Consider the following 115,343-nt stretch of genomic DNA (forward strand, 5'->3'; position numbering starts at 1 on the left):
GGTCGAACAGCGAGCCGATCGCGGAGTCGGGCAGGCCGAGCTCCTCGGCCGAGTGGCCGGAGGGGGTGCCGCCGCTCTTGACCACGACGACGGGCTTGCGACGGGAGATGCGCCTGGCCAGCCGGGTGAACTTGCGCGGGTTTCCGAGCGACTCCAAGTAGAGCAGGATCACCTCGGTGGAGTCGTCCTCCTCCCAGTACTGCAGCAGGTCGTTGCCCGAGACGTCGGCCCTGTTGCCGGCCGAGACGAACGTCGAGATGCCCATGCCGCGCTGCGCCACCCGCTGCAGGAGCGCGGTGCCGAGCGCGCCCGACTGGCTGAAGAAGCCCACCCTCCCCCGGCCAGGCACGGTGGCGGCGAGGGTGGCGTTGAGCCGGACGGAGGGGTCGGTGTTGGCGATGCCGAGGCAGTTGGGGCCCACGACGCGCAGGCCGTAGGAGCGGGCGATGCGGGCCAGCTCGTCCTGGCGGGCGCGTCCTTCCGCGCCCGTCTCACCGAACCCGGAGGAGACCACGACCAGGCCGTGCACGCCCTTCTCCGCGCACTCCTTGACGACGTCGATCACGCCTTCGGCCGGCACCGCGACGACGGCCAGGTCGACCTCGCCGTCGATGGCTCCCACGCTCGGGTACGCCCGCACGCCCGCCACCGCCCGCACCTCCCGGTGCACGGGGTAGACGGGGCCGGTGAAGTCGGCGGCCAGGAGGTTGCGCAGCACGGTCTGGCCCACGCCGCCCGGCTCGCGCGAGGCGCCGATGACCGCGACCGAGCCGGGGGTGAGCAGCCTGGCGATCGAGCGGGACTCGGCCCTGTGCTCGCGCGCGGCCGTGACCTCGGCGGAGGTGTCGGTGGGGGTCAGGTCGAGCGTCATGCGTACGACGCCGTCCTCGAACTGGCTCTGGGCCGTGTAGCCGGCCTGGCGCAGCAACCCCGTCATGCGCATGTTGGCGGGCAGCACGTCGGCGATGAAGCGTTCGATGCCGTGCTCGCGTGCCGTGGCGGCCAGGTGTTCGAGCAGGACGGAGGCCACTCCCCTGCCCTGGTGGGCGTCCTCGACGAGGAAGGCCACCTCGGCCTCGCCCGGAGCGGTCCTGTCGTAACGGATCACGGCCACCATCTCGGTGCCGATCGTGGCGATCAGCGCGACCCTGTTGACGTAGTCGACGTTCGTGAACCGCTCGACTTCCCTGTCGGACAGCCGGGGCCTGGGGCCGAAGAAGCGAAAATAGATCGACTCGTCCGACAGTCTGGAGTAGAACGAGCGGAGACGGTCGGCGTCGGCGGGCCTGATCGGGCGGACATGTGCGGTGCCGCCGTCGGCCAGAACGACGTCGGCTTCCCAATGGGCCGGATATTGTGCCTCCACATTCACGAGCGTAAACCTGCATCCCACATGCCAAGACCGGGGGCGCGGTTGGGCAACGCTTGTGCATCGAAGGCGACCCCGTGTCCGGCGTACGCCCCACGGGCAGCCCGGAAGCTGTTAGTTTTGCCGTGGCGTTTCAGCCGTTGGCCAGGCTCGTTCTGAAGGCAGCAAGGTGGTGACATCATGACGCGGGTCGTCGTGGTGGGCGATCTCATGACCGACGCGGTCGCTCGCGCCCGTTATGCACTCGCCCGGGCGAGCGACACCCCGGCGATCGTGACGATGCACGGCGGCGGCTCAGGGGCGAACATCTCGTCCTGGCTCGCCGTGGAGGGCGCCGAGGTGGCCTTCATCGGCCGCAGAGGCGCTGACATCACGGGTCGTAACCGCGACATGGAGCTGATGGGCTACGGCGTCGACGCCCGGCTTGTCATGGATCCTGAGCGTCCGACCGGCACCTGCGTGGTGCTCGTCACGCACAAGGGCGAGCGCACCATGCTGTCCGACCCCGGTGCCAACGCCGCTCTGTCGCCCGAGGACCTGCCGCGTGACCTGTTCACGCAGGGCACCCATCTGCATCTGTCGGGCTACACGCTGATCAACGAGGGCTCGCGCGACGCCGGTCTGTCCGCGCTCGACATGGCCAGGCACAACGGCATGTCGATCTCGGTCGACTGCGCCTCGTCCGCGCCGCTGGACCGTACGGGGGCCGAGCCGTTCCTCGAATGGACCAACGGGGCCAAGCTGCTGTTCGCCAACATCGACCAGGCGAAGGTGCTGACCGGCCGCGACGACGCCGAGTCGGCCGCCAAGGTGCTCACCGCGTGGTTCCCGCAGGTCGTGATCAAGATGAGTGCCGAGGGCGCGTTGTGGTACAGCAACGGCCGCCCCGACCCGGTGCGGGTGGCCGCGGAGCCCGTCGACAAGATCGTCGACGGCACGGGCGCGGGTGACGCGTTCTGCGCCGGCTTCCTGCCGCCATGGCTGGAGGGCAAGCCGCCGCACGAGGCGCTGGCCTCCGGCAACCGGCTCGCGGCCAAGGCGATCATGCATCTGGGCGCTCGGCCGCCGTTCTGACGGTCTTCGACCGGCGCTGTCGTGGAAGATCCGCCTAGCGTGTAGGTGAGGAGCGTGATAACCGGCGTGCGCCCGTTACGTTTCGGCGACCCGGCTTCCATCGGGCCCTACCGGCTGACCGGCTTCCTCGGCGAGGGCGGGCAGGGCAGCGTCTACCTGGCTTCCTCGCCCACGACCGGTGAGCGGGTCGCCGTCAAACTGCTGCACGCCAGGTTCACCGAGGACGAGCGCGCGGTCCGCCGTTTCCTGCGTGAGGCCGACTCGGTGCGGCGGGTGGCGGAGTTCTGCACGGCTCGGGTGCTCGACGTGGGCGAGGCCGACGGGCGACCGTACATCGTCGGCGAGTACGTGGACGGGCCCTCCCTGCAGCGCCACGTGAGCGCGGAAGGGCCCATGCGCGGGCAGGCGCTGATCCGGCTGGCCATCGCGACCGCCACCGCGCTGACCGCGATCCACCGGGCCGGGGTGGTGCACCGCGACTTCAAGCCGGGCAACGTACTGCTCGGGCCGGACGGGCCCCGGGTGATCGACTTCGGCATCGCGCGGGCGCTCGACGTGAGCCAGAGCATGACTTCCAGCGTGGTCGGGACGCCGGCGTTCATGGCGCCCGAACAGTTCCTCGGGGACGCGCAGCCGGCCAGCGACGTGTTCGCGTGGGCGGGGACGATGGTGTTCGCGGCGACGGGGCAGGGGGCGTTCGGGTTCGGGGCGCTGCCGGTGGTGATGCACCGGATCCTGAACGGGGAGCCCGACCTGGCGGGGGTTCCCGAGGCGCTGGCGCCGTTGTTGTGGGCGGCGCTGGCCAAGGACCCTCAGCGGCGGCCTACGGCCGATCAGCTCATGCACGAACTCATCCGCTCCGCGGGCGCGTCACCGGCCGTCCCTGGTGGGCCGGTGGGCGACCACGCCCCCGCGCCGCCGGGTGGGGCGGCGGGCGACGGCTTCGCCACCTCCGGCGGGACGCGCCGGCTCGCCGATCCGGCCGCCTTCACGGCTGTCCCCTTACCGGGGCAGGACTTACCCGGCCAGGAGTTACCGCGCCAGGACCTATTGGGCCAAGGCTTACCGGGCCAGGACTTACCGGTCGGCGGCGGCGCGCCGGGGCGGGGGTGGACGGGGCCGACCGGGCCGGGGCGGCGGGGTCGGCGGGGGTTGTTGATCACGGCGGGCGCGGCGGCGACGGCGGTGGTCGTGGGGCTGGTCGCCTGGATGGTCGTCCAGTTCAACGACCGCACCGCCGCCACCACCACGACGACGCCCGGCCCTGTCGCCTACGGGAGCGCGCTGACCTCCGTCGTACGCCCGTCCGGCAAGAAGGGCGACACCGTCCGCCTGGCGTCGGCGGTCGCCCTGGACTCCACGGACCCGGCCGACATGTACATGACGCAGTCGTGGAACATGGTCCGCCTCTACGGCCGCGCGCTGACGATGTTCAAGCCGGCCCCGGGCGCGGCGGGGACGCAGATCGTGCCCGACCTGGCCGAATCGCTCGGCAAGCCGAGTGACGGCGGCAAGACCTGGACCTACACGCTCCGGCAGGGCCTGAAGTTCGAGGACGGGACGCCGATCACCTCGGCCGACGTCGCGTACGCGGTGCTGCGCAGCATGGACTCCGGTTTCGAGCAGGGCACCAGCTACTTCGACCTCATGCTCGACCTGCCCGCCGGCTACCAGGGCCCCTACAAGTCCCCCACCGCCGTCACCACGTCCGCGATCGAGACGCCGGACGATCGCACGATCGTGTTCCACCTGAAGGAGCCGTTCGCCACGTTCGACCACCTCGTCCAGTTGCCCGAGACGATCCCGGTGCCGAAGGCGAAGGACACGCGCGACGGTTACAAGCTCAAGGTGGTCTCGTCGGGTCCGTACCGGTTCGCCCGGGTCGCGGAGAACTCCGTCGTCCTGGAGCGCAACCCCAACTGGTCACCCGAGTCCGACCCCAACCGCACGGCGCTGCCCGACCGCTTCGAGCTCACCTACGGGATGGACGCGGCCCAGGCGGCCGACCGGTTCAAGGCGGGAGAGGCCGAGGTGGGGCCGCTCGTCCCGGACGGCGAGATCGCGGCGGTGCTCGGCGACCCCGCGCGCAAGGCCCAGGCCGACGCCCCGATCACGACCGTGCGCGTACTGGCGATCAACCCCCAGGTGCCGCCGTTCGACCGGCCCGACTGCCGCCGCGCGGTGGTGCGCGCGCTCGACCTGAACGCCGTGCGGGCGGCCGACCTGCCGCTGGCGGACGAGGTGCCCACGTCGCTGGTGCCACCCACGGTGCCCGGGCAGCACGCGGCCGTCCCCGGGCTGACGGCGGACGGCGACCCGGCCGCCGCCCGGCAGGACCTGGCGAGGTGCGGCAGGGCCGGCGGCTTCCCGGCCAAGTACCTCTACCGCGATCTGCCCCAGGAGGCGGCGGTGGCGCAGGCGGTCAAGGCCGCGCTGACCGAGGTGGGCATCGAGGTGTCGCTGGAGGCGGCGCCGGTCGCGGAGTTCCACCAGTCCAAGGGCGGCAGCCCTGACTACCTGAAGAAGAACCAGGTGGGGCTCATCGCCAAGGCGTGGATCTACGACTGGCCTGATCCGTACTCGTTCCTGCCCGAGATGGTGGACAGCAGGCGGATCAGGGAGAAGGAGTTCTCGTTCAACGTCAGCGTCCGGCTGCCGACCGTGGACGCGGTCCTGGACCGGGCGACGAGCCAGCTCGACCCGAGGATCAGGGCCGGGCTGTGGGCGGAGGCCGAGCGGCGGGTGGCCGGTGAGGCGGTGCTGGTGCCGCTGACCTGGCGCCGTTCGCTGCTCCTGCGCGGCGCCCAAGCCACCGACCTCCACGTCAGCCCGATCTACGCCGACTACGACCTGACCACCATCGGCGTGAGCACCGCCTCCTGAGGCCTGCACCAGCTCCTGACCCCAGGCACCGGCTCCTGACGCTCGGCACCGCACGACGGCCCACCGCGCCACGGCGCCCGTTCTCAGCGTGACGGCGCGCCGTGAGACGAGGGTCAGCTGGTGACGGCGAGGGCCAGGGGCAGCACGGCGGGAGCGCCCGCGTGGCGGACCAGGGCCGCCGCCAGCGTCATCGTCCAGCCCGTGTCGACCCGGTCGTCCACCAGCAGGACCGGCCCGCCGCAACCGGCGACGGCCGCACCGAGGTCCTTCGGCATGGCCAGCGTGCCCCTGATCGCCTGCACCCGCTTGGCGCTGTTGAACTGCTGCCCCGGCGACCCGGCCCGATAGCCCAGTTCGCCCAAGTATGTCAGCCGCCCCACCTGCGCCAGCCGCTCGGCGAACCCGCGCACGAGCTTGGGTCGCGTCGCCGAAGGAACGTTGACCACGGCGACAGGCCGCGCACCCCAGTCCCAGGCCGACAGAACCTTGATCACGGCGGCGAACATGTCGTCGGCCACCGGCTGGTCGTCCCCGGCGAACAGCTCCCGCAGCCGGTTGCCCCACCCGATGTCGGTCAGCCGCCCGAGCGCCCTGCCGGGCTCGGCGCCCAGCTCGGGCTTGATCCGCCCGGACAGGTCGGACAGGCCGGTCGGCCACTGCCTGCGGGCCTCGATCTCGACGCCGGGCCTGCTCAGGCGTTCGCGGGCGGTCTCGACGGCCTGGGCGGCGATCTCCGGGGAACGGTGGCGGCCGGTGCAGTTGTCGCAGCGCCCGCACGGGGCGGCGGTGTCGTCGTCGAGGTGCCGGCGCAGGTATTGCTCCCTGCACTCGGTCGTGGTCAGGTAGGCGAGCATGGCCTGCTGCTCGGCCCCGCGCTCGGCCGCGATGCGGGCGTAGCGCTCGCCGTCGTAGGCCCACTCCTGCCCGGTGGCCTCCCAGCCGCCCTTGACCCGGCGGACGGCGCCGTCCACGTCGAGCACCTTGAGCATCATCTCCAGGCGGCTGCGGCTCAGGTCGACGGCGGTCTCAAGGGCGGGGGTGGACATGAGGCCGCGCTCTTCCAGAGTCTGCAACGTGGTGCGGACGACGGGCTCGGGCGGGAAGGCCAGCGAGGCGAAATAGGCCCAGATGTCGCGGTCTTCCGTGCCGGGGAGCAGGATCACCTCGGCCCGTTCGACGCCGCGCCCGGCCCGGCCGACCTGCTGGTAGTAGGCGACGGGCGACTGCGGCGCGCCCACGTGGATCACGAAGCCCAGGTCGGGCTTGTCGAAGCCCATCCCGAGCGCGCTCGTGGCCACCAGCGCCTTGATCCGGTTGCCGAGCAGCGCGTCCTCGGCGGCCAGCCGCTCTGACGGCTCGGTCTGGCCAGAATAGGCGGCCACCTCGATCCCCTGTTCGCGCAGGTAACCGGCTATCTCGTGGGCGGCCGCGACGGTGAGGGTGTAAACGATGCCGGAGCCGGGCAGCTCGCGCAGCGTCTGAGCCAGCCAGGCCAGGCGCTGCTCGGCGGTGGGCAGGCGGACGACACTCAGGTGCAGGCTCTCGCGCTCAAGCGGCCCGCGCAGGACGAGCGTGTCGTCACCGTCGGGCCGCAGCTCGGCGGGCAGGCGCAGCTGCTCGGCCACGTCGCGGGTGACGCGCGCGTTGGCGGTGGCGGTGGTGGCCAGCACCGGGATGCCCGGCGGCAGCTCCGCGAACAGCGTGGACAGCCTGCGGTAGTCGGGGCGGAAGTCGTGACCCCAGTCGGAGATGCAGTGGGCCTCGTCGACCACCACCAGGCCTGCGCTCTCGGCCAGCTCGGGCAGGACGTTGTCGCGGAAGTCGGGGTTGTTCAGTCGCTCGGGGCTGACCAGCAGCACGTCGACCATGCCCTCGGCGACCTGACCGTAGATCTCCTCCCACGCCTCGGGGTTGGCGGAGTTGATCGTGACGGCGCTGATGCCGGCCCGCTCGGCGGCGGCGATCTGGTTGCGCATGAGCGCCAGCAGCGGCGAGACGATGACCGTGGGGCCCTCGCCGAGCTCGCGCAGCAGCGCGGTGGCGACGAAGTAGACGGCCGACTTGCCCCAGCCGGTACGCTGCACGACCAGCACCCTGCGGCGGCCGAGCACGAGGGCCTCGATGGCGGCCCACTGGTCGTCGCGGAGGACGGCGTGCTCGCCGGCCAGCGCCCGCAGGCGCTCCTCGGCCTCTTCCCGCAGCATCGCGGCATCGGGGGCTTCAATCATGCCTCTTTGTTACCAGCTCCCCCCGACCAAATACTCCCCAATGGCTGTCGTTGTCGCGGCTTTCTCTCCGCGATGACTGCCTCTACAACCATCTTCATCCTTTACGGCTGCGCGGAGCCGGCCCCACCCGCCGCACGTGGCCGGGCCCCGTCCAGGGGAACGCTCCTCCGGTTCACGGGGCGGGCCGCCGTGACGTGCGCTCTGTGGGCCTCCCGCGTGGTCAACTGATGACCACGCGGACGTCGGCCATGCGTTACCGCATCCGCTTGGTGGGCTGGTTGCCACGCGGGCGGCCCACAATGCGCACGTGACGGCGGCCCGCCCTGTGCGGGTTCAGAGGGCGTTTTCCTGGAGGCGCTCAGCCATGTGCGGTGGGTGGCGGTGACGTTGGCCACGCCGTAAAAGATGATGGTTTTGTTAGATCTTGTCGGCATGCTCGGGGAAAGCATTGATCGTGACGCGATGCATCCGGCGGCGCTCGGTGTAGTCGGCGACCGCGTAGTGCTGCGTCGGCCGGTTGTCCCAGAAGGCGAGTGTGCCCGGCCGCCACCGCAGCCGGAGCTGGAACTCCGGCGAGCGGATGTGGTCGATCAGGAACGGCAGCAGCGCCTCGTTCTCCCGGTCGCTCAGCCCGATGAGACGGGTCGTCGAGGCGCGGTTGACGAAGAGCGCCTTGCGGCCGGTCTCCGCGTGCACGCGCACCACGGGACGCACGATGGGCGGCCATTTCGCCTGGATCTCGGCCAGGTCGAACGGATGCCCCTTCGAGATCGCCTTCTTCATCGACATCGTGATGTCGTGCTCGGCGGTCAGTTCGTCGCACAGCCGCTGGATGGGAGGCGAGAGCGTCTCGTACGCCAGGTGGGTGTTGGCCCAGCACGTGTCTCCGCCCACGGAGGGCAGCTGGACGCAGCGCAGCAGTGAGCCCATCGGCGGTGTCGGCTCGAAGGTGTTGTCGCTGTGCCATTCGTCCCCGCCCTCACCCTTGGGCGAGGTCTGGTCGAGGACGTGGATGGGGCTGCTGGAGTCCTTCTTGAAGGCCGGGTGGTTGAGCGTGCCGAAGTTGAGGGCGAACTGCACGTGCTGCTCGTCGTCGATGTGCTGGTCGCGGAAGAACAGCACGTGGTGCTTGAGCCACCCCTCCCGCAGGGTGACGACCTCCTCCTGCGACAGCGGCTTGCGCAGATCGACCCCGGTGACCTCGGCGCCGATGTGCTTGGTCACGGGATGAAACTCGATCATGACGCCTCCGTAATCAGGGGGAACCCATGAGCAGAACGGTAAGACCAAGCAATTGCTTGGTCAAGCTCGCCGTCGCGCATCGAACACGTTTGCGATAAACGAGGGAAGGCCGCTAGGATCCGTACGTGACCAGCGGGCCGTATCCTCGAAGACAGACAGATCGTTACGGTTCTCCCCGCCTCGGCCGGTCGAGGCTTGAGCGACACTATGGATACGCCACTGGAGCCCTGGCTCATGCCATCATCTCCAGGGGCGGACACGTCGCGATCCCTGCCGGTCCGTGGCCGCACGCGCTTCTGTCGACGCCCCACACGCCGATCTGACGCTTGTCCAGCGGGCTGACGGCTACGGTTACTGCTCGAGTACAGAAGGAGGATGCGCTTCCCCTCGGCGCGACGGCCGAGGCAGCCGCGCAGCACAAGATGGCCCGACGCACGACTGCACCCCCACCTGAGGATTTCGAGGAGCGGATCGTCGACATCGACGTCTCCTCCGAGATGCGCGCGAGCTACCTCGAGTACGCCTACTCGGTGATCTATCAGCGCGCCCTGCCCGACGCGCGCGACGGCCTCAAGCCGGTGCAGCGGCGCATCCTCTACTCGATGAGTGAGATGGGCCTGCGCCCCGACCGCGGCCACGTCAAGTCCTCGCGCGTCGTCGGCGACGTGATGGGCAAGCTGCATCCCCACGGCGACAGCGCGATCTACGACGCCCTGGTGCGCCTGGCGCAGCCGTTCTCGATGCGCCTGCCGCTGGTCGACGGCCACGGCAACTTCGGCTCGCCCGACGACCTGCCCGCCGCCATGCGTTACACCGAGGCCAGGCTGGCCCCGGCGGCGATGCTCATGGTCGACTCGCTCGACGAGGACACCGTCGACTTCAAGCCCAACTACGATGGCCAGGAGACCGAGCCGGTCGTCATGCCGTCGGCGTTCCCCAACCTGCTGGTCAACGGCACGAGCGGCATCGCGGTCGGCATGGCCACCAACATGGCGCCGCACAACCTGACCGAGGTCGTGGCCGCCGCCCGCCACCTGATCAAGAAGCCGGACGCCACGCTCGACGAGCTGATGAAATACGTCCCCGGCCCCGACCTGCCGACGGGCGGCTCCATCATCGGGCTGCAGGGGGTGCGCGACGCCTACGAGACCGGTCGTGGCACGTTCCGCATGCGCGCCAAGTGCGAGATCGAGCAGATCACGCCGCGGCGCAAGGGCATCATCGTCACCGAGCTCCCCTACAACGTCGGCCCCGAGCGCGTGGTCACCAAGATCAAGGAGCTGGTGACCAGCAAGAAGCTCCAGGGCATCGCCGACCTCAAAGACCTCACCGACCGGCACAAGGGCCTGCGACTGGTCATCGAGATCAAAAACGGCTTCATCCCCGAGGCGGTGCTGGAGGAGCTCTACCGGCTGACGCCGATGGAGGAGACGTTCGGCATCAACAACGTCACCCTCGTCGACGGCGAGCCGCGCACGCTCGGGCTGCGTGAGCTGCTGCAGGTCTATGTGGACCACCGGCTGGAGGTCGTGCGGCGTAGGTCGGAGTACAGGCGGCGCAAGCGTGAAGAGCGCCTGCACCTGGTCGACGGCCTGATCATCGCGCTGCTCAACATCGACGAGGTCATCCAGGTCATCCGTTCCTCGGACGACTCCGCGCAGGCGCGGGCCCGGCTGATGGAGGTGTTCGACCTCACCGACATCCAGGCCGCCTACATCCTCGAAACGCCGCTGCGCCGCCTGACCCGCTACGACAAGCTGGAGCTCGACCGCGAGAAGGAGACGCTGAGCGACGAGATCGCCAAGCTCACCGAGATCCTCTCCTCCGAGACCAAACTGCGCCAGGTCGTCTCGGGCGAGCTGGCCGAGGTGGCCAAGAAATACGGCACGCCGCGCCGCACCGTCCTGCTGGAGGCGCCCGGCGTCGCCCGCACCCCGGTGACGTCGCTGCAGGTGGCCGACGACCCGTGCCTGGCCATGCTCTCCTCGACCGGCCTGCTGGCCCGCACCCCCGACGCCACGCCGCTGCCCGGCGAGGGCGACCGGACCGCCCACGACGTGCTGGTCAGCGTCGTGCGCACGTCCGTACGCGGCGAGGTCGGCGTGGTCACCTCGCTGGGCCGGCTGATCCGCGTCCAGGTCGTCGACCTGCCGACGCTGCCGCCCTCGGCCAACCCGCCGTCGTTGTCGGGCGGGCATCCGGTGTCCGAATACGTGTCCCTGCAGCCCGACGAGAAGGTGATCGGGCTCGGCTCCCTCGACCCCGACGGGCCCGGCCTCGCGCTCGGCACCGCGCAGGGCGTGGTCAAGCGGGTGGTGCCCGACTATCCGGCCAACCGCGACGACTTCGAAGTGATCACCCTCAAGGACGGCGACACCGTGGTGGGGGCCGTCGAGCTGGTGTCCGAGGCCCATGACCTGGTATTCATCTCCTCCGACGCCCAGCTGCTGCGCTTCTCCGCCGCTCTCGTACGCCCCCAGGGCCGGCCTGCGGGTGGCATGGCCGGCATCCGGCTCGACGACGGCGCCCGGGTGATCTGGTTCGGCGTGGTCGACCCCGAGCGTCCCGCCCAGGTGGTCACCGTGGCCGGCTCCTCCACGGCGCTGCCCGGCACCCAGGTGGGCGGCGGCAAGGTGTCCGACTACGCCGAGTTCCCCGCCAAGGGGCGGGCCACGGGTGGCGTGCGGGCCCAGCGTTTCCTCAAGGGCGAGGACGAGCTGCTGCTGGCCTGGGCCGGCCCGGCTCCGGCCAAGGCGGTCTCGGCGGTGGGCAAGCCGGTGCCGCTGCCGGAGGAGATCGGCCGCCGCGACGGCTCCGGAGTCCGGCTCACCCACACGATCGGCGCCATCGGCGGCGCCCTCGCCTCCGGCCCCGAGGCATTGCCAGGCGGGGCCTCGTCTGAGGTGACCAGCGCGGACGAGTCATCCACCGACGAATGACCCTTCCCGCCGACCACCCCATCGGCGGCTGACCACGTGGACCTGCGGGTCCCGCCCGAATGTGCGGGTCCGGCGCGAACCGAACCAGGCGCCCGGGCCCGCAGAGGCTGGATCCGCGAGATCCGGATTCACAGGTGACCGGTCCCGCAGGATTCAGGCCGGCAGGAACTCGAACCCGCAGGCCGCCGGTCCCGCAGGATTCAGGTCAGCGGAAGGTCGAACCCGCGGGCCGCCGGTCCCGCAGGGTTCGGGCTGGCAGGAGGTCGAGCCCCGCCGACCAGCGCGGCAGCCCACCTGACAAAGCTCACCGACCGGCGAGCCCGGCGCACACCCCGCGCAACCCCACCGACCGATGGCCGGCCCCGCCGTGGAAGCGGGACCGGCCACTCCCCCGGGCCGGGAGCAGTCCCCTTCGCCCAGCCCGGTGGCACCAGTCAGACCGGCCCGGCAACCCAGAGCAGACCGGCCCAAAGTTCCGAGTCCGGACCAGCCCAAGAGCCCAGGCCGAATCGGTCCGGCGACCCGGAGCAGACCAACCCGGTGACCCGAAGCAGACCGGCACAAAACCCGAGTCACCCCAGCCGGTGGTCCAGGTCGAACCCGTCCAACGACCCAGCTCAGTCGCGGCAGAGGCAGAACGGGTGGCCGGCCGGGTCGAGGAAGACGCGGAAGTCGTCCTCCTCGCTGGGCTGGTGCGCGTGCTTGGTCGCGCCGATCTTGATCACCTGGGCCTCGGCCTCGTCCAGGTCGTCGACCGTCACGTCGAGGTGGAACTGCTGCGGGCGGTCCGGGTCCGGCCAGGCGGGCGGCTGGTGGTCGGGCGCGAGCTGGAACGCCAGCCTCTTGGGCGGCCCGCCGTCGCTGACCACGACCCAGTCGTCCTCCACCGAGGTGACCGGCCAGCCCAGCAAGGCGGCGTAGAAGTCCGCCAGAGCCCGTGGATCCGGACAGTCCACCACAACGGTTCGGAACTTCGCGATACCGCCCATTACTCTGAACCCCTCTCAGACGAGAATGGATGCCATGGCTGCCAACTCGTTCATGGTCCCGCTCGGCACTCCCGCGCCCGCCTTCGACCTGACCGCCATCAGCGGCGGCAGCGTCTCACTCGAAGACCTCAAGGGTTCTCCCGCCACTCTCGTGGCGTTCCTGTCGAACCACTGCCCGTACGTGCGGCACATCGAGGCCGGCCTCGGCGCGCTGGCCGGGGACTACGGCGCCAGACTGTCGATCGTGGCCATCTGCAGCAATGACAGCGTGAACTACCCCGACGACGACCCGACACACCTGGCGGAGCAGGCGGCGCGGGCGGGGTTCTCGTTCCCGTATCTGCTGGACGACACCCAGGAGGTGGCCAAGGCCTACCGGGCGGCCTGCACGCCGGACTTCTTCCTTTACGACGGAGATTTCCGGCTCGCCTACCGCGGCGAGTTCGACGGCTCCAGGCCGGGCAACGACGTGCCGGTCACCGGCGAGTCGCTGCGGGCCGCCATCGACGCCCTGCTCGACGGCGAGCCGATGCCGGAGCAGCAGCGCCCGTCACTCGGCTGCGGCATCAAGTGGAAGCCGGGTAACGAACCCGGGTGAACCGGTGATCTCCATTCACCTCATCACGTACCGCCGCGTTCCCTATGATCATGGAAACGAAGTCCCGGGCAGGTCGCCGACGACGCGAATGGAGACCGAGATGGCCGCACGATGGACCGCGTTACCCGCCCTGGCCACGGTGAGCCTGCTCGCCGCCGGCTGCGTCAACCCGAACACGGGCACCTCGAACGCGGACGGCGGCCCGTCGTCGAGCGCCTCCGCCGCGACCTCGCCGGGGACGTCGGGCGGGGCCAAGCGGATCGGCTTCTTCGGCTTCGCCAAGGCCAACTCCTTCTCGGCCGCCACGTTCGCCGGCGTCGAGGAGTACGCGAAGGCGAACGGCGCCACCGCGGAGTTCCTCGACTCGAACTTCGACGCCCAGGCCCAGGTGCGCCAACTCCAGGACGCCGTGACGGCCAAGCGGTTCGAGGTGTTCGTCGTCCAGGCCAACGACGGGGCGGCCGTGGTGCCGGCGATCCGCTCCGCCGTGCAGGCCGGGATCACCGTCGTCGTGCAGTTCACCCCCGTCGGCACCCGCTACGACACCGCCGACCCTCAGGTGGACGGCACGATCACGCTGATCGACGTGCCCACGCTGAACGGCGAGGGCCTCGGCGAGCTGGCGATCCAGGCGTGCGCGAGCAAGAAACTGGACCCCTGCGAGGTCGGCTACCTGGAAGGGCTCAAGGCGCTGCCGCTGGACAACGCCCGCACCCAGGCCGCCGTGGCCAAGCTGAAGGCCGCGCCGGGCGTCGAGGTGAAGGCCCAGCTCGAAGGCGGTTACACGCAGGAGAGCGGGCGCAAGGCGATGCAGGACGTGCTGCAGAAGAACCCCGGCATCGACGTGATCATCGGCGCGTCGCAGGCCATCCTCGGGGCCGAGGCGGTGGCGAAGGGCAAGGACATCATGTATGTCGCCAACGGCGCCTCCCGCCAGACCGTCCAGGCGGTGCGCGAGGGACGCTGGTTCGGCGCGTACTACCTGCCCGTCAAGACCCTCGGCGCCAAGGCGGCTGAGCTGGGGCTGCGTAAGGCGCGTGGCGAGCAGGTGCCCGCCACGAACCTCGCGACGGACGTCCAGCCCGGCACGAGCATGGGGACCAAGGACGCGCTGGCCCAGGTGAGCGGCGAATACGACGAATGACGGCCAGGTCGCTGCGGGACCACGGGATCGTCCTGGCGGTCACATTCCTGGTGGTGGCGCTCTCCCTGGCCACCGACACGTTCCTGAGCGCGGGGAACCTGGTCAACCTGCTGGACCAGGCCGTGGTCGTCGGCCTGCTGGCGTGCGGGATGACGGTGTGCGTGATCTGCGGCGTCTTCGACCTGTCCGCCAGTGCGGTGCTCGCCGTGAGCGCCATCGTGGCGGTGCTCGTCACCGAGCACGCCGGGGTGCCCGCGGGGTACGCCGCCGCCGTGGTGACCGGCGGCCTGCTCGGCACCCTGAACGGCGTGGTCGTGGTGCTGTCGCGGGTGCACTCGTTCATCGCCACGCTCGCGCTCAGCATCGTGCACCGCGGCCTCGCGCTCGTCATCACCGGCGGCGCGATCGTCTATCCGGGGGCGGCCCTGCTGGAGTCCTTCCAGTCGCTGAGCTGGCCCACCGTGCTGGGCGGCGTCACCGCCTCCTCCCTGCTGCTGGTGGTGGTGGCCGTGGTCACGTCGCTGCTGCTGGCCCGCACCACGTTCGGCCGCCGCGTGTACGCCGTGGGCGGCAACCCCACGGCGGCCTGGCTGGCCGGGATCGGCGTGCGTTCCGTGCGCGTGGGCGCGTTCGCGATCAGCGGCCTGTGCGCCGGGCTGGCCGGGCTGGTGCTGGCGGCGCGCGGCGGCTCGGCGCAGCCGGACATGGGCACGCTGCTGGAGCTGACCGCCATCGCGGCGACCGTGATCGGCGGCACGAGCATCCTCGGCGGGCAGGGGGCGATCTGGCGCGGCATGGTGGGCGTGCTGATCCTCACGTTGATCGGCAACGGCTTCAACCTGCTCGGCTGGAACTCCACCTACCGCCCGGTCGTCGAGGGCCTGCTCATTCTGGCCGCCGTGAGCGTTGATCATGCTTTGAGAGCTCGACGATCTTAACGAAAGATCGAAAACTGGGTCACATGAGCGTTACGATCTGTTCTGAGCAGTTTGCGGTGTGGATCTGAAGGGCCGGCATGACCAACCCCTCGCGCGTTCCCGTGGGCATCAACCCCAGTGTTCCCAACGCGGCGCGCATGTATGACTACTACCTCGGCGGCAAGGACAATTTCGCGGCCGACCGCGAGGCAGCCGAGAAGATCATGGCCTTGGGCCCGAGCAGGGAGATCTGCCTGGCCAACCGGCGTTTTCTGGGCCGCGCCGTCCGCCACGTCGCCGGTCTGGGCATCGACCAGTTCATCGACCTCGGCACCGGCCTGCCCAATCAGAACAACGTGCACGAGGTCGCCCGCACCGTCCACCCGGAAGCGCACGTCCTGTATGTGGACTACGACCCGGTGGTGATCGTCCACGGCCGCGCCCTGCTGGCCGGCACGGACGCGAACATCACCATGCTGGACGCCGACGTCCGCAACCCCGGCTCGATCCTCGACGCCCCCGAGACGAAGCGGCTGATCGACTTCACGAGGCCGGTCGGCGTGGTCTTCCTCGGCGTGCTGCACTGCCTGACCGACCGCGAGGACCCGTGGGACGTGGTGGCGACCTTCCGCGACCGCCTGGCCCCCGGCAGCGCCCTGATCGTCTCCCACCTCACCGACGACGCCCATCCCGAGGTGGGCGAGGCGGCGCGGGAGGTGTACGACGACGTGGACGCGCCCCTGATCCACCGCAGCCGGGAACAGGTCACCCGCATGTTCGACGGCTTCGACCTGGTCGAGCCGGGAGTGACGCACGTGGCGGACTGGCGCCCTGAGGAGGCGTGGGAGACGGAGCTCGCGGGCAGCGAGTGGTGGTACGTGGGCGTCGGCCTCAAGCCGTAGAACCCCGGATGGGCGCCCGTACGGAAGCGCGTACGGGCGCCCGCGCTCAGGGCGCGGCGGTGATGGCGGCGGGCAGGGCGAGCAGCAGTTCGTGCGGTTCGCCACCCTCCCAGAGGCGGATCAGCTTGGTCCCCGCCTCCCCCGGGTCGAACTGCTCGCACCCCAGCGGACCGAAGCACCCGGCCTCGTCCAGCATGAGGATCAGCGGGTCGTCGTCGGGGAGGCTGGCCGCGTAGGCGGCGGTGTCGAGCAGTGCCAGGGCGCACTTGGCGTTGCGGCCGTCGTCCCTGGACTCCACACGGTCGAGGCGGCGCCGGGCCTGGCCCCGGAGATACGCGGCTAGCGATTCTGACCTGCTCACGACTAACCTTCTCTGGTCACGTACATACGGCTACGACATCATCACTCAAAGTGAGTGCGTATCGGGGGACGTTCGCGAAGTTCAGCCAGTCGCCACCCCGGAAGGGGCCGACTCCAAGTCGTACGGGAGTATTTGTGCCATGAGTGCGTTCGACGACCTGTACAGCGCAAACGCGAAGTTCGCCGAGAGTTTCGGAAGCTCTGGTCTCACCGGCCGGGCGGCACGCGGGCTGGCCGTCGTGACCTGCATGGACTCACGCATCGACCCCCTGGGCCTGCTCGGCCTCCAACCCGGGGACGCCAAGATCCTGCGCAACGCCGGTGCGAGGGTGACGGACGACGTGCTGCGTACGCTGGTGCTCGCCGTCTACGTGCTCGGGGTGAACCGGGTGCTCATCATGCCGCACACGGACTGCGGCATGGCCAAGGTGACGGACGCGGAGGTGCACGCGCTGACCCGCGACCACGGGGTGGACACCAGGAGCCTGGAGTTCCACACGGTGCCCGACCAGAACGAGGCGCTGAAGCACGACCTCACCCGCATCCGCACGACCCCGTTCCTGCCCCGGGACATGCCGGTGTCCGGCGGCATCTACGACGTCCACACCGGCCGCCTGACCCCGTCCCCCCACTGACCCACCCTGGAGGCACCGGCTCGCGGACTCGCGGACTCGCGGACTCGCGGACTCGCGGACTCGCGGCGACGGATGCTAGGCGGCCCTGTCATCCAGGCGGGGCCGTTCCCTCGTCGGCCGAGCGGTTCCGTTCACCGTCCCTGGCGATCACCCCGGCCGCCGGGGCGCCCTTGTAGTTGGGACGCGCGCCCCAACAAGGCCAGATGCGCCCCAGAAGGCCCTGAAAGCCCGCAGGGGAGCCCAGGAGGCCCGGGACCGCCCAGAACTCCCTCCAGCCCCGACCGGCCGCCTGAGCCCCAGCAGGAGGCATCCCCCGAGAACACGCCCGAACGACCCGACGCCGAGCCCGAGGACAGGACCGGACGAGGAGACCGGCCCAGGCATCCGGCGTCGCAGCGCCGGACGCTCGGTGAGACGTCAGACCCGAGCACCGGCTCGGACGCCGAGCGCCGGCCCCGGCACAGCGGGTCAGGCGCTGAGCACCGGCCCCGGTGACAAGGCGGCGTCAGGCGTCGATGTGGTCGCGGTCGACCTCGGCCGCGCTGTTGACGATGAACTCCCTGCGCGGTGCGACCTCGCTGCCCATCAGCAGGTTGAAGATGCCCTCGGCCCCTTCGGCGTCCTCGATCCTGACCCGGCGCAGGATGCGGTGGCGCGGGTCCATGGTCGTCTCGGCCAGCTGGTCGGCGTCCATCTCGCCCAGACCCTTGTAGCGCTGCACCGGGTCCTTCCACCGCTTGCCGCGCCGTTCGAGATCCCGCAGCGTCTTGTGCAGCTCGGCGTCGGAGTAGCAGTAGATGTACTTCTCCTTGCCCCGCCCCGGGTTGGTCAGCTCGATGCGGTGCAGCGGCGGCACGGCCGCGAAGACCCGCCCGGCCTCCACCATCGGCCGCATGTAGCGGTGGAAGAGGGTCAGCAGCAGGCAGCGGATGTGAGCGCCGTCGACGTCGGCGTCGGCCATCAGGATGACCTTGCCGTAGCGGGCGGCCTCGATGTCGAACGAACGCCCGGAGCCGGCTCCGACCACCTGGATGATGGCGGCGCACTCGGCGTTTTTGAGCATGTCGCTCACGGACGCCTTCTGGACGTTGAGGATCTTGCCCCGGATCGGCAGCAGGGCCTGGAACTCCGAGTCGCGGGCCAGCTTGGCGGTGCCGAGCGCGGAGTCGCCCTCGACGATGAACAGCTCACTGCGGTCGACGCCGTCGCTGCGACAGTCGACCAGCTTGGCCGGCAGTGCCGAGCTCTCCAGGGCGCTCTTGCGGCGCTGGTTGTCGCGGTGCTCGCGGGCCGCGATGCGGGCCTTCGCGGCGGCCACGATCTTCTCCAGCACGGCGCGCAGCGGCTGCTTGTAGCCGCGCGGCGGGTTGGCGAACAGCTCCTTGAGCTCGCGCGAGACCACATGGGAGACGATGCGGGTGGCCGCGGAGGTGCCGAGCACCTCCTTCGTCTGGCCCTCGAACTGCGGCTCGGGCACCCTGACCGTCACCACGCCGGTCAGGCCCTCGGAGATGTCGTCCTTGGTGACGGGGTCGTCGCCGTTTTTCAGCAGGCGGGTCTCACGCAGCAGCTCGTTGATCGTACGGACGAGGCCGCGCTCGAAACCGGTCAGGTGGGTGCCGCCCTTGGGCGTGGAGATGACGTTGACGAACGAGCGCACGGTGGACTCGTAGCCCTTGCCCCAGCGCACGGCCACGTCGACGCTCAGCTCGCGCTCGACCTCGGTGGGCGTCATGTGGCCCTGGTCGTCGAGGACGGGCACGGTCTCGTGGAAGTGACCGAGCCCCTGCAGCCGCAGCACGTCGCAGACGGGCTCGTCGCGGGCCAGGAACTCGGTGAACTCGGAGATGCCGCCGTCGAAGTGGAACTCGTCCTCGATGCGCTCCTCGTGCCGGCTGTCGACGACCGCCAGGGTCAGGCCGGGTACCAGGAACGCCGTCTGCCGCAGGCGCACGTGGATCTCGTCGAGCGAGACCTCGGCGTCGGGCAGGAAGATCTGCTTGTCGGCCCAGAAGCGCACGCGTGTGCCGGAGGGGTTGGTCGGAGGCTTGGAGCCGATGCGCAGGCCGGACTTCTTCTTGAACTTGGCCGAGGGCCCCTCGCCGTCGAAGATCCCGGGCACGCCGCGGCGGAAGCTGATCTCGTGGACCACGCCGTCGCGGTCGACCTCGACGTCGACCCTGGCCGACAGGGCGTTGACCACGGAGGCGCCCACGCCGTGCAGACCGCCGGAGGCGCCGTAGGAGCCGCCGCCGAACTTGCCGCCCGCGTGGAGCTTCGTGTAGACGAGCTCGACGCCCGCCAGACCGGACTTCGGCTCGATGTCGACGGGAATGCCCCGCCCGTTGTCGCGCACCTCGATGGACCCGTCGGCGTAGAGCTCGACCTCGATCCGGTCGCAGTGCCCCGCGAGCGCCTCGTCGACGCCGTTGTCCACGATCTCCCAGAGGCAGTGCATGAGCCCGCGACTGTCGGTGGACCCGATGTACATGCCGGGTCGCTTGCGAACGGCCTCGAGGCCCTCAAGCACCGACAGGTGACGAGCCGTGTAACCCGCCTCCACTAGCGTCACTCCAGCTCCTCCGGTCTAGGCATCGAACATGTGTGCGTAGCCTATCGCTCTTCCCCTACGCGCGCGTACAAGCTTGCCACGGTGGCGCGTTTGGTGTTACCAACCGGCTGATCGCCATTACTTTCGGGCACATTCTGCTCTGGGCGTAGCGAGGGGGCGGTTGGGAACGTCCACGTCCGGTTAGATGTTGTTCCAAGTGACTGACGCCAGATCCTCGCTTCGGCGGGGGTGACCCGAAAGGCGATACGTGACTGGAGCTCTCGCCCCCGTTAAGCCGCTGACGGCCCTCGACCGCTGCGACCGCTGCGGCGCCCAGGCCTACATCCGCGCAACCCTACCCGTGGGTGGGGAGTTGCTGTTCTGCGCTCACCATGGGCGTCAGCACGTCGCAGCGTTGCGTGAAAAGGGCGCCGACATCCTGGACGAGTCGGCTCGACTCAGCGAAACCCCTTCAATTGCCCCCAGCGACGAGCGCTGACAACGCCCGTCGTGTGAGATAACCACATATCGCGTGACACAACGGCGACCCCGGCACGTCCGGGGTCGCCGTTCTGCGTGGAAACCCCTGGCAGGGCAGGCGGCTGGGCTCGCGGTGGCCCGTCGTCGAAGCCGGTCGGCTTGGCGACGAAGGCGCCGGCGTGCGGCCGGTAGGTGCCATGCCGACAACCAGGTGCCATGCCGGCATCGGCGCGACCTGGCCGATCGGCCGCGACCTCGCGGGACCACGGCTCCGCGGGGCCTTGACCGGATCCGCGAGAGGGCGCGGACCAGGGCCAATAAGCTAGTGAGCTGTGCTGATCCTGCTGCCGCCGTCCGAAGGCAAGGCGTCCGAGGGCTCCGGCCCGCCCGTCGGCGAACTGTCCTTCCCCGCCCTTGACCGGTCCCGCCGCCGGGTGCTGAACGCGCTCGTACGCGCCTCCAAGCGCCGCGACGCCCTCGACGTGCTGGGGCTGACCCCTGGGCTGGCCGGTGAGCTGGCCAAGAACGTCGAGCTGAAGACCGCCCCGACACTGCCCGCGGCCGAGCTCTACACCGGCGTGCTCTACGACAATCTCGGTCTGGCCACCCTCTCCGCGGACGCCAGAAGGCGGGCGGAGGAGTCGCTGGTGATCTTCTCCGGGCTGTGGGGTGTGGTGAAGATCACAGATCACATTCCGCCGTACCGGCTGTCGATGGGCGTCAATCTGCCGCCCCTGGGCGGGCTGGCGGCGTTCTGGCGCGCACAGGTGACCAAGGAACTCGACCGCATCCCCGGGCTGGTGGTGGATCTGCGGTCGAGCACGTACGCGGGAGCCTGGCAGCCGGGCGAACGTTCTGTGACGGTACGGGTGTTCCGCGACGGCAAGGTCGTCAGCCACATGGCCAAGGCGACCCGAGGCGAGATCGCCAGGGCGTTGCTGTCCCAGGACGCGGAGCCCGCCACCCCGGACGACCTGGCCAAGCTCCTCGACAACCTCGGCCACACCGTCACCCTCACCACCCCCACCCGCCCCTCCCGCCCCTCCCGCCCCTCCCGCCCCTGGACCCTCGACGTCCACATCCCCTCCTGACCCCCACGCGAGAACCCAACGGCTTGGGACTCGCAGGGATCAGTCGGGCGGCCAAGTCCAGAGGCGCGCAGGGCCGGGAAGTGCGAGACGCCATCCGCTTCGATGGGACGTCATCGAAGCGCCCGGGGCCCGAAGTCGAAGGACGCGAAGGGCTTGGCGTTGGGAAGCCCAAGGTCCGGAGCCCCGGGAAGCCTCAGGTCGACAGCCGACAGGGGGCGAAGCCCGCGACACGTGAGGCAGGGGTGCGCGTGGACCTCAGCTGACACGCCGCGTCCGCCGGCAGGACATCAACACCACCGCACAACACACCTCGGCTGGCACGCCTCACCGGGCCGTGGGGTTTCCAACCGCTCAGCCGTCTCCACCCAGGTCGGCGATACGCGACAAGGCCCCTGCGCCACCTTTCGACGGGACGTGATCCACGATGCCGACCGTCACCAGGCCGACCCGACCGCCGCTACGTAAGCAAGAGCGCAGCCGCCACGAAACCAGACCCGCGATCACGAAGGCTTGAACAACGACCGTCACGAGACCAGGTCCACCATCACAGCAACGACCGTCACGAGACCAGGCCAACATTCACGAAAGGCATGGGCACGACCGTCACCAGACAAAGCGGACGCCCCGCCGGGAAAAGTCCCGGCGGGGCGTGCCGTTACGTCTGGATCGGCCCGAAGGCCGACCATGACCGCATCTCAGTCCAGGTAGTCGCGCAGAACCTGGGACCGGGACGGGTGGCGCAGCTTGGACATGGTCTTCGACTCGATCTGGCGGATGCGCTCACGGGTCACCCCGTAAACCTTGCCGATCTCGTCGAGCGTCTTCGGCTGCCCGTCGGTGAGTCCGAAGCGCATCGACACGACGCCCGCCTCCCGCTCCGACAACGTGTCGAGAACGGAGTGCAGCTGCTCCTGGAGCAGCGTGAAGCTGACGGCGTCGGCCGGAACGATGGCCTCGGAGTCCTCGATGAGGTCGCCGAACTCGCTGTCGCCCTCCTCACCCAGCGGGGTGTGCAGGGAGATGGGCTCGCGCCCGTACTTCTGGACCTCGACCACCTTCTCGGGGGTCATGTCCAGCTCGCGGGCCAGCTCTTCCGGCGTGGGCTCGCGACCCAGGTCCTGCAGCATCTGCCGCTGGACGCGGGCCAGCTTGTTGATCACTTCGACCATGTGGACCGGGATGCGGATGGTCCGCGCCTGGTCGGCCATGGCCCGGGTGATCGCCTGCCGGATCCACCACGTGGCGTAGGTGGAGAACTTGTAGCCCTTGGTGTAGTCGAACTTCTCCACGGCCCTGATGAGGCCCAGGTTGCCTTCCTGGATCAGGTCGAGGAAGAGCATGCCACGCCCGGTGTAGCGCTTGGCCAGCGAGACCACGAGCCGGAGGTTGGCCTCCAGCAGGTGGTTCTTGGCGCGCCGGCCGTCTTCGGCGATCCATTCGAGCTCGGCCTTGACGTCGACGGGCAGCCCGTCGGTCTCGCCGCCGCCCAGCTGCTCCTCGGCGAACAGGCCCGCCTCGATGCGCTTGGCCAGCTCGACCTCCTGCTCGGCGTTGAGCAGGGGGACCTTGCCGATCTGCTTGAGGTAGTCCTTGACCGGGTCGGCGGTGGCGCCTGCGGCGGCGACCTGCGCGACCGGGGCGTCATCGTCGTCGTCGGAGAGGATGAGGACCTCGTCCTCGGTCTTCTCCACCGTGACGACCTCGGCGGCGGCCTTGGGCTCGTCGGTGTCGGTCTCGGTGTCGTCGTCGGAGTCACCCTCGGAGTCGGCCTCGGCGACGATCTCCTCGTCGTCGACGTCGATGTCTTCGAGGTCCTCCAGCTCCACGTCGCCGTCGAGCTCGAGATCCTCGTCGTCGTCCGACTCGCCCCGCGGGGCCTCGGATGCCTTCTTGGTGTCGGCAGGCCCAGCGTTCTTCTGCTCGGCCTTCTTGGCGGCGGCGGGTGCCGCGGCCTTCTTGGCCGCGGGGGCGGCCTTCTTGGCAGGGGCCGCCTTCTTGGCGGCCGGCTCGGCTTCAGCGGTGCCCACGACCGCGGTCACGGTCTCGGGCTGCTGCTCTTTGGCGGCCGCCGCCGTCTTGGTCTTGACGGGGGCGGCGGTGCGGCGCTTTGCTGGACCACGAGACTTCTTCGGCGCAGCCGAATCCGCGGCGGTCACCACCACGGTCACGCCCTCTTTGCTGAGGTTCCGCAAGAACGCGGCGGCGTGCGACATGGGGATGTCCGCCTCCTCGAAGGCCTGACGAACATCCTCAGACTCGAGGAAACCCTGCGAGCGCCCACGCTCGAGCAGTCGCTGAATGACGGGCTCGTTCAGCTCTTGTGGCTTCGAGCGAGTCGAACTTGCAGGCGACACGAACACCTCTCGAACGAACGCGTGGCGACAATGGACCCAGATGCCCGCTGGGGGGCTGTTGCCTCTCTCGGAGATCGGTGAGGCCGTGCGGACCGCGACGGACCTGCACAGCATTGTGGCACGACCCCGCACTCCATACGGCCACCTCCCGGCGGTTGACCTCCACCCTAGGCCGACCGAGACAGTAGTGCGTACGTAAGCGGGGCACTGATACCCGAAAGCAACCGTTATGACTGTTTCATTCAGTCACTCTTCGTGGCTGGTGGGACGTGGATTGCGAGCGCGGTAACGTCATCATCCTGTTCATATCCAGACAACATCCGGTCAACCAGGAAGTCCAGCAGCATGTGCGGACTACTGACGACCTCAGGCGGCGCTTCGGTCACAACACTGCATATCTCTGCGAGACCGGCATCCAGCCCGCGCTTCCTGTTCTCCACGAGTCCGTCGGAGTAGAGCACGGCGGTATGGCCGGGCGGCACCACGAACCGGAACTGCCTGCGGCTGGTCGGCCAGCCTAGCGGAGTGCCGGGCTCGGCGTCGCACAGGATCGCCGTGCCCTGAGGCGAAACCAGCACGGGTGGCGGATGACCGGCCATGGCCAGCGTGCCCTCACCGGTGACCGGCTCGACGACCATGTAGGCCAGGGTCGTGACCTGCTCTTCCTCTTCCGTGGCCTCGAAGACCCGGTCGAGGCCGGTGAGCACGGCCGCGGGCGGTGGGTTGGTCAGCGCCAGTGCCCGCATGGCGTTGCGGATGCGGCCCATGCCGGCGGCCGCCTTGACGCCCTTGCCCATGACGTCGCCGACGACGGCCGCGACGCGCCCGTCCTGGAGCACGAAGGCGTCGTACCAGTCGCCGCCGACCTGGACGTGGCGGCTGCCCGAGCGGAAGCGCTGGGCCAGCACCAGGCCCTTGACCACCGGCAGGCGGTCGGGCAGCAGGCTGCGCTGCAGCGTCTCGGCGGTGCGGTGCTCACGCTCGAACAGCGTGGCCCGCTCGACCGCCAGCGCGCACTGGCCGGCCAGCGCCTCCAGGAAGACGCCGTCCTCCTGGGAGATCTTCTGCGGGCGCGTGAAGGAGAATCGGAGCGCTCCCAGGGCGCGTCCCGCGGCGAGCAGCGGCAGGCCCACCCAGGCGCGCTCGTCGCCGTGGGCCAGGAACCCGGCCAGGACCTCCTCGTCGCCGCCCGCTTCGAGCAGCTGAGCCTTCAACGACTCGGGGGACTCGGCGAACACGGGCCTGCGGCTGTTGACCGCCATGGTCATCACGTTGGAGTGGGACAGCGGGATCTCGTCACCGGTGGCGCCGGACGCCTCCAGGATGCCCTCGCCGTTGATCAGCTTGAGCGCGGCGCGGTCGGTGTCGAGCAGCGCGACCGCCGAGCGGTCGGCGGCCAGGGCGGTGCGGCCGACGTCGATGATGACCTGCACCACCTGCTCGACCGTGAGCGCCTCGGCCAGCATGGCCGTGGCGCCCTGGAGGCGGGCGGTGCGCAGGGCGGCGGCGCCGAGCTGGTCGGTCAGCCTGCCGCGCATCTCCTCGGCCTCGCGCTGCGGGGTCACGTCGGTGTTGGCGCCGACCCACTCGACCACCCGGCCGTGGCGGATGATCGGCACGGCGCGGACCTCGAAGTGGCGGTAACCGCTGGCCCTGGTGCGCACGCGGTAGTTCCACTCGAACATGGTGCGGCCGCGCAGCGCCTCGCGCCACGCCTCCTCGGTCTGCTGGCGCTCCTCGGGGTGGACGACCTCCAGCCAGCCGCTGGCCAGGTATTCCTCCAGGCCCTGGCCGGTGATGGCGCGCCACTGCGGGGCGTCCTCGACGACCGCTCCGGTGGGCGAGGTGATCCAGACGAGCTGGGACTGCGCCTCCACCAGCGAGCGGTAGCGCTCCTCGCTGCGGCGCAGCGCCTCTTCGGTCTGACGGCTCTCGGTCACGTCGAGTCCCACCAAGGCGATGGCGCGCAGCTCGCCGGCATCGTCGTGAACCGGCGAGAACGACAGCGACCAGTGCCTGGTGTCGCCCTCGGCGGACCGGACGCGCACGCGGCCCTCGGTGACCGGCGCGTCGCTCTCGATGACGGCCTGCACGGCGTGAGTGATGATCTGGCTGAGGTCGGCGGCCAGCACCTCGACGGGCGGCCGGCCGACCATGCGGTCCGCGGGCACGTTGACGACATCGCTGAACACGTCGTTGACCCGCTGGATGCGGCTGTCGGCGTCGAAGAAGGCGAAGGCGAACTCCGCCTCAGACAGCATGCCCTTGAAGAGGGCGGAGTCTGAGATGTCCACATCCGACTCCCGGGGACGGGGAACGGAGGTCTCGGCGCTCATGGTCCGCACCTCCGTCGCGTGCCAGGGTCTCCCACGCGGCACATCTCCATAACTGTGTATCGGCGTAGCGCAGCTCCGGGCGACCGGATCCTGCAGTACATCATCGACGATGGGCATGTACGGACGGAAGCCCCCGCCGCGGCCCGGTCGCCTTTAGGGTCTACGCATCCTGTCAAAGTCGCTCCACATTGCGCAGCAAGATCAGGTTACAGCGCCCAATTGCCGGGCCCGTTTCCCGGGCCGCGGGGGCGGCCGGCGGCACGGCTACTGGGCCTTGGCGGTGCGCTTGGCCTCCTGTTTGGCCTCCCGCACGCGGGCCAGGGAGTCGCCGTCGACCACGTCGGCGACCGATCGGTGTGAGCCCTCCTCGCCATAGGCTCCCGCCGCATCACGCCAGCCTGACGGCTGGACCCCCAACTGCTTGCCCAGCAATGCCAAAAAGATCTGGGCCTTCTGCTCACCGTATCCCGGCAGGGCCCTGAGTCGTTTCAACAACTCTTGACCGTCAGCGGCATCGTTCCATATCCGCTCGGGACGCCCGTCATAGTGTTCGACGAGATGGGCCGCGAGCTGCTGCACCCGCCCCGCCATCGACCTGGGGTAGCGGTGCACGGCCGGCTTCTCGGCCAGCAGGGCGACGAACGCCTCGGGGTCGTAGGAGGCGATCTCCCCGGCCGTGAGGTCGTGGCCGAGCCGCTGGGAGATGGTGTAAGGCCCCGTGAACGCCCATTCCATGGGGATCTGCTGATCGAGCAGCATGCCGACGAGCAGGGCGAGCGGGCTGCGGCCGAGGAGCTCGTCTGCCTCGCTCCGCTGGGCGAGCTGGATGCGCATGGAGACAGCTTCGCACGAAAGGGCGCCCGGTGAAGTGAACACAGGCGTCGTGGAGCCTTGACACATCGCGGCAAAGGGGTGGAATGAGAGCGCAAGTCGCCCTGCATGCATTCCTGGGGGTTTGCCCCCCGGTTTCTAGAGGAATCTCACATCTATGCTCGCTCTGGCCACACGTTTCCTGCGGGAACCGGTCAGTCTCAGGCTGGCCGAAGAGTTCCTTACCGTACCCGTGGACACGATCGACCGCTGTGTGGCCGACGTGTGCGCGTGCGCGCAGCATCTGGGCATCTCAGCGACGCCCGAGATCGTGGAACGCATCGCCCGCGAGCACCTGCTCGCGATCGTGAACTCCGCGCCTCCGCCCCGGGGCATCCGCTAGCGCGCCCGGGAAGGAAAGTCCGACGGCGTACGGTGCGCCCATACCGGCCTGCCCAGGCGGAAAACGCCACTCCCGATAACATCGGGGTCACCGGGCCGAGTTCTACGCACCGTTTGCGCCTGGAATACGAGAGAGTGAGGGTGTGCGCCGACACCGACGAGATCCCCGGGAGAGCACCCCGCCAGACGACGTGTTCAAGGAGATGGTGCAGGCGGCTCGCGAGCTGCTGGCCGTACGCAGCCCTCTCGACGCGGAGCTGATGGTCTCCGACATGATCGGAGCCTGGTGGGGCAGACGGGTCCGTGGTGGCGACGTCGAGCAGGTGCTCGGGGAAGGTCTGGTCGACTACGCGGCCAAGGCCGGCACGCCCGCCTCGCTGACACTGCTGATCTGCCTGGCCTATCTGGGCAACGCCCGCCAGGGCGCCAAGGCCGAGGGCGCGGCGCTGGCGATGATGGAGTCGGGCGTGGCCAGGCCGGGCTGGGCCGACCGGGTGGGCGCGGTGAAACCGGCCGGCTGCTACGTCTCCCGCGACGCCTACGGCGACGAGGACACGGTGATCTGCACCTTCGCCTACCGCTGGAACGACAGCGAGCAGCCGATCGACCGGCACGCGCTGGTGATGGTGGTCGACTACAACATGAACGGCATGGCGCGCGACGCCTGGGTCTCCTCCCACGTCGACAAGCTTCTTGAGCAGGCCAGGGCCGAGGCGGCGGGCAACCCGCTGCTGCTGTTCGAGGAGATCCAGCCCGAGCAGGCCAGGGCGCTGCTGGAGTCGGCGATGAAGGCCACCAGGGAGCCGAAGACGCCGCCGCCGGTGAGCGACAGCTACAGCGCCTACCACGCCTTCGCACGTTCCAGGCTCAAGGCCCTGCCCCCCGGCCGCAAGCGGCCGGCGCCGCTGCACATCGAGGCGCCCTACAGCAGGGAGCGGCGGGCCATGCTGGCGGCGGAGTTCCTCGCCTCCGACGCGGCCGAGCACCTGTCGGACCCGTCGGCGGCCTCGCGCTGCGCCGACCACATCATCGACTACGGCTGCGAGCAGGACTTCAACCGCCCGCTGCGGGTGAGCCCGACCAAGTGCCGCACGTTCCTGCTCGACTGGCTGCCACGCAAGGTGATGCTGAGCGTGGCCGAGCAGGAGGCGATGCCGCACGCGCTGTCGGCGTGGGTCCGCTTCGCCGCGGCCCGCACGCAACTGCCCGAGCAGGGGCTGAAGGCCACGCTGGACGCGGTGTGGGAGGCCATCGGGAAGTTCCCCGAGGCCTACCGGGATCCGACGTCGTTCGGGCTCGACCGGCCGCTGCTGGAGCGGCTGCTGCCGGACGGCGACCTGTCGGCGCTGGCCAGGCGGGCCTTCGCCTTCCCCTACCTCCAGGGCACGCACAACGGGATCGAGCTCGACCGGCTCGATCCGGCCGACCAGGCCGACCGGCGTACGTTACTCGAGATCGACCACGGCGGCGCGATCGACCAGGAGCACCTCGCCTGGCACGAGGAGATCGCCACCCGCCTGTGGGACGGCGACCCGCCGCAGCTCTGGGAGGCCGCGCAGCGCCTGCTCGATCTCGGGCACGACCGTCACGACGTGCTCCACGTGCTGATCGAGATCGCCGAACGGATCGGCGGCGACCCCGAGGAGCTGGCGGCGGCGCTCGACGACATCGCCGACATCCCCGACGAGATCTGACGGCGCGACCCCGAGCACGAGAGAAAACGTTCCATGGCGATGTTCAGCAAGACCGGGCAGGGCTGTTACCTGGCGTCGGAGCACACGCAGGGCCCGTGGGACCCGCGTACGCAGCACATGGGGCCGGTCACCGCGCTGATCGTCCACGAGCTGGAGCGGGCGTTCCCGCGGCCGGAGCTGGAGCTGTCCAGGCTGGTGGTGGACGTGTTCGCTCCGGTGCCCGTGGCGGAGCTGGAGGTCACGACCGGCGTGGTACGCGACGGCAAGCGGGTGCAGTGCCTGTCGGCGAGCGTGTCGTCGGGCGGGCGCGAATACGTCAGGGCGAGCGCGTGGCGCATCCGCACGGCCGGCACCCCGCCCACGCCGGTCCAGGCCCCGCCCGCGCCCGTGCCGCCGCCCTCAGCCGAGCACACCGGCTCCTGGCTCGGCTCGGGCTTCGGCTACGGCCGGGCGATGGACTGGCGTTTCGTGACCGGCGGCCCGATGGCGCCAGGGCCGGCCACCGTGTGGGGCAGGCTCACGATGCCGCTGGTCGAGGGCGAGGAGCCGACTCCGGTCGAGCGGGTGGCGGTGCTCGCCGACAGCGGCAACGGCGTCAGCATGGCCCTCGACTTCGGCACCCACCTGTTCGTGAACGTGGACCTGACGATCTCGCTGTTCCGCGCGCCGGCCGGCGAGTGGGTGTGCATGGACGCCGCCACCGTGATCGGCCCGTCGGGCCGCGGGCTGACCCGTTCCACTCTCTACGACTCCGCCGGCGAGATCGGCGCCGCCACACAGACGCTCTTCGTCGCGCCGAGGTAGCCGATAGCGCCATGATGGTGCCATGGTGATCGACCTCAACGCGGACCTCGGCGAGGGTTTCGGCATCTGGCGGCTCGGCGACGACCTCGCGCTGCTCGACATCGTCACGAGCGCCAACGTGGCCTGCGGCTTCCACGCGGGCGACCCGGTGACGATCAGGCGCACGTGCGCGGCGGCCGTCGACCGCGGCGTGGCCATCGGGGCGCAGGTGTCCTATCGCGACCTGGCCCACTTCGGGCGCAGGGAGATGGACGTCGAGGAGGAGGAGCTGTGCGCCGAGGTGCTCTATCAGCTCGCCGCCGTGGACGGCATCGCCAGGGCGATGGGCGGGCGGGTGTCGTACGTCAAGCCCCACGGCGCGCTCTACAACCGGATCTGCCGCGACGAGGCGCAGGCGGCGGCGGTGATCGACGCGGTGGCCGACTACGACCCTTCGCTGCCGGTGCTGACGCTGCCGGGGTCGGTGGTGCACAAGGTGGCGGCGGCCGAGGGGGTGCCGACGGTGAGCGAGGCGTTCGCCGACCGGGCGTACACGCCCAGGGGCGCTCTGGTGCCGCGCCGCGAGCCTGGAGCGGTCATCCACGACGCCGCCGCGGTGTCCGCCAGGGCGCGCCAGATGGTCGTGGAGGGCTCTGTGACGGCCGCTGACGGCAGTTCCGTCCCGATTTCCGCCCGTTCCATCTGCGTGCACGGAGACACGCCAGACGCGGTCAGGCTGGCGCAGGGCGTGCGGGACGAACTGCTCGCGGCCGGAGTGGTCCTCCAGGCGTTCGCGTGATCCGCACGGCCGGGGAGCACGGGCTGCTCGTGGAGACCGGCTCGCTGGAGTTGTCGCACCGGCTCGACGCGGCGCTGCGGGCGGAGCGGCCCGAGGGCGTGGTGGAGATCGTTCCAGGCCCCGAGACGGTGCTCGTGGTGGCTCCGGGGGTGGATCGGGCCAGGTTGCTGGCGCGGGTGGAGGAGCTCGCGGTGCGGGAACGGGCCAAGGCCGACCGCGGCGCGGACGAGGAGCAGCCGCTGGTCACCATTCCCGTCGTCTATGACGGGGCGGATCTCGATTCCGTGGCGGCGCTGGCGGGCATCTCCGCCGGCGAGGTGGTGGCCCGGCACACCGGGCGGGAGCTGGTGGTGGGCTGGCTCGGGTTCGCGCCGGGGTTCGCCTATCTCACCGGGCTGGATCCGGTGCTGGAGATGCCCAGGCTGGACACGCCGCGCACCTCGGTGCCCGCCGGGTCGGTGGCGGTGGCGGGGCCCTACTCCGCGGTCTATCCGTCGGCCTCCCCCGGCGGGTGGCGGTTGCTCGGGCGCACCTCGACGCGGGTGTGGGACGTCACGGCCGATCCGCCCTCGCTGTTCCGGCCGGGCATGCGCGTGCGGTTCGAGCCGGCATGATCGAGGTCCTCTCGCCCGGCCCGTACGCGACCGTCCAGGATCTCGGCCGGCCCGGGCTCGCCCACCTGGGGGTGCCGTGCTCGGGAGCGGCCGACGCGCCGAGCCTGCGGCTGGCCAACCGGCTGGTCGGCAACCCCGAGGAGCTGGCGGCGATCGAGCTGACGTTCGGCGCGGCGCGGCTGCGGTTCCTGGACGCGGCCTGGGTGGCGCTGGCGGGGGCGCCGCTGGTGTCGGGGGCCGACATGGGCGTGCCGATCTGGGTGCCGGCGGGCGGCGAGCTGCGGCTGGGCACGACCGTGTGGGGGCTGCGCACCTATCTGGCCGTGCGCGGCGGGATCGCGGTGGAGCCGGTGCTGGGCAGCCGGTCCACCGACTCGCTGTCGGGTCTTGGTCCCGAGCCGCTGCGGGCGGGCACGCTGCTGCCGGTCGGGCCGCCTTCCGGGGTCATCTCCGTGGACCTCGCGCCGCAGCCGGAGCCGCGGCCCGCGGTGCTGCGGGTGCTGCCGGGGCCGCGCGACGACTGGTTCGTGCCGGGGGCGCTGGCCGCGCTGTGCGGGAGGACGTACACGGTGAGCCAGGACAGCAACCGCGTCGGCGTGCGCCTGAGCGGGCCCGAGCTGGCGCGGGTCAGGGAGGGCGAGCTGCCCAGCGAGGGCATGGTGACGGGAGCGGTGCAGGTGCCGCCGAGCGGGCAGCCGATCGTCTTCCTCGCCGACCATCCCCCGACCGGCGGCTATCCGGTGATCGCCGTGGTGCGCGGCGCCGACCTGCCCGTCGCCGCCCAGCTCCGGCCGGGCGACGAGGTGCGGTTCACAGCTCGACCTGGCCGATGACGCACGTACGGACGTCGCCGCCGACCCACACCTCCCCCTGCTCATCGGCGGTGATGCGCACCCGGCCCGCGCGGCCGATCACGGTGCCCTGGGCCGCCACGTACGGCGCCGAGGCCCGCCCTGTACGCAGCAGCCACTGCGCCAGCGAGGCGTTCAGGCTGCCCGTCACCGGGTCCTCCACCATGCTGCCCTGAGCGGGGAAGAACGCCCGCACCTCGAACGCGACCTGCGACCCCGCCGGATACGGCCCTGCCACGCCCACGTCGTGCGGCACCGTCTCCGGGCGCAGCGCGAGCACCTGTTCGGCGTCCTTGAGCAGCAGCCCGACCCAGCCGGGCCCGTTGTCGGCCCATTCCGCGGCCACGACGTCGGCGCGCGTGATCCCGAGCGAGGCGACGATCCGGTCCAGGAACTCCTCCTCCACCGGGCCCGAGCGGATCAGCGGCGGCGCCGCGAAGGCGAGCCCCGCGTCCGTGGCCGCGATCCGGACCAGCCCGGCCCCGCACTCCTGCACCACCCGGCCCTCGGTGCGCGGCCGGCCGCCGGACTCCAGCCAGGCGTGACAGGAGCCCAGCGTCGGGTGCCCGGCGAAGGGCAGCTCGGCCTCGACGGTGAAGATCCGTACGCGGTAGTCGGCCTCCTGCGTGGTCGGCGGCAGCAGGAACGTGGTCTCGGACAGGTTCGTCCAGCGGGCGAAGCGCCGCATCTCCTCCGTGCTCAGCCCTTCGCCGTCCACCACGACCGCGAGCGGGTTGCCGGTGTACGGGCCCGAGGCGAACACATCGACTTGCGTGAATCTGCGCAACATACCCAGGAGTCTTCCAGGAAGGTCTTTTCCCACCGACATGCCGCCCCCAGACTGGTCGTTGTGGCGGATTTCGATGTGGTGGTCCTGGGTTCCGGACCTGGTGGGCAGAAGGCGGCCATCGCGGCCGCGAAACTCGGCCGGAGCGTGGCGGTCATCGAGAAACGGAACATGATCGGCGGCGTCTGCATCAACACGGGCACGATCCCGTCGAAGACACTGCGTGAGGCGGTCCTCTATCTCACAGGGCTGAACCAGCGGGAGCTGTACGGCGCCAGCTATCGCGTCAAGGACGAGATCACGGTCACCGACCTGGGCATGCGCACCCAGCACGTGATCGGCAGGGAGATCCAGGTCATCCGCAGCCAGCTCGCCCGCAACCACGTGACGGTGCTGCAAGGCACCGGACGCTTCCTGGACCCGCACACCATCGGGATCGTCCACGACGAGGGCAAGACCGAGGAAACGAAGATCACCGCCGAGAAGATCGTGATCGCCACGGGCACGTCGCCCGCGCGGCCGTCCAGCGTCCAGTTCGACGACAGGACCGTGATCGACTCCGACGCCATCCTGCACCTCGACCGGGTCCCCGAGACGCTGGTCGTGGTGGGGGCCGGGGTCATCGGCATCGAGTACGCCTCCATGTTCGCCGCCCTCGGCACCAAGGTCACGGTGGTGGAGCGGCGTGACCGCATGCTGGAGTTCTGCGACCTGGAGATCGTGGAGGCGCTGAAGTACCACTTGCGCGACCTCGCGGTGACCTTCAGGTTCGGCGAGAACGTGGCGGCCGTCGAGCGCCGCCCGCGCGGGGCGCTGACCCTGCTGGAGAGCGGCAAGAAGATCCCCGCCGACTGCGTCATGTACTCGGCCGGCCGCCAGGGCAAGACCTCCGAGCTGTGCCTGGACGCCGCCGGCCTGGCCGCCGACGACCGGGGCCGGATCAAGGTGGACGAGAACTACGCCACCGAGGTGCCGCACATCTACGCCGTCGGGGACGTGATCGGCTTCCCCGCGCTGGCGGCCACGTCGATGGAGCAGGGGCGGCTGGCCGCCCAGCACGCCTGCGGCGAGCCGGGCGGCGACCTGAACGAGCTGCCGCCCATCGGCATCTACACGATCCCCGAGATCAGCTTCGTCGGCCGTTCCGAGGACGAGCTGACCAGGGACAAGGTGCCGTTCGAAGTGGGCATCTCACGTTACCGGGAGCTGGCCAGGGGGCAGATCATCGGCGACTCGTACGGGATGCTCAAGCTCCTGGTGTGCTCGGAGACGCGGCGGCTGCTCGGCGTGCACGTGTTCGGCACGGGGGCCACGGAGCTGGTGCACATCGGGCAGACCGTCATGGGGTGCGGCGGCACCGTCGACTACCTGGTCAACGCGGTGTTCAACTATCCGACGCTGGCGGAGTCGTACAAGGTGGCTGCGCTGGACGCGATGAACAAGATGCGGACGATCGCCCGGCTCACCGCGGAGATGTGAGCCGGGCGACCTGCCGGGATGCTCAGCTGAGCGTCCACTTCTGGTTGGCGGCGCCCGTGCAGGTCCAGAGCTGCAGGCGGGTGCCGTCGGCGGAAGTGTTGCCGGTGACGTCGGCGCACTTGCCCGCGGCCGGGTTGACCAGGTCGCGGCCGGCCGTGTAGGTCCACTGCTGGTTGGGCGCGCCCGTGCAGGACCACAACTGCAGCTTGCTGCCGTCGGCGGTGCCGTGGTCCACGACGTCGAGGCACTTGCCCAGGGCACGCAGCGTGCCGTCGCCGGGGCGGGCCCACTGCTGGGCGGCGGTCCCGTTGCAGGTGTACAGCTGTACGGCGGCGCCGTCGGCGCTGCTGCCGCCGGCCACGTCCATGCACTTGCCGGCCAGCCCCGTCACCTGGCCGCCGCCACCTCCCGGGTTCTCGCCGGGCGTGCCGTTCCAGGTGAACGTGGCGGTGGTGCGGGCGGGCAGCGAGTACGTGAAGGACTGGCCGCCCCAGTTCACCCTGATGGACTGGGCCGAGCCGCCGCCGTTGTGGGCGATGAGAGCCTTGGAGCCGTCGGGGTTGCGGTAGGCCACGTTCTGGACGGTCGCGTTGGCGGTCGAGGCGATCCGGAACGCCCCGGGCTTGACGAACTTGGTCAGGTGGCCGGTCGTGTAGTACTCGATCGTGTAGTCCACCTGGCCGGCCCGCGAGCCGCCCTCCTGGACGGTGATCAGGCCGGTGCAGGTGCCGCAGCCGCCGTTGTGCGGGCCCATGTTCTGGTTGAGCGCGAGGCTCCACTTGACCAGGCTGCCGCTCCAGTTGCGGGCGTAGGTCACGATGTCGGCCATGTCCTCGTTGTGCTGGTTGCCGACCCAGGTGCCGCCGGAGTGCTCGGTGCTGAACTGGCGTACCGACGGGTACTGGTCGTGCACCTGCGTGCCGACGGCCGGGTCACCGAAGTAGCCGTGCCAGGCGATGCCGCCGAACAGCGGGTCGTTCCGCACCGCGGAGTCGGCCAGGATGGGGCCGCCGATCTGGCCGTAGTCGCCGTAGTTCCAGTCGTGGACGAGCACCTTGGTGGTGATCCCGGCCGCGCGGAAGGCCGGATAGACGAAGTTCTTGGTCAGCTCGACGAGGCCGGAGGCGTTCCACGACATGCCGGGGTAGTTCATCGCGGTCGGGTTGCCGGCCTGGCAGCAGTTGGGCTCGTTCTGCAGCGAGACGTAGTCGACCTTGACGCCGGCGGCCTGGTAGCTCTGCACGTACTTGACCAGGTACTGGGCGTACGTGCCGTAGTGCTCGAACTTCAGCCAGCCCATCTGGTCCATCCGGCCGTTGTCCTTCATCCAGCCGGGCGCGCTCCACGGCACGCCCTTGACCCGCAGCGCCGGGTTGAGCTGCTTGGCCTGGACGGTCAGCAGGCGGACGTTCGTGTCGTAGCCGTTGGCGCCGAAGTCGTTGAGGTCGCAGCAGGTGTCGTCGAGCGAGACCATGCCGGGCCTGGACAGGTCGGAGGCGCCGATCGGGTTCCGGACGAAGGACAGGCCGATGCCGTCCGTGGGCGAGAACAGCCTGCGCATCACCTCGTCCCTGGTGGCCGCGCTGATCGCGCCGCCGCGCAGCAGGTGCGCCGTGGTGTCGGTGATCGACGCCCCACCGCCCTCGAACTGCTGGTACGTGGTGCTCTCGTCGACGGTGACGGTGTGACCGGAGCCGCCCGGCGGCCCGAAGGCGGTCGGTGACTGCTGCTGGAGGCCACGGGTGACGGCCCGGCCGCCCGCGTCGGAGGTGGTGGTGAGCCAGACGTTCACGGGTTCGCCGGCGGCGAGGGCCGGAACGGGCGCCGCCAGGCACAGGGCGGCGGCGCATGCGAGCGCGATGAGGATTCTGGACAAGGCGAGTCCCTTCAGGGCGGGGGGTGAGTGCCCTTGAAACAAATGAAACAAACTCGTAACGAGACTTGCACTGAGCAGAGAAACACAAGTCAGAGTGGGCGGTCAACCGATGTAACAGATGAAACAGATCAGCGCGGGGCCGGCCCGGTCGAGCCCCTGACGACCAGCTCGGCGCCGAGCGAGACGTGCAACGCCTCCAGCGTGTGCCTGCTGAGCAGCCTCATCAGCAGCGTGACCGCCATCCGGCCCATCTCCTGCAGCGGCTGGCGCACCGTGGTCAGGGCCGGCGAGGTCGCCCGGCTGACGTCGATGTCGTCGAAGCCCGCCACCGACAGGTCCGCGGGCACGCGCAGCCCGCGCTCGGCCGCCGCCCGCAGCGCGCCGACCGCCGTCTTGTCGTTGAAGGCCACCAGCGCCGTCGGGCGCTCCGGCAGGTCGAGCAGCTCGCACGCGGCCAGGTAGCCCTGCTCGATGTTCGGCTCCGGTACGTGCCGCAGCAGCTCGGGGGCCTGCAACACCCCCGCGTCGGCCAGGGAGGCGGTGTAGCCGGCCAGCCTGGCCTCGCTGGGCAGCCACTCCACCGGGCCGCCGATGATCCCGACCCGGCGGTGGCCCAGCTCCGTCACGTGGGCCATCAGCTTGCGCCCGCCGGCGAAGTGGGCGGCCGACACGGCGGCGATGTCCTTGGGCGGCGGGGTCCGGGGGTCGATCACGACGAAGGGGAAGCCGCGGTCGCGCAGGCGTACGAGAGCGTCGCCCGGCTCGGGCGGCAGGATCAGGATCGCCCCCGCGACGCCCGGCCGGTCGGGCAGCCCTGGCAGCACCTCGCTCTCCTGCGCCGCCTCCCCCGCGCCCAGGATCATCTCCCTGCCGTGCAGTTCGATGGTCTCGCCCACCGAGGAGACGATCAGCCCGAAATAGTCGGTCAGCACGTACGGGCAGCGTACGTAGACGGCCCCGCCATCGGCCGGGCCGTGCACGTCCGGCGCCACGCGCGGTCTGGGCGCCTGGTCGCCGAGGCGGCCGACAGCGCGCAGCACCAGGTCGCGGGTGTGCGGAGCCACGTTGGCCTGGCCGTTGAGCACGCGCGAGACGGTGGCGATGGACAGGCCGGTCTCGGCGGCGACGTCACGCACCGTCGCGCGCGCCCTGCCTTCCCTGGCCGCCATGCACGCTCCCCGCTCGGCTGTGCGGCCAGGATATTCACCCGGCCGAGCCGATCACCACCCGCTGGCGCGGTCAGTCGGCGGTGGTGCGGCGGCCGCGGGCCGGGGGTTTCTTGCGTCCCGCCACCAGCGTGTCGCCGGGCGCCGGCGCGGGGGCCGGCTCCTCGCCGCGCTTGTTGTCCGCCGGACGCGTACGGGGCCGGGGATGCGGCGCCGTGTCCTCGGACGCCTTGGCCTCGGCCTCCTTACCGGAGGACTCGGTCGCGGGGCTCGCGGACTCCGCCGATTCGCCGGAGTCGCCGGGACCGTCGGGGTCGCGCAGTGAGGCGATGACCCGGTCGGCCTCCGAGTCGGCGGCGAACTCGTCCGCCGCCTCCGATTCCCTCCGCCGGATCACCACCATGTGATCGACCGAGACCCGCCCCGCGCCGACCACGGCCAGCAGCAGGGACGCGGCTCCGAGCAGGATGAGCTCGTTCAGGCTGATGGGGTTGAGCGGCGGGGCCACCACGAAGACCGCAAGCGCCTCGGCGAAGAGGATCAGTCCGGTGACGGAGACGGCGAGCCCGGCGATGAGCAGGGCGCCGCCGATGAGCTCGGCGAGCATGGTGACCGTGGCCCACGCGCCGGGGGCAGGGGCACCTTGCTGCAAGAACTTCGCGCCGGTGGTGATGAGACCGTCTTCGAGCTTGGTCCAGCCGTTGGCGAAGAAGATACCGCCCACACCGATGCGGGCGACTAAAGCGGCAAGATCACGAAGGACCTGTTTCACGGTAGTTGTCTGCCCTAATCGGGACATGGCACACCTCAATCACGGCTGAGCAGCATGGCCACCGCGACGGCGGTCAGGCTGAGCAGGACGACGCTCACGACCACTGTCGTGTGCAGGGCGTTGACGAAGGCCCACCGGGCGGCGTCGAGCAGCGCGCCGCCCGTGTTGCCGCCGATCTGGTCGGCGACGTGGGCGGCGGAGGCCAGTGACTGCCTGGCCTGGTCCATGCCGCCCGCCGAGACGCCGGGAACGGCGGGCAGGCCGGGCGCGTACACGATCGCGGTGATGGTGCCGAGCACGGCGACGCCCAGGCCGGCGCCCAGTTCGTACGCGGTCTCCTCGATGGCCGCCGCCCCGCCCGCCTGGGCCTCGGGAGCCGACGCCATGATCGTGTCGGAGGCGGCGAGCAGCGCCACCTGGACCCCGAAGCCGATCCCGACGAAGCAGACCGCCAGCATCACGGGATGCCCCTCGACCCCCCAGGTCAGGGTGGGCGTCAGGGCGAGCGCGACGAGCGCGAGGCCACCGCTCATGGTGGCCCGCATGCCGACCCTGGGCAGGATGTGCGCGGCGGCGAGGCCGCCGGAGACGGCGGAGATGACCAGGGGCAACATCCTGAGCGCGGCCCGCACGGGGCTGTCGCCGAGGACGAGTTGCAGGTATTGGGCGAGCATGAGCTGCAGCCCCACCAGCGCGAACACGCCGAGCAGCACTCCGAGGACCCCGGTGGTGAACTCGCGCCGCCGGAACAGCCCGATCTCCAGGAACGGGGCCGGCAGCCGGGTCTGCCGCCGGACGAAGGCGATCAGCAGCCCCAGCCCGGCCGCGAAGACCAGCACCGAGGCCCAGAGCGGCAGCAGGCTGCCCGAGCCCGCCTCCTTGAGCCCGAACGCCAGCGCCAGGATGCCGAACACCGACAGCGCGGCGCTGACCGCGTCCCACGGCCGGTCGCGGCGCCCGCGCGACTCGGGCAGCAGGCGCTTGGCCGCGGGCAGCAGCACGAGCAGGATCGGCACGTTGATCAGGAAGACCGCGCCCCACCAGAAGTCGACGAGCACGCCGCCGACGAGCGGCCCGATCGCCGCGCCGGCCGCCGCGACCGCGCTCCAGACGCCGAGGGCGATGGCCCGCTCGCGTCTGTCGGTGAACACCTGACGGATCAGCGAGAGGGTGGCGGGCATGATCATCGCACCGCCGACGCCGAGCAGCGCCCTGGCCAGGATCAGCGTCAGCGGGGTCGGGGCGCACGCGGCGGCGGCCGAGGCCACGCCGAAGAGTACGAAGCCCCACAGGACCAGGCGTTTACGCCCGTATCTGTCGCCGAGCGTGCCGAACATGATCAGCAGCGGCGCGACCACCAGCGAGTAGATGTCGATGATCCAGAGCAGCTGCACCGCGGAGGGCTCCAGCGCGGCCGTGAGCGCGGGCACCGCGATGTGCAGGACCGTGGCGTCGACCGTGATCAGCAGCAGCGCCAGGCAGAGCAGCACGAGAATGGACCAGCGGCGGTCCTGATGCTCTCGATCTGCGGTCCGTACGAGGGGTGCGGCCTGCGTGACGGTCATGGCCCTCCTTGCAGGCCGATCCGTTGTCCAGGGCCCGCACGTGCTGTGGTCGGTGGCGTCGGAAGCCGCGGCTCGGCGCTCGCTCCTCCCGAGCTCTGCCGCCTGACTCCGGCCCTCCGGCTTGCGTGGCAGCTTAGGCCATGTCACGGACTTGTCATAGCGGTATCGGTCGATCCACGGTCACCCCGTACCTCTCTAGAGAGATACAGCCATATGTCGGTATCTATCCAACGATCACGCGCCAGCCGATCATGGGACGTGTGGGGACCGACGCACGTGGCACCAAAGGCGATCATCCCGACCGGTCCTCACGCGAATGGTGCGACGAGGCCCTGACCAGGCTCGACGCCGGACGTCCCGAGTCCGCGCTGGAGGCCGCGCGGCGGGCGGCGGACCTCGACCCGGTCGCCGAGTGGCCGCAGCGGCTGATCAGCCTGGCCCACGAGCGGCTGGGCCGCGACGCCGACGCGGTGCCCGCCGCCGAGCGGGCCGTGGACCTGGCCGGCGGCTCATGGCCCGCCCGGCTGCGGCTGGCGGGAGCGCTGCGCCGCGTGCCCGGCCGGTGGAGGGAGGCGGCCGGACACGCGGCGCTGGCCAGGAAGTTCGCGCCCGAGCGGGCCGGGCCCCAGGTCATGCTGGGCGACCTGGCTCTGCTGCGGGGCGAGCACCGGGAGGCCGAGCGGGCCTACCGGGCCGCGCTCGCCATCGACCCCGGCGACCCACAGGCCCGGGTCAATCTCGCGCTGGCCCTGCTGCGCTGGGACCCGCCGCGGCCGCATCACGACCCGGCCTGGCCCGTCGACCCGCGCGAGACCGGGCGGGCCAGGCGGGCGTTCGAGGTCTGGTCGCGGCAGGTCCGCCTGCTGGTGGCCGTGGCCACGATCGTGATCGCCGGGTCCGCGCTGCTGCTCGACTGGGGCACGCAGGCGCGGCTCGCCGGCTTCGCCGTGCTCGTGCTGCTGGTGCCGGTGACGGTCCGGCAGGCACGGCGGGTGGGCCTGTGGCCGTACGCGGGCGCGATGCTCGCCCGGGACCCGTGGCTCGGGGCCTCCGTGGTGTCGGCGGCGCTGTCGGCACCGGCCTTCGCCGGCTGGCTGCTGCTGGGTTCTGTGCACGTGCTGCCGGCCGCGCTCGACCCGGTCTGGGCCGGGCTTGCGGGCATCGCCGTACTCGGCTGGCCGGCGCTCGCGGCCCTGCGTGCCCTGACCGAGGCCTGGCGCGGCCACCCCCTGCGCGCCCTCGCCGAGACCGAACGCGCGGGCGAAACAACGCGGGAGGCCGAGCGGGCGGTGCGGCGGAACGCCGGGGTGGCGTTGTGGCTCGTGCTCGGACGGACCTGGTCGGTGCTGGTGGCGCTGCTGGGTGCGGCACTCGCGGTGGAGCCGGGGCTGGCGGTGGCCGCCGTGGTGGTGCCGTACCCGCTGGTGCGCGGTTATCTGCGCGCCCGGCGGCGCGGTGATCGGTGGCTGGCCGCCGCGACCTGGCTCGTCGTGCTGGCGGCCGGCGCGGGCGCGGCCGGCGGGCTGCTGGGAGCGGCGTGGGCCTGGCGGGCCGGTACGGGCGCGCTCGGGGCGGCGGCGGTCGTGTTCGTGGCGCGCGCCCTGCACGCGTGGTGGCGCGGCGGCCCGGGCCCGTGGCGGTCGTCGCTGCTCATGTGCGACCTGCCCATGGGCGCCGAGCCGTCGGTCGCGCTGGACTCCGGGGTGCGCCAGACCTTCTCCTACGCCCGCAGCATCGTCCTGGCCTACGGCGACGCGTACGGCCCCAGGGTCGCCGGGGCGGTGGCCTCGGTGACCTCCTCGGGCGAGCTGCGCCTCATCGCCGAGACCGAGGCGTGGCAGGCCATCGAGGACGACCCCCGGGTGGCGGTGTTCGCCTCCGACCCGCTCCAGCGGCGGTTCTGGGTCGAGGTGCGCGGGATCGCCCTGGCCGACTCCGACGTCATGCGCGTCACGCCGAAGCAGGTGCTGGTGGGCGAGTTCCCCGGCCGCCACCAGCGCCGCTGACCGCCCTGAGGACGCGGCCCCCACCGGTGCGGGCGACCGGTCGCCGGATCCGCCGCGCACCCGTGCCGCTGACCGGTGACTGGACGCGGCCGCACCCGCGGTAGAACATTGTTCTATGGACATCCTGCGCACCCCGGAAGAGCGCTTCGCGGACCTGCCCGGTTTCCCCTACGAGCCCCGCCACGCCGAGGTCACCGGCGGCCTGCGCATGGCGTACGTGGAGGCGGGCCCGGAGGACGGCCCGCCCGTCGTGCTGCTGCACGGCGAGCCGAGCTGGTCGTTCCTCTACCGGCACGTCATGCGCGAGCTGGCCGCGGCCGGGCTGCGCGCGATCGCCCCCGACCTGATCGGCTTCGGCCGCTCGGACAAACCGGCCGACCCGGACGCGCACACCTACGCCGCGCACGTCGAGTGGACCCGCTCCCTGCTGTTCGACGCGCTGGAGCTGAAGGACGTCACCATCGTCGGCCAGGACTGGGGCGGCCTCATCGGGCTGCGCATCGCCGCCGAGCACCCCGCGCACATCGCCAGGATCGTGGCCGCCAACACGGGCTTGCCGACGGGTGACATTCCCATGCCCGACGTCTGGCACCGGTTCAGGGACACCGTGCGCAAGGCGCCGGTGCTGGACGTCGCCCGGCTGGTCCAGGCCGGCTGCCGGACGACGCTGCCGCCGGAGGTGCTGGCGGCCTACGACGCGCCGTTCCCCGGCGAGTCGTACAAGGCGGGACCGCGCGCCATGCCGGGCCTGGTGCCGATCACGCCCGACGACCCGGCGGCGCCCGCCAACCGCGCTGCCTGGACGATCCTCACCACACTCGACCGGCCGTTCCTGGTGGCCTTCTCCGACAGCGATCCGATCACGGGAGGCATGGCGCCCGTTTTGCGGAAGAACATGCGCGGGGCGGCTGGCCTGCGACATCCCGTGATCAAGGGCGCAGGCCACTTCCTCCAGGAGGACGCGGGGGCGGAACTCGGCCGTCAGATAGCCGGTTTCGTGACCTCCGCCTAGCGTGTCAGGACCGCCCAATCGTCGGTCTGGTGCGGTATAACCGGGGGCGGACCGGGGAGGCGTGATGCGTGAGTCCGACAGGGCCCAGGCCGCGGGGCGGGCCGCGGCGCGGGATCTGTTCGAGAAGGTTCGGCAGCGTTATTTCCAGATTCCCCCGGCCGTGCGCCGGGTGCTCTACGTGGCCGCGCTCGTGGCCACCATGGGCCTGGGCGCCGCACTCGGGTGGGATCTGCTCAAGACCTTCCCGCTCGTGCTGCTGCTGCTCGCGTTCGTCGCGCTGACCATGCGCTATCCCAGGGCCGCCGCCACCGCGCTGGTCGTGGCGGGCTGGGCGGTGCTGGCGCTGGTGGTCTTCAGCACGCTGTTCATCCCCGGCGCGCCGACCGTGCACCTGATGGTCTTCCTCGCCCTGCCCGTCGCCGGGGCGGCCCACCTCATCCGCTGGGTGACGCCGTGGGTGACCACGCTGATGGCGCTCGCCCCCGCCGGGCTGCTGGCCGCCGCCCTCTCCCCCGTCTCCGACCGGATCGCCGTCTGGGTGGCCTGCGCCGCCGCCGCGGCCGTCCTCGTCCACCGGTTCCTGCTCGCCCGCCGGGCCAAGGCCGCCAGCGCCGCGGCCGAGGCGCAGCAGGTGCGGGTCAGGGTGCGCGAGGGCCGGCCCGACGCGCCCGGCGACAAGCAGGGCGCGCCGCCGCAGATCTCGGTCGAGGAGGCGCTCGGCGAGCTGGAGGCCATGATCGGGCTGGTGCCGGTCAAGGAGCAGGTACGCTCCATCGCCGCCTCCATCGAGGCCGGCCGGCTGCGTGCCGAGGCCGGCTACACCACCGGCAGGCCCACCAGGCACTTCGTCTTCGTCGGCCCGCCCGGCACCGGAAAGACCAGCGTGGCCCGCGCGCTGGCCAAGATCTTCTACGCGTTCGGCCTGCTGGAGACCCCCTACGTGGTCGAGGCCCAGCGGGCCGACCTGGTGGGCGAGTTCCTGGGCGCGACCGCGATCAAGACCAACGAGCTGGTGGACCGGGCGCTCGGCGGCGTGCTGTTCATCGACGAGGCGTACGGGCTGATCAACTCCGCGGACGGGCAGCCCGACCGGTTCGGCGCCGAGGCCGTGCAGACCCTGCTCAAACGCGCTGAAGACGATCGCGACCGGCTCATCATCATCCTGGCCGGCTACGAGCAGGAGATGGGCGCGTTCCTGTCCAGCAACCCCGGCCTGGCCAGCAGGTTCGCCACCCGGGTGCGCTTTCCCGGCTACTCCCCCGCCGAGCTGGTCGAGGTCACCGAGCTGCTGCAGCGGCGCAGGGGCGACACGATGGACGACGAGACCCGGCGGGTGCTGCTCGGCCTCTTCGACGACGTGCACCGCCGCGGCCTGATCGACGAGCTGGGCAACGCCCGCTTCGCCCGCAGCCTGGTCGAGGCCGCCGCGCAGGCCCGCGACGTGCGCGTGGTGGGCGCGGGCGGCACGCCGAGCACCCACGACCTGGTGACGACCATCACGCCCGACGTGACCAAGGCGTTCGACGAGCTGACCGCGCGCTTCCGCGGCTACGTGGCCACGCCCACGCTGGAGGAGGCGCTGGCCGACCTCGACAGGATGGCCGGCCTGGCGCCGGTCAAGCGACAGGTGCACGCCATCGCCGCCCAGCTCCAGGTGGCCAGGATGCGGCAGGAGCGCGGGCTGCCCACCCCGCAGCAGATGCGCCACTTCGTCTTCCTCGGCCCGCCCGGCACCGGCAAGACCACGGTCGCCCGGGTGCTGGGCCGCATCTTCGCCGCGCTAGGCCTGCTGGCCAGGCCCGACGTGGTCGAGGCGCACCGGGCCGACCTGGTCGGCCAGCATCTCGGCGCGACCGCGATCAAGACCAACGAGCTGGTGGACCGGGCGCTCGGCGGCGTGCTGTTCATCGACGAGGCCTACAGCCTGGTCAACCCCGGCTACCAGGGCGGCGACGCGTTCGGCGCCGAGGCCGTGCAGACGCTGCTCAAGCGGGCCGAGGACGACCGCGACCGGCTCGTCATCGTGCTGGCCGGCTACGAGCGCGAGATGGGCGCCTTCCTGTCCAGCAACCCCGGCCTGGCCAGCCGCTTCAACCAGCGGGTGGCCTTCCCCAGCTACTCGCCTGGCGAGCTGTCGCAGATCGCGGTGCTGCTGGCGGAGAAGGCCGGCGACACCTTCGACGACGAGGCGCTGCGCCGCCTGGACGAGGTCTTCACCTGGGTGTGCGAAGACCGGCTGATCGACGGACTGGGCAACGGCCGCTTCGCCAGGTCCCTGTTCGAGCGGGCGGCCATGCGGCGTGACGTGCGCCTGGCCGCCCACGCCTCGCGCGGCGGGTCGGCCAGCGCGGCCGATCTGACCACGATCACCAGCGAAGACGTCCGCACCGCCGTGGACGAGCTGTCCGGCCGCTGAGCTTCTTTGCCGCTTCCGTGCGCGGAGGCGCTCGCCTGGTGTAGCTATATGACTACGATGAGCCACGAGTCGGTGGCGGTCGGTGTAGCCGCGCTGCGTACGTGCGGGATGCGCGCAGGAGGTGGGGCGATGGCGGGGTTCCTGGCCCGCAGACTGCTCAACTACGCCGTGCTCGTCGTGCTGGCGGCCAGCCTCGCCTACCTGGTGGCGGCCACGGCCCTCGACCCGCGCTCCAACTACGCCGATCGCACGCCCAAGCCGCCGCCCGCCGCGGTCGACGCCCAGCTCGACGCGCTCAACCTCAACGACAGGACCCCGCTGCTGCAGCGCTACGCCACGTGGGCCGGCGGCGTGCTGCGCGGCGACTTCGGCAAGACGGTCGCGGGCGCGCCGGTCGGCGAGGAGCTCAAGCGGCGGATGGGCGTGACGTTCCGCCTGGTCATCCTGGGCCTGCTCTGCGGCAGCCTGCTGGGGGTGGCCGTGGGGGCGCTGGCGGCGGTGCGGCAGTACGGGTGGTTCGACCGGCTCTCTGCCGGGCTGTCGTTCCTGGTGCTGGCCGTGCCGGTGGTCGTGCTGGCCAACATGCTGATCCTGCTGGCGGCGTGGGCCAACCAGAACGTGTTCGGCCGCCAGTTGCTGCTGGTCAGCGGCGAGTACAGCGACGGGCTGGCCACCGGCTGGTGGGGCCAGGTGGTGGACCGGTTGCAGCACCTCGTGCTGCCGACGATCTCGCTGTCGGTGGGGCTGATCGCGGTCTTCAGCCGCTACCAGCGCAACATGATGCTCGACGTGCTCGGGGCCGACTTCGTCCGTACCGCCAGGGCCAAGGGGCTCAGCAGGCGCCGGGCGCTGACCCGGCACGCGCTGCGCACCGCGATGATCCCGGTCGTCACCTACTTCGCGTTCACGTTCGGGGCGCTGCTGACGGGGGCGACGTTCACTGAGAAGATCTTCGGCTGGCACGGCCTGGGCGAGCAGCTGATCGACTCGATCTTCGGCAACGACGTCAACACCGTCGCCGCCATCTCCCTGCTGGCCGCGGTCGCCGTGCTGCTCGCCGCGCTGGCCGCCGACCTGCTGCACGCCGCGCTCGACCCCAGGGTCCGGGCCTGATGACGCTGTCCGAGGAGGAGCTGGCCGAGGACCTGACCGTCGGCGCGCCGGTCAGGGCGCCGTCGCGGGCGCGGACGGTGGCCGGGCGCTTCTTCCACTCCCCGCAGGGGTTGATCGGGTTCGCGGTGCTGGCGCTGATGTTCCTGCTGGCGTTCGCGGGGCCACTGGTCAGCCCATGGACCTACACCGACAAGGACTTCACCGCGTTCATGCAGCCGCCGTCGGCGCGCCACTGGTTCGGAACGCTCCAAACGGGTTCCGACGTCTTCGCGGTGACGCTGCGCGGCATGCAGAAGTCGCTGGTCGTGGGACTGCTGGCGGCGCTGGTGTCCACGGCGCTGGCGGCGGTCGTGGGGGCGTTCGCCGGTTACTTCCTGGGCTGGACCGACCGGGTGCTGAGCTGGGTGACGGACCTGCTGCTGGTCTTGCCGGCGTTCCTGGTCCTGGCGATCATGTCGCCGCTGTTCGGCTCTGGGCAGTGGCCGCTTTTCGTGATCATGCTGGCGCTGTTCCTGTGGATGGTCACCTCCAAGATCGTGCGGGGGATGGCGATCTCGCTGCGGGAGCGGGAGTTCGTCCAGGCCGCGCGCTACATGGGCGTGCCGCCGGTGCGGATCGTCTTCCGGCACGTGATCCCCAACCTGTCGTCGCTGCTGATCGTGGACGCCACGCTCAACGTCAGCAGCGCGATCCTGACCGAGACGTCGCTGTCGTACTTCGGGTTCGGCATCCAGCCGCCCGACGTGTCGTTCGGGACGCTGATCGCCGAGGGCTCCCTGACCGCCGTGTACGCGCCGTGGACGTTCTGGTTCGTGGCCGGGCTGCTGGTGGTCACCGTGCTCGCGGTCAACCTCGTCGGCGACGCGCTGCGTGACGCCTTCGACCCGTCCTCGGCGAAGGGGGCGCGATGAGCCCGGCCCGAGGTGCGGGGGCCGCGCCGAGCCCGGTCCGCGGTGAGGGCGCCGCGACGCGGCCGGTGCTTGAGGTCAGCGACCTGACCGTGTCGTTCGGCGACGTCCGCGCCGTGCGCGGGGTGAGCTACTCCGTACGTCCAGGCGAGGTCCTCGGCATCGTCGGCGAGTCGGGCTCGGGCAAGTCGGTCACCTCGGCGGCCGTGATGGGGCTGCTGCCGCCGGGGGCGCGCGTCACCGGCTCGGTGCGCCTGCACGGCCAGGAGCTGATCGGCGCCCCGGAGCGCCGGCTGAACGCCGTCCGCGGCAGGTCCATGTCTATGGTGTTCCAGGATCCGCTCTCCGCGCTCACCCCGGTCTACCGGGTGGGTGACCAGATCGCCGAGGCCGTACGCGTGCACCAGCGGGTCAGCAGGGAGAGCGCCCTGATCAAGGCCGTCGAGCTGCTCGACCTCGTCGGCATCCCCCACCCCTCCGAGCGGGCGCTGGCCTTCCCGCACGAGTTCTCCGGCGGCATGCGCCAGCGCGTGGTGATCGCGATGGCCATCGCCAACGACCCCGACGTGATCATCTGCGACGAGCCGACCACGGCGCTCGACGTCACCATCCAGGCACAGGTGCTGGAGGTGCTGAAGCGGGCGCAGGCCAAGACCGGGGCGGCGATCGTCATGATCACGCACGATCTCGGGGTGGTGGCCGGGTTCGCGGACCGGGTGCTGGTGATGTACGCCGGCCGGCCGGTCGAGGTGGGCGACGTGGACGACATCTACTACCGGACGCGGATGCCGTACACGGTGGGCCTGCTCGGCTCGATCCCGCGGGTCGACCGGGGCGCGCGGCAGCCGCTCGAGCCCATCGAGGGCAACCCGCCCTCGCCGGCCGCGCTGCCGCCCGGGTGCCCGTTCGCGCCGCGCTGCCCGATGCGGATCGACGCGTGCGACGAGAGCGAGCCGCCGCTGGCCGAGGTCGCCGGCGGGCATCGGGCCGCGTGCATCCGCTGGGAGGAGGTGGGGCCGCGCGGGCCGGCCGCGCCCGAGGCCCCCGGCGGGCTCCCGCTGCTGCGGGTGCGCGGGGAGCGGACCGTGCTGGAGGTCAGCAACCTCGTCAAGGAATATCCGCTGCTCAGGGGGGCGGTGTTCAAGCGCAGGGTCGGCACGGTGCACGCGGTGGCGGGCGTCAGCTTCGACCTGCGGCAGGGCGAGACGCTGGGGCTGGTCGGCGAGTCGGGCAGCGGCAAGACGACCACGCTGACCCAGATCCTGGAGCTGGCCCCGCCGCAGGAGGGCAGCGTCGTCGTGCTCGGCCACGACACCGCGCGCCTGCGCCGCTCGGAGCGCACGGAGATCAGGCGCGACATGCAGGTCGTCTTCCAGGATCCGCTCGCGGCGCTCGACCCGCGCATGACCGTGCACGACATTCTGGCCGAGCCGCTGCGCACCCACGGCCGGCCCGATGCGGGGCGGCGGGTGCGCGAGCTGCTCGCCCTGGTCGGGCTCGACCCCTCCCACGCCGCCCGCTATCCGCAGGACTTCTCCGGCGGGCAGCGGCAGCGCATCGGCATCGCCAGGGCGCTCGCGCTGGAGCCGCGGCTGCTGGTGCTGGACGAGCCGGTCTCGGCGCTCGACGTGTCGATCCAGGCCGGGGTGATCAACCTGCTCGACTCGCTCAGGGCCAGGCTCGGGCTGTCCTACCTGTTCGTGGCGCACGACCTGGCCGTGGTGCGGCACATCGCGGACCGGGTGGCGGTGATGTACCTGGGCAGGATCGCCGAGATCGGCCAGGTCGACGCCGTCTACGACGCGCCCGCGCATCCGTACACGCAGGCGCTGCTGTCGGCGATCCCGCTGCCCGATCCGGTACGCGAGCGCTCCCGCGCGCGCATCCTGCTCGAAGGCGACCTGCCCAGCCCGGCCCACCCTCCGACGGGCTGCCGATTCCGCACCAGGTGCCCCAAGTTCCGTGCCGAGCTCACCGACGCCGAGCGCGAGCTGTGCGTCGGCGTCGAGCCCGAGGTGCGGCTGCTGGGGGCGGACCAGGGGGCGGCCTGCCACTACGCAGACAGGCGCGAAGTCGTGTAGACCTCGCTCGATCCAGGAGGAAATCCGCTCGATGAAAGCATCACGTCTAGTCGTGTCCGCCGCGGTGACGGGCTCCCTGCTGCTGGCGGGCTGCGGGAACGTCCGGGGAGGCGGTTCCGGGCTCCAGGACAGCCCTGGGGACGAGCGTACGATCAGGGCCTTCGACATCAACCCGCAGCCGCGCGAGAACGTCAAGGACGGCGGGACGCTGCGCTGGGGCATCAACGAGTTCCCCACGCAGTGGAACAGGAACCAGGTCGACGGCAACCTGGCGATGGCGGCCGTGGTCAGCAACGCGCTGCTGCCCTCGCCGTTCGTGTCGAACGAGAAGGCCGAGATCTCGATCGACCGCGACTACGTGCTCAGCGCCGAGGTGAGCGACCAGCGGCCCAAGCAGGTGGTGACGTACACGCTCAACCCGAAGGCGAAGTGGTCCGACGGCAAGCCGATCACGTGGGCCGACTACGAGGCGCAGTGGCGGGCGCTCAACGGGCGCGATCCGGCCTACCGCATCGCCTCCTCCACCGGCTACCAGGACATCGAGAAGGTGGCGCGGGGCAAGGACGACTTCGAGGTGGTGGTGACGTTCGGCAAGCCGTTCGGCGACTGGCAGGCGCTGTTCGGGCCGCTGCTGCCGGCCTCGACCAACCGCAGCGCGCAGGCCTTCAACGACTCCTGGGTGAACAAGATCCCGGTGACGGCGGGGCCGTTCAAGTTCGGCGGCTTCGACCAGACGGCCAAGACGATCACGCTGGTACGGGACGACGCCTGGTGGGGCGACCGCGCCAAACTGGACAAGATCATCTACCGTGCGTCGGAGCAGGACTCGCTGATCGGCGCGTTCGGCAACGGCGAGCTCGACATCATCGACGTGGGCCCGTCCGCGCCCGGTTACGCCCGTGCCAAGTCCACCGTGGGCGCCCAGGTGCGGCAGGCCGCCGGGCCCGACTTCCGCCATTTCACCTTCAACGGCGCGAGCGAACTGCTGAAGGACCGCGAGGTCCGGCAGGCCGTGCAGCTCGGCATCAACCGCCAGGCCATCGCCCAGTCCGACCTCCAGGGCCTCGACTGGCCGATCACGCTGCTGAACAACCACTTCTTCATGAACACCCAGGAGGGCTACCAGGACAACGCCGGAGCCCTCGGCGCCTACAACCCCGAGCGGGCCAAGCAGTTGCTGGACGCGGCCGGCTGGAAGCTGCACGGATCGGTCAGGCAGAAGGACGGCAAGCCGCTCGACCTGCGGTTCGTGGTGCCGTCGGGGGTGCAGATCAGCAAGGCCGAGGGTGAGCTGGCGCAGAGCATGCTGGCCCAGATCGGGGTCAAGCTCACCATCAAGGCCGTGCCCAGCGACGACTTCTTCAGCAAGTACGTCATCCCCGGCAACTTCGACATCACGCCCTTCGCCTACATCGGCACGCCCTTCCCCGTCTCCAGCAGCTACGCGATCTACGCGAACGCGGAGGACGGCAAGACCTGGAACGCGAACTTCGGGCGTACCGGCTCGGCCGAGATCGACCAGGCCATGAGCCGGGCCGCGCAGAGCCTCGACCCCGTCAGGGCCCGCGCGGCCACGAACGCGGCCGACGCGCTGCTCTGGAAGGAGGTCAACGTGCTGCCGCTGTACCAGCGGCCGCAGAACGTGGCCGTGCGGGAGACGCTGGCCAACGTGGGGGCGCGCGGCTTCTTCGACCTCCGGTACGAGGACATCGGCTTCACCCGCTGAACCGCGGGCCGCGCGCGGGCGGGGTGACTTTCACCGCTCCGCGCGCGGTGTTCAGGACGCGGCCTTCAAGGACGCGGTGTCAAGAAGAAGTACCGGCCATGACGCGGTCGACGATGCCGCTGTCGCCCTCCTGGCGGGCGCAGTGCGCGCAGCAGTACCAGTGCTCGCCCGCCTGCACGCCGTGCCCGATGACCTTCGTGCCGCAGTGCTCGCAGATGGGCGCCATGCCCTCGATCGCGCACTGGAAGCAGTCGAAGGTGTGCACCGCTCCCTGCGCGTGCACCTCGAACGCCATGTCATAGTCGTTGCCGCAGGTCTCGCAGACAGCCATGATGATCCCCTCATACAGTCGATCCGCCCGGAGGACTACCCGATTCCGGGGTTGATTTGCCCCAAGAAACGGCCATATTCCGCCGCTCGTCCGGGCCGGCGGCGCTCGTCTGGGTCAGCGGCGTTCGACGGCGGAGCGGGCCACCAGCGGCAGGCCCAGCAGGCCCAGCGCGGCCAGCGCGGCGGGCAGGCCGAGCCCGCCGCTCAGCCCGGCCACGAGCAGCGGGCTGAGCACGAAACCCGTGTAGGACAGCGTGGACACCCCCCACACCATCGTGCCGCTGGAGTCGTCGGCCGCGGCCCGGCTGAGCAGGGCGGGCACCATCGGGCCGAGGGCCAGCCCGGTCACCGCGAACCCGGCCAGCGAGACCGCCACGCCGCCGCCGAGCGCCGCCAGGGCGATGCCGGCGCCGCCCCCGAGCCCGGCCACCAGGTAGAGCGCCCTGAGCGACGTCCTGGGCAGCGCCTGCACGATCAGCCGGCCCGCCGTCAGCGCCGCCATATAGACCGAGGGGGCGGCGCTGGCGACCAGCGGCGTGGCGTCCCTGTGCTCCTCCAGGAGCAGGACCGACCACTGCTCGACCGAGTTCTCGATGATCAGGACGCAGGCGGCCAGCGCCCCCAGCACGACCACCGCGCCCCACAACTTGCGCCAGTCTGTCCCGGTGGCGGATGGTTCCGGCAGGCCGCGGCCCAGGCGCAGCGCGAGCGGGGTCAGCGCCGTGGCGGCCACGAGCAGGGCGACGACGACCAGCACCGTGCCGGCGCCGAGGCCGTACGAGCGGGCCAGGCCGGTGAGCGGGGCCGCCGCGATGACCGCCACCGGGAAGGCGGCGTGCACCGGCTGGAAGAGCCGGCGCCCGCTCTCCCGCTCGGCGCGGCCCGTGGCCAGGTTCAGCGCGATGTCGAGGGCGCCGCTGAACGCGCCGACCAGCAGCAGCGCCAGCGCGAGCTGCCAGGCGGTGCCGGCCAGGCCGATGACGGCGACGGAGAGCGCGAACAGGCCCGTGGTCGCCATCAGTGCGGCCCGCTCCCTGCCCCTGGCCAGCCGCCCGGTCAGCGCCATCGCGGGCAGGGCCCCGACCGGTACGGCGCTGAGCGCCAGCCCCAGCTCACCCGCCGAGATCCCCAGCTCCAGCTTGACGGCGGGCAGCAGGGCCGACCACGACCCCCAGAACACGCCCCACACCGCACAGACCGCGATCAGCGGCATTTACCGGCACCCCTTGATATTTCGGTCAAGTCGCAGTAAAGATCGTCCTTGCCTTTATTACCCTTTGAAGGGACGCTCGTGCTCCTCCGTACGGTCATCGCCGCCAGCCTGGTCGCCGCCGGGATCGCCGCCACCCCCTCCGCCGCGTACGCCGCCTCGGCCGCGTACAGCCCGGAACGGGTCTGCGGCAAGGGCTTCAAGCGGGTCGAGGACGGCCACCGGGCGATGAGGACCTCCAGGGGAGCCGTGTTCGGGCACGTGTACCTGATGTATAGCAAGCGCAGCGGCAAGAACTGCGTCGCCGCGATCAAGACGCGGTACACCGGCACCCGTACGCTCACCGGCGCCTCCATCGAGGTCAGGGGCGGCGGCCGGAGCGAGGACCAGCAGAAGTACCGCTACTACGCCGAGACCGGGCACATTCAGGGCGCCTGGAAGTGCGTGCGTTACGCCGGCTGGACCCGCGATCCGCGCGGCCGGATCGAGGCGTCGGGCGGGCGCGCGCACTGGGGCAACTGCCGCGGCTGATCAGGGGTAGGGGTCGGGGAACGAACCTTTTTCGCCGGAGCTGTCACAACGGGACCCGCTGTCCTGTCCTAGCTGGCACCGACGAGAATACGGAGGTTCCCATGAGCCAGAGGCTTGACGTCTCCAAGCACGTTCCCGAGATCTACCGCCACTTCTTCGCGGTGGAGAAGCTGCTGCACGACAGCGAACTGCCCGCGGCTACGCTGGAACTGGTCAAGCTGCGGGCCAGCCAGATCAACGGCTGCGCCTACTGCGTCGACATGCACAGCAGAGACATGAAGAAGTCCGGCGAGAGCGACGAGCGGCTGTGGATGGTGGCGGCGTGGCGAGAGGCCACGGTGTTCACCCCGGCCGAGCGGGCGGCGCTGGCGCTGACGGAGGAGGCGACCAGGATCGCCGACCGCGCCGTCGTGGCCGACGACGTGTGGCGGCGCGCGGCCGAGTTCTACAGCGAGGAGCAGCTCGCGGTGCTGGTCGTGGCCATCGCCATGATCAACACGTGGAACCGGATCAACGTGACCGCGCGGGTCGCGCCGCCCGTGTGAACCCAGCCGAGTCCGCAGAAATGCATTGAGCGGACGCCCGGGCCCGGTTAGGTTGACGCGCATGGCGGGTGCGGACCCCGCCCGCCATGCCGTCGCCCGGACGGAAGGGGGAGCTCCATGAAACGCGTCAGAGTCAGGAAGCAGGCCGCGAGGCGGCGCCGCCGGCTGACGGTCGAGCTGGATCTGCGTACGCCGTCCGGCCGCGATCTTCCCTACTGAGGTGCTCCTTACACCGAACTTACGGGGGTATCTGTAGATAACATAGGTAACAAGAACATCACGGGGGGCTCACGATGAACAGGCTTGTGGCAGTGCCGCCACACATCGCCAGGCACAAGATCCGCGACATCCGCTCGGTGGATCGCCGCAAGCGACCCGCAGAACCCGCGCCGGCCGACCCGGTGATCGATCTGCGTGCCTACGCGGGCAGAAACGTCATCCGCTTCCCCGGCGGCCCCACGCCGGCCGCCTGAGAACGCGGTGAAGACGTAAGACGGGCCGTCAGCCGTACAGGCGCTTGGCGTACGTCTCGCCGTAATAGCTTTCGAGCTCTTCGAGGCTCTCTTCCACCTTCTGCGTCTCCTTGACCAGCTTGGCATGGGACGGCAGCGCGTCGGTGGTCCAGTTCTCCGGCTTCCACAAGGACGAGCGCATGAACGCCTTGGCGCAGTGGAAGAAGATCTGCTCGATCTCGACCACGAGCGCCAGGTCCGGCCGGTGCCCCTTGACGATCAGCTCGTCGAAGAAGGGCGCCTCGCGCACGAGCCGGGCCCGGCCGTTGATCCGCAGCGTCTCGTTGCGGCCGGGGATCAGGAAGATCAGCCCGACGTGCGGGTTTCTCAGGACGTTGAGGAATCCGTCCGCCCTGCGGTTGCCGGGGCGGTCCGGGATCGCGATCGTGGCGTCGTCGATGACGTGCGCGAACCCCGCCGGATCGCCCTTGGGCGAGACGTCGCAGGTGCCGTCGGCGCCGGACGTGGCGATGAGGCAGAACGGCGAGGCCGCCAGCCACTCCCGGTCGCGCTCGTGCAGGAGCATCCGTTCCTTGGTCGCGGCCCTCGGCATGACCTCGCCGAGCAGCTCGCGCAACTCGGCCTCCGACTCGATCTCCGCCCAGCTCATGCGATCTCCATTCGGGGTGTTTCGCTTATTTTGTCAGGAGCGGGGTCAGTAGCCGATGGGGTTTTCGCAGGGCGAGACTCACCTGGTCCTGCCGCGTGTCGTCGCGCAGCCCCGGCCCGGGGCGGACCTCGATCTCCTCGATCGGCACACCCCTGCCGCAGGCGGCACAGAACGACACGTCGTCGAGCCTGGTGCCGCAGGACACGTGGTGGTACAGCCGGCGAGGGCCGTTGGCGGCGAGGTGGCGCTCGCCCCACGCGCCCAGTGACAGCACGGGGATCCAGAGCCCGCGCCCGACCGGGGTCAGGACGTATTCGTCGCGCGGAGGCGCGTCCTGGTAGCGGCGTCGTTCGAGGACGCCCGCCGCGACGAGCGCCGACAGCCGCTGGGACAGCACGGCCTTGGGGATGTCGAGGTGGGCCTGGAAGTCGCCGAAGCGGCGCACGCCGTACATGGCGTCGCGGACCACGAGCAGCGTCCATCGCTCGCCGATCACTTCCAGGGCACTGGCCAGTGAGCAGTCCTGGCCGTCGTAGTTCTTGCCGAGCGCCATGAGCCCATGTTAGTTCATTCACCGAACCGTGGTAGCCTGCGCGCCATGAGTTCAGTGACCGAACCGACACGTGTGCCTCCGTACACGCTGGCCGTGGCCTCGTCGGCGCCGCTGCTGGTGATGGCCTCTTTCACGCTGCCGATGGTGACGCTGCCGCAGATCTCCCGATCGCTCGGCGCCGGTCCGACGGGGCCCGTGTGGATCCTGGGCTCCATCGCGCTCGGGCTCGCCTCGCTGCTGCTGGTCGCCGGTGGTCTGGCCGACGACTACGGGCGCCGGCGGGTGCTGGTGACGGGCACAGGCGTGCTGGCCGCCTCCAGCGTGGCGGCGGCGCTGAGCACGAACGTCGCCGAGTTCGTGCTGGCCAGGCTGGTGCAGGGCGGGGCGAGCGCGGCGATGCTGGCCGCCAGCCTCGGCATCGTGGGGCACGCCTATCCGGCGGGGTCCGAGCGCGTGCGGGCCACCGGACGGTACGGGGCCATGATCGGGCTGGGCACCCTGGCGGGGCCGCTCGTGTCGGGGCTGGGGTATTCGGTGATGAGCTGGCGGGCGACGTACTGGCTGATGGGGTTGTCCGCGCTGCTGCTGACGCTCGCCTCGGCCCGCGTGCTGCGGGAGTCGGGCGGGACGGTGCCGCGCAGGTTCGACCTGCCGGGGGTGGTGCTGCTCAGTCTGGGCATCGCGGCGCTGGTCGCGGGGGTGACCGAGGGGCGTGTGGGGTGGTCGCGGCCGGTCGTGCTGGTGGCGTTCGCCCTGGCCGCGGCGCTGATCGCGGCGTTCGTGGCGGTGGAGCGGCGGCGGCCGGAGCCGCTGCTGGACCTGCGGCTGTTCGGCCGGGCGGAGTTCCTGGTGGCGACCGCGGGCGCGCTGGTGGTGGGGATGGCCATCGTCGGGCTGATCGGCTATCTGCCGACCGTGCTGGAGGCGGCCCACGGGCTGACACCGCTGGACGCGGGGCTGCTGCTGAGCGTCTGGGCGGGGCTGTCGTTCGTGTCGTCGCTGCTGGCCAGGCACGTACGGCTGGGCACGGCCGCCCGGCTGGCCCTCGGCTTCGGGCTCAGCGCGGCCGGGTTCACCGGGCTGCTGGCCACGGGCGCGTCACTGTCACTGCCGCTGGTCGTCGCCGGGCTGGCCGTGAGCGGCGTGGGATCGGGGCTGATCAACTCCTCGATCACCCATCTGGCCATCGAGAGCGTGCCCGCGCACCGGGTCTCCATGGGGTCGGGGGCGAACAACACCGCCAGGTCCTTCGGCTCCTCGCTGGGGTCGGCCGGGATGGCGGCGTCCGTCGGGGGCTTCGGGCTCGCGCAGGGAACGGCCGTCGCGGTGGGGGCCTGCGTGGCGCTCACGGGCGTCGCCGCCCTCGCCGCCCTGCGGGTCCGCTCGTAAGTCATCCCCCTTCGTCGTTGAGAGCGTCACCAGCGGCGGGCCTGGGCCATCGCGCCGAGGAGGGCGTCGCGTTCCAGCGCGAACCTGCGCGGGTCCATCCCCTGGCGCTCGGCCCGCAGGTGCAGCAGGGTCAGCTCGGTCGCCGCCTGCTGGTAGTCGCCCATCGCCCGGCCGAGCCCCGCTCCCCTGGCCCACTTGCGGGCCGCCTTGCGCGTGGGCAGCGTGGTCAGCATCCGGACGTCGGCGTCGGTGACCAGCCCGGTCTGCTGGTAGGCGGGCAGGTAGTAGGCCATCCTGGCGACGAGGTGGCGGCGTTCGACCACGGTCACGACGATGAGCAGCACCAGCGCCGCCATGATCACCAGGTAGGCCGCGCCCAGCCAGGACAGCGAGTTGGTGGTGGCGGCGCCGTTCCAGAGGCCGTGCAGGAAGACCGCGGCGCAGTAGCCGAGCGGGATCGCGGCGTACCTGAACGCCGTGCGCCGGGTCAGCGCGTACGCGACGCCGAGCCCGATCATGGAGGTGTAGATCGGATGGCCGAGCGGGTCGATCAGCCCGCGCAGCACGAAGAGCTGCACCGCGCCGCCCGCACCGTCCTCCCCGAACGCGAGCAGGTAGTAGCCCACGTTCTCCACGGCCGCGAAGCCGAGGCCGGCCATGGAGGCGTAGACGATGCCGTCGGTCAGGCCGTCGATCTCGACCCGGCGGCGCAGCAGGAGCAGCAGCGCCGAGCCCTTCAGCGCCTCCTCGATCACCGGCGCCAGCACGACGGTGCCGATGTTCTCGACCGCGGACGACGTGTAGCCGGCCCGGAGGAACAACTGCTGGCCGGCCAGCGTCAGCGCGATCCCCGCGACGATGGCCACCCCCGCTCCCCACGCGAAGGCGAAGGCGAGGTTGAGCTTCGGCTCGGGTTCGAGCCGGTCGAGCGAGAGCACGGCCGCGAGCAGCACCGGCAGCGGCGCCACGGCCAGCAGCGCGGACAGGCCGAACCCGATGGGACCGCCGGAGAGCAGCATGACGGCCAGCACGATCAGGGCGAGGACGCCGGAGACGACCAGTCCGATCAGCAGGGCCTTACTGGGACGCTGAACGAGCAACGGAGCAGTCATGGTGGTGCCTCTTTTCCCTTCGGCTCCGCCCACTATGCGTGCCGCGTATCTACAGCCGCTTAACGATCGCTTGATTCGCGGTAGTACGGGTCTGCGACCACGGACTCACCCTCGGTGTACGCATACACCTCCCGGCCGGAGACGAATACTCTCAGCGCCCGGCTCATGACGTCCAGTGGATCGCCCGACCAGATGACCACGTCCCCGTCGAGCCCCGGCCGCAGCGCGCCGACCCGGTCGTCCAGGCCCATGATCCGGGCCGGGTTCACGGTGATCGAGCGCAGCGCCTCGTCGCGGTCGAGCCCTTCCTTGACCGCCAGCGTGGCCTGGTGGACGAGGAAGTGGATGGGCACGACGGGATGGTCGGTGGTGATCGCCACCTCGACCCCGGCGCGGGCCAGGATGCCCGGGTTGCGCAGGCTGCGCTGCCGCAGCTCCACCTTCGACCGGCTGGTGAACAGCGGGCCGATGATCACCGGCACGTTCCGCTCGGCCAGCGTGTCGGCCAGCAGGTGCCCCTCCGTACCGTGGTTGATCACCAGGCGGTAGCCGAACTCGCCGGCCAGCCTGAGCGCGGTGGCGATGTCGTCGGCGCGGTGGGTGTGCTGGCACCACGGCAGCTCGCCGTCCAGCACCCGGACCAGGACCTCCAGCGTGCCGTCACGATCGAACGGCTTGCCCTCCGTCTCAGCGGCCGACCTCTTGGCCTTGTAGTCCTGCGCCTTCATGAACGCGTCGCGGATCACGGCGGCCACGCCCTGGCGGGTGGACGGCAGCTTCTTCTGGTCGCCGTACACGCGCTTGGGGTTCTCACCGAGCGCGCTCTTGACGCTCACCGGCTCCCGCAGCAGCATCTCGTCCACGGACCTGCCCCAGCACTTGATCGCGACCGTCTGGCCGCCGATCGGGTTGCCGGAGCCCGGCTTGATCACGGCGGTCGTCACGCCGCCCGACAGCGCGTCGCCGAAGGCCAGGTCGGCCGGGTTGATGGCGTCGAGCGCGCGCAGGCGGGCGCCGTTGGGGTCGGTCATCTCGTTGGTGTCCTGACCGGCCCAGCCCTCGGCCTCCTCGTAGACGCCGAGGTGTCCGTGAGCCTCCACGAAGCCGGGCAGCACCCAGCCGCCCGCGGCGTCGACCACCGTGGTCCCCTCGGGCACCTGCACGTCCCGGCCGACCGCGATGATCTTCCCGTCCTGGATGAGGACGGTTCCGCCGTCGATGGGGTCGCCGTCGACGGGTACGACATATCCGCTGGTGATAGCAAGATTCATGACTCGTAAACTATCGGGGAGTGGGTAGCGGGCCATCATGACCTCACAGCTGTACCGCCGATGGCTGCTCGAACTCTGGAACGGCGACTTCGGCCTGGCCCGCGAACTGGTCACCCCGTCCTTCGCCGGCCACTGGCCCGGCATGGAGGTGTCGGGGCCGGAAGGGCTGGTCGAGGCACTGGAGCAGGCGCACGCGCCGTTCGCCGACGTCAAGGTCAGCCTGGACGTGGGACCGATCGTGGACGGCGACCTCGTGTCGGCGCGGTGGACGTTCGCGGGGACGTACCGGGGCGGGCTGCCCGGCGCGACGGCGGCGGAGGGGACCAGGATCGCCTTCAGCGGTCACGACATTCTGCGGGCCGAGGACGGCAGGTTCGCGGAGTACTGGGTGATCTCCGATGCCCAGACCTTCATGCGACAGCTCGGTATAGGTTGATAATTCCTGATTGCTGAGCGCGAGGGTGGTGCATGTCCTCCGAGATCCACGGCCCCGGCGCGGGCCCGGCCCCACGACCGCTGGGGGACGAGGAGCTGACGGGCCTGCTGGCCAAGCAGCAGTTCGGCGCGCTGTCCACCAACCAGGGCGGCGGGGACCCGCAGATGTCCACCGTGCTCTACACCTGGGACCCCGAGCAGCGCGTGGTACGGATCTCCACCAAGGCCGACCGGCCCAAAGTCCGCCAGCTGCACAAGGACCCGCGCTGCGCGCTCTACGTGGCCAGCGACGACTTCTGGTCGTACGCCGTGGCGGAGGGCCAGGCGGAGCTGTCGCCGGTGACCGCGGAACCGGGTGACGAGGTGGGCCTCGAACTGCTGGCCATGCGGCCGGCGTTCGCCGCACCGGCCGACGCGCAGACGTTCCTGCGGCAGATGGTGGCGGATCGGCGGCTGGTGATCAGGCTCAGAGTCTCGAATCTGTACGGGACCGCGCTGTCGGGCCTGCCTGATCAGCCCGACCTGCCCGGTCTACCTGGTTTGCCCGGCCAGTCCGGTCACCCTGGCGCGCCCGGTCAACCCGGCCTTCCTGGCCTCCCTGACCTGTCCGGCTTGTCCGGCGGGTGAGGCCACGGCGAGCGCAGCCGTCCACCTGATCGCCAACCTCCCGCCCCACCCTGACAGCACCGCGCGTACCGAATGCCCGCGCGAATGCTCGCGTATCGAACGCCCGAGCGTCGCATAGCCGCCCACCGCATACCCGCACGTCCCATACCCGCGCGCCGCATACCCGCACGTCCCATACCCGCACGCCACATGCTCGTCTGCCGGATGCCCGCGTGTCGAATGCTCGCGTGTCGAATGCTCACCCGCAGGGCATCCCAGGGCTACTCTTCTCTCAACTTCAAGTCACGAGACGTTGTCATCGTCGAGTCGTTGTCTCTCCCCAGCTGAGGAGACCCATGTTCAGGCGACTCGCCGTCACCGTCTCGACCTCCCTCACCCTCCTGATCACCACCACGGCCCTGCCCGCCCACGCGGAGACCACCACTTTCGCGGACACTCCCACCATCGTGGCCCACCGCGGCGCCTCCGCCTACGCCCCCGAAAACACCATCGCCGCGTTCGAACTGGCCGCCACGATGGACGCCGACATGTTCGAACTCGACGTCCAGGAGACCAAGGACCACCAACTGGTCCTGATGCACGACACGACCCTGACCAGGACGACCGACGCCGAACGGGTCTTCCCCGGCCTGTCTCCCTGGAACGTCGGCGACCTCACCCTCGCCCAGATCCGCCGCCTGGACGCCGGTTCGTGGCTGTCCGGCGAGTACGACGGCGAGCGCGTCCCCACCCTCGCCGAGGCCCTGCGCGCGATGAGCGGTTCCGGGCTCGCGCTGCTGCTCGAAGTCAAGTCACCCGGCCTCTACCCCGGCATCGAGGCCCGCATCGCCGACGAACTGCGGCGTTCCCCCTGGTGGCTGGAGCCGGGACGGCTGGTGGTGCAGTCGTTCGACTGGGACTCGATGCGCACCTTCGACCGGCTGCTGCCCGGAACGCCGATCGGCCTGCTCGGCACACCGTCCACCGGGCAACTGCCCGCCCTGGCCAGGTTCGCCGACCACATCAACCCGCCGTACACCACACTCACGGCCGCGTACGTGCGCCGCGTCCACTCTCTCGGCATGGACGTCCTCACCTGGACCGTCGACAGCCCCGCGACCATGCGCCTCATGCTCTCCCACGGGGTGGACGGCATCATCACCAACAGACCGGACGTCCTCCACGACCTGATCACCGCCTGACGATCACCCACGAATCACGGCGTGCGACCGGCGAGCTGGGCCGACGCGTGGGCCCGATCCCACGCCCACCGCAACGCAACCCAGAACACCACCGCATACCCGCCGAACATCCCCAGCAGCAACACCATCAACGCCTGCTCCGGCAACCCGGTCGCGTCCATCGCGTAATCGATCACGGCCACGTAGTCGCGTTCGGCCCAGTGCCAGATCACGTACACGAAGAGCTGCAACAACGGGCTGACCACGAACGCGGTCACTGCCACCGTCACAAGCACCCGCCCCCGCCCAACCCGGTCACCCCCACTCTGACCACGCGACCCCTGATCACTTCCAGCCCGATCACGGCGGCCCCGGCCACTCCTGCTCCGGGCCGCCAACAGCCCGATAGCCGTCCACGCCACCACCTGGGTAGCCACCACACCGGAGACAGCAACCAGAACATTGCCCCACGGATCCGGCGCATCCCTGTGGTAGTCGACGCAACAATCCAGCCCGACGATCATGTCCTCATTGCCGATCAACCAGGCCACCACCACCATCGCCAGCCGATGCACCCCGTACAACAGCGCCCCGAACCCCACGGCGAGAACCGCGATCCGCCCCATAAGTCGGAGCATGACCGACACACCCCACCAGGTCCAGCGCGCATAGGGTGTCGCGTGATGATCACACAACCACCTGAGCCGCCCTACATCACGGCCTTGCGACCCAAGTTGGCGACAACGTCGGAAGCTCGGGCATGGCAAGCCGTACGAGAACTGGCCCGGCATCCGGCGCCCGCCGGTCAGGCGCGTACGGCGCTGACGCTGGCCGGCCAGTTCGCGGCCAAGCTGACCTCGCCGCACACCGACAAGCTGCTGAAGCTATGGCCGGAGTCGACCGATCCCGAGGCATTCGCGGAGTTGGTGCTGGCGCCCGCGTTCGTACGGGAAGGGCGTACTGAGCTGACGTTGACCAAGGTCGCTTCCGTCCCGGGCCTGCGCCACCTGACCGCCCTGCGCTCCTTGCGCTTCGAACGCTGCCGGAACCTGTCCGACCTCTCCGAGCTCGCCGGGCTGACCGGCCTGACGGAACTCGACCTGAGCGGCTGCGTGTCGGTCACGGACGTGGAGCCGCTGGCCGGTCTGACCGCATTGAGCAGCCTCGACCTGCAAGGCTGCTCCCTGGTGTCGGACATCTCGCCGCTGATGAGGCTGCACGAGCTGCGCACCCTGGACCTCATGGGAACCTCGGTGGCGAGCCTCGACGGCATCGCGGAGGGCATGCCCCGGCTGGAGGACCTCAATCTGCAGTCCTGCCGTGCCCTCCGGGACATCGCACCCCTGTCGGGTCTGCGGCACCTGACCGCGTTGTGGCTCAGCGGCAGCCCGAACCTGAACGGTCTCGACGGCCTGGGCCACCATCCGCATGTGACCTCGCTCGGCGCCCCGACCTGCCCGCTCACCGATCTGAGCGCGTTGTCCCGCCTGCCGACGCTGACTGAGATCACCATCTTCAAGCGTAACCGGCTCACCTCGCTGAACGGGCTCGAAGGGCATCCGTCGATCAGAACGGTCCATCTGGTCGAGACCGAACGTCTCAAGGACCATTCCGCCCTGGCCACCATGCCCGTCCTCCGCGAGCTGAGCCTCCACCGACTGCACCACCTCACCGATTTATCCGCCTTCAGCGGCCTGTCGCACCTGGAGCGGCTCGTCATCCACCAGGGCCGGCAACTGCGCAGCCTGGGCGCAATCGAGCTTCCGGCGCTGCGCTCCTTGAGCCTGTACGGCTGCGAGTCCTTGACGGATCTCGGCGACTTGTCCGGACTGCCGGCGCTGTCCAAGGTCCTGATCCATGACTGTCCGAAGCTGCCCGCCACCACAGCCGCCGACCTCGTGGCCTCGGGCATCGAGGCGCTCTAGTACTGAGCGGGAAGCCGCTACCCAGCCATGGTGATCACGTCCGATTTCCGCCAGCCGAGACACCCTGCCACCAGCGATGCTGGAAGCGTGGGAACGGAATCAATTTCGCCGACACCCCCTCGCACTCACGGAACGAAGGGAGGCACGATGCCCCTGACCGGGCACAGGACCCACACGGTGGTGGACAGCCCCGTCGGCCCTCTCACCCTCGTCGCGATCGACGGAACCCTCACGGGCCTCTACATGCGCCGCCAGCGCCACCGCCCTCCCGAGGAGACCTTCGGCGTACCGGACCCGGAGCCGTTCACCGAGGTCATCACCCAGCTCCGGGCCTACTTCGAGGGCCGTCTGACCAGCTTCGACCTGCCCATGGTCTTCAACGGCACCCCGTTCCAGCAACAGGTCTGGACGGCCCTGCAAGAGATCCCGTACGGCGAGACGATCAGCTACGCCCAGCTCGCCGACCGCATCGGCCGCCCGACCGCCGCCCGAGCCGTGGGCCTGGCCAACGGCAAGAACCCGATCGGCATCATCGTCCCCTGCCACCGCGTCGTGGGCTCCACCGGCGACCTCACCGGCTACGGCGGCGGCCTGCCCACCAAACGCCACCTCCTCGCCTTCGAAGCCGGCACCCTCGACTCCACCCTCTTCTGACCCTTGGCTCCTGTGACGCTTCTTCAGGATGATGGCCGAATCCAAGGGTGGCATCCCGAAACCTGCCGATCAGAGGCCCGGCACTCCCCCTTGCACGAGTTAAGGGCAGAAAGCGAACAGTATGCCCGCTTTCTGCCCTTAATCAGGCGTTCTCGCCTACGCCACCAAGGTCAGCTGCAGCCGCTGGTCGAGCCGCAGCCCTCGCAGACGTAGCAGCTGCCCGCCGGTCGCATCTTCGTGCCGCACGTCATGCAGAGCGGTGCGTCCGCCGTGAAGCGCTGGTGGCTTTCCAGGGTCAGCTCCTGGACCGGCTGCTCCTCCGTCTTCGGCTGGGCGGCCTCGATCGGTGCCGACTGGGCCAGAGTTTCCCGGTCCATCGTCTCCTGCAGCGCCGCCGGGTCCTCGCCACGCTGCTGGGCGGCGCGTTCGGCCGCCGAGAAGATGCCCAGCGCCGCTCGCTCGTCGTAGGGCAGGTGGTCGAGCGCCAGGCGGCGGAAGATGTAGTCCATCACCGAGGTGGCCATCCGGATGTCCGGGTCGTCGGTCATCCCGGCCGGCTCGAAGCGCATGTTGACGAACTTGCTCATGTACGTCTCCAGCGGCACCCCGTACTGGAGCCCGATCGAGATCGCCACCGAGAAGGCGTCCATGACGCCCGCGAGCGTCGAGCCCTGCTTGGACATCTTGAGGAAGACCTCGCCGAGCCCGTCGTCGGGGTAGGACGAGGCGGTCATGTAGCCCTTGGCGCCGCCGACCGTGAAGCGGGTGGTCATGCTCGGCCGCTGGTTGGGCATACGACGCCGGGTCGGCCGGTTGACCTCGATGACCTTGACCTCGGGCTCCTGCGGCTGCGCCTCCTTGACCTCCTGCTTCTTGGAGCCGTCGCCGGCCGACAGCGGCTGGCCCACCTTGCAGTTGTCGCGGTAGACGGCCAGCGCCTTGAGGCCGAGCTTCCAGCCCTCCAGGTAGACCTGCTCGATGTCGTCGATGGTGGCCGACTCGGGCAGGTTGACCGTCTTGGAGATGGCCCCGGAGAGGAACGGCTGCGTGGCCGCCATCATGCGCACGTGGCCCATGGGCGCGATGGCGCGTTCGCCCATGGCGCAGTCGAACACCTCGTAGTGCTCGCGGCGCAGGCCGGGCGCGTCGACGACGTGGCTGTGCTCGCCGATGTACTCGACGATGGCCTCGATCTGCTCCTGCTGGTAGCCGAGCTGCTTGAGCGCGCGCGGGATCGTCTGGTTGACGATCTGCATGGACCCGCCGCCGACGAGCTTCTTGAACTTGACCAGCGCCAGGTCCGGCTCGATGCCGGTGGTGTCGCAGTCCATCATGAGACCGATCGTGCCGGTGGGCGCGAGCAGGCTGGCCTGGGCGTTGCGGTAGCCGTTCTTCTCGCCCAGCTTGAGGCACTCCGACCACTGCCGGGACGCCTCGTTGTGGATCTTCGCGTCCATGCCGCCGACCGTGCGCAGGTCGTCGTTGGCCGCGGCGTGCTTGCGCATCACGCGCTTGTGCGGCTCGGCGTTGCGGGCATATCCGTCGTACGGGCCCACGACCGCGGCCAGCTCGGCGCTGCGCCGGTAGGACACACCGGTCATCAGGGACGTGATCGCCGCCGCCACGGCCCGGCCGCCGTCGGAGTCGTACGCGTGCCCGGTCGCCATGAGCAGCGCGCCCAGGTTCGCGTAGCCGATGCCGAGCTGCCGGTACGCCCGCGTCGTCTCGCCGATCTTCTCCGTGGGGAAGTCGGCGAACGTGATCGAGATGTCCATCGCGGTGATGATCAGCTCGGTCAGCTTGACGAAGTCGGCGATGTTGAAGGTGTTGTCGTCCTTCAGGAACTTCAGCAGGTTGATGCTGGCCAGGTTGCAGGAGGAGTTGTCCAGGTGGACGTATTCGCTGCACGGGTTGCTGGCCGTGATCCGCCCCGTCTCGGGGGTGGTGTGCCAGTCGTTGATCGTGTCGTCGTACTGGACACCCGGGTCGGCGCACTCCCAGGCGGCCTTGGCCATTTTGCGGAACAGGTCCTTGGCGTCGATCTTCTCGATGACCTCGCCGGTCAGGCGGGCCCGCAGACCGAAGTCGCCGCCCTGCTCCACCGCGCGCATGAACTCGTCGGAGACGCGCACGGAGTTGTTGGCGTTCTGGTACTGGACGCTGACGATGTCCTTGCCGCCGAGGTCCATGTCGAACCCGGCGTCCCGCAGCGCGCGGACCTTGTCCTCCTCGCGCGCCTTGGTCTCGATGAACTCCTCGATGTCGGGGTGGTCGACGTCGAGCACGACCATCTTGGCCGCCCGGCGCGTGGCGCCGCCCGACTTGATCGTCCCGGCCGAGGCGTCGGCGCCGCGCATGAACGACACCGGCCCGCTGGCCGTGCCACCGCTGCTGAGCAACTCCTTCGACGAACGGATCCGCGACAGGTTGACCCCCGACCCGGAGCCGCCCTTGAAGATCACGCCCTCTTCCTTGTACCACTCCAGGATCGACTCCATCTGGTCGTCCACGGAGAGGATGAAACACGCGCTGACCTGCTGCGGCGACTGCGTGCCCACGTTGAACCAGACCGGCGAGTTGAACGCGAACACCTGGTGCGCCAGCGCGTGCTTCAACTCGTGGTCGAAGATCTCGGCATCCTCTTCAGAGGCGAAGTACCCGTTCTCGATGCCGGTTCTGGTGTAGACGCCGACGACCCGGTCGATCAGCTGCTTCAGGCTCCACTCGCGCTGCGGCGTGCCCACGGCGCCGCGGAAGTATTTGGTCGTCACGATGTTGGCCGCGTTGACCGACCAGAACGCGGGGAACTCGACGCCTCGCTGCTCAAAATTGATCGAGCCGTCGCGCCAGTTCGTCATGACGACGTCGCGGCGCTCCCACTGGATTTCGTCATACGGGTGCACACCGGGCTTGGTGAAGATCCTCTTCATCTTCAGTCCTTTGCGCGGACGCTTACCCCCGCGCGCGACTGAACCGCTGGCCGTCTCCGTCATGACTCCCCCTTCTCCGCCTTCAACTGTGAGATCTCGGCCTCGAAGTCCGCCAGGCTCTCGAAACCGCGATATACCGATGCGAACCGCAGGTAGGCCACCTCGTCGAGCTCCCGCAGCGGGCCCAGGATGGCCAAACCCACCTCGTTGGAGGGGATCTCGGCCGCGCCCTTGGCCCTGATGGCCTCTTCCACCCGCTGCCCGAGCTGCGCCAGCGAATCCTCGCTGACCGGCCTGCCCTGGCACGCCCGCCGCACGCCCGCGACGACCTTGTCCCGCGAGAACGGTTCCGTCACTCCGCTGCGCTTGCTGACCATGAGCAGTACGGTCTCCTGCGTGGTGAACCTGCGCCCGCATTCGGGACAGGTGCGCCGGCGCCGGATGGCCGCGCCGTCGTCCGTGGAGCGGCTGTCGATGACCCTGGTGTCAGGGTGGCGACAGAACGGACAGTGCACGCTTCTCGCCTCCAAGACCTGCGGTCACCACACGCGCCCTCACCGCCATGACGGGACGCTCGCGCACACTCCACGGGTGCCCATGGAGCGGTCATAGAAACACAAGGTGTGGTGAACTACATCGGTGTAACTACTAGATGTTGTGGTCCAACCGTAGAAGCGAGCGACCATGAACGCAAGTTGAGCCGGCCCTTCCCGCCGAAGTCCCACCGAAGTCGCTGATCAGCCCACTGTCCCCATCCGCCCCGGGCGTGTCGGCCGATCGTGAGTGATCTTCTTGCAGGTGAGGCGTCACATCGGTTGCTCCGGGCCTCGTTCGTGAACAAACCTCACAACGGTACCGAACGACACCTCCACCGCTTCCGCCCCGCCCCATGAGCCTCCGTCACACACCGGTCTTCAGCACTTTCCATACGTACGCCCATTACGCCCTCTGATCCCTCGCACCGGGATCCGTTATGTATAACCCCTCTCACCTGCGCTCTCATCCCTCCACAGGGCCTGTCTGCCCAGGATTCCTCGCGCTTTTCGGCCGGTCCCAGGCTTGTTCGCGGTCGGCGTCATACGACTGCGCCGGCCCCCTCGGGCCGCTCTCGTGCGCCGGTCGCTTCGGGCGCGACATTCGTCTGCCGGTGCTTCACGGCCCCGGCGGTTCACGACGTGCTCGGGAATGGTGGCGCCGGGCAACCCGCCCGGGCGGCCACGGCTGAGCTCTGTGCCACTCTCAGCCGCTGCCCGGACGACGAGGACTTCCAGCCCCTGCACGCGGGGTTGTCCGAGACCAGTGTGGCCTTCCGCGATCGGGCAGCCGAGCACAGGCCACCAGGCAGAGGACGCCTGGGACGGGGCCGTCACCCGGCGCTTGCCGGCAGGACGCTCCCGTCTGACCAGGCAGGCCCAGCTCTCGGCCTCTGCGAGAACCCGTGGCGAGCGACGGCCCGACCGAATGTGGCGGCCGGGGGCGGACGGGCGGGGGTCCTCGTCAGCCCGTCAGCCGCCGTAAAGCCGTCGGCCGCCGTAAGGTGGCCACTCGCCGTGAGGTCATTGCTCGCCGTGAGATCGCCGCCCATTGTGGGATCGCTGCTCGTTGTGGGTCGCTGCTCGTTGTTGATTCGTTGCTCGGCGTAATGCCCCCACCAGTCACGGGGCTGCTATTCACCGTGAAGCCGCTGTATGCCGGGAATGCCCTCGCCAGCTGTGTAGCCGTCACTCACCGTGGGCCGTTGTACGCCCACAATGCCCTTGTGCGCTGTGGAGCCGTCACTCACCGTCGGGCCGTGGTACGCCCGCAATGCCCTAGTCCGCCGTAGGGCCGTTGTTCGCCTTGGCCGTTGTTCACCTTGGCCGTTGTTCGCCGCCAAACAGTCAGCAGCCGTGAGCCCCGAGATCGTCGCAGTGCCAGCGGTTGTTGTGATCCCCCACAGTCACCGTAAGGCGGCGGTGTCGTTCGGGACGTACAGTCGGCTGCCGGGTCGGATGAGGGAGTCGGGCAGGCCGTTCAGCCGCTTGATCTCCTCCACCAGGGCCGTGGGGGTGTCCCCCTCGGAAAGTGCCTCGGCGATCTTCCACAAAGTGTCCCCCTCGTGAACTTCCACCCACGGCAGCCCAGCGTGGCCAGTCACTACGACCTGGACGTCCGCGTGCCCCGCCGCCCGCGTACCGAGCCAGAATCCCCCGAGCGACAGCAGCGCCACCACGGTCACCAGCACGACCCGGCCCCGGCGCGTCAGCCGGACAGGGGTAGCGCCGTTCCGGGTCAACCGCACCGGGGCAGCACCGGTCCTGCTCAGCCGAACGGGACCGATCCCGGTGCCGGTTCCGGTACTGCGCCGCCCCTGGGCACCACGCCGCCTCGCGACGCTACGCTGCCCGGCGCTGTCGCGCCGCCCTACGCCGTCGCGCTGCCCCTCGCTGTCGCGCCAGCCCTTGGTGTCGCGCCGCCTCCCCTCGGCACCGGGCTTTCTGCCAGCGATGCGCCGCACTTCAGCGCCGTTGGGCCGGCCGGAAGGGCCGTTCGGACGGGATGCGTCGCCCGCCCGGGAGGACGAGCTTTTCCGTCGCAGGAGACGACCACCTGCCCGGGAGAGCAGGCCGCCCCGTGCAGCGGCTCCCCGTGCGGCTCCCTGTGCGGCGGCACCCTGCGCGGCGGCACCCTGCGCAGGGACGCCCAATGCGGCGGGTTCGGCGCTCTGCCGCGAGGTCGATCCGGCTCGCCGAGGTGATGATCCCATCCGTGAACCGGCCCACCCAGGCGGTGATCCGATCCGTGAACCGGCTCGCTCAAGTGATGCTTCGTTCCGCCGAGACGGAGATCCGCCCTCTTGAGCGGGCGGGCCCGCCCCCTGGATGAGGGAGCCGATCCGCCATCGTCCGCCGGCGGACGATGATCGTCTCGCGGCGGATGACCGCTCGTCGCCGATCGTGGATCTGCTCCCTTCGGTGGTGACCGGGCGGAGCTCCACTCCTGGCTTGCGGGCCGACGCGGCGTCATCCGCGCCGTCCGGCGTGCCGCTTCTCCGCCCCCGTCGCGATCTCGTGTTCGCGGACGGCATTGTGTCGTCGGAGTCGTCACTCCCCGTACGCGGTGGCGGGACGAGGCGCAAATGGGATCTTCCCCCACCAGTTGCGCGGGGCCCCAACCTCTTACCGGAATTCGCTCGGACACCGGCCTTCACCCGCGTATTGTCTCCCCGTCGATCCTTACTCTGCGTGGCATCGGCTATCAGTGTGAGCTGGTTGACGTCTTCGCTGGTCGTGTCCGTATTTGTGGGCGTTCCCATGGATGACCTCCTGCCGTGTGGCCTGAGGAAAAGGCCAAATAAAGATCAGCAAATCGAACACGGTGTCGATCGAACTCCCGTACGATGTTGTACACCACACTGGCGACTTTTTCGAGGAAGACTCGAACAATTGTTTGAAGATGATCTTCAACAGCGATACGGTCGCTGTGTGCGACATCAGGACCACGGACCGGGAGGTTCGCCGGTAAGGCGGGCCGCCAGGCGAGGAGGAGGAAGAGCATGACCGAGCGGGATGGCGCAAACGGGGTCAGCGACCTCGCGGTGCGCCGGCGAGACTCCCTGGGGCTGACCCCCAGGCAGCGCAAGATCCTCGAGGTGATCCGCGACTCGGTGCAACAGCGCGGATATCCGCCGTCCATGCGCGAGATCGGCGAGGCGGTGCAGCTGACGAGCACCTCCAGCGTGTCGCATCAGTTGACGGCGTTGCAGCGCAAGGGCTACCTGCGGCGCGACCCGCACCGGCCGCGCGCGCTTGAGGTCCGGCTGCCGGGCGAGCCCGTGCTGTGGGTCGACCCCGACGCCGGCGACGAGGAGCCGACGGTCAACCGCCCCACCGCCGCCTACGTCCCGCTCGTGGGCCGTATCGCCGCCGGTGGGCCGATCCTGGCCGAGGAGAGCGTCGAAGACGTCTTCGCGCTGCCCAAGCAGCTCGTCGGCGAGGGCACGCTGTTCCTCCTCCAGGTCGCGGGTGACTCGATGATCGAGGCCGCCATCGCCGACGGCGACTGGGTGGTCGTCCGCCAGCAGCCGGTGGCCGAGAGCGGCGACATCGTGGCGGCCATGATCGAGGGCGAGGCCACGGTCAAGACCTTCAAGCGCAAGGACGGGCACGTCTGGCTCGTCCCCCACAACCCCAACTACGAGCCGATCCCGGGCGACGAAGCCAGCGTCCTGGGCAAGGTCGTAGCGGTCCTGCGCCGGCTCTAGCGCGGAACGGGACCGGGGCAGTCCTGTTCGTTTCGTTCGTTCCGGGTCACACCGTCTGGGATTCGGAGTCGCAGGCCGGAAGGCGTGTGTTCTGATCGTCTCGGGTCAGAGGCCCTGGGATTCAGCGGCGCAGGCTGAAGGGCATGTGTCCCGTTCGTCCCGGGTCAGACGTCCTGGAAGTCGGAACTGCAAGCTGAAGGGCATGCGTCCATTCGTTCCAGGTCAGAGGTCCTGGAAATCGGAGCCGCAGGAGCTGAAAGGCGTGCGTCCCGTTCGTTCCAGGTCAGAGCTCCTGGGGTGCAGAGCCGCAGGGCCTGGGTCCTGTTCTTTCCGTGTCGCACCGCCTGCGGCGCAGAGTCGCAGGCCGCAAGACGTGCGTCCCGTCGCCGCCATCGCGCCGGCGGTCGCACCGCATGATTGATCGATGAGGTACGCCGCATCCGCGCCTCCAGGGGGCGTTTGGTGCTGCTGCCTGGTCACCGGTTGACGGGTCCGTCGCCGCTCCTACGCCGACAGCCACGGCGTGGGGGCGGCAGGCCATACGTCTCGGGCATCTCCGACATACGACCGCAACTCGCTCCCGGCCTCCTCCTCCCGGTGAGCGACAGGGTCGCCTCGGGATGCCCGGCGACGGCACGCAACGAAGACGGCCTGGCTCGTGGCTCATGATCCCCATCTCCTGCACCCGTGATGGGGTACCCGTCTCGTTGCTCAGGGTGTTCGCCCCACTCGGGGTGTTTGTCTCAGATGACGCGTCCTCAGGGACGAGGGCCGGGCCGTGGATGGTGCCGGTCGGCCCAGGGCAACACGATGCGGGCGTAGGCAGTGATGGCGGCGACGATGGTGATGGCGAAGCAGTCGTAGCCGTCGGTGTGGCGGAAGCCGTGCGGGTTGGGTGCTGCCGTTGCCGCCGATCTTCACGCCGCTCGGAGCGTCTTGTCGATCGTCGCCCTGGACAGGGTGCCGGTCATGGTCGCGCGACCGGCCTGGATATCGCGTGCCGGAGAGATTGGGGACGGCGGCGATTTCTGCTCGTCAGCTTGCTGTCGGTGTGCGCGGGTACCAGCGGAGCCGGCTGCGGTATAGCTGTTCGAGGTCGCTCATGCGGCACCTCCGGCGGGGCGCGTGTGCCGCCGGGCGGCGGCGCGGACCGATGGTCGGCACGTGGGAAAGATCGAGAAGCCTGCTCCTCGGCGAAGCGGCGTAGGTGTGTGAGGGCGCAGGTGCGTTGGGGCGTGAGGGCGCAGACGCGTTGGGGCGTGAGGGCGCAGACGCGTTGGGGCATGAGTGCGTGAGGGGGTAGGGGCGCCTCCGTGTCGGCAGCAGCCTCGAACGGCTCAGGCTGATGATCGTCCGGAGACTGCCTCTCCGCAGGGCAGGTGCGGCTGACGGTCCACAGGGCAGGTCAGCTGTGGGTGTGGCAGTTGTTCGTCCACAGCGCAGATCAGCTGTGGGTACGGCGGCTGTCTGGCCGCCGGGCAGGTCGGCCGCGCGTGCGGCGGCTCGCCCGCGAGGCGTCAGCGGTTGTGGTAGAGCTTGTGGGCTGCGGTGATGGTGTGGTCGGCGAAGTCCAGGACGTCTCTTCTGCGTTCGAACGGGGAGCCGTACAGCGAGCGTCTCGGCGTGCCGAAGTGGTCGCCGAGGCCCGAGAGGACCCCCGCCACCGTCGGCGTGGCCGTGTCCTCCTCGCGGAGTCGCAATGCCTCGTTCACCACCCGGTGCCAGCGCTCCGGGAAGACCTCCAGGGCGTGGCGCCCAGCCTCTGTCTTGGAGGTGATCTCGCCGGTCGCCAGCGTGTAGTGCAGCCGGGCTACGCCCGTCACCAGCCAGACGGCGCCGTACCCGCCCAGGCAGGTGAGGCCCCACGGGGAGAGGGGGCGGGCGGCGCGGGTGAGCAGGCGGCGCCAGTAGAGGTCGAGGTTGCGGTCGGTCCAGGCGGCCAGGGCGCTGGGATCGTTCCAGATCTTCAGCTCCTCCGGCTCGGGCCCCCGGCAGGTCAGGCCGTGGCGGGCGAGGGTGTGCCAGGTGACGGGGTTGAGGGTGCCCCGGCGGTCGAGCCGTCCCGCGCGGGCCTGGGGGCGCTCGCCCAGGCCGGAGGGGTCGTGGCCGAGGTCGTCCCAGGTGAGGTAGACGCCTTCGAGCGGATGGGCGCCGAGCTTGGTGTGGATGCGTTCCAGCACCTCGGCCGGCGGCGGGTCGGCCGTCACCGCCACGAAGTCGACGTCGCTGGTACCGGGCCGGTAGTCGCCCAGTGCCGCCGAGCCCTCCAGATAGAGGCCCTCCACCAGACCGGGAGCCTCCGCGTCGGCCAAGATGAGATACGTCTCAACTATCGCGGCGATCTTCGGGTGGGGCGTCATGGCCGCCCAGCCTGCCACAATCCGCCGCACCGCCTCATCACAATCACGAATCCTAGAATGAGCGAGTGAAGGACGTATATCCCCCCATAGACCTAAAATCCACGCATGATGGGCTTAAGTGGTCGGCAGTCGAGCCCGGGGTGATCCCCGCCTGGGTCGCCGACATGGACCTGCCCACCGCCCCCGCCGTCACCGAGGCCCTGCTGCGCCGGGCGGCCGGCGATCTCGGCTATCCGACCTGGCTGCTGGACCAGAACGCTGGCCCGCTGGCCGAGGCGTTCGCCGAGCGCATGGCCGCCCGCTACGACTGGCGTCCCGACCCCGCCCACGTGCGCCCGTTCAGCGACCTCAACCAGGCCGTCCAGGCGCTCCTCCAGGTCTGGACCAAGCCGGGCGACGGGGTGGCCGTGCACGCCCCGCTCTACCATCCGTTCCTGGACACGTTGCAGATCATGGAACGCCCGCTCCACCCGATCCGGATGGAGCCGGACGGCGCCACGTGGCGCTTCGAGGTGCCCGACCTGTCGGACTGCCGGGTGCTGCTGCTGGTGAACCCGCACAACCCCACAGGCCGTGTGTTCACCCACGCGGAGCTGACCGCGCTGGCCGAGAGCGCCGAACGCCACGACCTGCTCGTCATCGCGGACGAGATCCACGCCGACCTGGTCTACGAGCCGCACCGGCACATCCCGTTCGCCACGATCCTGCCCGAGCGCACGGTCACGCTCACCTCCGCCACCAAGGCGTTCAACCTGGGCGGCATCCGCTGCTCGGTGGCCCACCTCGGGCATCCCGGCCTGCGCGCGGCCATGGACGCGCAGCCCCCGTTCGTGTACGGCTCCCCGAGCGTCTTCGGCGTCGAGGCGACGGTGGCGGCCTGGCGGCACGGGGACGACTGGCTGGCCGAGACCGTGGCCCTGCTCGACCGGCACCGGCACACCCTCGCCCGGCGCCTGCCCACCGGGTTCGGCTACCGCGTCCCGGAGGCGACGTACCTGGCCTGGCTGGAGGTGGGGCGGCCGGGCATGGCGGAGGTGATCGAGCGGGAGGCCAGGGTACGGCTGAACGATGGCGCGGCGTTCGGCCCCGGTGGTGAGCACTGTGTACGGCTCAACTTCGCCACCACCGAAGCCATCCTGGACGAGATCATCGACCGGTTGATCCGCGTCGTCTGACCCGCGTCGTCTGACCCGCGTCGTCTGACCCGCACCGCCGGGTCCGCACCGCCGGGTCCGAGGCCCGCCCGGGCCGGTTCATACCGGACCCGAGCAGGCCTGTGGCAAGGCCGCGGTCAGCTCAGCGGGGGAAGGTCCGGCGGGGTGGCCGCCGGGTGTTCGTCGAGGGCCGCGAGCGCGAGCTCGATCGCCTTGTCGAGCTGCGGATCCCGCTCCGCCACCCGGTCCTGCGGCGTCATCACCACCTCGACGTCAGGGTCGACGCCGTGGTTCTCCACGCCCCAGCCGGGCCCTTCGAGCCAGAACGAGTACCGGGGCTGGGTGACCACGGTCCCGTCCACCAGCGAGTAGCGGCTGTCGATGCCGATCACGCCGCCCCACGTCCGTACGCCGACCAGCGGCCCGATCCCCCGGTTCTTGATGCCCGCGCTGACGATGTCGCCGTCGGACCCGGCGAACTCGTCGGCGATCGTCACCACCGGCCCGCGCGGCGAGTCCTCGGGGTAGCGCATCGGCTTGTAGCCGCGCGGCAGCGCCCAGCCGGTGACCCTGCGGGACAGCTTCTCCAGCACCAGCTCGGACAGGTGCCCGCCGCCGTTCTCGCGCACGTCCACGACGAGTCCTTCGCAGGCCATCTCGGTACGCAGGTCGCGGTGGAACTGCGCCCACCCACTGGCCACCATGTCAGGAACGTGCAGGTATCCGAGCCGACCGCCCGACGCCTGCCTGACGTGGGCCCGCCGGCTCTCCACCCACTCGTGGTAGCGCAGCTGCGACTCGTCGGCGATCGGGGTGACCACGACGCGGCGCACGTCACCGCCTGAGCCGGGCCGTACGGTCAGCTCGATGGGATGGTCCGCGGTGCCGGCCAGCAGCGCCAGCGGCCCGCGTACCGGATCGACCGGGCGTCCGCCGACCGCGAGGATCGCGTCGCCTGGACGGACCGCGACGCCGGGCGCGAGCAGCGGCGAGCGGGCGGCGTGGTCGGACGACTCGCCCGGCAGGATGCGGGCGACGCGCCACACGCCGTCGTCGTCCCTGGTCAGGTCGGCGCCGAGGAGCCCCTGGCGGCGTCTCGGGTCGGAGCCGCCGCCGGCCGCGTACGCGTAGGCGTGGGAGGTGCCCAGTTCGCCCTGCGCCTCCCAGAGCAGGTCGATCAGCTCGGCGCGGGAGCCGATGCGCTCGACCATCGGCTCGTAGCGGTCGAGCACGGCCTGCCAGTCGACGCCGTTCATGTCCGCGCGCCAGTAGTGGTCACGCATGAGCCGGCCCGCCTCGCGGTAGGCCTGCCGCCACTCGGCCACCGGCTCGATCTGGACGGCGATGCGGTCGAGGTCGATGGTGACGACGTCGTCGCCCTCGCTCGCGGCCCTGGTCTGCAGGCCGTTCTTGCCGTGGGTGACGAGCCTGGAGCCGTCGCCGCTGACCTCGAACGAGCGCACCTCCTTGGCCAGCTCGGACTTGGAGCGCTTCTTGAGGTCGTAGCGTTCGAGGACGACGTCCGGGCTCTGGTCGCTGCCGTCGCCGAGGCGCCCGGCGATCGGGTGACGCAGCCAGAGCAGCGCGTCCTTGGCCGCGCGCAGGTTGCCGTAACGTCCGGCCTGCACCGGTACGGGGACCACACGGCCGAAGATCCCGTCGGGATCGACCTCGGTGCGCGGCGGCTCGTCGTCCTTCTTCTCCCCCTTCGCGGGCTTGTCGTCCTCGCCGTTGAAACCGCGCCCCTGCAGCGAGGGGTCGAACGGTGACGGCGTGGCGGCCTGCAGCGGCACGATGTACGGCTTGGTCCCGTACGCGAACGCCAGGTCGAAGGCGTGCGCGTCGTAGACGGGGTCGAACGTGCGCACCGACAGGAAGGCCAGGTGCTTGCCGTCCTTGGTGAACACGGGGTCGTAGTCGACGAAGCGCGGCGGGGTCACCTCGATCACGGAGGTGCCGTCCACCCGTCCCATCTTGATCTGCGTCAGGCGTACGTCGTGCGGATGCGCCCAGGCCAGCCAGCCGGAGTCGGGCGAGAACGTCAGGCCGCTCACGTCGCCCTGCTCGGTCCTGTCCAGCTCCCTGACGTTCTCGCTGTCGAGGTCGACGACGAGCAGCCGGCCGTCGTGCGTGGCCACGGCCACGTGTTTGCCGTCGGGGGCGGCGGCCAGCTCCAGCACCCGCCCGAGCTGACCCGCGGCCAGCGTCCTGACCTCGCCGCCCGGGGTGCCGATCTCCAGGCCGTCCTCGCCGGTGGCGTCGGACACCCACACGGCCTTGCCGTCGGCGTCGAGGACCTGCGGCAGCCGTACGCGGACGCCCGGCTCGGCCCGCAGCGCGCCCGCGGGCCCGTCGCGGTGGGTCACCCAGTGGGCGGTGCCGCGAATCTCGACGGCGCTGGCGCGCCCGGTCGCGTCCGGCGCATACGCCCCGACCCGCAGCGGCGCCGGCCGCCTGGCGCGCCCCGGCCGCGGCCCGCCGAGCGTCACGTCCAGCCGGTACGGCTCCGCGTCCAGGCTCTCCATCAGCCACAGGTCACCGGCGTGGCTGTAGACGACCCGCTCGCCGTCACTGGTGGCGTGCCTGGCGTAGAACTCCTCGTGGGAGCTGTGCCGGCGCACGTCCGACCCGTCGGGCAGGCAGGAGTAGACGTTGCCGACGCCGTCCACGTCGGACAGGTAGACGATCCGGTCGCCCGACCAGCTCACCGACCAGTACTGCGCCGCGCTGTCGGCGAACAGGCGGGTGAACTCGCCGTTCCCCTCGGCGTCCACCCAGATCTTGGCGGCCGTGCCGCCCCGGTACCGCTTCCACTGCGACGGCTCACGCCAGATCGACGACACGGTGACGACCCGCGCGCCACCCCCGGCCCCAGCCCCAGCCCCAGCCCCAGCCCCGGTCGCAGCCTCGCCGATGGGCCCGTTGACGCTCACGTCGCTCACCCAGCCGTACGGCAGCCGCGCGGCCGGCCCGCCGTCGAGCGGCACCGCGTACGCCCACCGCCGGGTGTCGGAGCTCTGCCCGGTCGCGCTGACGGCGAGCACCCGCCCGTCCGCCGTCCAGCCGCGGACCGAGGTCGAGCCGCCGCCCCAGTGCGTCAGCCGCTCGCCCTCCCCGCCGTCGATCTCGGCCGCGAACACCTCGGCGGCGCCCTCCCTGGTACCGGTCCACGCGATGCGCGCGCCGTCGGGCGAGAACCTCGGGTACGACACGGAGACGCGGTCGGCGGTGAAGCGCCAGGCTCTTCCTCCGGTCAGCGGGGCGAGCCAGACGTCGTCGTCGGCGACGAAAGTGACCAGGTCACCGTGCAGGTGCGGGTATCTCAGGTATGCGCCATTTGTCACAGCTGCACACTAGTCCGCGCGGTCAAGCCCGGCCTATGGATTCTTCCGCCAGCGGACGTGCCCTGTCCCAGGAAACCGCATATCAGAGAGGCGGAGGTATGGAGGGATAAGGGATTAAATGTCGGGTTTTCGGAGAGATGAGGACACATGAAGATCTTCGCTCGCGCCCACCAGGTGCCACCGCGCCTGGCCGCCGCGGCCATCATCCTGCACTCCGGCCTCGGCAAGACCCACGTGGACGAGCAGGACGCCGCGGCCACGCACGGCATGGCCGCGGCCGCCTACCCCTTCCTCGGCCGCATGGACCCTGCGGCGTTCGTCAGGCTGCTGTCAAGGTCCGAGATCGCCCTCGGCGTGGCCCTGGCGGCGCCGTTCGTGCCGTCGCTGCTGGCCGGAGCCGCCGTGACCGGCTTCGCGGCGGGACTGCTCGGCCTGTATCTGCGCACGCCGGGGATGCGGGAGGAGGGCAGCCTGCGCCCGTCCGCGCAGGGACTGGCCGTCGCCAAGGACGTCTGGCTGCTGGGCATCGGCCTCGGCCTGGTGATCGAGGAGCTGCGCGAACGCGGCCATCATTGATCTCCGCTTCCTCGACGCTAGACCAGACAAAGTCGGGGTAGCCGGGACGCATGGTACAGATCGGCTACACCTTGATGTCCGAGCAGACCCCGGCCCGTGAGCTGGTCGACTACGCCGCCGCGGCCGAGCGCACCGGCTTCGACTACGCGGTCATCTCCGACCACTATTTTCCCTGGCTGGAGGAGATGGGGCACTCGCCCTACTGCTGGTCGGTGCTGGGTGCCGCGGCGCAGGTGACCGAGCGGCTGCCGCTCATGACGTACGTGACCTGCCCCATCATGCGGTACCACCCGGCCGTGGTGGCGCAGAAGGCGGCCACGATGGGGGTGCTCAGCAAGGGCAGGTTCACCCTGGGGCTGGGCGCGGGCGAGAACCTCAACGAGCACGTCATCGGCGAGGGCTGGCCGCCCGTGGACACGCGGCACCGGATGTTCGCCGAGGCGGTGCAGATCATCAGGGAGCTGTTCAGCGGCGCGTACATCACCCGCCAGGGCGAGTTCTACGACGTGGACTCGGCCAAGCTGTACGACCTGCCGGAGCGGCCCGTCCCCATCGGCATCGCCGCCTCCGGCGGGCAGTCGGCCGAGCTGGCCGCCGAGTTCGGCGACGTGCTGGTCGTCAACGAGCCGATGCCGTCGGTGGTGCGGCAGTTTAAGGCGGCGGGGGGTGAGGGCAAGCCGATCTACGGGCAGCTGCCGATCGCGTACGACACCGACCGCGAGGCCGCCGTGCGGCGTGCGCACGAGCTGTGGCGCTGGTCGAGTGTCGGCGGCTGGAAGGTCATGGCGGAGCTGCCGGGACCGGTGAACTTCGCCGCGGCCGCCGGCACCGTCCGCCCCGAGGACGTGGCGGAGAGCGTGCCGTGCGGCGACGACGTGGCGGCCGTGGTGGAGGGCGTCAGGAAGTTCGCCGACGCGGGTTACACGCACGTGGCGCTCGTGCAGATCGGGCACGACCAGCAGCAGCCGTTCTTCGACTGGGCGGAGAGGAAGCTACTGCCGGCCCTGCGCGAGCTGTGACCCGCCCCGGGGGCCGACCCAGTGATCGGCGCTGTGTCCGATCCTATGGCCGATTTTGGGGCCGGCCGCAGGGGGGACGAAGGGTGACTAGGGGACGATGTTGACCAGCTTGGGCGCGCGGACGATCACCTTGCGCGGCATGCCGGTCAGGTAGGGCGAGACCTTGTCGGAGGCCAGCGCCAGCGCGCGCAGCTCGTCCTCGCCGATGCCGGGCGGCACCTCCAGGCGGTCGCGCACCTTGCCCGCCACCTGCACCACGCAGGTGACCGACTCCTGCACCAGCAGCGCGGGATCGGCCACCGGCCAGCCGCCGAACGCGACGGGGCCGGTGCGGCCCAGCCGCTCCCAGCCCTCCTCGGCGGTGTAGGGGGCCACCAGCGACAGCAGGATCGCCAGCGTCTCGGCGGCCTCGCGCACCGCCGGGTCGGCCGCGCCGGGACCGGAGTCGATGGCCTTGCGCGCGGCGGAGGTCAGCTCCATCATGCGGGCCACCGCCACGTTGAAGCGGTAGGAGTCGATCAGCTTGGTGACCTCGTCGATGGTGTGGTGGGTCACCTTGCGCAGCTCGGTGTCACCGCTCTCGAACGCCACCCCTGGCTCGCTGGCGACCTCGGACATCACCCGCAGCGCGCGGGCCAGGAACTTCTGCGAGGCGCCCGGCGACAGGTCGGCCCAGTCGATGTCGTCTTCCGGCGGCCCGGCGAAGATCATGGTCAGCCGGACGGCGTCCACGCCGAACTCGTCGATCTGCTGGCCCAGATCCACGCCGTTGCCCAGGGACTTCGACATGGCCTTGCCGCCGTTGATCACCTGGCCCTGGTTGAGCATGCGCACGAACGGCTCGGTGAAGTCCACCATGCCCATGTCGTGCAGGACCTTGGTGAAGAAGCGGGAGTAGAGCAGGTGCAGCACCGCGTGCTCGATGCCGCCGACGTACTGGTCGATCGGGCCCCACTTGCGCACCTGCTCGGGGTCGAACGGGCCCTCGGTGTAGCCGGGCGAGCAGTAACGCAGGAAGTACCAGGACGAGTCGACGAAGGTGTCCATCGTGTCGGTGTCGCGCCGGGCCGGGCCTGAGCACTTGGGGCACGCGACGTTGACCCAGTCGGTGGCGCTGGCCAGCGGGGAGACACCCTTCGGCGCCAGCGCCTCGCCACGCATGTCGGGCAGCGTGACGGGCAGCTGCTCGTCGGGTACGGGCACCTCGCCGCAGTCGGGGCAGTGGATGATCGGGATCGGCGTGCCCCAGAAGCGCTGGCGGGACAGCAGCCAGTCGCGCAGCCGGAAGTTCACCGCGCCGGTGCCTCTGCCGTCGACCTCCAGGATCTCGATGATCTTGGCGATGGCCTCGGTCTTGGTCAGGCCGTCGAGCGGCCCGGAGTTGACCAGGGTGCCCTCGCCCGGCGTGGCCTCGCCGGTCTCGCCGGGGTCGGCCAGGCCGGTGTGCACGACGACCCGCACCGGCAGGTCGAACTTGCGGGCGAAGTCGAGGTCGCGCTGGTCGTGCGCGGGCACGGCCATGATGGCGCCGTGGCCGTAGTCGGACAGCACGTAGTCGGCCGCCCAGACCGGGATGCGCTCGCCGTTGACCGGGTTGATCGCGTGGCGGCCCAGGAAGACGCCGGTCTTCTCCTTGTCGGTGGCCAGCCGCTCGATGTCGCTCAGCTTGGCGACCTCGGCGCGGTAGGCCTCGAACGCCGGGCGCTGCTCGTCGGTGACGATCTCGTCGGCCAGCGCGGCGTCGGCGGCGACGACGAAGAACGTGGCGCCGTAGAGCGTGTCGGGGCGCGTGGTGTAGACGTGGACCGGCTCGTCGCGGCCCTCGATCTCGAACAGCACGTCGGCGCCCTCGGAGCGGCCGATCCAGTTGCGCTGCATGGTCAGCAGCCGCTCGGGCCAGGCGTCCAGCTGGCTCATGTCGTCCAGCAGCCGCTGCGCGTAGTCAGTGATCTTGAAGTACCACTGCGTCAGCTCGCGGCGGACGACGTCGGCGCCGCAGCGCTCGCACTTGCCCGCCACGACCTGCTCGTTGGCCAGCACCGTCTGGTCGTTGGGGCACCAGTTGACCAGGCCGCCCTTGCGGTAGGCCAGGCCGCGCTCGAAGAAGCGGTTGAACAGCCACTGGTTCCAGCGGTAGTAGTCGGGGTCGCTGGTGTGCAGGCGGCGCGACCAGTCGAAGGCGATGCCGTAGCGCCGGAAGGAGTTGGCCTGCGTCTCGATGTTGGCGTAGGTCCACTCGGCCGGGTGCGCGTTGCGCTTGATGGCGGCGTTCTCCGCCGGGAGACCGAAGGAGTCCCAGCCGATGGGATGCAGGACGTTGTAGCCCTTCTGCATCCAGTAGCGCGCGACGACGTCGCCGATGGCGAACACCTCGCCATGGCCCATGTGCAGGTCGCCGGACGGGTAAGGGAACATGTCGAGCATGTAGCGGCGCTCGCGGGGGTCCGCGGCGTCCTCGCTCGCCCGGTAGGGTTCCTGCTCCTCCCATCGCTGCTGCCACTTGGCCTGCAGCGCCTGCGGGTCGTACTCACTCACGGCTTGTGTCCTTCTGGCTTGACTCGGACCCAATAAGAAAACCCCCCGTGCACACAACGAGGGGCGGAGCCGCGACGGCGGACTCTTCAGGGCCGTCGCGGCCCGCTAAGAAGCAGGGTCGCGGAACGCACGTGTCAAGCCTAGCGCACCTCTTCGGCTGAATGCAGACACTCGATCGAGGTCCGGGGGCACAATGGATCCTTCAGGCCCGGCGAGACCTGATGGTGATGTATCCGTTGTGACCTCATTCGTCCCAGAAGAATAGCCTTGTTGAAGTGGTGTACCCAGCTGAGCCCCATAGACCGGACGGCGACCTGCCGATGCAGGACCCGCCGACCGATCCTCATGGCTTCGCTCGTTTCGCTGCGGAACCACCTACATCTCCTGGAAAATCCCATGAGATCATGCGTGAGACGTCAAATCCGGATATAACGGGACATCCGGACACAACCTCGGGAGGGCCGGCAGTAATGGCAACGGAGAATTCCGGACCTCACCTGCCATCCTCCTGGCCTGAGGCACCTCGCCGCGAGGCGCCCTCCTGGCCTGACTCGCCCGCCGAGGTGCCGACGTCCTGGCCCGACAGTTCGCGGTCGTCCCACCCCGAGCCGTCCTGGCCCGAGCCGCCGCGCAAGGATCCGTCCTGGCCCGATCCGCCCGGCGGCGGGCGCAGGGAACCGGCCGGCGGGCCGCCGTCGTGGCAGGACTCCTCACACGGAACGTCGCCCTCCTGGCCCGAGCCGCCCCGCCAGGACGCCGGCCGCGCGCCACTCCCGTACGACGCGGGCCGGCCCGAGGGACCCCAGCAGGACGTGCCGATGTCGTGGCCGGAGGCCTCCCCGCAGGACGCGCCCGGCTCCTGGTCGGGGAACTCCTCGCCGGACGTGCGGAGCTCCTGGCCGGACGCGCCGCCCCAGAGCACCGCGGGCCCGGCCGCCTGGCCGGAGGTCTCGTCGAAGGGCATGCCCTCGCCCGGCGGGCCGGCCGTCCCCGACCCGGTCCCCGCGTGGGCGCAGCCGCCCACCCCCTCCCCCGACGCCTGGTCCAACCTGTCCAGCCCAGCCCCGTGGCCGGCCGAGCGCCCCGCCGCCGACGGCGAGCGCGCGACGCAGTACGGCTCCCCGAACATCCCGGCCGACGCGCCACCCCCGCCGCAGGTGCATCCGGCCGACGAGCGCACGGTCACCTACGGCCAGCACACCGAGAACCTGCTGAACGAGCGCGCCGTGCCGTCCGCACCCGGCGACCGCGTGGTCCACCCGGCCTCCCCCGGCGACCGGGTCGTCCACCCCGCCCCTCAGCAGCCCGGCGGCGGCCAGCACGGCGGAAATCAGCACGGCGGCAATCACCAGGGTGGCGGCCAGCACGGCGGCGGCCGCCCCAACGGCCAGCCCAACGGCCACCAGGGCCCTCAGCACGGTGGTCCGCCCAACGGCCAACAGGGCCCTCAGCAGGGCGGCCGCGGCGACGGGCCTCCCGACGAGTCCGCCCGTCCCGGCCACAAGCTCAGCCGCGACCCCTCCGACCCGGAGCACCGCTTCGTCACGGCCGGCCAGATCAGCGGCTCGCGCACCCCGCCCCCCGAGCGCCAGCAGGAGCTCTGGAACACCGTCTTCGGCGACAACTACCAGGCCATGGGCGAGCACGACGCGCTGGACGACGAGGACGCGGGCCGGCCGGTCTGGGTCTTCGCGCTCGGCGGCTCGGTGGCGGTCGCCCTGGTGGTGGCGCTGCTGTGGGCGTTCCTGTGGGGCCCGCTGGCCGGCGAGGACGCCTCGAGCGCCGGCGTGGCCGAGAAGGCGACGGCCACCCCGACCAGCCCGAAGAGCACCAAGACCTCGTCCTCGATCGGCGCGCTGCCGAAGTATCCGGGCAAGGCGTCCCCGGTGATCGGGCGCGTCCCGGACGCGGCGGCCGGGATCTCGATGCCGCGCCTGGGTGGCACGTGGCAGCTCGACCAGCGCGCCACGGTCAAGGCCACCTACGGCTTCGACACCCGCCAGTACGTCCAGGTCGCCCCGGAGCGGTATGCCACGGTCATGTCGGGCCCGCTGTCGGCGCGGCTGGCCACGTACTACGAGCGTGACGACCTGGAGCCGGCCATCAGGCAGGTGGTGCTGAACGCGCGCAAGCGGTTCTTCCCGGCGGACAACAAGGTGCGCAAGATCGCCCAGCAGCCGATCAAGGTGGGCGACCAGACGGGCCGGCTGATCGCCTACCAGCTGACGTCCAGCACCGAGAAGGCCACGCTCGTGACGATGGCGGTGAACACCGGCGCCGACGTCCCCGCGATCGTCTACATGTCGATCCCGTCCACGAGCAAGCAGTTGCTGCCCGACATCCGCACGGTGATGAACCAGATCAGGCTGAACACGCAGTCGTGACCCGCTGAGCGGGCGGTCAGAAGGTGCACTCCATGTGCTTGATCCCGTTGATGAAGCTGGAGTGCAGCCGGTCCGGCTTGCCGCCCTCGACGTTGGGGACGCGGCGCAGCAGCTCGCGGAACATCACCGTGATCTCCCGCCTGGCCAGGTGGGCGCCCAGGCAGAAGTGGGGTCCGGGGCCGCCGTAGCCGACGTGGGGGTTGGGGTGGCGGGTGATGTCGAAGCGCTGCGGGTCGTCGAAGACGGCGGCGTCCCTGTTCGCCGCCCAGTAGAACAGCACGGCCTTCTGCCCCTTGCGGTAGAGGTGGCCGTTCATCTCGAAGTCCCTGGTGAGCTTGCGGCGCATGAAGTTCACCGGGGAGGCCAGCCGGACGATCTCCTCGACCGCGCCGGGCGCGCGGCCGTCGAGGTCCTCCAGCCACAGGGCCCGCTGGTCGGGGTTCTTGGTGAGCAGGCGCAGGCCGTAGGAGATGGCGTTCCTGGTGGTCTCGTTGCCGGCCACGACGAGCAGGATGAAGAACGAGCCCAGCTCCTGCATGGTCAGCCGCTCGCCGTCGATGTTGGCGTTGACCAGGGACGACGTCAGGTCGGCCGTGGGGTGGTCGGCGCGGTGGGCGGCCAGGTCCTGGACGAGCTGCTGCAGCTCCACGCCGGCGTTGAGCAGGCGCTCGGCGATCTGGTCGAGGTCGCCGCCGGTGTACTCGGGGTCGAAGCCGCCGAGGATGATGTTGGAGCGGTCGAAGACGTAGCCGTAGTCGCGCTCGGGGATGCCCATCATGTCGCAGATGATCTTCAGGGGCAGGCGGGCGGCCACCTCGGTGACGAAGTCGCACCCGGGCCCCTTGGCCAGCAGGTCGTCCACGATGGTGACGGCCGCGGCCTCGACGTCCGCCTCGAACTGTTTGATCATCTTGGGGGTGAAGGCCCTGGAGACGATCCGGCGCAGCCTGGCGTGGCGGGGGTCGTCCATGTTGATCATCGAGCCGAAGTACTCGGCGAACTCCGCGGGCATGTCGGGGATGTTCGTCGCCCCTCCGTCTCCCGAGCAGAACACCTCGGGGTTGCGGCTGGCTTCGAGGATGTCGGCGTGCTTGACCAGGGCGTAGTAGCCCGGCCCCTTGGGCGCGTAGGACATCTCCATCTCCTCGAAGAAGGCGGGGGTGTCACGCGCGCGCAGCCGCTCGAACGCGTCCTCGCGCTCGCTCATGGGCTTGGCCCAGAAGTCGCGGTCCGACAGGTCGAAGTCCAGGACGCTCATGTGCCCATCATGGGAAAAGCGGGCACTTACGTCAATGGTTTCGACGTACACCGTACGTACGCGGCCGGGAAGCCGGTGCCTCCCAGCCGCGCGAGCGGCGTACGAGAAGGGGAACCCCAGCAGAGGTTCAGGCCGCCGGGCCGAGCCAGTCGAGGATGAGCCGGTTGACCTCGGCCGGCCGTTCGAGCTGCAGGAAGTGCCCGGCGCCCGGCACCACCTCGGTCCGCGAGCCCTCGGGCAGGTGGCTGAGCGCGTCCTTGGTCAGGTCGGCGCTCAGGCAGCCGTCCTCGGCCCCGTGCAGGTAGAGGACGGGCCCGGCGACCCCGCCCTCGACGGCCGGATAACGGCCCGAGGGCGGCGTGGTGCCGAGCATGGCCCGGTAGTAGCCGATGGCCGCGGCGAGGTTCGCCGGGGCGCCGATGCTGCGGCGGACGAACTCCAGGTCCTCGCTCGCGTCGTAGCCCGGCGACCAGTCGCGCCACAGGTTGTCGATGAAGCCGGGAGCCGCGGCGGCCGACTCGGCCAGCGCCGTCTGGAAGAGGAAGATGTAGAACGAGCGCTTGAGCTGCTCGTACTCGAGGAAGCCACCCGCCAGCGAGCCCGGCGGCGGCACCGAGAGCGTCACGGCACGGCGGAAGCGGCCGGCGGTGGCGTAGACGGGGAAGGCGCCCCAGTCGTGTCCGATGACGACGGCGTCGTCGCCGCCACCCAGCTCCTCGTGCAGCGCGCGGAGGTCGGCGACCAGCGCCGCGTCCTCGTAGGCGCCGTCGGCCGGGACTTCCGTGGGAGCGTAGCCCCGCATGAAGGGCGCGACCGCGCGGTAGCCGTGCTCGGCCAGGGCGGGCATCAGGTGCCGCCAGGTGTGCGCGGTGTCGGGAAAGCCGTGCAGGCACAGCGCCAGCGGCCCCTCGCCCAAAGACAGATACGCGAACTCCACACCATTGGCGTGGATAGTCCTGATCTCCATGACTGCGAAACCTAGCACGACGGCCGCGCTCCGACCGGGCGCTCAGAAGGTGTAGCGCAGGTGCTTGATCCCGTTGATGAAGTTGGACAGCAGGAACTCGGGCTCCCCCACCGCCCTGATGCCGGGCAGGCGGGTGAACAGCTCGCGGAACATCACGGTCATCTCCCTGCGCGCCAGGTGGGCGCCCAGGCAGTAGTGGGGCCCGGGGCCGCCGAAGCCGACGTGCGGGTTGGGGTCGCGGGTGATGTCGAAGCGGTCGGGGTCGGTGAAGACCGACTCGTCGCGGTTGGCCGAGTTGTAGAAGAGCAGCACCTTGTCGCCCTTGTTGTACGCGACGCCGTTCAGCTCGTGGTCGCGGGTCAGCGTACGGCGGAACTGGATCACCGGCGTGGCGTAGCGGACGATCTCGTCGCAGGCCCCGACGATGCGGCCGTCGAAGTCCGCCAGCAGCAGCTCGCGCTGCTCGGGATGGTCGGTGAGCAGCTTGAGCCCGTACGCGATCGCGTTGCGGGTCGTCTCGCTGCCCGCCACCACCAGCAGGATGAAGAACGAGCCGAGCTCCTGGGACGACAGCCGCTCGTCTCCGTTGACCAGCAGGCTGACCAGGTCGCCCGTGGGCCTGCGGCGGCGTTCGTCGCCCAGGCGGGCGGCCAGGCGGTTGAGCGAGAAGCCGGCGTGCAGCAGCTTGACCAGGCCGCGGGCGACGTTGACGCGGCTGAAGTCGGGCGACAGGCCGGTGTACTCGGGGTCGGCGTTGCCCAGGATGACGTTGGTCCGCCGCAACACCATGTCATGAAATTTCTCGGGAATGCCCATCATGTCGCAGATGACCCGCACCGGCAGCCGCGCCGCCACCTGCGTCACGAAGTCGCCGGGACCCTCGGCGACCGCCCGGTTCACGATCTCGGCGGCGGCCCGCGCCAGGTCCTCCTCCATCTTCGACAGCACGCGCGGCGTGAACGCGCGGGAGACGATCCGGCGCAGCCGCGCGTGCCTCGGGTCGTCCATGTTGATCATCGAGCCGAAGTAGACGCTCAGCCAGCGCGGCATGTCGGGGATGCTGTTGGAGCACGGCTCACTGCTGAAGACGGCCGCGTTCCTACTGGCCTCGGTCACGTCGGCGTGGCGGACCAGGGCGTAGTAGCCCGGCCCGCCGCCGACGAACGGCACGGCCTGCTCCGGCACGAAGGCTGGACGCTCCAGCTCGCGCAGCTTGCGGAAGGCTTCCATGCGCTCGGCCTGCGGCCGTCCCCAGAACGGGATCTGCGACAGGTCGAGGTCCACGGGCAGCGTCATACCGTCGAGCCTACGCAAGTGACCACTTACGTCAAGCCTCGGCGCCCTTGATCAGGTCGGCTCCCTTCTCGCCGATCATGACGGCGGGCGCGTGGGTGTGGCCGCGATTCAGGGTCGGCATGACGGAGGCGTCGGCGACCCTGAGCCCCTCGACGCCGCGCACGCGCAGCTCCGGGTCCACGACGGAGCCGTCGTCGGTGCCCATCCTGCAGGTGCCGACCGGGTGGTAGAGGGTCTCGCCGCGCTCGCGTACCCACCGGGCCAGCTCCTCGTCGGTCTCCGGCGCCCAGTAGGGCGCCATCGGCCCGCCCGCGAACCGCTTCATGGCGTCGGTGGCGAACACCCGCTGAGCCGTCCGCAGCCCCGCGACCAGGCGTCTGACGTCGGCCTCCGCGCTGAGGTAGGCGGGGTCGATCAGCACGTCCGCGCCGTTCAACCCGACCCGGCCGCGGCTCTCCGGCTGCAGCAACACGACGCCGACGGTGAGCCCGTGACCGGTCGGCGGCGTGAGCCCGTGGTCGATGAACGGCCCAGGCGCGAAGATCAGCTCGATGTCGGGAGCGGGCTCGCCGTCCGAGGTCCTGATGAACGCCACCGCCTCGCCCACGTTCGTGGTCAGCATGCCGGAGCGCGTGACGAGGTAACGCAGCAGGTTGCCGATCGACTCGGCCCCGGTCAGGGTCACCGGCCTGGTGCACTCGACGAACACGCCGCTGGACAGGTGGTCCTGGAGGTTCTTGCCGACCTCGGGCAGCTCGTGCACGATCGGCACCCCGGCGTCGCGCAGCTCGTCGGCCGCGCCCACACCCGAGCGCATGAGCAGGTACGGCGAGCCGATCGCGCCCGCCGCCAGGACGACCTCCCGCCTGGCCCCGATCCGGGTGCCGCCGCCGTACTCGATGCCGGTCGCCCGCTTGCCGTCGAACGTCACCCGGTCCACGGCGGTGCCGGTGACGACGGTCAGGTTCGGCCGCGAGACGGCCGGGCGCAGGTAGGCGTCGGCCGAGCTCCATCTCCTGCCCCGGTTCTGGGTGACGGGGGTGGGGCAGTAGCCCTCGTTGGAGCGGCCGTTCAGCTCGCCCAGGCGGGTCATCCCCATCTCCTCGCACGCCTGGAGGAAGGCGGCCGTGGTGACGTTGGGGCTGCGCAGCTCGGAGACGTAGAGGGGGCCGCCGGTGCCGTAGACGCCGCCCTCGTTGCTGCCGACGCGGCGCTCGGCCCTGGTGAAGTAGGGCAGGACGTCGTCGTACGCCCAGCCGGGGACGTCCCACTGGTCGTAGTCCAGCTGGCAGCCGCGTACGTACATCTGCGCGTTGAGCGAGGACGAGCCGCCGAGCACCCGGCCTCTGGGCCAGTAGAGCTCGCGGCCGGACATCTCGCCCTGCTTGGCCGTGGTGAAGTTCCAGTCGTACTCGGTCTTGAACAGCTTGGCGAAACCGGCCGGCATGCGGATCTCTAACTTGTCGTCCTTGCCGCCCGCCTCGACCAGGGCCACCGAAACACCGGGATCCTCCGACAGCCGGGCGGCCAGCACGCAGCCGGCCGAGCCCGCCCCGACGATCACGTAGTCGTACTCCATGACCCCCTCCTGGGGTAAGTAACGTCCTCCTTGCTTAGCGGAAGGGCTCACGCGCGTCCATATCCAGTTGTGACCTGAGTTACCTACCAGTCGGTATGTGGGGCCTGCGAAGATGGCGCCGAAGCCGGTTCTAGAGGGAGGAAGGCGTCATGCTGAATCTGTCGATCGTCCTGGAGGACAGCGCCAGAAACACCCCCGACGGCACCGCCATCGTCTTCGGCGACATGCGGCTGCCGTACTCCATGATCGACACTGTGGCCAACCAGGTCGCGAACCTGCTGATCTCACGCGGAATCACCAAGGGCGACAAGGTCGCGCTGGCCTGCCCCAACCTGCCCTACTTCCCGTTCGTCTACTTCGGCATCCTGAAGGCCGGTGCCACGGTGGTGCCGCTCAACGTGCTGCTGCAGTCACGCGAGATCGCCTACCACCTCGACGACAGCGACGCCAAGGCGCTGTTCTGCTTCGAGGGCACGCCGGAGCTGCCGCTGGGCGAGCGCGGCCGGGCGGGCTTCGAGGCGGCGGAGGGCTGCGAGCACTTCTTCGTGCTGCCCGCTACGCCGCTGGCCACCGAGTCCGAGCACGGCGAGTCGATCTGGGCCGCCCTCGGCGGGATGCCGGCGGAGTTCCAGACCGTGCAGACGGCCCCCGACGACACCGCGGTGATCCTCTACACCTCGGGCACCACGGGCCAGCCCAAGGGCGCCGAGCTGAGCCACCAGAACATGCTGCTCAACGCCATGGTCAGCGACAAGATGTTCCCCTCGGACGCGGAGCAGGGCGACACCTACCTCGCGGTGCTGCCGCTGTTCCACTCCTTCGGCCAGACCGTCGTGATGAACACCGGCTTCCTGCGCGGCGCCACGGTGGTGCTGATGCCGCGCTTCGACCCGGGCGAGGCGCTGGCGCTCATGGTCAAGGAGAAGGTGACCTTCTTCGCCGGGGTGCCCACGATGTACTGGGGCATGCTCACCAAGATCCACGCGGACGGCGCGGAGGTGCCCACGTCGCTCAGCGTGGCGGTGGCCGGCGGCGCGTCCTCCCCGGTCGAGGTGCTCAAGGACTTCGAGAAGACCTTCGGCATCGGCATCCTGGAGGGCTACGGGCTGTCGGAGACCGCGCCGGTCGCCAGCTTCAACCAGCCCGGCCGGCCCACCAAGCCCGGCACCATCGGCACGCCCATCTGGGGCGTGGAGATGAAGCTGGTCGACAGCGACTGGAAGACCGTCGAGGGCGAGGGGCCCGGCGAGATCGCCATCAGGGGCCACAACATCATGAAGGGCTACTACGGCCGCGCCGAGGCGACGGCCGAGGTGATGAAGGACGGCTGGTTCCGTACGGGCGACATCGCCACCCGCGACGCCGACGGCTACTACTCCATCATCGACCGGGCCAAGGACATGATCATCAGGGGCGGGTTCAACGTCTACCCGCGCGAGATCGAAGAGGTCCTGATCAGCCACGACGACGTGTCGCTCGCCGCCGTCGTCGGCGTCGCGCACGAGTCGCACGGCGAGGAGGTCAAGGCGTACATCATCCGCACGCCGGGGTCGACGATCACCGAGGACGAGCTGATCGCCTGGAGCCGGGAGAACATGGCGGCCTACAAGTACCCGCGGATCATCGAGTTCCGCGACTCGCTGCCGATGACCGCCACCGGCAAGATCCTCAAGCGCGAGCTGCGCTGACCGTCTCTCTTCCGAGGCGCGGGCTCCGCGCCTCGGACCCCTTTGTCCGCTTATCCGCGTGCTCGGTCGGGCCGGGGTTCGGTAGCTTGGCCTCCATGCGAGATCGGCCGGACGACTTCGACGAGGGGCTGCTGCGGCCCGCGCTGGCCGCGTGGGGCATCGAGGCCGCCACGCTCGACTACGCGCCGGTCGGCTTCGGGGACTTCCACTGGGTCGCGGGCGGCCGGGGCGGGCGGCGCTGGTTCGTCACGGTCGCCGACGTGCGCCGGCGGACCTTCGACGGGCTGCGGCTGGCCATGGAGACAGCCGCCACGCTGCGCGAGGAGGCGGGGCTCGGGTTCGTGGTGGCGCCGCTGCGCGCCGGTGACGGCACGACCCTGCGCCGGCTCGACGCCCGACGTCACGCCATGAGCGTGTTCCCGTACGAGGAGGGCCGGGCCGGCGACTTCGGCGACGAGCCGCCGGCCGGCGAGCGTGCCCAGATCATCGACCTGCTGGCCGAGCTGCACCGCACGCCGCCGCCGCTGCCGGCCCCGGCCCGCCCGCTGGAGCTGTCCGGGCGGGCCGCCCTGGAGCAGGCTCTCGGCGACCCCTCCCTGCCCTGGCTGGGCGGCCCGTACGCGCGGCCGGCGCAGGAGCTGATCGCCGAGTACGCCACCGTGCTGCGGCGCAGGCTGGCCGAGTTCGACCGGCGAGCGGCCGAGCCGGGCGAGCCCGTGGTGACGCACGGGGAGCCGCATCCGGGCAACCTGCTGCGGGCACCGGGAGAGCGGCTGCTGCTGGTCGACTGGGACACGGTCGGGATGGCCCCGCCGGAGCGCGACCTGTGGCTGGTGGCCAGGGACGCGGACGACCTGGCCCGCTACGCCGACGCGACCGGCCGCCGCCCCGACGATGACACCCTCGCGCTCTACCGGCTGCGCTGGGCGCTCGACGACGTGGCGGAGTTCGTCGAGTGGTTCCGCTCGCCGCACGCGCGCACGCCGGACGCCGAGCAGTCCTGGGCCGCCCTCACCGGCACGCTCAAGCAGCTCGCGGACGACGACGCGGCAGGAGCGCCTCTCCTCCGGTAGCCGAAACTTTCACGGAGCGCCGCCGCTCACCCGCAGCTCACGAACGCGCCGGCCGGTCAGCTCACTGGCGACATTGCGATGCCGAAATTTTCTTTGGACACTCGCAATGTTTCGGCCGCCGAGCGAGAGGACCTCGATGAAGCTGAGAGCACGTATCGCGAGCGCCGTGATCGCCGCCGCGGCGCTCGTGACCGCCGGCCTGATCACCGCGACCCCGGCCGCGTCGGCCCAGCTCACGGAGGTGACCGGCTTCGGCGCGAACCCCACCGGCCTGCGTATGCACCTCTACGTCCCCGACGGCGTCCCCGCCCGCCCGGCGCTGCTGGTGGCCGTCCACTACTGCACCGGCTCGGGCCCCGCCTTCTACTCGGGCACGGAGTTCGCCTCGCTCGCCGACCGGCACAAGTTCGTCGTCATCTACCCGTCCGCGACCAGGAGCGGCTCCTGCTACGACGTATCCTCGCCGCAGGCGCTGCGGCACGACGGCGGCAGCGATCCGGTGGGGATCGTCTCCATGGTCAGGTACGTGCAGGCGCGCTACAACGCCGACCCCGCCCGTACGTTCGTGATGGGGGCCTCCTCCGGCGGCATGATGACCAACGTGCTGCTGGGCGCCTACCCCGACGTGTTCAAGGCGGGGGCGTCGTTCATGGGCGTGCCCTTCGCCTGCTTCGCCACCACCGACGGCTCAAGCTGGAACAGCGCCTGCGCCAACGGCCAGGTCGTCAGGACGCCGCAGCAGTGGGGCGACCTCGTCCGCGGGGCCTACCCCGGTTACAGCGGCGCCCGCCCGCGCATGCAGATCTGGCACGGCACCGAGGACGCCACGCTGCGTTATCCGAACTTCCAGGAGCAGATCAAGCAGTGGACGAACGTCCACGGCGTGAGCCAGACCCCCAGCCTCAGCGACCAGCCGCGGGCCGGCTGGGCCAGGACCCGCTACGGCGGCACCGGAACCATGGCCCCGGTGGAGGCGATCAGCCTGGCGGGCGTCGGCCACAGCCTGCCGCAGGGCGGGATGGCGGCCGCGGCCATCGACTTCTTCGGCCTGTCGGGCAGCGGCCCCGACCCCACCACATCACCCACCGTGTCCCCCACCGTCTCCCCCACCCAGCCGGTGGGAACGTGCGTGGTCACGTACACGATGAACACCTGGAACACCGGCTTCACCGCTGAGGTCAAGCTCACCAACACCGGCACGGCCGCGCTCTCCTCGTGGAACCTGGCCTTCACGCTGCCGGCCGGCCAGACCATCACCTCGGCCTGGAACGCCACGGTGTCGCCGTCCAGCGGCCAGGTGACGGCCCGCAACGCCCCCTACAACGGCGCCGTCGCGCCGGGAGCGTCGGCCTCGTTCGGCTTCCAGGCCACCCACGGCGGCGGCACCGGCGAACCGGCCGCCTTCACCCTGAACGGCACCGCCTGCACCACGACCTGACCGCACGCTCCGCACCGCCACCCCGCCGGCCGAGAAGTCCTGAGCCGTCCCTGCCACCGGCGTCACCGGGGGCGGGGACGGCTCTCGCGTCAGCAGGGGCTCTCGTAGAAGTCCTGGTAGCCGCTGCGGACGCCCCACATGTCCACTGCCCCGTCGCAGTCCTCGTACTTCTCCCCGACCACGGTGGTGCGGGTGGAGTCGCTGTAGAAGACGGTGACGCACGCGTGGCCGTGCTTACAGGCGCGGGCCTGCGCGGGACCCGTGGTGACGGCGGTGACGGCGGCCACGGCGAGGACGGTGGCCGGCAGGAGACGGCGGAGCATGGGTTCCTCCGGAGGAGTGGGGGCGTTGCCTCGATCGTCGGCTCTCCCGGCCGATCGATCAAGAGCCGCAAGGGGCCTGGCCCCGGCCGGGCCAGACCCCCTCGCGGATCAGGTGACGGGTTCGATCCACACGTTGCGGAAGCGCGGGTTCTCCCCCGGGTCGCCGTGGTCCTGGAGGCGGATGCCGGCCGAGGCCGCGTTCTCCGGGATGTTGTCGCCGGTGCCGCCGTCGACCGCGACGTCGTCGTGCACCACCGTCCCGTTCCAGACGACCGTCACCCTGGCGTCGTCGACCTTGGCGCCCGCGCTGGTGAAGCGGGCCGCGCGGAAGGTGATGTCGTACGTCTGCCAGGTGCCGGGCGCGGTGGCCATGTTGCGGTCGGGCGCGCGCTTGGAGTAGATCGAGCCCGCCTCGTTGGCCTCAGGCGTGGTGTCGCCGTACGACTCCAGCACCTGCACCTCATAGCGTTCTTGCAGGTAGACGCCGCTGTTGCCGCGCTGCTGGCCGGTCACCTCCGGCGGGTAGTCGGGTTCGTACCACTCGACGTGCAGGGTGAAGTCGCCGAACGTGCGCCGGGTGCGGATGTCGCCGCCGTACGACTCCATCGAGCCGTTCGCGACCGGCCACGTCGCCGCACCGCCGGCTCGTCTCTCCCACGCCGCCAGGCTGGAGCCGTCGAACAGGGTGATCCGCTCCCCCTTCGACACCGTGACGTGGTCGAGCCCGGCATTGCCCCCGTCGCCGGAGTCGTAGCGGTAGACGACGGTGTTCGTCCCGCGCTTGAGCGGCAGCGCCTCGGTCTGCACCTCCCAGGCGTCCCGGCCGCCGGTAGCGGCCAGCCGTACCTGCCTGACCTTCTTGCCGTTGACGTGCACGCTCACCGACGTGCCCGCCTCCGCCGCGTAACGCAGCCCGACGTTGTACGTGCCTGCCGCGTCGGTCCGGACGGAGAACGACGTGCTCGCGCCCGGCTTGCTGTAGCCGTCCACGAAGCCCGTGCCGGTGAAGCCCTGATGGGCGGTGCTGACCGCGGCACCGCCGCGCAGCGTGGCCCGTTCGGCCTCCAGCACCGGGCGGGCGGCCACGGTGATCGCGTCCAGGTTGACGTTGCCCGTGTCGCCGGTGTCGTAGCGGTAGGCGATCGTGTTGACGCCCGCCTTCAGCGCCAGCGGCTCGACCCGGGTGGCCCACAGGTCCCACGTGCCCGTGGACGGCAGTTGCGCCTGCCTGACCTTGGTGCCGTTGACGTACACGCTGAGCGACTTGGTACCGGGCGCCGGGTCGGGGCCGTTGGAGTAACGCAGGCCCACGTGGTAGGTGCCGGCCTGCTCCACCTGGACGGCGAACCGCGTCGTGGCGCCCGCGTTCCAGTAGCCGTCCACGAACCCGGATCCCGAGTAGCTGGGGTGATCGGTGTTCAGCTTCGCGCCGCCGCTCTGGGCCGCGCTCTCGGCCTCATAGGTGGTGTCGGCGCTCGCGCCGCCGGGCAGCGAGTTGAGCGTGTACCACGCCTCCGTGCTCCACAGCGGCTCCCCTGAGGCGGAGCTGAACGGGCGCGGCGAGCGCAGGTGCACCACCCGGCCCGGCTTCAGGCCGGCCACCTTCAGCGTGACCTTCCGGCCCGACGCCTTCGCCGAGGTGACGGTCAGCGGCTCCTCGTCCACCTTCGGGCCGCCGTACGTGACGGCGGGGACGTAGCGCCACTGAGTGAGCTGGTAGCGGCCGGCCAGCGACTCGATCGTCTCCGCCGACAGCGGCTGGGTGTACTCCAGCTCGAAGCCGCCCTCGATCGCCCGCATCTTCAGGAAGTCGAACGCCTTCTCCTTGCCGGGCGTCAGCTTCTGCAGGCCGTAGGTGAGCTTGCCCGGCTGGCCCCAGTTGCCGCCCGCGCCCAGGCCGCCGGCGTAGATGGCACCGTCGGGCCCCAGGCTGATCCGGTTGACGCCCGCCTCAAGCCCCTGGGTGAACCGGAACACCGCGCCCTGGTACTCACCCTTCACCTTCTCCAGGTAGGCCCGCTGGATCCCGCCGTACGTGACGTCGCCGAAGAAGAGCTGACCCGCGTACCTGCCCTGCTTCATCAGCAGCGGCGTGCTGGGCGAGTTGGCGATCTCGTTGTGCGGCAGCCACAGCACCGGCGGGCTCACCGCCCCGGCGTCGAACAGGCCCTCGGGCGTCGTGTAGTGGTTGAAGAAGCGGCCCTTCTCGATGTGCACCAGCTTCGAGGCCGGCAGCCAGCCGCCCTGGTTGTCCAGCACGAACAGGTCGTCGTCCGGGCCCCAGCCGATGCCGTTCGGGGTGCGCAGGCCGCCGGCGAGATACTCGACCTTCCCGGTCGCCTTGCTGACCTTGACGGTCACGCCCCGGTCGCGGGCCGGCTGCGGGACGGTGGTGGCGCCGCCGTAGTCGATGGCCACCGACAGGTTGAGGTAGAAGTGACCGCCCCGGTAGAGCAGGCCGAAGGCGAACTCGTGGAAGTTCCCGCCGAACGGCCAGGTCGCGACCGTCCTGAGGGAGTCGGTGACCTCGTCGCCGTTCGTGTCGTTCAGCTCCACCAGGCGGGACTTCTCCGACACGTACAGCTTGCCGTCCACGTACGCGATGCCCATGGGCTCCTGCAGCCCCTCGGCGATCTTCTTGGCGGTCACCCGCGCCGGGGAGGTCGTGCCGGTCACGCCGCTCAGCAGGTACACCTCGCCGAGCCGGTTCTCCGAGCCGCCCCAGGTGGTGACCGCCAGCCGGCCGCCGGGCAGCCAGGCCATCGCGGTCACCTGCGGCTCGAACCCGGCCGGTCGCAGGTCGGTGAGGGTGTAGTCGGGGTGCACCGCCTGCAGCGGCAGGCCGTCGCCCGGGGAGTCGGCGCCGCTCTCGCACTCCTTGCGGCCGGGGGAGGTCACCCGGACGACGTCCGCGTCCGTGCTCAGCGCCTCGGTCGGGACGAGGGTGAACGCCTGGGCGCCCGGCGGCTTCCACTCCAGCCTGAGCTGCTGGCCGTACAGGTGCTCGAAGTGGTCGACGCGCAGCGGGTGGTAGCCGGCGGTCAGCGTGATCGTGCCGTCCACCGCGATCGGCCCGTGCCGGCCGTCGTTGACGATCACGACGGTGTCGCCGATCCGCAGCCGGGAGCCGTCGTCGCTGATGAGCCGGAACTCGTACGTGCCGGCGGCCGGGACGGACAGGTTGCCGGTGACCTCGGTGACGAACAGGTCGGTGAGGCCGAAGTCGGCGTCGGACGTCCAGTCGATCGCGGGCATCAGCTTGTCCACGTTGGGCGTCTGTCCTGGCTTGAGCGTGCACATCTTGGACAGCTCGACCTGGACGTCATAGGTGCGCAGGGTGACGCCCGGCACCTGTGGCGGCACGTCGGCGCCCGCGCGTGCGGGGACGGTCGCGTGGGCGGGGACGGTCGCGTGGGCGGGGACGGTCAGGAAGGAGAGCGCGATGATCAGCAGAGCGGATAAGAGGGGTAATCTCCGCATGACTTGGCCCATCTCGTTGAGGGCGCCCTGGTACGGCGCGGGTGGGGGTGCGGCATCGCCGGGCCGGCCGTCGGCGGATGCCGGGTCACGTGAGTCGGAAAGCAAGGGGGATAACGCTGCTCTGCGCCGTAATATAAGGCGAAATTTCCGACTTGCCCATAGCCTTTCGCCGAAAATCGGTGAAAGTCACGATGCACCGGGGCAGAAGCTGTGCGAGGGCACAAGAGGCCGCACACAGACGCCCCACACAGCGGAACGGCGCGACAGGTCCGCGGGGTGAGACCCGCGGACCTGTCGCGCCGTTCGACGATCAGGCCGTGCTAGGTGATCCGGCCGTACTCGGTTGCCGACCGTGCCAGACGATCTGTCAGGGCCGACGATCTGTCAGGGCCAGTCGATGGACGGCCGCAGCGGAACGCCCGAGCGCCCGTTCTGGTCAAGCTTGACGCCCAGCACCTGGTGCAACTGGACCTTGTTGCGCTCGAAGCCGACGATGCAGCCGGCCATGTAAAGGGCCCACACCCGGGCCGTGCCCAGGCCGACCTCCTGCACCGCGTCGTCCCAGTTGGCATCGAGGTTGTCGCACCAGTGGCGCAGCGTCTTGGCGTAGTGCTCGCGCAGGTTCTCCTCGTGGCGGATCTCGAAGCCGAGGTCCTCCATCTGCCTGATCAGCCAGCCCACCGACTCCAGCTCCCCGTCGGGGAAGACGTAGCGGTTGATGAAGCCGCCCTTGTTGAACGTCTTCTCCTTGCCCGTCGGCCGGGTGATGCAGTGGTTGAGCAGCCGGCCGCCGGTCTTGAGCTTGCCGTACAGGAAATCGAAGTACGACGGCAGGTTGTCCTTGCCGATGTGCTCGGTCAGGCCGATGGAGCTGACCGCGTCGAAGCCCGTCTCCTTGACGTCGCGGTAGTCCATGAACCGGACCTCGGCCAGGTCCTGCAGACCCGCGTCGGCGATGGCCTTCTGCGCCCACTCCGCCTGCTGGCGGCTCAGCGTGACGCCGAGGGCCTTGACGCCGTAGTGCTGGGCCGCGTGCATGACCATGCCGCCCCAGCCGCAGCCCACGTCGAGCAGACGCATGCCGGGCTCAAGGCCGAGCTTGCGCGCCACCAGGTCGAACTTGGCGAACTGGGCCTCTTCCAGCGTGGCGTCCTCGCCCGGGTAGCAGGCGCAGGTGTAGGCCATGGACGGGCCGAGCACCCACCGGTAGAAGCGGTTCGAGACGTCGTAGTGGTGGTGGATGGCCTCGGCGTCGCGCTGCTTGGCGTGCCTGGAGCCCAGCCGGGCCAGCGCGCTCTGGCGCATCTCCTGCGGGGGCGGGGGCACGCGCATGAGCAGGGGCTTGACGCCCAGCGCGCGGACGGCGGCCAGCTTCTCGGATGTCGTCAGGTCGTTGGTCGTGATGTTCCACATGCGGTCCAGCAGCGCGTAGAGGTCGCCCTGGACGTCGAGATGGCCGGACACGTATGCCCTGGCCAGGCCGAGCTCCCCCGGTGCGTGGGCCAGGTACGCCACCGCGATCGGGGACTTCACCTCGATCGCGAGGTCGGCGCCGTCGGGCCCCGCCTTGCTTCCGTCGTAAGCCGTGAACGCGATGTTCGCTTCGCGGCCGACGATCTTTTCAAAGATGGTTGCCAGAGCCATCTGCTCACCTTCCCCGTACACACTTTTCGTACAGGTCCAGCAGGCGACCGTTCGGGTCGTAATCCCGCTTGACCGGCCAATAGGCGTCGCCGTTGTACAGCTGCCAGAACCGCTCACGGGCGTAGAACGAGGTCGAGTAGAGCGACTTGTGGCCGTCGAGCTCGTGCACGGAGTGCTCGATCAGCCGGTTGTAATACCCGTCGAACTGCCCCCGCGGCAGCGGCACCATTCCCCAGAAACCGAAGTTGACGTAGAGCTTGCCCGGCTCCAGCGGGTAGAGCGGCCACCGCGAGGCCGCCCGCAGCGGGCACATCCACACCGGGGTCATGCCCACCTTGTCGTGAAAGAACTCCAGGAACTCCGCCCCGCGCTCGACCGGGACCTCGACGTCCTGGATCACCGCCTCGCTCACCGGCAGGCCGCGCCACCTGTCGACGCGGGCGGTCAGGCCGTGCTTGCGGTCGAGCGCCACCAGGCGGCGGTAGACGTCGGAGCGCATCCAGCGGCGCGGCATGAGCGAGCGGACCACCGGCTGCTGCACTCCAAAGGCGCGCGAGCACCAGAACCAGTCGGTGTCCCAGCGCCACAGGTAGTCGCGGACGGTCAGCCAGTCGCGGCTGCGCTGCCTGATCGACTGGTAGTAGATCCGCATCCCGGTGTAGTCGGAGACGTAGGGGGCGCGGTCGGCGAAGCGGCCGAGCGTGATGTACATCTCGCCCGGCTCGAAGAAGACGCCGTCGATGAAGTCGACGCTCTCGCCGTCGTGGACCATGCTCTCGCTGATCTCCTGCATGGCCAGCATGCACTTGCCCGCGTCGGTGAACTTGAGGTGGGTCAGGTGCACGTACGGCTGCACCTTGCGCAGCTTGATCCTGATCCGCAGCGCGTAGCCGAGCGTGCCGTAGGAGTTGGGGAACGCGCGGAACAGCTCGCGGTGCTCGTTGTCGTCGCGGGCCACCACCACGCGCCCGTCGCCGGTGAGGATCTCCAGCTCCTCCACCGACTCGTGCGGCAGCCCGTCCCTGAAGCTGGTGGACTCGATGCCGAGCCCGGTCACGGCCCCGCCCAGCGTGATCGTCTTGAGCTGAGGCACCACGTACGGCATGAGCCCGTGCGGCAGCGTGGCGTCCACCAGGTGCTCGTACGTGGTCATGCCCTGGACCTCGGCCGTCATGGTCTCAGGGTCGACGCTGATGACCTCGTCGAGGTCTCTGGCCGAGAGCTTGGCCGTCCTGCCGCCGTCGCGGAACCTGAACAGGTTGGACGTGGACTTGGCCAGGCGGGGCGCGGCGTCGCCGGGAATCTCGGCGTACGACTGCCGGATCTGCTCTACTGCCCGTCGGTGTGTCGACATCTTCGTCGTCACGAGAGCACCCCCTTGAGCTGGTAGAGATCGTCCGTAAGACGGTATCTCCCATGGCCGATCCGGACCAGACCGGGGTCGTTAAAGACACGAAAACTGTTCATCGTGCCAGGTGAATCCCCTACGTAGCAGGCGATTGCGTAAACTTCCTGAAGATCACCGGCATTACGCCGTTGACCACGCTGTTCACCTCCCCACCCTCGACCGCGGCGGCCAGATTTTCCACGGTTGCGGCGAGCAGCCGGCCGCTGGCCTCGGGGGTGACGCCGGCCGCGTGCGGGGAGAGCAGGACGTTCGGCAGCTCCCGCAGCGGGTCGCCGGCGGGCAGCGGTTCGACGTCGAACACGTCGAGGGCGGCCCCGCCCAGGTAGCCCTCGCGCAGGGCGGTGACGAGCGAGCCCTGGTCCACCACGCCGCCCCTGGCCGCGTTGACGAGCAGGGCGCCCTGCTTCATGCGCGCGGGGTCGATCAGCCCTCTGGTCTCGTCCGACAGCGCGATCACGACGACCAGCACGTCGCTGCCGGCGACGAGCGTGTCCAGGTCGGTGTGGCCGGGGTCCTCGCGCGGGGTGCGCGTCCAGTAGGAGACCTCGCAGCCGAGCGCGCGGAACAGCCGGGCGCAGGCGACGCCGATCGGGCCGTAGCCGACGATCCCGACCCGCTGCCCGTGCAGCTCGCGCGGCTGCAGCCCCTGCTGGGGCCACTCTCCGGCGCGTACGGCCGCGTCGGCGGCGCCCAGCTTGCGCGCCAGCGACATGGCCGCGGCCAGGCACCACTCGGAGACCGCCACGGCGCTGACGCCCGGCGTGTTGGCCAGGGGCACGCCCGCGGCGCTCAGAGCGGCGAGGTCGTGACCGTCCACGCCCACCGACGGCTGCTGCACGAATGCCAGCCGGGGCGCCGCCGCGACCGCCTCCGCGTCCAGGACGAGCGCGCCCGTCCAGTCGCCGAGCACGATCTCCGCCTCAGGCAGCGCCGCGAGGAGCGCCGCACGGTCACGGGTGGCCGGGACGCGTATGGTCACCCGGTCGCCGAGCGGGGCCAGGAGGCGGCGGATGAGCTCCTCGGGGAGGGGCGGCAGGGCGAGCAGGTTCCAGGGACTCATGCCCTCACAGTAAAGCTGGCGATCACCTGGCGCATCAGGGCTCTGCTGCGCACCCACTGCCCCTCGGCCACCGTCCACGACAGCAGGTAGGCGGCGTCCCCGGTCGAGACGACCCGCCGGACCTCGTGGTAGCGGGTGCCGGGCCGGACCCAGGGCGCGTCGCTCGTCTCGCCCGCGATCCAGGTGAACTCCCACTCCACGGCCTTGACGCCTCGGTGCGAGACGATCCTGCGGCCGCGGTTGATCACGGTCTGGGCCTCGGCCTTGAGCCGCTCCTCCGAGTCGCGCATGACCTGGTTGGCGTCGCGGTTGGCGTAGAAGGACTCGACCCCGACGTGGGCGTTGCCGTCTCTGCGGGTCCATTCGGTGTAGCCCTCGCCGAGCGCTCCGCGCCAGCCGATCGGCCGCATGATCGACCAGCCGTCCTTGGACCGCCACGCCCGCACGGCCGGGGCGAGCCTGGTCACGCTGGGCGACGGGGTCGCGGACGGCGTCGTGCTCGGCGTCGGTGCCGCGGTCGGCGTGAGCGGGCTGGTCGCCGCGGCCGGCTGCGTGGTGGTGCGCGGCGCGCCTTCGGCGGGCGAGGCGGTCCTGAAGTAGGCCACCGTGCCGCCGGTGACGACCAGCACGACCGTGGCGGCCGCCGCGAGCAGCGCCCGGCCGGGGCCCGAGCCCTTCTTGCGCTCTCTGGGCGAGTCGAGGTCGGCGCTGGCGGGCTTGGCGGCGAGGATGGCCGCGAGCAGCTGGTCCGCCTCCTCGACGCCCACCCGGTCCTGGGGCTCCTTGCGGAGCAGGCCCTTCAGGATCGGGTGCATGATCGGCGGGATCCTGCGGTAGTCGGGCTCCTCGGTGAGCAGCGCGTTGAGCGTGGCCATGGCGTCGCCGCGCTCGAACGGGGAGCGGCCGACCATGCACGCGTACAGCGTGGCGCCCAGCGACCACAGGTCGGACTCGGGGCCGGCGTTCTCGGCGCGGACCCGTTCCGGCGCCAGGAAGCTCGGCGAGCCCGTGACCATGCCGGTCCGCGTCAGCGACGCGTCACCCTCGACGGTGGCGATGCCGAAGTCCATGAGCACGGCCCGGCCGTCGTCGGACAGCAGGATGTTGCTCGGCTTGACGTCGCGGTGCAGGATGCCGGCCGCGTGGGCGGCCCGCAGGGCGGACAGCACCTGCCGGCCCACGCTCGCCGCCTCGCGCACGGGCAGCGCGCCCGTCGTCAGCACGACCTGCTCGACCGAGGGATGGCTGACCAGCTCCATCACGATCCACGGCCGGCCGCCCTCCTCGACGACGTCGTAGACCGCGACGACCGAAGGGTGATTGAGCTTCGCCGCGGTGCGTGCCTCGCGGGCGGTGCGCAGCAGCTGACGCTCCTGGTCGCCCGGCGACAGCCCGTCGGGCAGCAGCACCTCCTTGATCGCCACCTGCCGGTTCAGCAGTGTGTCGCGGCCTTCCCAGACCACGCCCATCCCCCCGCGACCCAGTTCGCGCAGTAACTGGTAGCGCCCTGCGATGAGCCGGTTGCCATCCGAAACCATGTCCTACCCCTGTAGCGGCGCACGCGCCTGCTGCAGACGGACGCTGAACGCGACCGCCTGTAGACCACCCGAACAGTGGGCAAGTTTCCCATACCTCCCGGGACTTCGCGGGAAGTCGGAAAGGCCGCTTGCACCAGATCACCGAATGTTGTTCTACTGAGGCAGGGTCAGCAACGAGGAGAGTCCGATGCCTGAGGTTCGCCAGGGTCCCCTGTCCGGTGTGCGAGTGCTGGAGCTCGCCGGGCTCGCTCCTGGGCCGTTCGCGGGGATGATGCTAGCCGATCACGGCGCCGAAGTCCTGCGAGTCGACCGGGTCGGAGCGGTTTCCGACCGCCCCCGCGCCGACGTCATGGACCGCGGCAAGCACACGATCGGGCTGGATCTGAAGTCGCCCGAGGGCGTGGCCGCGTTCAAGGAGCTTGTGCGCCACGCCGACGTGGTGATCGAGGTGTTCCGGCCGGGCGTGGCGGAACGGCTCGGCATCGGGCCCGCCGACCTGCACGCGGTCAACGAACGGCTCGTCTACGGCCGGATGACCGGCTGGGGCCAGGACGGCCCGCTCGCCCCGACGGCCGGGCACGACATCGACTACATCGCGGTCTCGGGCGTGCTGTCCATGCTGGGGCACGAGGGCGAGCGGCCGACGCCGCCGATGAACATCCTGGGCGACTTCGCCGGAGGCGGGCTCATGCTCGCGTACGGGGTGCTGCTCGCCCTGTTCGAACGGGAGCGCACCGGCGCCGGACGGGTGATCGACGCGGCCATGGTGGACGGGGCGGCCATCCTGTTCTCCATGTTCTACCAGGCGGTGCAGAGCGGCCACTGGGGCCCGCGCGGCACCAACCTGCTCGACACCGGCGCCCCGCAGTACGACACCTACGAGACGGCCGACGGCGAGCACATGGCCGTGGGCGCGCTGGAGCCGCAGTTCTGGGAGGCGATGGTCGGCCTCATGGGCCTGACCGACCTGCCCGACAGGAACGACCGGGCCCAGTGGCCCGCGCTGCGGGCACGCCTGGCCGAGGAGTTCAGGAAGCGCACGCGGGCCGAGTGGGAGGCCCTCTTCGAGGGCTCGGACGCCTGCGTCTCGCCCGTGCTGTCCATGGCCGAGGCCGCCGCCCATCCGCACAACGTCGCCAGGGAATCGTTCGTCCAGGTGAGCGGCGTGACCCATCCGGTGCCCGCGCCCCGGCTGCTCGGGACGCCCCGCCAGGGCCTCTCCCCCGCCACCCGCCTGACCGACCTGTCGGAGTGGGGCCTGCCGGCAGAGGAGGCGGACAAACTACGCGCCCTTGGAGTGCTCGCGTGAGGGCGTGCGACCGTCCTTCGCCGCGTAGTCCTTGAGCACGATCGAGTCGTGCAGGCGCACGCCTCTGCTCGTCCCCTGCGCCACGGCCTTGGTCAGGGCGGTCGGCAGGCGGTTGACCAGCCGCAGGCCGCGGTTGAGCGCCCACAGCCCGAAGCGGCCGCCGGGCATGAGACTCCGCGCGGCGTTGACCGCGAACGTCCGGCTGCGGCGCACGTACTCGCCGAGCTCGGCCTCGTAGGCGGGGAAGGCCCGCGTGTGGTCGCCGTCGCAGGCGGCCAGCTCTCCCGCGAGCACGTACGCCCCCACCACCGCCAGGCTCGTGCTGCCCCCGACCGCGGGCCCCGGGCAGTATCCCGCGTCGCCCACCAGCGTCACCCGGCCCTGTGACCAGGTGTCGAGGCGGAGCTGGGTGATCGAGTCGAAGTAGAAGGCGGGCGAGCGGTCCGCCTCGTCCAGGAGCCTCGGCACCTCCCAGCCGGCGTCGCCGAAGTGATCGCGCAGCAGCTCCTTCTGCCGGGCGACGTCCCTGTGGTGGTAGTCGAGCGGGCGCGGCGTCCTGAAGAGGAACACCGCCCGCGCGTCCTCCATGTGCGCCGCCCCGTACATCGCGGCCGTCCTGTCCACCCCCACGAGGCCCTCGACCCTGCGGTCGAGACCCAGGTGGTTGGGCACCGACGCGACGGCCAGGTAGGCGCCGATCCAGGTGGTGAAGTCCTCCTCGGGGCCGAACACCAGGCGGCGCACGTTGGAGTGCAGGCCGTCGGCGCCGATCACCAGGTCGTACGCGGCCGGCGCGCCGCGCTCGAACGTCACCTCCCCGTCCTGCGTGATCGACGTGATCGAGTCGCCGAAGACGTAGCCGACGTCGTCGCGGGTGAGGTCGTGGAAGATCTCGCTCAGGTCGTCGCGCATGATCTCGGCGTGCCGGTCGGAGAAGGCCCCCATGAGCCTGCGCATCTCCAGCTCGGCCGCTCGCGCGCCGTTCTCGGTGTGCATGGTGAGCGTGTGCGTGCCGGTCGCATGCGCCATGACCGGCTCCAGCGCGCCCATGCGTTCCACGATGTCCATCGCGGGCCGGAACAGGTCGACCGCGTGCCCGCCCGTCTTGCGCGGAGCGGGCGCGCGCTCGACCACGGTGACGTCGAAGCCCGCGCGGACGAGCCAGTACGCCAGCACCGGCCCCGCCACGCTCGCTCCGGAGATCAGGATCCTCATCGCTCCTCCTTACCTACCGTTAAGTAAGACGGTAGCACGCGTGCTTACTTAACGGTAGGTAAGTACTAGGGTGGGCTGCATGCCCGGTGACACGAAGAGCCGCATCCTGGCGGTCGCCCGCGAACTGTTCGTCGAGCAAGGCGTGCAGAACACCAGCCTGCGCCAGATCTCCGAACGGCTGGGCCTGACCAAGCCCGCGCTCTACTACCACTTCGCCTCACGCGACGACCTGGTGCGCAGCATCGTGCAGCCGCTGATCGAGGACTTCCAGCGGTTCGTCGACGACCGCGAGCCGACCGGCGGCGATCCCAGGCGGTTGCTGGGCGACTACTTCGACCTGATGTGGCGGCACCGCGACGTGATCGTCATGATGGTGCGCGACCTGTCCACGCTGAGCCACCTCGACCTGGGCACGCGCGTGTTCGGCTGGCGGCGGCAGATCGTCGCCCTGCTGCTCGGGCCCGACCTGACGCGGGAGCAGCACATCCGGGCGACGGTGGCGCTGGGCGGCATGTCGGACTGTGTGGTGGAGTACGCCGAGCTGGCGCTGGAGGAGGTCAAGCCGACGGCCGTCGAAGCGGCGGCCGTCGCACTCGGCATCTGACCGGGCTCTCTCGTCCTCCCGGCCCGTGTATCCCGGCCCCTCGTTCCGGCCGTTGGGATGTTTTCGGTCAGACGGCGATGTAGAGGTCGACGCCGTCGCGGTGGTGCACTTCGAGGTCGGTCGTGAACGAGCGCGACGGCGTACCGCCCGACTCGGTGTGCTTCCACACCTCCTGCCACGACTCGACCAGCGCCTGCGGCATCGGGCCGCGCGCCTCCAGCTTCAGCGCCTGACCTGCCGGCACCCGCACGGCCACCATGCCCTCGGGCAGCCGCGGCGCCGTACGCACGCCCGTGCCGACGATCTGCGTGTAGGCGCCGTGGTGGTCGCTCTCGTAGTCGGTCAGCACCGCGTAGAGGTTTTCGTCCACGCGGCCGGGCACGTGTGCGAAGGCCCCCGGCACCCCCGCCCGCTGCCAGAGCCCGGGCAGCCTGGCCCGGGCCGGATCCATCTCGTCGGCGTTGCTCGTGCGCACGGCGAAGCCGACCACGATCAGCTCGCCTCGTTCGGTGACGTTCACAGACCCTCCCCCTCCCCCAAATGTGTCCCGGCCGATCATAAGCCCCCGAGAAAGGGGGAAACCCCTAGTTAAGCTGTCCGCACATAAGATGGATGAACGTGAGATTTCTCAACGACCTCGAGCCGCAATACGACCTGACCTATAGCGACGTGTTCATGGTTCCTTCACGTTCGGCGGTGGGTTCCCGGCTCGCAGTCGACCTGTCGACGAACGACGGCACCGGCACCACCATCCCCCTCGTCGTGGCCAACATGACCGCCGTGGCCGGCCGCCGCATGGCCGAGACCGTGGCGCGCCGCGGCGGCATCACCGTGATCCCTCAGGACATCCCCCTGGACGTCGTGGCGAACGTCGTCGACTGGGTCAAGAAGCGCGACCTCGTCCACGACACGCCGCTCACCCTGACCCCGCACGACACCGTCGGCGAGGCCCTGCAACTGCTGCCCAAGCGCGCCCACAACGCGATCATCGTGGTCGACTGGGAGAACCGGCCCGTGGGCGTCGTGACCGAGGCCGACTGCCAGGGCGTCGACATGTACACCCAGCTCGCCCAGGTCATGTCGACCGAGCTGCTCACCCTGCCCGCCGGGCTCGACCCGCGCACGGCCTTCGACCGCCTGCACGAGGGGCGGCACCGGCTGGCGCCCATCGTGGACGGGGACGGGCGGCTGGTCGGCATCCTCACCCGTACCGGCGCCCTGCGCGCCACCCTCTACCAGCCCGCCGTGGACGCTCAGGGCCGGCTGCGCATCGCCGCCGCCGTCGGCGTGAACGGCGACGTGGCCGCCAAGGCCAAGGAACTGCTCGAAGCGGGCGTCGACTGCCTGGTCGTCGACACCGCGCACGGCCACCAGGAGAAGATGATCAGCGCCCTGCGCGCCGTCACCGCCCTCGACCCCGGCGTGCCCGTCGCGGCCGGCAACGTGGTGACCGCCGCCGGCGTGCGCGACCTGGTGGACGCCGGGGCCGACATCCTCAAGGTCGGCGTCGGGCCCGGCGCCATGTGCACCACCCGGATGATGACCGGCGTCGGGCGTCCCCAGTTCTCGGCCGTGCTGGAGTGCGCCGCCGAGGCCCGCCGCCTGGGCCGGCACGCGTGGGCGGACGGGGGCGTGCGCCATCCTCGCGACGTGGCCCTCGCCCTGGCCGCCGGAGCCTCCAACGTGATGATCGGCTCGTGGTTCGCGGGCACGTACGAGTCGCCCGGCGACACCCGTACCGATGCCTCCGGGCGCAAGTACAAGGAGAACTTCGGCATGGCCTCGGCGCGGGCCGTGCGGCTGCGGACGGCCGAGGACTCGGCGTTCGAGCGGGCCAGGAAGGCGCTGTTCGAGGAGGGCATCTCAACGTCCAGGATGTATCTGGACCCGAAGCGGCCCAGCGTGGAGGACCAGATCGACGCCATCGTGGCCGGGCTGCGGTCCGCGTGCACGTACGCGGGGGCGTCGAACCTGGAGGAGTTCCACGCGCAGGCGGTCGTGGGGATCCAGAGCTCGTCGGGGTACACGGAGGGCATGCCCTTGCACCAGAGCTGGTGACCGGGCCGCCTGCTCGGGCCCCAGGGGCACGCCGGGACAACGCGTGCGGGGCTCGTCGGCGTCAGGATCTACGCCAGCCACCCGCCGCGTTGATGCCGCCGTCCACGTGCAGCGTCGTCCCCGTCACGAACCTGGCCAGATCGCCGGCCAGGAACACGGCCGCCGCCGCGGCGTCACCGGGATCGCCCAGGTGACCCAGCGGCGGCACGCGTACCGGCTCGTAGGGCAGTGAGCCGGCCAGCATGCGCGCCCGCACGCCCGACTCCCCGGCCGTCTGGATCGCGTCGGGCGCGATCGCGTTCACCCTGATGCCTCTGGGGGCCAACTCCAGCGCCAGCGACTTCGTCAGGCTCTCCAGACCGGCCTTCATCGCCGCGTACACCGCGAACCCCGGCGCCGCCTGGTGCGCCTCGCTCGACGTCACGTTGATGATCGACGCGCCCGGCGGCATCAACGGCAGCAACCGCCTGATCATGCCGGTGACCTGGGTGAAGTTCTCCTCGATCAGGATCTGCTCGCCGCGCGCCGAGGTCTCGGCGAACCCGGCGTGGAAGGTGCCGCCCGCGTTGTTGACCAGCACGTCCACCCGGCCCCAGCGCTCGCGTACGGCCTGGGCGAAGACCTCGACCGCCACGTGGTCGCGCACGTCGAGCGTCATGGCCAGCTCGGCCTCCGGCTTGTCGCGGTCGCAGACCGCGACGTGAGCGCCTAAGGCCGCGAACGCCCGCGCCGTGGCCAGCCCGATGCCTCTGGCCGCTCCGGTGACGACGGCCACACGGCCGGTGAGCAGGATCGTGTCGGGCGAAAGGGCGGCCATGAACGACGACCATATCCCGACCGCATAGAGTCGTCGGGTCCGTTCTCATCGACAACAATCGTCAACAGGAGCACTTCGTGGCACTCGAAAAGCCCGAGATCGACTTCCCGGGGGGCAACCCGCCCGCCGACCTGGAGATCGAGGACCTGACCGTGGGCGACGGCCCCGAGGCCAAGCCCGGTCAGACCGTCCGCGTCCATTACGTGGGCGTCTCGTTCTCGTCCGGGGAGGAGTTCGACGCGTCGTGGAACCGCGGCCAGCCGTTCGAGTTCCCGCTCGGCGCCGGGCGCGTCATCGGGGGCTGGGACCAGGGCGTCGCGGGCATGAAGGTCGGCGGCCGGCGCAAGCTCGTCATCCCGCCGCACCTCGGCTACGGCGACCGTGGCGCCCCGCCGCGCATCAAGCCGAAGGAGACGCTCATCTTCGTCGTCGACCTGCTCGGCGTGAGCTGACGTCCCGTCCGCCGCCCGCGGTGTGACGTCCAACCGACGTCCCACCGCTTCACGCGACGCGACGCCTCGTTCCGTCGCCCCGCGCGGTACGGCGTGCCCGGCGCCGGTCGGCTTCCACGATCCGGCGCCGGCACGGCCCACCGCTCACCCACTCGCTTCGCCCTCTTCTCGCCCTCTTCTCGCCAGATTTGTCGGCCGCGCCGACACACTCCGCGAGTGTGCCGATATCGGGTAGGGAAATGTCACCTGCGTGAGGCACCATAGGCGTGTGCTTCTGATCGACGTGGTGCGGGTTTCGGAGGCGGTGACACGCACGTCCGCCAGGCTCGGCAAGATCGGCCATCTGGCGGAGCTGCTGGGCCGAGTCGGCCCTGACGAGGCGGAGATCGCCATCTCCTACCTCTCGGGCGAGCTGCCGCAGCGGCAGGTCGGGGTGGGCTGGCGCACGCTGGAGGACATCCCGCAGCCCAAGCTGGCCGCCACCGCCACGCTCACGGCGGTCGACGAGCTGCTGAGCCGCATCAAGGCCGTGTCAGGCCAGGGCTCGCAGGCGGCCCGCAAGGCCCTGGTGGCCGAGCTGTTCGCGGGCCTGACGAGCCAGGAGCAGCAGTTCATGAGCCGGTTGCTGCACGGCGAGCTGCGGCAGGGCGCGCTCGACGGCGTCATGATCGAGGCCGTGGCCAAGGCGTCCGGTGCGCCGTCCGCCGACGTGCGGCGCGCGCTCACCCTGCGCGGCTGGCTCCCGGCCGTCGGGGCGGCGGCGCTGGGCGGCGGGGTCGAGGCGCTGCGCGCGTTCCGGCTGGAGGTGGGGCGTGCGGTCTCACCGATGCTGGCGGGCAGCGTGCCCAACGTGGCCGCCGCCCTGGAGAAGGCCGGCACGCCGGCGGCGCTGGAGTGGAAGCTCGACGGCGTACGCGTGCAGGCCCACCGCTCCGGCCCTTCGGCCGTGAAGGTCTTCACCCGTACGCTCGACGACATCACCGCCCAGGTCCCCGAGCTGGTCGAGGCGGTCCTCGCCATGCCCTCCGACGATCTGGTCCTCGACGGCGAGGTGATCGCCCTGCGGCCCGACGGCCGGCCGCACCCGTTCCAGGTGACGGCGAGCCGCGTCTCCAGCAAGACCAACGTCGAGCGGTTGCGCGAGCAGACGCCGTTGAGCGTGTTCTTCTTCGACGCCCTGCGCGTCGACGGCGCCGACCTGCTCGACCTGCCCTACGCCCAGCGCCAGGAGGCCCTGGCCGGCGCGGTCCCGCCGGGTCTGCTGACGCCGCGGCTGGTGACGGGGGACGTGTCGGAGGCGGAGAAGTTCTTCACCGACGTGGTCAGGGCGGGCCACGAGGGCCTGGTCGTCAAGTCCCTCACCTCCCCCTACGCGGCCGGGCGGCGGGGAGCGGGCTGGATCAAGGTCAAGCCCCGCCACACGCTCGACCTCGTGGTCCTGGCCGCCGAATGGGGCCACGGCCGGCGCGAGGGCAAACTGTCCAACCTCCATCTGGGCGCGCGTGACCCGGAGGGCGGGTTCGTGATGCTCGGCAAGACCTTCAAGGGCCTGACGGACGAACTGCTGGCGTGGCAGACCGCGCGCTTCCTTGAGCTCGCGGAGGGCCCGACGGACGAGTGGACGGTCGTCCTGCGGCCTGAGCTCGTGGTGGAGATCGCCTTCGACGGGGTGCAACGCTCGCCCCGGTATCCGGGCGGCATGGCGCTGCGCTTCGCCCGCGTACTCCGTTACCGGCCCGACAAACGCGTCGAGGACGCCGACACGGTCGACACGGTCCGCTCCCTCATGCTTTGACACGCTCCCCAGTCTGAAGGCTGGGGATTCAGCCTGTGCCGCGCGTGCGGCACTTCTGATGGCTTCCTGTTTCTCTGGGTCCTGCCCTCCGCTAGGCGGCGGGTCTTACGGTCCCTCCGCAGGCGTTTAACCTCTCCGCCCGTCCGGCGGTGAGGATGTTGATCGCCGCGTTCACGTCCCTGTCGTGGACCGCCCCACACGGGCAGGTCCACGACCGGATGTTCAACGGCATCTTGTCTGCGACGGTTCCGCAGGCCGAGCACAGCTTGCTCGACGGGAACCAGCGGTCGATCTTGGCGAAGGTGCGGCCGTACCGCTTCGCCTTGTACTCCAGCATGTTCACGAACTGCGACCAGCCCGCGTCGTGCACCGACTTGGCCAGCTTCGTGCGCGCCATACCCTTCACGGCAAGCTCCTCCACGTACACCGCTTGGTTGTCGCGGATGATCTGTGTGGAGAGTTTGTGTGCGAAGTCCCGGCGCGTGCCGGCCACCTGGGCGTGCGCCTTGGCGACCTTCAGCCTGGCCTTGGCCCGGTTCGCCGAGCCCTTCTCTTTCCTGCTCAGCGCTTGCTGTGCCTTGCGGAGCTTCTTCGCCGCGCGCCGCAGGATGCGCGGGTTGGCGATCTTGCGGCCGTCCGAGGTGACCGCGAAATGCGTCAGCCCCAGATCGATGCCGATCTCGTTCGGCGAGTCCAGCAGCGGCTCGTCGGCCGTCTCGACCACGAACGACGCGAAGTACCGTCCTGCGGCGTCCTTGATCACTGTCACCGATGACGGCTCGGCGGGCAGGTCCCGGGACCAACGAATCGGCACGTCGCCGATCTTCGGCAGGCACAGCTTCCCACCAGGGGTGATCGCGAACCGGGCGTTCCTGGTGAACCGGACCGCTTGCCGGTTGTCCTTGCGCGACCGGAACCGGGGCGGCGCGACCTTCGGGCCCTTTCGCTTCCCGGTGATCGAGGCGAAGAAGTTGCGACAGGCGAGGTTCAGGTCGGCGAGCGCCTGCTGAAGCACCACGGCCGACACCTCGCCCAGCCATGCCCGTTCCGGCGTCTTCTTCGCCTGCGTGATCACCTGCTTGGACAGGTCCCCGTCCGAGATATACCGCAGCCCGTTCTCGCGAGCCTCCCGCCGCATGCGCAGCCCGTCGTTGAACACCGTCCGCGCGCACCCGAACGCCCTGGCCAGCGCTTGACGCTGACCGGCGGCCGGGTAGAGGCGGAAGTTGTAACGCAGCTGCACCATCCGATCTTACCGCAGATGACACTACAGTGGTGTCATGATCCGGATCACGCTCAGACTCCCCGACGACGTACACGCCCGGCTGCTCACCCAGGCCCAGACCGATCGCCGGTCCCTCAACTCCGAGATCGTGCACCTGATCGAGGTGGCGCTCAACACCGTAGCCGGAGACGCCGAATCGCCTTGACAGCGATTCGTCCACCCCTGCCCCGCCGCACGGGAGAGTCGGCTTCACCCCCGCCTGAAGGGCGGAGCACTGCCGACGCCTTGGTAGCCGACACCACCCACCTTTCGCCGACACCACCCACCCGACACTGCACGCTTCGGCTAGCACCACGCGCCTATGGCTGGCACCGCCGCCGCCGCCCACGTCCCTGCCCCTTGCATCCCCGTGTCCTGCGGTTCATGGCGCACCCCCACCCCCGCGCTGCGGCGGACCGGGGCTTGCGTGCGGTCGAAGGTGTGTTGCGGCGTTCGCCTGAAAGGCGAAGATCCAGGGCTTACGCTTGGCGATCTGGGCACTCTTGTGGCATAAGTGAGATATTTCACTGAACATCCCTTTAAGTTGCCTTTACCTGGTATTTGTCGCATATGTTCGTGCTCGCCGCGCGGGGCCCCTGCCCCGCCGACGGATCGGCCGCCGCGACGCCCTCGCTCCCCCACGGTCCGGCCTTTCCTCGCCCTTTCCCCTACTGAGGACCGTGGTTTACCTTGGGCCAGCACTCCCGCACGCCGTCCCCCGACGCCCGCAAGTCGTCCGTGAACAAGCGCCGCTGGACCACCGTCGCGATCGGTGCGGCCGTCGTGGCAGCCGCCTCGACCACCGCCTGGGCGGCCATCGGCAACGACGACTCCTCCAAGCGCGCGGCGACGACTCCGAACCCGCCCTCCGCCGTCCCCAGCAGCACCAAGACGGACTCCGTACCCAAGCCCCCGAACCAGGGCGCGGCACCCCAGCAGCCACCGGCCGCGTCCAGGCCGAAGAGCACCCGTTCCCCGCGACCGACCGGAACCCCGCGCGCGACCGGATCCTCCGCGTCCGCCAAGACCTCGGAGCGGGAGACCAGCGCCCCTGAGCCGGCTGCCAGGACCGTCAAGAACGAGGCGAAGAAGCCGACGTTCCGGGTGCTGTCGTCCGGCAGGTGTGGCGCCTCGTACTACGGCGAGCCCCAGCTGACGGCGAGCGGTGAGCGCTTCAACCCCGCCGCCATGACCGCCGCGCACAAGACCCTGCCGCTGGGCAGCAAGGTACGCGTCACGAACCCGCACAGCGGCGAGTCGGTGACCGTCCGCATTAACGACCGGGGCCCGTACGTCGGCGGCCGCTGCCTCGACCTGTCCAGGGCCGCCTTCGCCGCCATCGGCGACGTCGGTGCCGGGGTCATGCGGGTGAAGTACGAGGTTTTGGCCCACTGACGCCACGACCGTCGTCTTCGCGCCACGTCAGCAACTCAACCACCGGCCCAGAAGCGGCGGGCTCCCGCCGAGGTCTGAGCCACAGCGGCCGGCATCGGCCGAGGTCCGATCAGAGGCGCCCGGCGTCGATGACGACCTGGGCGAACTCCGCCGGGGCCTCCTGGGGCAGGTTGTGGCCGGCGTCCTTCAGCAGACGGTGCTCGTACGTTCCGGTGAATCTGTCGCGCCACGCGGAGCCGTCGCCGGGCGGGTCCGTGAACGGGTCGCTGCCCCCGTCGACGGCGATGGTCGGAACCGTGACGGCCGGACGCGCGGCGAGTCGCTCCTCGTACGGGTCGTAGCGGCGTTCGCCGTCGGCGAGGCCGAGCCGCCAGCGGTAGTAGTGCAGCACGACGGCGACGTGGTCGGGGTTGTCGAAGGCGGCGGCGGTGCGCTCGAAGGTGGCGTCGTCGAAGTCCCAGGTCGGCGAGACGAGTTTCCAGAGGTACCGGGTCAGGTCGCTGCGCGTGGCCCTGTCCTCCATGGCGTTCTTGCCACGCGGGGTGCCGAAGTAGAACATGTACCACCATGCGCGCTCGGCCTCGGGGGACTTGGGCCGGAGGTTGTCGCGCAGGTCGGTGATGCGATAGCCGCTCACCGGGACCAGGGCCGTGCAGCGTTCCGGCCACAGGGCTCCGATGACGGTGGCGGTTCGCGCGCCCCAGTCGAAGCCGGCGAGCACGGCCTTGCCGATCCCAAGAGCGTCCATCAGCGCGATGATATCGAGAGCGACCGCCGCCTGCTGACCGTTGCGGAACGTCTCGTCGGAACGGAACCGGGTCGTGCCGAAGCCGCGCAGGTAGGGCACGATCACGCGGTAGCCCTCGGCCGCCATGTGCGGTGCGGCGTCGGCGAAGTTGTGGATGTCGTACGGCCAGCCGTGCAGCAGGACGACCGCGGGGCCGTCCGGGGGCCCAACTCGGCGTAGCCGACGTCCAGCAGGCCCGCCTCGATCCGTTTGAGGCGGCCGAAGGACGCGTGGGCCCCGGTCTCTTCCGGCGCCGGATCCTGTCGCGTGGCGGAGCCGCTCGGGGTGTGCGCACTGGTCGTCGCGGCGGTGGTCACGCCCGGGCCCTTCTGGGCTTTGGTGAAGGTGTTCGTGCTGGTCATGAGAGTCTCCGAGCGTCATACGTGTCTTCGACAGATCTGCCCTGTACGAGGGGGTATGCACCGGACGACTTGGCGTTTCGGCGGGCGTGAGATCACGGTGGTGTGCAGGGGGCGTACGCGGCGGCCGTGTGCAGGCGCGCCCTGTCCGGGGCACGGTTCCTGCGGAGTGGGC

At 70.5% G+C, this 115,343-nt stretch carries 91 protein-coding genes (2 of these 91 running past the window's edge); 48 read left to right on the forward strand and 43 right to left on the reverse strand.

Going from position 1 to position 115,343, the window contains the following annotated elements; translation table 11 throughout:
• Positions 1 to 1,366: the start of a GNAT family N-acetyltransferase gene (locus tag AB0C28_RS12770; RefSeq protein ID WP_358074152.1), read on the reverse strand. Its footprint begins 1,400 nt before the window's first position; 1,366 of the gene's 2,766 nt are visible here — the first part of the coding sequence; its start codon is at positions 1,364 to 1,366; its stop codon lies off the left edge, out of view.
• Positions 1,367 to 1,549: 183 nt separating this feature from the next.
• On the opposite strand from AB0C28_RS12770, the gene AB0C28_RS12775 reads away from it, so the two are divergent.
• Together AB0C28_RS12775 and AB0C28_RS12780 are read left to right on the forward strand one after the other, a co-directional pair.
• Complete coding sequence (locus AB0C28_RS12775; RefSeq protein WP_357843642.1) at positions 1,550 to 2,443, forward strand: sugar kinase; 894 nt, start codon at positions 1,550 to 1,552, stop codon at positions 2,441 to 2,443.
• A gap of 66 nt (positions 2,444 to 2,509) precedes the next feature.
• Entirely contained in the window at positions 2,510 to 5,326 is a 2,817-nt protein-coding gene (locus AB0C28_RS12780; RefSeq protein ID WP_358074155.1) for an ABC transporter substrate-binding protein, read from the forward strand.
• 113 nt (positions 5,327 to 5,439) lie between these two features.
• On the opposite strand, the gene AB0C28_RS12785 is transcribed toward AB0C28_RS12780, so the two are convergent.
• The gene (locus tag AB0C28_RS12785) at positions 5,440 to 7,554 is read right to left on the reverse strand and encodes a RecQ family ATP-dependent DNA helicase (protein ID WP_357843638.1); all 2,115 of its coding nucleotides are present in this window, start codon (positions 7,552 to 7,554) and stop codon (positions 5,440 to 5,442) included.
• A gap of 417 nt (positions 7,555 to 7,971) precedes the next feature.
• The gene (locus AB0C28_RS12790) at positions 7,972 to 8,796 is read right to left on the reverse strand and encodes a TauD/TfdA family dioxygenase (RefSeq protein WP_357843636.1); all 825 of its coding nucleotides are present in this window, start codon (positions 8,794 to 8,796) and stop codon (positions 7,972 to 7,974) included.
• A gap of 422 nt (positions 8,797 to 9,218) precedes the next feature.
• Here AB0C28_RS12790 and AB0C28_RS12795 point away from each other — a divergent pair, with 422 nt between their 5' ends.
• Positions 9,219 to 11,735, forward strand: coding sequence for a DNA topoisomerase IV subunit A (locus AB0C28_RS12795; protein WP_357843634.1), 2,517 nt, complete (start codon positions 9,219 to 9,221; stop codon positions 11,733 to 11,735).
• A gap of 617 nt (positions 11,736 to 12,352) precedes the next feature.
• Here AB0C28_RS12795 and AB0C28_RS12800 read toward each other — a convergent pair.
• Positions 12,353 to 12,724, reverse strand: coding sequence for a VOC family protein (locus tag AB0C28_RS12800; protein WP_357843631.1), 372 nt, complete (start codon positions 12,722 to 12,724; stop codon positions 12,353 to 12,355).
• 34 nt (positions 12,725 to 12,758) lie between these two features.
• Here AB0C28_RS12800 and AB0C28_RS12805 point away from each other — a divergent pair, with 34 nt between their 5' ends.
• The 4 genes from AB0C28_RS12805 to AB0C28_RS12820 all read left to right on the forward strand — a co-directional run bounded on the left by AB0C28_RS12805 (position 12,759) and on the right by AB0C28_RS12820 (position 16,285).
• Positions 12,759 to 13,322, forward strand: a complete 564-nt coding sequence (locus AB0C28_RS12805) for a thioredoxin family protein (protein WP_358074158.1) — start codon at positions 12,759 to 12,761, stop codon at positions 13,320 to 13,322.
• Positions 13,323 to 13,422: 100 nt separating this feature from the next.
• On the forward strand, positions 13,423 to 14,466 hold the full coding sequence (locus AB0C28_RS12810; RefSeq protein WP_357843625.1) for a sugar ABC transporter substrate-binding protein: 1,044 nt from the start codon (positions 13,423 to 13,425) through the stop codon (positions 14,464 to 14,466).
• Positions 14,463 to 15,404 carry an ABC transporter permease gene (locus AB0C28_RS12815; protein ID WP_358074161.1) on the forward strand — a complete coding sequence of 314 codons (942 nt, stop codon included), beginning with the start codon at positions 14,463 to 14,465 and terminating at the stop codon, positions 15,402 to 15,404. The genes AB0C28_RS12810 and AB0C28_RS12815 overlap by 4 nt, the downstream gene beginning before the upstream one ends.
• Positions 15,405 to 15,481: 77 nt before the next feature.
• Complete coding sequence (locus AB0C28_RS12820) at positions 15,482 to 16,285, forward strand: SAM-dependent methyltransferase (RefSeq protein ID WP_357843619.1); 804 nt, start codon at positions 15,482 to 15,484, stop codon at positions 16,283 to 16,285.
• A 46-nt stretch (positions 16,286 to 16,331) separates the two neighbouring features.
• Here AB0C28_RS12820 and AB0C28_RS12825 read toward each other — a convergent pair whose 3' ends face one another.
• Positions 16,332 to 16,646 (reverse strand): hypothetical protein, encoded by a 315-nt coding sequence (locus AB0C28_RS12825; protein WP_346111996.1) that lies wholly within the window; start codon positions 16,644 to 16,646, stop codon positions 16,332 to 16,334.
• 139 nt (positions 16,647 to 16,785) lie between these two features.
• Between AB0C28_RS12825 and AB0C28_RS12830 the strand changes: the two genes are divergently transcribed.
• Positions 16,786 to 17,280, forward strand: coding sequence for a carbonic anhydrase (locus AB0C28_RS12830; protein WP_357843616.1), 495 nt, complete (start codon positions 16,786 to 16,788; stop codon positions 17,278 to 17,280).
• Between the two features lie 505 nt (positions 17,281 to 17,785).
• Here the strand turns inward: AB0C28_RS12830 and AB0C28_RS12835 are convergent.
• Positions 17,786 to 19,852, reverse strand: coding sequence for a DNA topoisomerase IV subunit B (locus AB0C28_RS12835; RefSeq protein WP_357843612.1), 2,067 nt, complete (start codon positions 19,850 to 19,852; stop codon positions 17,786 to 17,788).
• Positions 19,853 to 20,099: 247 nt separating this feature from the next.
• Between AB0C28_RS12835 and AB0C28_RS12840 the strand changes: the two genes are divergently transcribed.
• The gene (locus AB0C28_RS12840) at positions 20,100 to 20,330 is read left to right on the forward strand and encodes a hypothetical protein (RefSeq protein WP_357843609.1); all 231 of its coding nucleotides are present in this window, start codon (positions 20,100 to 20,102) and stop codon (positions 20,328 to 20,330) included.
• A gap of 313 nt (positions 20,331 to 20,643) precedes the next feature.
• Positions 20,644 to 21,402: a peroxide stress protein YaaA gene (locus AB0C28_RS12845; protein ID WP_358074164.1), complete on the forward strand. Its 759-nt coding sequence runs from the start codon at positions 20,644 to 20,646 to the stop codon at positions 21,400 to 21,402.
• A gap of 695 nt (positions 21,403 to 22,097) precedes the next feature.
• On the opposite strand, the gene AB0C28_RS12850 is transcribed toward AB0C28_RS12845, so the two are convergent.
• From AB0C28_RS12850 to AB0C28_RS12860, 3 genes are all read right to left on the reverse strand, one after another.
• Entirely contained in the window at positions 22,098 to 23,756 is a 1,659-nt protein-coding gene (locus AB0C28_RS12850; RefSeq protein WP_357843603.1) for an RNA polymerase sigma factor, read from the reverse strand.
• 242 nt (positions 23,757 to 23,998) lie between these two features.
• Positions 23,999 to 26,092, reverse strand: a complete 2,094-nt coding sequence (locus AB0C28_RS12855) for a SpoIIE family protein phosphatase (protein ID WP_346112002.1) — start codon at positions 26,090 to 26,092, stop codon at positions 23,999 to 24,001.
• Between the two features lie 264 nt (positions 26,093 to 26,356).
• Positions 26,357 to 26,926 (reverse strand): HhH-GPD-type base excision DNA repair protein, encoded by a 570-nt coding sequence (locus AB0C28_RS12860; RefSeq protein ID WP_357843599.1) that lies wholly within the window; start codon positions 26,924 to 26,926, stop codon positions 26,357 to 26,359.
• A gap of 154 nt (positions 26,927 to 27,080) precedes the next feature.
• On the opposite strand from AB0C28_RS12860, the gene AB0C28_RS12865 reads away from it, so the two are divergent.
• The 6 genes from AB0C28_RS12865 to AB0C28_RS12890 all read left to right on the forward strand — a co-directional run bounded on the left by AB0C28_RS12865 (position 27,081) and on the right by AB0C28_RS12890 (position 32,027).
• Complete coding sequence (locus AB0C28_RS12865; RefSeq protein ID WP_106250249.1) at positions 27,081 to 27,305, forward strand: hypothetical protein; 225 nt, start codon at positions 27,081 to 27,083, stop codon at positions 27,303 to 27,305.
• 202 nt (positions 27,306 to 27,507) lie between these two features.
• Positions 27,508 to 28,998 carry a hypothetical protein gene (locus AB0C28_RS12870; RefSeq protein WP_358074167.1) on the forward strand — a complete coding sequence of 497 codons (1,491 nt, stop codon included), beginning with the start codon at positions 27,508 to 27,510 and terminating at the stop codon, positions 28,996 to 28,998.
• Positions 28,999 to 29,031: 33 nt separating this feature from the next.
• Complete coding sequence (locus AB0C28_RS12875; RefSeq protein WP_357843592.1) at positions 29,032 to 29,802, forward strand: thioesterase family protein; 771 nt, start codon at positions 29,032 to 29,034, stop codon at positions 29,800 to 29,802.
• A 22-nt stretch (positions 29,803 to 29,824) separates the two neighbouring features.
• Positions 29,825 to 30,580 (forward strand): 5-oxoprolinase subunit PxpA, encoded by a 756-nt coding sequence (locus AB0C28_RS12880; RefSeq protein WP_346112007.1) that lies wholly within the window; start codon positions 29,825 to 29,827, stop codon positions 30,578 to 30,580.
• On the forward strand, positions 30,577 to 31,194 hold the full coding sequence (locus AB0C28_RS12885; RefSeq protein WP_358074170.1) for an allophanate hydrolase subunit 1: 618 nt from the start codon (positions 30,577 to 30,579) through the stop codon (positions 31,192 to 31,194). Before AB0C28_RS12880 ends, AB0C28_RS12885 begins: the two co-directional genes overlap by 4 nt.
• On the forward strand, positions 31,191 to 32,027 hold the full coding sequence (locus AB0C28_RS12890) for a biotin-dependent carboxyltransferase family protein (protein WP_358074173.1): 837 nt from the start codon (positions 31,191 to 31,193) through the stop codon (positions 32,025 to 32,027). The genes AB0C28_RS12885 and AB0C28_RS12890 overlap by 4 nt, the downstream gene beginning before the upstream one ends.
• On the opposite strand, the gene AB0C28_RS12895 is transcribed toward AB0C28_RS12890, so the two are convergent.
• Positions 32,005 to 32,835 carry a PhzF family phenazine biosynthesis protein gene (locus AB0C28_RS12895; RefSeq protein ID WP_357843584.1) on the reverse strand — a complete coding sequence of 277 codons (831 nt, stop codon included), beginning with the start codon at positions 32,833 to 32,835 and terminating at the stop codon, positions 32,005 to 32,007. The genes AB0C28_RS12890 and AB0C28_RS12895 overlap by 23 nt on opposite strands.
• Positions 32,836 to 32,895: 60 nt before the next feature.
• On the opposite strand from AB0C28_RS12895, the gene sthA reads away from it, so the two are divergent.
• Positions 32,896 to 34,311, forward strand: coding sequence for a Si-specific NAD(P)(+) transhydrogenase (sthA, locus tag AB0C28_RS12900; protein WP_358074176.1), 1,416 nt, complete (start codon positions 32,896 to 32,898; stop codon positions 34,309 to 34,311).
• A gap of 22 nt (positions 34,312 to 34,333) precedes the next feature.
• Here sthA and AB0C28_RS12905 read toward each other — a convergent pair whose 3' ends face one another.
• The 4 genes from AB0C28_RS12905 to AB0C28_RS12920 all read right to left on the reverse strand — a co-directional run bounded on the left by AB0C28_RS12905 (position 34,334) and on the right by AB0C28_RS12920 (position 39,690).
• Complete coding sequence (locus tag AB0C28_RS12905; protein WP_358074179.1) at positions 34,334 to 36,187, reverse strand: ricin-type beta-trefoil lectin domain protein; 1,854 nt, start codon at positions 36,185 to 36,187, stop codon at positions 34,334 to 34,336.
• A 128-nt stretch (positions 36,188 to 36,315) separates the two neighbouring features.
• Complete coding sequence (locus AB0C28_RS12910; protein WP_357843575.1) at positions 36,316 to 37,356, reverse strand: LacI family DNA-binding transcriptional regulator; 1,041 nt, start codon at positions 37,354 to 37,356, stop codon at positions 36,316 to 36,318.
• Positions 37,357 to 37,426: 70 nt separating this feature from the next.
• On the reverse strand, positions 37,427 to 38,125 hold the full coding sequence (locus tag AB0C28_RS12915) for a DoxX family membrane protein (protein ID WP_357843572.1): 699 nt from the start codon (positions 38,123 to 38,125) through the stop codon (positions 37,427 to 37,429).
• 35 nt (positions 38,126 to 38,160) lie between these two features.
• Positions 38,161 to 39,690, reverse strand: coding sequence for an MFS transporter (locus AB0C28_RS12920; RefSeq protein ID WP_358074181.1), 1,530 nt, complete (start codon positions 39,688 to 39,690; stop codon positions 38,161 to 38,163).
• Positions 39,691 to 39,950: 260 nt separating this feature from the next.
• On the opposite strand from AB0C28_RS12920, the gene AB0C28_RS12925 reads away from it, so the two are divergent.
• The 7 genes from AB0C28_RS12925 to AB0C28_RS12955 all read left to right on the forward strand — a co-directional run bounded on the left by AB0C28_RS12925 (position 39,951) and on the right by AB0C28_RS12955 (position 50,952).
• Entirely contained in the window at positions 39,951 to 41,696 is a 1,746-nt protein-coding gene (locus AB0C28_RS12925) for a tetratricopeptide repeat protein (protein WP_358074183.1), read from the forward strand.
• Positions 41,697 to 41,811: 115 nt separating this feature from the next.
• Positions 41,812 to 42,708 (forward strand): haloalkane dehalogenase, encoded by an 897-nt coding sequence (locus AB0C28_RS12930; RefSeq protein WP_358074185.1) that lies wholly within the window; start codon positions 41,812 to 41,814, stop codon positions 42,706 to 42,708.
• Between the two features lie 64 nt (positions 42,709 to 42,772).
• Entirely contained in the window at positions 42,773 to 45,124 is a 2,352-nt protein-coding gene (locus tag AB0C28_RS12935; protein ID WP_357843560.1) for an AAA family ATPase, read from the forward strand.
• 129 nt (positions 45,125 to 45,253) lie between these two features.
• Entirely contained in the window at positions 45,254 to 46,237 is a 984-nt protein-coding gene (locus AB0C28_RS12940; RefSeq protein ID WP_357845266.1) for an ABC transporter permease, read from the forward strand.
• Positions 46,237 to 47,148: an ABC transporter permease gene (locus AB0C28_RS12945; RefSeq protein WP_358074187.1), complete on the forward strand. Its 912-nt coding sequence runs from the start codon at positions 46,237 to 46,239 to the stop codon at positions 47,146 to 47,148. Before AB0C28_RS12940 ends, AB0C28_RS12945 begins: the two co-directional genes overlap by 1 nt.
• A complete protein-coding gene (locus tag AB0C28_RS12950) occupies positions 47,145 to 49,226 on the forward strand; it encodes an ABC transporter ATP-binding protein (RefSeq protein WP_357843554.1) in 2,082 nt (693 codons plus the stop codon). The genes AB0C28_RS12945 and AB0C28_RS12950 overlap by 4 nt, the downstream gene beginning before the upstream one ends.
• Before the next feature lie 31 nt (positions 49,227 to 49,257).
• Complete coding sequence (locus AB0C28_RS12955; RefSeq protein WP_357843551.1) at positions 49,258 to 50,952, forward strand: ABC transporter family substrate-binding protein; 1,695 nt, start codon at positions 49,258 to 49,260, stop codon at positions 50,950 to 50,952.
• 79 nt (positions 50,953 to 51,031) lie between these two features.
• Here the strand turns inward: AB0C28_RS12955 and AB0C28_RS12960 are convergent, their stop codons facing one another.
• Entirely contained in the window at positions 51,032 to 51,283 is a 252-nt protein-coding gene (locus tag AB0C28_RS12960) for a hypothetical protein (protein ID WP_346102880.1), read from the reverse strand.
• Positions 51,284 to 51,397: 114 nt separating this feature from the next.
• A complete protein-coding gene (locus tag AB0C28_RS12965; RefSeq protein ID WP_357843548.1) occupies positions 51,398 to 52,495 on the reverse strand; it encodes an MFS transporter in 1,098 nt (365 codons plus the stop codon).
• Between the two features lie 78 nt (positions 52,496 to 52,573).
• Between AB0C28_RS12965 and AB0C28_RS12970 the strand changes: the two genes are divergently transcribed.
• The 3 genes from AB0C28_RS12970 (at position 52,574) to AB0C28_RS12980 (ending at position 54,041) form a co-directional block, all read left to right on the forward strand.
• Positions 52,574 to 53,023 carry a hypothetical protein gene (locus AB0C28_RS12970; protein WP_346102877.1) on the forward strand — a complete coding sequence of 150 codons (450 nt, stop codon included), beginning with the start codon at positions 52,574 to 52,576 and terminating at the stop codon, positions 53,021 to 53,023.
• Between the two features lie 101 nt (positions 53,024 to 53,124).
• A complete protein-coding gene (locus AB0C28_RS12975; RefSeq protein WP_346102875.1) occupies positions 53,125 to 53,568 on the forward strand; it encodes a carboxymuconolactone decarboxylase family protein in 444 nt (147 codons plus the stop codon).
• A gap of 311 nt (positions 53,569 to 53,879) precedes the next feature.
• On the forward strand, positions 53,880 to 54,041 hold the full coding sequence (locus AB0C28_RS12980; protein WP_357843542.1) for a hypothetical protein: 162 nt from the start codon (positions 53,880 to 53,882) through the stop codon (positions 54,039 to 54,041).
• A 28-nt stretch (positions 54,042 to 54,069) separates the two neighbouring features.
• Here the strand turns inward: AB0C28_RS12980 and AB0C28_RS12985 are convergent, their stop codons facing one another.
• Both AB0C28_RS12985 and AB0C28_RS12990 read right to left on the reverse strand, forming a co-directional pair.
• Positions 54,070 to 54,690 (reverse strand): pyridoxamine 5'-phosphate oxidase family protein, encoded by a 621-nt coding sequence (locus tag AB0C28_RS12985; RefSeq protein WP_358074190.1) that lies wholly within the window; start codon positions 54,688 to 54,690, stop codon positions 54,070 to 54,072.
• 25 nt (positions 54,691 to 54,715) lie between these two features.
• Positions 54,716 to 55,243 (reverse strand): helix-turn-helix domain-containing protein, encoded by a 528-nt coding sequence (locus AB0C28_RS12990; protein ID WP_358074193.1) that lies wholly within the window; start codon positions 55,241 to 55,243, stop codon positions 54,716 to 54,718.
• Between the two features lie 45 nt (positions 55,244 to 55,288).
• Between AB0C28_RS12990 and AB0C28_RS12995 the strand changes: the two genes are divergently transcribed.
• Positions 55,289 to 56,632, forward strand: coding sequence for an MFS transporter (locus tag AB0C28_RS12995; RefSeq protein WP_358074196.1), 1,344 nt, complete (start codon positions 55,289 to 55,291; stop codon positions 56,630 to 56,632).
• A 26-nt stretch (positions 56,633 to 56,658) separates the two neighbouring features.
• Here AB0C28_RS12995 and AB0C28_RS13000 read toward each other — a convergent pair whose 3' ends face one another.
• Positions 56,659 to 57,744: a PrsW family intramembrane metalloprotease gene (locus AB0C28_RS13000; protein WP_357843530.1), complete on the reverse strand. Its 1,086-nt coding sequence runs from the start codon at positions 57,742 to 57,744 to the stop codon at positions 56,659 to 56,661.
• A gap of 59 nt (positions 57,745 to 57,803) precedes the next feature.
• Positions 57,804 to 59,015, reverse strand: a complete 1,212-nt coding sequence (locus AB0C28_RS13005; protein WP_358074199.1) for an amidohydrolase — start codon at positions 59,013 to 59,015, stop codon at positions 57,804 to 57,806.
• A 37-nt stretch (positions 59,016 to 59,052) separates the two neighbouring features.
• On the opposite strand from AB0C28_RS13005, the gene AB0C28_RS13010 reads away from it, so the two are divergent.
• The 3 genes from AB0C28_RS13010 to AB0C28_RS13020 all read left to right on the forward strand — a co-directional run bounded on the left by AB0C28_RS13010 (position 59,053) and on the right by AB0C28_RS13020 (position 61,258).
• Positions 59,053 to 59,451, forward strand: coding sequence for an ester cyclase (locus tag AB0C28_RS13010; RefSeq protein ID WP_357843525.1), 399 nt, complete (start codon positions 59,053 to 59,055; stop codon positions 59,449 to 59,451).
• A gap of 32 nt (positions 59,452 to 59,483) precedes the next feature.
• Positions 59,484 to 60,077, forward strand: a complete 594-nt coding sequence (locus AB0C28_RS13015; protein ID WP_358074202.1) for a TIGR03618 family F420-dependent PPOX class oxidoreductase — start codon at positions 59,484 to 59,486, stop codon at positions 60,075 to 60,077.
• Between the two features lie 335 nt (positions 60,078 to 60,412).
• A complete protein-coding gene (locus AB0C28_RS13020; protein ID WP_358074205.1) occupies positions 60,413 to 61,258 on the forward strand; it encodes a glycerophosphodiester phosphodiesterase family protein in 846 nt (281 codons plus the stop codon).
• 14 nt (positions 61,259 to 61,272) lie between these two features.
• Here AB0C28_RS13020 and AB0C28_RS13025 read toward each other — a convergent pair whose 3' ends face one another.
• On the reverse strand, positions 61,273 to 61,863 hold the full coding sequence (locus AB0C28_RS13025) for a hypothetical protein (protein WP_358074208.1): 591 nt from the start codon (positions 61,861 to 61,863) through the stop codon (positions 61,273 to 61,275).
• Between the two features lie 96 nt (positions 61,864 to 61,959).
• Here AB0C28_RS13025 and AB0C28_RS13030 point away from each other — a divergent pair, with 96 nt between their 5' ends.
• Positions 61,960 to 63,162, forward strand: coding sequence for a leucine-rich repeat domain-containing protein (locus tag AB0C28_RS13030; RefSeq protein WP_358074211.1), 1,203 nt, complete (start codon positions 61,960 to 61,962; stop codon positions 63,160 to 63,162).
• A gap of 147 nt (positions 63,163 to 63,309) precedes the next feature.
• Positions 63,310 to 63,816, forward strand: a complete 507-nt coding sequence (locus AB0C28_RS13035) for a methylated-DNA--[protein]-cysteine S-methyltransferase (RefSeq protein WP_357843510.1) — start codon at positions 63,310 to 63,312, stop codon at positions 63,814 to 63,816.
• 170 nt (positions 63,817 to 63,986) lie between these two features.
• Here the strand turns inward: AB0C28_RS13035 and AB0C28_RS13040 are convergent, their stop codons facing one another.
• The 3 genes from AB0C28_RS13040 to AB0C28_RS13050 form a co-directional block, all read right to left on the reverse strand.
• Complete coding sequence (locus AB0C28_RS13040; protein ID WP_357843498.1) at positions 63,987 to 66,809, reverse strand: vitamin B12-dependent ribonucleotide reductase; 2,823 nt, start codon at positions 66,807 to 66,809, stop codon at positions 63,987 to 63,989.
• A complete protein-coding gene (nrdR, locus tag AB0C28_RS13045; protein WP_090941385.1) occupies positions 66,806 to 67,261 on the reverse strand; it encodes a transcriptional regulator NrdR in 456 nt (151 codons plus the stop codon). The genes AB0C28_RS13040 and nrdR overlap by 4 nt, the downstream gene beginning before the upstream one ends.
• A 1,424-nt stretch (positions 67,262 to 68,685) precedes the next feature.
• A complete protein-coding gene (locus AB0C28_RS13050; RefSeq protein WP_357843494.1) occupies positions 68,686 to 69,027 on the reverse strand; it encodes a LysM peptidoglycan-binding domain-containing protein in 342 nt (113 codons plus the stop codon).
• A 1,254-nt stretch (positions 69,028 to 70,281) separates the two neighbouring features.
• Between AB0C28_RS13050 and lexA the strand changes: the two genes are divergently transcribed.
• Positions 70,282 to 70,989, forward strand: coding sequence for a transcriptional repressor LexA (lexA, locus tag AB0C28_RS13055; protein WP_357843491.1), 708 nt, complete (start codon positions 70,282 to 70,284; stop codon positions 70,987 to 70,989).
• A gap of 1,517 nt (positions 70,990 to 72,506) precedes the next feature.
• Here lexA and AB0C28_RS13060 read toward each other — a convergent pair.
• Entirely contained in the window at positions 72,507 to 73,349 is an 843-nt protein-coding gene (locus AB0C28_RS13060) for an aminoglycoside adenylyltransferase domain-containing protein (protein WP_358074214.1), read from the reverse strand.
• A 140-nt stretch (positions 73,350 to 73,489) separates the two neighbouring features.
• Here AB0C28_RS13060 and AB0C28_RS13065 point away from each other — a divergent pair, with 140 nt between their 5' ends.
• The gene (locus tag AB0C28_RS13065; RefSeq protein WP_357843486.1) at positions 73,490 to 74,524 is read left to right on the forward strand and encodes an aminotransferase class I/II-fold pyridoxal phosphate-dependent enzyme; all 1,035 of its coding nucleotides are present in this window, start codon (positions 73,490 to 73,492) and stop codon (positions 74,522 to 74,524) included.
• 116 nt (positions 74,525 to 74,640) lie between these two features.
• Here AB0C28_RS13065 and AB0C28_RS13070 read toward each other — a convergent pair whose 3' ends face one another.
• Positions 74,641 to 77,847 (reverse strand): PDZ domain-containing protein, encoded by a 3,207-nt coding sequence (locus AB0C28_RS13070; RefSeq protein WP_358074217.1) that lies wholly within the window; start codon positions 77,845 to 77,847, stop codon positions 74,641 to 74,643.
• 147 nt (positions 77,848 to 77,994) lie between these two features.
• Between AB0C28_RS13070 and AB0C28_RS13075 the strand changes: the two genes are divergently transcribed.
• Both AB0C28_RS13075 and AB0C28_RS13080 read left to right on the forward strand, forming a co-directional pair.
• Positions 77,995 to 78,423, forward strand: a complete 429-nt coding sequence (locus AB0C28_RS13075; protein WP_357843480.1) for a hypothetical protein — start codon at positions 77,995 to 77,997, stop codon at positions 78,421 to 78,423.
• Between the two features lie 50 nt (positions 78,424 to 78,473).
• Positions 78,474 to 79,442 (forward strand): TIGR03557 family F420-dependent LLM class oxidoreductase, encoded by a 969-nt coding sequence (locus tag AB0C28_RS13080; RefSeq protein WP_357843477.1) that lies wholly within the window; start codon positions 78,474 to 78,476, stop codon positions 79,440 to 79,442.
• A gap of 87 nt (positions 79,443 to 79,529) precedes the next feature.
• Here the strand turns inward: AB0C28_RS13080 and leuS are convergent, their stop codons facing one another.
• Positions 79,530 to 81,977: a leucine--tRNA ligase gene (gene leuS, locus AB0C28_RS13085; RefSeq protein WP_357843474.1), complete on the reverse strand. Its 2,448-nt coding sequence runs from the start codon at positions 81,975 to 81,977 to the stop codon at positions 79,530 to 79,532.
• A 493-nt stretch (positions 81,978 to 82,470) separates the two neighbouring features.
• Positions 82,471 to 82,941, reverse strand: a complete 471-nt coding sequence (locus AB0C28_RS13090) for a hypothetical protein (RefSeq protein ID WP_358074220.1) — start codon at positions 82,939 to 82,941, stop codon at positions 82,471 to 82,473.
• Here AB0C28_RS13090 and AB0C28_RS13095 point away from each other — a divergent pair.
• Positions 82,940 to 84,361: a hypothetical protein gene (locus tag AB0C28_RS13095; RefSeq protein ID WP_358074223.1), complete on the forward strand. Its 1,422-nt coding sequence runs from the start codon at positions 82,940 to 82,942 to the stop codon at positions 84,359 to 84,361. The genes AB0C28_RS13090 and AB0C28_RS13095 overlap by 2 nt on opposite strands.
• A 16-nt stretch (positions 84,362 to 84,377) precedes the next feature.
• Here AB0C28_RS13095 and AB0C28_RS13100 read toward each other — a convergent pair whose 3' ends face one another.
• The 4 genes from AB0C28_RS13100 to AB0C28_RS13115 form a co-directional block, all read right to left on the reverse strand.
• Positions 84,378 to 85,619, reverse strand: coding sequence for a cytochrome P450 (locus AB0C28_RS13100; protein WP_357843465.1), 1,242 nt, complete (start codon positions 85,617 to 85,619; stop codon positions 84,378 to 84,380).
• Between the two features lie 127 nt (positions 85,620 to 85,746).
• On the reverse strand, positions 85,747 to 86,586 hold the full coding sequence (locus AB0C28_RS13105) for an alpha/beta hydrolase (RefSeq protein ID WP_357843462.1): 840 nt from the start codon (positions 86,584 to 86,586) through the stop codon (positions 85,747 to 85,749).
• A 42-nt stretch (positions 86,587 to 86,628) separates the two neighbouring features.
• Entirely contained in the window at positions 86,629 to 87,882 is a 1,254-nt protein-coding gene (locus AB0C28_RS13110) for a cytochrome P450 (RefSeq protein WP_358074226.1), read from the reverse strand.
• 31 nt (positions 87,883 to 87,913) lie between these two features.
• Positions 87,914 to 89,461 (reverse strand): GMC family oxidoreductase N-terminal domain-containing protein, encoded by a 1,548-nt coding sequence (locus tag AB0C28_RS13115; protein WP_358074229.1) that lies wholly within the window; start codon positions 89,459 to 89,461, stop codon positions 87,914 to 87,916.
• 149 nt (positions 89,462 to 89,610) lie between these two features.
• On the opposite strand from AB0C28_RS13115, the gene AB0C28_RS13120 reads away from it, so the two are divergent.
• The 3 genes from AB0C28_RS13120 to AB0C28_RS13130 all read left to right on the forward strand — a co-directional run bounded on the left by AB0C28_RS13120 (position 89,611) and on the right by AB0C28_RS13130 (position 93,660).
• Positions 89,611 to 91,149, forward strand: a complete 1,539-nt coding sequence (locus tag AB0C28_RS13120; RefSeq protein WP_357843453.1) for a long-chain fatty acid--CoA ligase — start codon at positions 89,611 to 89,613, stop codon at positions 91,147 to 91,149.
• 95 nt (positions 91,150 to 91,244) lie between these two features.
• Positions 91,245 to 92,222 carry an aminoglycoside phosphotransferase family protein gene (locus tag AB0C28_RS13125; RefSeq protein ID WP_357843450.1) on the forward strand — a complete coding sequence of 326 codons (978 nt, stop codon included), beginning with the start codon at positions 91,245 to 91,247 and terminating at the stop codon, positions 92,220 to 92,222.
• A gap of 136 nt (positions 92,223 to 92,358) precedes the next feature.
• Positions 92,359 to 93,660, forward strand: a complete 1,302-nt coding sequence (locus AB0C28_RS13130) for a PHB depolymerase family esterase (protein WP_358074231.1) — start codon at positions 92,359 to 92,361, stop codon at positions 93,658 to 93,660.
• Between the two features lie 89 nt (positions 93,661 to 93,749).
• On the opposite strand, the gene AB0C28_RS13135 is transcribed toward AB0C28_RS13130, so the two are convergent.
• The 6 genes from AB0C28_RS13135 to AB0C28_RS13160 all read right to left on the reverse strand — a co-directional run bounded on the left by AB0C28_RS13135 (position 93,750) and on the right by AB0C28_RS13160 (position 103,113).
• Entirely contained in the window at positions 93,750 to 93,983 is a 234-nt protein-coding gene (locus AB0C28_RS13135; RefSeq protein ID WP_357843444.1) for a DUF6289 family protein, read from the reverse strand.
• A 108-nt stretch (positions 93,984 to 94,091) separates the two neighbouring features.
• Positions 94,092 to 97,463, reverse strand: coding sequence for a family 16 glycoside hydrolase (locus AB0C28_RS13140; protein WP_358074234.1), 3,372 nt, complete (start codon positions 97,461 to 97,463; stop codon positions 94,092 to 94,094).
• 384 nt (positions 97,464 to 97,847) lie between these two features.
• Complete coding sequence (locus tag AB0C28_RS13145; RefSeq protein WP_357843439.1) at positions 97,848 to 99,107, reverse strand: cyclopropane-fatty-acyl-phospholipid synthase family protein; 1,260 nt, start codon at positions 99,105 to 99,107, stop codon at positions 97,848 to 97,850.
• Between the two features lie 4 nt (positions 99,108 to 99,111).
• Entirely contained in the window at positions 99,112 to 100,461 is a 1,350-nt protein-coding gene (locus AB0C28_RS13150; protein WP_357845260.1) for an FAD-binding oxidoreductase, read from the reverse strand.
• Between the two features lie 130 nt (positions 100,462 to 100,591).
• Positions 100,592 to 101,575 (reverse strand): 2-hydroxyacid dehydrogenase, encoded by a 984-nt coding sequence (locus tag AB0C28_RS13155; protein ID WP_357843436.1) that lies wholly within the window; start codon positions 101,573 to 101,575, stop codon positions 100,592 to 100,594.
• The gene (locus AB0C28_RS13160) at positions 101,572 to 103,113 is read right to left on the reverse strand and encodes a protein kinase (protein WP_357843433.1); all 1,542 of its coding nucleotides are present in this window, start codon (positions 103,111 to 103,113) and stop codon (positions 101,572 to 101,574) included. The genes AB0C28_RS13155 and AB0C28_RS13160 overlap by 4 nt, the downstream gene beginning before the upstream one ends.
• A gap of 187 nt (positions 103,114 to 103,300) precedes the next feature.
• On the opposite strand from AB0C28_RS13160, the gene AB0C28_RS13165 reads away from it, so the two are divergent.
• The gene (locus AB0C28_RS13165) at positions 103,301 to 104,422 is read left to right on the forward strand and encodes a CaiB/BaiF CoA-transferase family protein (protein ID WP_357843430.1); all 1,122 of its coding nucleotides are present in this window, start codon (positions 103,301 to 103,303) and stop codon (positions 104,420 to 104,422) included.
• On the opposite strand, the gene AB0C28_RS13170 is transcribed toward AB0C28_RS13165, so the two are convergent.
• Entirely contained in the window at positions 104,396 to 105,637 is a 1,242-nt protein-coding gene (locus tag AB0C28_RS13170; protein WP_357843427.1) for an FAD-dependent monooxygenase, read from the reverse strand. The genes AB0C28_RS13165 and AB0C28_RS13170 overlap by 27 nt on opposite strands.
• Positions 105,638 to 105,716: 79 nt before the next feature.
• Here AB0C28_RS13170 and AB0C28_RS13175 point away from each other — a divergent pair, with 79 nt between their 5' ends.
• Positions 105,717 to 106,241, forward strand: a complete 525-nt coding sequence (locus AB0C28_RS13175; protein ID WP_358074237.1) for a helix-turn-helix domain-containing protein — start codon at positions 105,717 to 105,719, stop codon at positions 106,239 to 106,241.
• A 67-nt stretch (positions 106,242 to 106,308) separates the two neighbouring features.
• On the opposite strand, the gene AB0C28_RS13180 is transcribed toward AB0C28_RS13175, so the two are convergent.
• Positions 106,309 to 106,761, reverse strand: a complete 453-nt coding sequence (locus tag AB0C28_RS13180) for an effector binding domain-containing protein (protein WP_357843421.1) — start codon at positions 106,759 to 106,761, stop codon at positions 106,309 to 106,311.
• A 98-nt stretch (positions 106,762 to 106,859) separates the two neighbouring features.
• Here AB0C28_RS13180 and AB0C28_RS13185 point away from each other — a divergent pair, with 98 nt between their 5' ends.
• Complete coding sequence (locus tag AB0C28_RS13185; RefSeq protein WP_358074240.1) at positions 106,860 to 108,299, forward strand: GuaB1 family IMP dehydrogenase-related protein; 1,440 nt, start codon at positions 106,860 to 106,862, stop codon at positions 108,297 to 108,299.
• 61 nt (positions 108,300 to 108,360) lie between these two features.
• On the opposite strand, the gene AB0C28_RS13190 is transcribed toward AB0C28_RS13185, so the two are convergent.
• Positions 108,361 to 109,116 (reverse strand): SDR family oxidoreductase, encoded by a 756-nt coding sequence (locus AB0C28_RS13190; protein ID WP_357843415.1) that lies wholly within the window; start codon positions 109,114 to 109,116, stop codon positions 108,361 to 108,363.
• Between the two features lie 77 nt (positions 109,117 to 109,193).
• Between AB0C28_RS13190 and AB0C28_RS13195 the strand changes: the two genes are divergently transcribed.
• Positions 109,194 to 109,568: an FKBP-type peptidyl-prolyl cis-trans isomerase gene (locus tag AB0C28_RS13195; RefSeq protein WP_346102799.1), complete on the forward strand. Its 375-nt coding sequence runs from the start codon at positions 109,194 to 109,196 to the stop codon at positions 109,566 to 109,568.
• 268 nt (positions 109,569 to 109,836) lie between these two features.
• Positions 109,837 to 111,363, forward strand: a complete 1,527-nt coding sequence (locus tag AB0C28_RS13200) for an ATP-dependent DNA ligase (protein WP_358074243.1) — start codon at positions 109,837 to 109,839, stop codon at positions 111,361 to 111,363.
• A gap of 91 nt (positions 111,364 to 111,454) precedes the next feature.
• Here AB0C28_RS13200 and AB0C28_RS13205 read toward each other — a convergent pair whose 3' ends face one another.
• Entirely contained in the window at positions 111,455 to 112,606 is a 1,152-nt protein-coding gene (locus AB0C28_RS13205; RefSeq protein WP_358074426.1) for a transposase, read from the reverse strand.
• A 37-nt stretch (positions 112,607 to 112,643) separates the two neighbouring features.
• On the opposite strand from AB0C28_RS13205, the gene AB0C28_RS13210 reads away from it, so the two are divergent.
• Both AB0C28_RS13210 and AB0C28_RS13215 read left to right on the forward strand, forming a co-directional pair.
• On the forward strand, positions 112,644 to 112,793 hold the full coding sequence (locus AB0C28_RS13210) for an Arc family DNA-binding protein (protein WP_358074246.1): 150 nt from the start codon (positions 112,644 to 112,646) through the stop codon (positions 112,791 to 112,793).
• A gap of 524 nt (positions 112,794 to 113,317) precedes the next feature.
• Positions 113,318 to 114,022, forward strand: coding sequence for a septal ring lytic transglycosylase RlpA family protein (locus tag AB0C28_RS13215; RefSeq protein ID WP_358074249.1), 705 nt, complete (start codon positions 113,318 to 113,320; stop codon positions 114,020 to 114,022).
• A 109-nt stretch (positions 114,023 to 114,131) separates the two neighbouring features.
• On the opposite strand, the gene AB0C28_RS13220 is transcribed toward AB0C28_RS13215, so the two are convergent.
• On the reverse strand, positions 114,132 to 115,343 hold the 3' portion of the coding sequence (locus AB0C28_RS13220; RefSeq protein WP_358074252.1) for an alpha/beta hydrolase. It continues 141 nt past the right edge of the window; the window shows 1,212 of its 1,353 coding nt (coding positions 142-1,353); its start codon lies off the right edge, out of view; it ends in the stop codon at positions 114,132 to 114,134.

Origin of the sequence: Nonomuraea sp. NPDC048892 (genome assembly GCF_040649735.1) — a bacterium.
Classification (GTDB): domain Bacteria; phylum Actinomycetota; class Actinomycetes; order Streptosporangiales; family Streptosporangiaceae; genus Nonomuraea; species Nonomuraea maheshkhaliensis.

Coding starts and splice junctions, on each gene's coding strand:
- AB0C28_RS13210 (WP_358074246.1), top strand. CDS start 112,644: ATGATCCGGATCACGCTCAGACTCCCCGACGACGTACACGCCCGGCTG.
- AB0C28_RS12930 (WP_358074185.1), top strand. CDS start 41,812: ATGGACATCCTGCGCACCCCGGAAGAGCGCTTCGCGGACCTGCCCGGT.
- AB0C28_RS12805 (WP_358074158.1), top strand. CDS start 12,759: ATGGCTGCCAACTCGTTCATGGTCCCGCTCGGCACTCCCGCGCCCGCC.
- AB0C28_RS12940 (WP_357845266.1), top strand. CDS start 45,254: ATGGCGGGGTTCCTGGCCCGCAGACTGCTCAACTACGCCGTGCTCGTC.
- AB0C28_RS13130 (WP_358074231.1), top strand. CDS start 92,359: ATGAAGCTGAGAGCACGTATCGCGAGCGCCGTGATCGCCGCCGCGGCG.
- AB0C28_RS13120 (WP_357843453.1), top strand. CDS start 89,611: ATGCTGAATCTGTCGATCGTCCTGGAGGACAGCGCCAGAAACACCCCC.
- AB0C28_RS12985 (WP_358074190.1), bottom strand. CDS start 54,690: ATGAGCTGGGCGGAGATCGAGTCGGAGGCCGAGTTGCGCGAGCTGCTC.
- AB0C28_RS13010 (WP_357843525.1), top strand. CDS start 59,053: ATGACCTCACAGCTGTACCGCCGATGGCTGCTCGAACTCTGGAACGGC.
- AB0C28_RS13060 (WP_358074214.1), bottom strand. CDS start 73,349: ATGACGCCCCACCCGAAGATCGCCGCGATAGTTGAGACGTATCTCATC.
- AB0C28_RS12880 (WP_346112007.1), top strand. CDS start 29,825: ATGGTGATCGACCTCAACGCGGACCTCGGCGAGGGTTTCGGCATCTGG.
- AB0C28_RS13140 (WP_358074234.1), bottom strand. CDS start 97,463: ATGCGGAGATTACCCCTCTTATCCGCTCTGCTGATCATCGCGCTCTCC.
- AB0C28_RS13105 (WP_357843462.1), bottom strand. CDS start 86,586: ATGGAGATCAGGACTATCCACGCCAATGGTGTGGAGTTCGCGTATCTG.
- AB0C28_RS12800 (WP_357843631.1), bottom strand. CDS start 12,724: ATGGGCGGTATCGCGAAGTTCCGAACCGTTGTGGTGGACTGTCCGGAT.
- AB0C28_RS13190 (WP_357843415.1), bottom strand. CDS start 109,116: ATGGCCGCCCTTTCGCCCGACACGATCCTGCTCACCGGCCGTGTGGCC.
- AB0C28_RS12820 (WP_357843619.1), top strand. CDS start 15,482: ATGACCAACCCCTCGCGCGTTCCCGTGGGCATCAACCCCAGTGTTCCC.
- AB0C28_RS13100 (WP_357843465.1), bottom strand. CDS start 85,619: ATGAGCGTCCTGGACTTCGACCTGTCGGACCGCGACTTCTGGGCCAAG.
- AB0C28_RS13145 (WP_357843439.1), bottom strand. CDS start 99,107: ATGGCTCTGGCAACCATCTTTGAAAAGATCGTCGGCCGCGAAGCGAAC.
- AB0C28_RS12775 (WP_357843642.1), top strand. CDS start 1,550: ATGACGCGGGTCGTCGTGGTGGGCGATCTCATGACCGACGCGGTCGCT.
- AB0C28_RS12995 (WP_358074196.1), top strand. CDS start 55,289: ATGAGTTCAGTGACCGAACCGACACGTGTGCCTCCGTACACGCTGGCC.
- AB0C28_RS13090 (WP_358074220.1), bottom strand. CDS start 82,941: ATGCCCTTCGACGAGACCTCCGGCCAGGCGGCCGGGCCCGCGGTGCTC.
- AB0C28_RS12795 (WP_357843634.1), top strand. CDS start 9,219: ATGGCCCGACGCACGACTGCACCCCCACCTGAGGATTTCGAGGAGCGG.
- AB0C28_RS13155 (WP_357843436.1), bottom strand. CDS start 101,575: ATGAGTCCCTGGAACCTGCTCGCCCTGCCGCCCCTCCCCGAGGAGCTC.
- AB0C28_RS13175 (WP_358074237.1), top strand. CDS start 105,717: ATGCCCGGTGACACGAAGAGCCGCATCCTGGCGGTCGCCCGCGAACTG.
- AB0C28_RS12875 (WP_357843592.1), top strand. CDS start 29,032: ATGGCGATGTTCAGCAAGACCGGGCAGGGCTGTTACCTGGCGTCGGAG.
- AB0C28_RS12920 (WP_358074181.1), bottom strand. CDS start 39,690: ATGACCGTCACGCAGGCCGCACCCCTCGTACGGACCGCAGATCGAGAG.
- AB0C28_RS13110 (WP_358074226.1), bottom strand. CDS start 87,882: ATGACGCTGCCCGTGGACCTCGACCTGTCGCAGATCCCGTTCTGGGGA.
- AB0C28_RS12865 (WP_106250249.1), top strand. CDS start 27,081: ATGCTCGCTCTGGCCACACGTTTCCTGCGGGAACCGGTCAGTCTCAGG.
- AB0C28_RS13080 (WP_357843477.1), top strand. CDS start 78,474: ATGGTACAGATCGGCTACACCTTGATGTCCGAGCAGACCCCGGCCCGT.
- AB0C28_RS12990 (WP_358074193.1), bottom strand. CDS start 55,243: ATGGCGCTCGGCAAGAACTACGACGGCCAGGACTGCTCACTGGCCAGT.
- AB0C28_RS13165 (WP_357843430.1), top strand. CDS start 103,301: ATGCCTGAGGTTCGCCAGGGTCCCCTGTCCGGTGTGCGAGTGCTGGAG.
- AB0C28_RS13075 (WP_357843480.1), top strand. CDS start 77,995: ATGAAGATCTTCGCTCGCGCCCACCAGGTGCCACCGCGCCTGGCCGCC.
- lexA (WP_357843491.1), top strand. CDS start 70,282: ATGACCGAGCGGGATGGCGCAAACGGGGTCAGCGACCTCGCGGTGCGC.
- AB0C28_RS13160 (WP_357843433.1), bottom strand. CDS start 103,113: ATGGTTTCGGATGGCAACCGGCTCATCGCAGGGCGCTACCAGTTACTG.
- AB0C28_RS13095 (WP_358074223.1), top strand. CDS start 82,940: ATGCCCTCGCCCGGCGGGCCGGCCGTCCCCGACCCGGTCCCCGCGTGG.
- AB0C28_RS13015 (WP_358074202.1), top strand. CDS start 59,484: ATGTCCTCCGAGATCCACGGCCCCGGCGCGGGCCCGGCCCCACGACCG.
- AB0C28_RS13135 (WP_357843444.1), bottom strand. CDS start 93,983: ATGCTCCGCCGTCTCCTGCCGGCCACCGTCCTCGCCGTGGCCGCCGTC.
- AB0C28_RS12785 (WP_357843638.1), bottom strand. CDS start 7,554: ATGATTGAAGCCCCCGATGCCGCGATGCTGCGGGAAGAGGCCGAGGAG.
- AB0C28_RS13115 (WP_358074229.1), bottom strand. CDS start 89,461: ATGGAGTACGACTACGTGATCGTCGGGGCGGGCTCGGCCGGCTGCGTG.
- AB0C28_RS13005 (WP_358074199.1), bottom strand. CDS start 59,015: ATGAATCTTGCTATCACCAGCGGATATGTCGTACCCGTCGACGGCGAC.
- AB0C28_RS12855 (WP_346112002.1), bottom strand. CDS start 26,092: ATGAGCGCCGAGACCTCCGTTCCCCGTCCCCGGGAGTCGGATGTGGAC.
- AB0C28_RS12895 (WP_357843584.1), bottom strand. CDS start 32,835: ATGTTGCGCAGATTCACGCAAGTCGATGTGTTCGCCTCGGGCCCGTAC.
- AB0C28_RS12945 (WP_358074187.1), top strand. CDS start 46,237: ATGACGCTGTCCGAGGAGGAGCTGGCCGAGGACCTGACCGTCGGCGCG.
- AB0C28_RS12935 (WP_357843560.1), top strand. CDS start 42,773: ATGCGTGAGTCCGACAGGGCCCAGGCCGCGGGGCGGGCCGCGGCGCGG.
- AB0C28_RS12870 (WP_358074167.1), top strand. CDS start 27,508: ATGGTGCAGGCGGCTCGCGAGCTGCTGGCCGTACGCAGCCCTCTCGAC.
- AB0C28_RS12975 (WP_346102875.1), top strand. CDS start 53,125: ATGAGCCAGAGGCTTGACGTCTCCAAGCACGTTCCCGAGATCTACCGC.
- AB0C28_RS13170 (WP_357843427.1), bottom strand. CDS start 105,637: ATGAGGATCCTGATCTCCGGAGCGAGCGTGGCGGGGCCGGTGCTGGCG.
- AB0C28_RS12860 (WP_357843599.1), bottom strand. CDS start 26,926: ATGCGCATCCAGCTCGCCCAGCGGAGCGAGGCAGACGAGCTCCTCGGC.
- AB0C28_RS12815 (WP_358074161.1), top strand. CDS start 14,463: ATGACGGCCAGGTCGCTGCGGGACCACGGGATCGTCCTGGCGGTCACA.
- AB0C28_RS13025 (WP_358074208.1), bottom strand. CDS start 61,863: ATGGGGCGGATCGCGGTTCTCGCCGTGGGGTTCGGGGCGCTGTTGTAC.
- AB0C28_RS13020 (WP_358074205.1), top strand. CDS start 60,413: ATGTTCAGGCGACTCGCCGTCACCGTCTCGACCTCCCTCACCCTCCTG.
- AB0C28_RS12890 (WP_358074173.1), top strand. CDS start 31,191: ATGATCGAGGTCCTCTCGCCCGGCCCGTACGCGACCGTCCAGGATCTC.
- AB0C28_RS12950 (WP_357843554.1), top strand. CDS start 47,145: ATGAGCCCGGCCCGAGGTGCGGGGGCCGCGCCGAGCCCGGTCCGCGGT.
- AB0C28_RS12965 (WP_357843548.1), bottom strand. CDS start 52,495: ATGCCGCTGATCGCGGTCTGTGCGGTGTGGGGCGTGTTCTGGGGGTCG.
- AB0C28_RS12810 (WP_357843625.1), top strand. CDS start 13,423: ATGGCCGCACGATGGACCGCGTTACCCGCCCTGGCCACGGTGAGCCTG.
- AB0C28_RS12910 (WP_357843575.1), bottom strand. CDS start 37,356: ATGGCGGCCAGGGAAGGCAGGGCGCGCGCGACGGTGCGTGACGTCGCC.
- AB0C28_RS13040 (WP_357843498.1), bottom strand. CDS start 66,809: ATGACGGAGACGGCCAGCGGTTCAGTCGCGCGCGGGGGTAAGCGTCCG.
- AB0C28_RS13035 (WP_357843510.1), top strand. CDS start 63,310: ATGCCCCTGACCGGGCACAGGACCCACACGGTGGTGGACAGCCCCGTC.
- AB0C28_RS13150 (WP_357845260.1), bottom strand. CDS start 100,461: ATGTCGACACACCGACGGGCAGTAGAGCAGATCCGGCAGTCGTACGCC.
- AB0C28_RS12955 (WP_357843551.1), top strand. CDS start 49,258: ATGAAAGCATCACGTCTAGTCGTGTCCGCCGCGGTGACGGGCTCCCTG.
- AB0C28_RS12960 (WP_346102880.1), bottom strand. CDS start 51,283: ATGGCTGTCTGCGAGACCTGCGGCAACGACTATGACATGGCGTTCGAG.
- AB0C28_RS12830 (WP_357843616.1), top strand. CDS start 16,786: ATGAGTGCGTTCGACGACCTGTACAGCGCAAACGCGAAGTTCGCCGAG.
- AB0C28_RS13000 (WP_357843530.1), bottom strand. CDS start 57,744: ATGACTGCTCCGTTGCTCGTTCAGCGTCCCAGTAAGGCCCTGCTGATC.
- AB0C28_RS13125 (WP_357843450.1), top strand. CDS start 91,245: ATGCGAGATCGGCCGGACGACTTCGACGAGGGGCTGCTGCGGCCCGCG.
- AB0C28_RS12790 (WP_357843636.1), bottom strand. CDS start 8,796: ATGATCGAGTTTCATCCCGTGACCAAGCACATCGGCGCCGAGGTCACC.